General features: G+C 69.8%; 92 protein-coding genes and 2 pseudogenes (1 of these 94 only partly in view). 42 read left to right on the top strand and 52 right to left on the bottom strand.

Annotation, left to right across the window (positions count from 1 at the left end; translation table 11 throughout):
- Together npdG and ACH4YL_RS32285 are read left to right on the top strand one after the other, a co-directional pair.
- On the top strand, window positions 1–619 hold the 3' portion of the coding sequence (gene npdG, locus ACH4YL_RS32290; protein ID WP_398511039.1) for an NADPH-dependent F420 reductase. The gene continues 110 nt to the left of window position 1, outside the view; the window shows 619 of its 729 coding nt (coding positions 111–729); the start codon falls outside the window, past its left edge; its stop codon occupies window positions 617–619.
- Between the two features lie 63 nt (window positions 620–682).
- Window positions 683–865 (top strand): hypothetical protein, encoded by a 183-nt coding sequence (locus ACH4YL_RS32285; protein ID WP_398511038.1) that lies wholly within the window; start codon window positions 683–685, stop codon window positions 863–865.
- A gap of 2 nt (window positions 866–867) precedes the next feature.
- On the opposite strand, the gene ACH4YL_RS32280 is transcribed toward ACH4YL_RS32285, so the two are convergent.
- A complete protein-coding gene (locus ACH4YL_RS32280; protein WP_398511037.1) occupies window positions 868–1,674 on the bottom strand; it encodes a site-2 protease family protein in 807 nt (268 codons plus the stop codon).
- Window positions 1,675–1,794: 120 nt separating this feature from the next.
- Here ACH4YL_RS32280 and ACH4YL_RS32275 point away from each other — a divergent pair.
- A pseudogene (locus ACH4YL_RS32275) lies at window positions 1,795–5,069 on the top strand (ATP-binding protein).
- 11 nt (window positions 5,070–5,080) lie between these two features.
- On the opposite strand, the gene ACH4YL_RS32270 reads toward ACH4YL_RS32275, so the two are convergent.
- From ACH4YL_RS32270 to panB, 4 genes are all read right to left on the bottom strand, one after another.
- A complete protein-coding gene (locus ACH4YL_RS32270; protein WP_398511036.1) occupies window positions 5,081–5,923 on the bottom strand; it encodes an ABC transporter permease in 843 nt (280 codons plus the stop codon).
- On the bottom strand, window positions 5,920–6,942 hold the full coding sequence (locus ACH4YL_RS32265; protein ID WP_398511035.1) for an ATP-binding cassette domain-containing protein: 1,023 nt from the start codon (window positions 6,940–6,942) through the stop codon (window positions 5,920–5,922). Before ACH4YL_RS32265 ends, ACH4YL_RS32270 begins: the two co-directional genes overlap by 4 nt.
- Before the next feature lie 127 nt (window positions 6,943–7,069).
- A complete protein-coding gene (locus ACH4YL_RS32260; protein ID WP_398511034.1) occupies window positions 7,070–7,438 on the bottom strand; it encodes a cupin domain-containing protein in 369 nt (122 codons plus the stop codon).
- A gap of 175 nt (window positions 7,439–7,613) precedes the next feature.
- Window positions 7,614–8,474 carry a 3-methyl-2-oxobutanoate hydroxymethyltransferase gene (gene panB / locus ACH4YL_RS32255; protein WP_398511033.1) on the bottom strand — a complete coding sequence of 287 codons (861 nt, stop codon included), beginning with the start codon at window positions 8,472–8,474 and terminating at the stop codon, window positions 7,614–7,616.
- Between the two features lie 160 nt (window positions 8,475–8,634).
- Here panB and ACH4YL_RS32250 point away from each other — a divergent pair, with 160 nt between their 5' ends.
- The 4 genes from ACH4YL_RS32250 to ACH4YL_RS32235 all read left to right on the top strand — a co-directional run bounded on the left by ACH4YL_RS32250 (window position 8,635) and on the right by ACH4YL_RS32235 (window position 13,579).
- Window positions 8,635–10,236, top strand: a complete 1,602-nt coding sequence (locus tag ACH4YL_RS32250) for an MFS transporter (protein WP_398511032.1) — start codon at window positions 8,635–8,637, stop codon at window positions 10,234–10,236.
- 150 nt (window positions 10,237–10,386) lie between these two features.
- Complete coding sequence (locus tag ACH4YL_RS32245; RefSeq protein WP_398511053.1) at window positions 10,387–11,001, top strand: TetR/AcrR family transcriptional regulator; 615 nt, start codon at window positions 10,387–10,389, stop codon at window positions 10,999–11,001.
- Window positions 11,002–11,215: 214 nt separating this feature from the next.
- On the top strand, window positions 11,216–12,238 hold the full coding sequence (locus tag ACH4YL_RS32240) for an endonuclease/exonuclease/phosphatase family protein (RefSeq protein WP_398511031.1): 1,023 nt from the start codon (window positions 11,216–11,218) through the stop codon (window positions 12,236–12,238).
- Between the two features lie 96 nt (window positions 12,239–12,334).
- Window positions 12,335–13,579: an MFS transporter gene (locus ACH4YL_RS32235; protein WP_398511030.1), complete on the top strand. Its 1,245-nt coding sequence runs from the start codon at window positions 12,335–12,337 to the stop codon at window positions 13,577–13,579.
- Here the strand turns inward: ACH4YL_RS32235 and ACH4YL_RS32230 are convergent.
- From ACH4YL_RS32230 to ACH4YL_RS32220, 3 genes are all read right to left on the bottom strand, one after another.
- Window positions 13,548–15,302, bottom strand: coding sequence for an NAD+ synthase (locus tag ACH4YL_RS32230; protein WP_398511029.1), 1,755 nt, complete (start codon window positions 15,300–15,302; stop codon window positions 13,548–13,550). The two genes, ACH4YL_RS32235 and ACH4YL_RS32230, sit on opposite strands and share 32 nt — an antisense overlap.
- Window positions 15,303–15,384: 82 nt before the next feature.
- Complete coding sequence (locus tag ACH4YL_RS32225; RefSeq protein WP_398511028.1) at window positions 15,385–16,896, bottom strand: multicopper oxidase family protein; 1,512 nt, start codon at window positions 16,894–16,896, stop codon at window positions 15,385–15,387.
- A gap of 59 nt (window positions 16,897–16,955) precedes the next feature.
- Complete coding sequence (locus tag ACH4YL_RS32220; protein ID WP_398511027.1) at window positions 16,956–17,336, bottom strand: DUF6153 family protein; 381 nt, start codon at window positions 17,334–17,336, stop codon at window positions 16,956–16,958.
- Window positions 17,337–17,445: 109 nt separating this feature from the next.
- Between ACH4YL_RS32220 and ACH4YL_RS32215 the strand changes: the two genes are divergently transcribed.
- Window positions 17,446–18,318 carry an alpha/beta fold hydrolase gene (locus ACH4YL_RS32215; protein ID WP_398511026.1) on the top strand — a complete coding sequence of 291 codons (873 nt, stop codon included), beginning with the start codon at window positions 17,446–17,448 and terminating at the stop codon, window positions 18,316–18,318.
- On the opposite strand, the gene ACH4YL_RS32210 is transcribed toward ACH4YL_RS32215, so the two are convergent.
- Window positions 18,303–18,722: a CBS domain-containing protein gene (locus ACH4YL_RS32210; protein WP_398511025.1), complete on the bottom strand. Its 420-nt coding sequence runs from the start codon at window positions 18,720–18,722 to the stop codon at window positions 18,303–18,305. The two genes, ACH4YL_RS32215 and ACH4YL_RS32210, sit on opposite strands and share 16 nt — an antisense overlap.
- A 121-nt stretch (window positions 18,723–18,843) precedes the next feature.
- Here ACH4YL_RS32210 and ACH4YL_RS32205 point away from each other — a divergent pair, with 121 nt between their 5' ends.
- A complete protein-coding gene (locus ACH4YL_RS32205; RefSeq protein WP_398511024.1) occupies window positions 18,844–19,281 on the top strand; it encodes a DUF5990 family protein in 438 nt (145 codons plus the stop codon).
- A 179-nt stretch (window positions 19,282–19,460) separates the two neighbouring features.
- Here ACH4YL_RS32205 and ACH4YL_RS32200 read toward each other — a convergent pair whose 3' ends face one another.
- The 3 genes from ACH4YL_RS32200 to ACH4YL_RS32190 form a co-directional block, all read right to left on the bottom strand.
- A complete protein-coding gene (locus ACH4YL_RS32200; RefSeq protein WP_398511023.1) occupies window positions 19,461–20,114 on the bottom strand; it encodes a DUF305 domain-containing protein in 654 nt (217 codons plus the stop codon).
- Between the two features lie 5 nt (window positions 20,115–20,119).
- A complete protein-coding gene (locus tag ACH4YL_RS32195) occupies window positions 20,120–20,761 on the bottom strand; it encodes a DUF3105 domain-containing protein (protein ID WP_398511022.1) in 642 nt (213 codons plus the stop codon).
- A 66-nt stretch (window positions 20,762–20,827) separates the two neighbouring features.
- Entirely contained in the window at window positions 20,828–21,262 is a 435-nt protein-coding gene (locus tag ACH4YL_RS32190) for a hypothetical protein (RefSeq protein WP_398511021.1), read from the bottom strand.
- A gap of 186 nt (window positions 21,263–21,448) precedes the next feature.
- On the opposite strand from ACH4YL_RS32190, the gene glnA (ACH4YL_RS32185) reads away from it, so the two are divergent.
- The 3 genes from glnA (ACH4YL_RS32185) to ACH4YL_RS32175 all read left to right on the top strand — a co-directional run bounded on the left by glnA (ACH4YL_RS32185) (window position 21,449) and on the right by ACH4YL_RS32175 (window position 26,075).
- On the top strand, window positions 21,449–22,810 hold the full coding sequence (gene glnA, locus ACH4YL_RS32185; protein ID WP_398511020.1) for a type I glutamate--ammonia ligase: 1,362 nt from the start codon (window positions 21,449–21,451) through the stop codon (window positions 22,808–22,810).
- A 317-nt stretch (window positions 22,811–23,127) separates the two neighbouring features.
- Complete coding sequence (locus ACH4YL_RS32180) at window positions 23,128–24,174, top strand: glucose 1-dehydrogenase (RefSeq protein WP_398511019.1); 1,047 nt, start codon at window positions 23,128–23,130, stop codon at window positions 24,172–24,174.
- A 14-nt stretch (window positions 24,175–24,188) separates the two neighbouring features.
- The gene (locus tag ACH4YL_RS32175; protein ID WP_398511018.1) at window positions 24,189–26,075 is read left to right on the top strand and encodes a glycoside hydrolase family 15 protein; all 1,887 of its coding nucleotides are present in this window, start codon (window positions 24,189–24,191) and stop codon (window positions 26,073–26,075) included.
- Window positions 26,076–26,361: 286 nt separating this feature from the next.
- On the opposite strand, the gene ACH4YL_RS32170 is transcribed toward ACH4YL_RS32175, so the two are convergent.
- The 4 genes from ACH4YL_RS32170 to ACH4YL_RS32155 form a co-directional block, all read right to left on the bottom strand.
- Complete coding sequence (locus ACH4YL_RS32170) at window positions 26,362–27,798, bottom strand: DUF2252 domain-containing protein (RefSeq protein WP_398511017.1); 1,437 nt, start codon at window positions 27,796–27,798, stop codon at window positions 26,362–26,364.
- 114 nt (window positions 27,799–27,912) lie between these two features.
- Window positions 27,913–28,239, bottom strand: coding sequence for a carboxymuconolactone decarboxylase family protein (locus ACH4YL_RS32165; RefSeq protein WP_398511016.1), 327 nt, complete (start codon window positions 28,237–28,239; stop codon window positions 27,913–27,915).
- 309 nt (window positions 28,240–28,548) lie between these two features.
- The gene (locus tag ACH4YL_RS32160; RefSeq protein ID WP_398511015.1) at window positions 28,549–29,277 is read right to left on the bottom strand and encodes a hypothetical protein; all 729 of its coding nucleotides are present in this window, start codon (window positions 29,275–29,277) and stop codon (window positions 28,549–28,551) included.
- A 175-nt stretch (window positions 29,278–29,452) separates the two neighbouring features.
- Window positions 29,453–29,860 (bottom strand): VOC family protein, encoded by a 408-nt coding sequence (locus ACH4YL_RS32155; protein WP_398511014.1) that lies wholly within the window; start codon window positions 29,858–29,860, stop codon window positions 29,453–29,455.
- Window positions 29,861–30,028: 168 nt separating this feature from the next.
- Between ACH4YL_RS32155 and ACH4YL_RS32150 the strand changes: the two genes are divergently transcribed.
- Window positions 30,029–30,220 carry an antitoxin gene (locus tag ACH4YL_RS32150; protein ID WP_398511013.1) on the top strand — a complete coding sequence of 64 codons (192 nt, stop codon included), beginning with the start codon at window positions 30,029–30,031 and terminating at the stop codon, window positions 30,218–30,220.
- 77 nt (window positions 30,221–30,297) lie between these two features.
- On the opposite strand, the gene ACH4YL_RS32145 is transcribed toward ACH4YL_RS32150, so the two are convergent.
- From ACH4YL_RS32145 to ACH4YL_RS32120, 6 genes are all read right to left on the bottom strand, one after another.
- Window positions 30,298–30,735, bottom strand: coding sequence for an RpiB/LacA/LacB family sugar-phosphate isomerase (locus ACH4YL_RS32145; RefSeq protein ID WP_398511012.1), 438 nt, complete (start codon window positions 30,733–30,735; stop codon window positions 30,298–30,300).
- Window positions 30,736–30,745: 10 nt separating this feature from the next.
- Window positions 30,746–31,186: a VOC family protein gene (locus ACH4YL_RS32140; protein WP_398511011.1), complete on the bottom strand. Its 441-nt coding sequence runs from the start codon at window positions 31,184–31,186 to the stop codon at window positions 30,746–30,748.
- 19 nt (window positions 31,187–31,205) lie between these two features.
- A complete protein-coding gene (locus ACH4YL_RS32135) occupies window positions 31,206–31,397 on the bottom strand; it encodes a DUF397 domain-containing protein (RefSeq protein WP_398511010.1) in 192 nt (63 codons plus the stop codon).
- Complete coding sequence (locus tag ACH4YL_RS32130) at window positions 31,394–32,230, bottom strand: helix-turn-helix domain-containing protein (RefSeq protein ID WP_398511009.1); 837 nt, start codon at window positions 32,228–32,230, stop codon at window positions 31,394–31,396. The genes ACH4YL_RS32135 and ACH4YL_RS32130 overlap by 4 nt, the downstream gene beginning before the upstream one ends.
- 596 nt (window positions 32,231–32,826) lie before the next feature.
- On the bottom strand, window positions 32,827–33,375 hold the full coding sequence (locus tag ACH4YL_RS32125) for a thioredoxin family protein (RefSeq protein ID WP_398511008.1): 549 nt from the start codon (window positions 33,373–33,375) through the stop codon (window positions 32,827–32,829).
- Window positions 33,376–33,428: 53 nt separating this feature from the next.
- Window positions 33,429–33,878 (bottom strand): hypothetical protein, encoded by a 450-nt coding sequence (locus ACH4YL_RS32120; RefSeq protein WP_398511007.1) that lies wholly within the window; start codon window positions 33,876–33,878, stop codon window positions 33,429–33,431.
- A 358-nt stretch (window positions 33,879–34,236) separates the two neighbouring features.
- Here ACH4YL_RS32120 and ACH4YL_RS32115 point away from each other — a divergent pair, with 358 nt between their 5' ends.
- From ACH4YL_RS32115 to ACH4YL_RS32095, 5 genes are all read left to right on the top strand, one after another.
- Window positions 34,237–38,598, top strand: coding sequence for a LamG-like jellyroll fold domain-containing protein (locus ACH4YL_RS32115; protein WP_398511006.1), 4,362 nt, complete (start codon window positions 34,237–34,239; stop codon window positions 38,596–38,598).
- Window positions 38,599–38,721: 123 nt separating this feature from the next.
- On the top strand, window positions 38,722–45,576 hold the full coding sequence (locus tag ACH4YL_RS32110; protein WP_398511005.1) for a polymorphic toxin-type HINT domain-containing protein: 6,855 nt from the start codon (window positions 38,722–38,724) through the stop codon (window positions 45,574–45,576).
- Entirely contained in the window at window positions 45,573–45,866 is a 294-nt protein-coding gene (locus ACH4YL_RS32105) for a hypothetical protein (RefSeq protein WP_398511004.1), read from the top strand. The genes ACH4YL_RS32110 and ACH4YL_RS32105 overlap by 4 nt, the downstream gene beginning before the upstream one ends.
- A gap of 120 nt (window positions 45,867–45,986) precedes the next feature.
- Complete coding sequence (locus ACH4YL_RS32100; RefSeq protein ID WP_398511003.1) at window positions 45,987–46,223, top strand: hypothetical protein; 237 nt, start codon at window positions 45,987–45,989, stop codon at window positions 46,221–46,223.
- A 268-nt stretch (window positions 46,224–46,491) separates the two neighbouring features.
- Entirely contained in the window at window positions 46,492–47,295 is an 804-nt protein-coding gene (locus tag ACH4YL_RS32095; RefSeq protein ID WP_398511002.1) for a HEAT repeat domain-containing protein, read from the top strand.
- Between the two features lie 82 nt (window positions 47,296–47,377).
- Here ACH4YL_RS32095 and ACH4YL_RS32090 read toward each other — a convergent pair whose 3' ends face one another.
- Both ACH4YL_RS32090 and ACH4YL_RS32085 read right to left on the bottom strand, forming a co-directional pair.
- Window positions 47,378–47,812: a VOC family protein gene (locus tag ACH4YL_RS32090; protein ID WP_398511001.1), complete on the bottom strand. Its 435-nt coding sequence runs from the start codon at window positions 47,810–47,812 to the stop codon at window positions 47,378–47,380.
- Between the two features lie 41 nt (window positions 47,813–47,853).
- Window positions 47,854–48,366, bottom strand: a complete 513-nt coding sequence (locus tag ACH4YL_RS32085) for a pyridoxamine 5'-phosphate oxidase family protein (RefSeq protein WP_398511000.1) — start codon at window positions 48,364–48,366, stop codon at window positions 47,854–47,856.
- A gap of 199 nt (window positions 48,367–48,565) precedes the next feature.
- Here ACH4YL_RS32085 and ACH4YL_RS32080 point away from each other — a divergent pair, with 199 nt between their 5' ends.
- Window positions 48,566–51,559, top strand: a complete 2,994-nt coding sequence (locus ACH4YL_RS32080) for a bifunctional [glutamine synthetase] adenylyltransferase/[glutamine synthetase]-adenylyl-L-tyrosine phosphorylase (protein ID WP_398510999.1) — start codon at window positions 48,566–48,568, stop codon at window positions 51,557–51,559.
- A gap of 5 nt (window positions 51,560–51,564) precedes the next feature.
- On the opposite strand, the gene ACH4YL_RS32075 is transcribed toward ACH4YL_RS32080, so the two are convergent.
- The 3 genes from ACH4YL_RS32075 to ACH4YL_RS32065 all read right to left on the bottom strand — a co-directional run bounded on the left by ACH4YL_RS32075 (window position 51,565) and on the right by ACH4YL_RS32065 (window position 55,272).
- Window positions 51,565–52,467: a phosphatase PAP2 family protein gene (locus tag ACH4YL_RS32075; protein WP_398510998.1), complete on the bottom strand. Its 903-nt coding sequence runs from the start codon at window positions 52,465–52,467 to the stop codon at window positions 51,565–51,567.
- 74 nt (window positions 52,468–52,541) lie between these two features.
- Window positions 52,542–53,597, bottom strand: coding sequence for a LacI family DNA-binding transcriptional regulator (locus ACH4YL_RS32070; protein WP_398510997.1), 1,056 nt, complete (start codon window positions 53,595–53,597; stop codon window positions 52,542–52,544).
- A 25-nt stretch (window positions 53,598–53,622) separates the two neighbouring features.
- Complete coding sequence (locus tag ACH4YL_RS32065; RefSeq protein WP_398510996.1) at window positions 53,623–55,272, bottom strand: glycoside hydrolase family 13 protein; 1,650 nt, start codon at window positions 55,270–55,272, stop codon at window positions 53,623–53,625.
- A gap of 361 nt (window positions 55,273–55,633) precedes the next feature.
- Between ACH4YL_RS32065 and ACH4YL_RS32060 the strand changes: the two genes are divergently transcribed.
- From ACH4YL_RS32060 to ACH4YL_RS32020, 9 genes and pseudogenes are all read left to right on the top strand, one after another.
- The gene (locus tag ACH4YL_RS32060; protein ID WP_398510995.1) at window positions 55,634–56,905 is read left to right on the top strand and encodes an extracellular solute-binding protein; all 1,272 of its coding nucleotides are present in this window, start codon (window positions 55,634–55,636) and stop codon (window positions 56,903–56,905) included.
- A gap of 122 nt (window positions 56,906–57,027) precedes the next feature.
- Window positions 57,028–58,026, top strand: a complete 999-nt coding sequence (locus tag ACH4YL_RS32055; protein ID WP_398510994.1) for a carbohydrate ABC transporter permease — start codon at window positions 57,028–57,030, stop codon at window positions 58,024–58,026.
- A 53-nt stretch (window positions 58,027–58,079) separates the two neighbouring features.
- Window positions 58,080–59,003: a sugar ABC transporter permease gene (locus tag ACH4YL_RS32050; protein WP_398510993.1), complete on the top strand. Its 924-nt coding sequence runs from the start codon at window positions 58,080–58,082 to the stop codon at window positions 59,001–59,003.
- An 80-nt stretch (window positions 59,004–59,083) separates the two neighbouring features.
- The gene (locus ACH4YL_RS32045) at window positions 59,084–60,751 is read left to right on the top strand and encodes a glycoside hydrolase family 13 protein (RefSeq protein ID WP_398510992.1); all 1,668 of its coding nucleotides are present in this window, start codon (window positions 59,084–59,086) and stop codon (window positions 60,749–60,751) included.
- Entirely contained in the window at window positions 60,736–61,848 is a 1,113-nt protein-coding gene (locus ACH4YL_RS32040; RefSeq protein WP_398510991.1) for a LacI family DNA-binding transcriptional regulator, read from the top strand. Before ACH4YL_RS32045 ends, ACH4YL_RS32040 begins: the two co-directional genes overlap by 16 nt.
- Window positions 61,849–62,204: 356 nt before the next feature.
- A pseudogene (locus tag ACH4YL_RS32035) lies at window positions 62,205–63,584 on the top strand (alpha-amylase family protein); the annotation flags it as partial.
- Between the two features lie 109 nt (window positions 63,585–63,693).
- A complete protein-coding gene (gene pulA / locus ACH4YL_RS32030) occupies window positions 63,694–68,994 on the top strand; it encodes a pullulanase-type alpha-1,6-glucosidase (RefSeq protein ID WP_398510990.1) in 5,301 nt (1,766 codons plus the stop codon).
- Between the two features lie 24 nt (window positions 68,995–69,018).
- Window positions 69,019–70,605, top strand: a complete 1,587-nt coding sequence (locus ACH4YL_RS32025; protein WP_398510989.1) for a SpoIIE family protein phosphatase — start codon at window positions 69,019–69,021, stop codon at window positions 70,603–70,605.
- A gap of 42 nt (window positions 70,606–70,647) precedes the next feature.
- Window positions 70,648–70,992 carry a 5-carboxymethyl-2-hydroxymuconate Delta-isomerase gene (locus tag ACH4YL_RS32020; protein ID WP_398510988.1) on the top strand — a complete coding sequence of 115 codons (345 nt, stop codon included), beginning with the start codon at window positions 70,648–70,650 and terminating at the stop codon, window positions 70,990–70,992.
- Here the strand turns inward: ACH4YL_RS32020 and ACH4YL_RS32015 are convergent.
- From ACH4YL_RS32015 to ACH4YL_RS31990, 6 genes are all read right to left on the bottom strand, one after another.
- Window positions 70,977–71,699 carry a TetR/AcrR family transcriptional regulator gene (locus tag ACH4YL_RS32015; protein WP_398510987.1) on the bottom strand — a complete coding sequence of 241 codons (723 nt, stop codon included), beginning with the start codon at window positions 71,697–71,699 and terminating at the stop codon, window positions 70,977–70,979. The two genes, ACH4YL_RS32020 and ACH4YL_RS32015, sit on opposite strands and share 16 nt — an antisense overlap.
- Window positions 71,700–71,722: 23 nt before the next feature.
- The gene (locus ACH4YL_RS32010; protein ID WP_398510986.1) at window positions 71,723–72,772 is read right to left on the bottom strand and encodes a PDR/VanB family oxidoreductase; all 1,050 of its coding nucleotides are present in this window, start codon (window positions 72,770–72,772) and stop codon (window positions 71,723–71,725) included.
- A gap of 1 nt (window position 72,773) precedes the next feature.
- Complete coding sequence (locus ACH4YL_RS32005; protein ID WP_398510985.1) at window positions 72,774–73,658, bottom strand: metal-dependent hydrolase; 885 nt, start codon at window positions 73,656–73,658, stop codon at window positions 72,774–72,776.
- A gap of 83 nt (window positions 73,659–73,741) precedes the next feature.
- A complete protein-coding gene (locus tag ACH4YL_RS32000; protein WP_398510984.1) occupies window positions 73,742–75,706 on the bottom strand; it encodes a hypothetical protein in 1,965 nt (654 codons plus the stop codon).
- A 96-nt stretch (window positions 75,707–75,802) separates the two neighbouring features.
- Window positions 75,803–76,603: a tyrosine-protein phosphatase gene (locus ACH4YL_RS31995; protein WP_398510983.1), complete on the bottom strand. Its 801-nt coding sequence runs from the start codon at window positions 76,601–76,603 to the stop codon at window positions 75,803–75,805.
- A 68-nt stretch (window positions 76,604–76,671) separates the two neighbouring features.
- A complete protein-coding gene (locus ACH4YL_RS31990) occupies window positions 76,672–79,800 on the bottom strand; it encodes an alpha-N-acetylglucosaminidase (protein WP_398510982.1) in 3,129 nt (1,042 codons plus the stop codon).
- Window positions 79,801–79,960: 160 nt separating this feature from the next.
- Between ACH4YL_RS31990 and ACH4YL_RS31985 the strand changes: the two genes are divergently transcribed.
- A complete protein-coding gene (locus ACH4YL_RS31985) occupies window positions 79,961–80,422 on the top strand; it encodes a hypothetical protein (RefSeq protein WP_398510981.1) in 462 nt (153 codons plus the stop codon).
- A gap of 90 nt (window positions 80,423–80,512) precedes the next feature.
- Here the strand turns inward: ACH4YL_RS31985 and ACH4YL_RS31980 are convergent, their stop codons facing one another.
- The 3 genes from ACH4YL_RS31980 to ACH4YL_RS31970 all read right to left on the bottom strand — a co-directional run bounded on the left by ACH4YL_RS31980 (window position 80,513) and on the right by ACH4YL_RS31970 (window position 84,163).
- Window positions 80,513–82,081 (bottom strand): DUF1996 domain-containing protein, encoded by a 1,569-nt coding sequence (locus ACH4YL_RS31980; protein WP_398511052.1) that lies wholly within the window; start codon window positions 82,079–82,081, stop codon window positions 80,513–80,515.
- A gap of 169 nt (window positions 82,082–82,250) precedes the next feature.
- Entirely contained in the window at window positions 82,251–82,910 is a 660-nt protein-coding gene (locus tag ACH4YL_RS31975) for a LuxR C-terminal-related transcriptional regulator (RefSeq protein WP_398510980.1), read from the bottom strand.
- A complete protein-coding gene (locus ACH4YL_RS31970) occupies window positions 82,895–84,163 on the bottom strand; it encodes a sensor histidine kinase (protein WP_398510979.1) in 1,269 nt (422 codons plus the stop codon). The genes ACH4YL_RS31975 and ACH4YL_RS31970 overlap by 16 nt, the downstream gene beginning before the upstream one ends.
- 227 nt (window positions 84,164–84,390) lie before the next feature.
- Here ACH4YL_RS31970 and ACH4YL_RS31965 point away from each other — a divergent pair, with 227 nt between their 5' ends.
- Complete coding sequence (locus ACH4YL_RS31965) at window positions 84,391–86,547, top strand: MMPL family transporter (protein WP_398510978.1); 2,157 nt, start codon at window positions 84,391–84,393, stop codon at window positions 86,545–86,547.
- A gap of 70 nt (window positions 86,548–86,617) precedes the next feature.
- On the opposite strand, the gene ACH4YL_RS31960 is transcribed toward ACH4YL_RS31965, so the two are convergent.
- Window positions 86,618–87,607, bottom strand: coding sequence for an NAD-dependent epimerase/dehydratase family protein (locus ACH4YL_RS31960; protein ID WP_398510977.1), 990 nt, complete (start codon window positions 87,605–87,607; stop codon window positions 86,618–86,620).
- Window positions 87,608–87,699: 92 nt separating this feature from the next.
- Here ACH4YL_RS31960 and ACH4YL_RS31955 point away from each other — a divergent pair, with 92 nt between their 5' ends.
- Together ACH4YL_RS31955 and ACH4YL_RS31950 are read left to right on the top strand one after the other, a co-directional pair.
- Window positions 87,700–88,398: a hypothetical protein gene (locus ACH4YL_RS31955; protein WP_398510976.1), complete on the top strand. Its 699-nt coding sequence runs from the start codon at window positions 87,700–87,702 to the stop codon at window positions 88,396–88,398.
- A gap of 45 nt (window positions 88,399–88,443) precedes the next feature.
- A complete protein-coding gene (locus tag ACH4YL_RS31950; protein ID WP_398510975.1) occupies window positions 88,444–89,895 on the top strand; it encodes a PepSY-associated TM helix domain-containing protein in 1,452 nt (483 codons plus the stop codon).
- Window positions 89,896–89,946: 51 nt separating this feature from the next.
- On the opposite strand, the gene ACH4YL_RS31945 is transcribed toward ACH4YL_RS31950, so the two are convergent.
- From ACH4YL_RS31945 to ACH4YL_RS31920, 6 genes are all read right to left on the bottom strand, one after another.
- Complete coding sequence (locus ACH4YL_RS31945; RefSeq protein WP_398510974.1) at window positions 89,947–90,504, bottom strand: winged helix-turn-helix domain-containing protein; 558 nt, start codon at window positions 90,502–90,504, stop codon at window positions 89,947–89,949.
- Window positions 90,505–90,921: 417 nt separating this feature from the next.
- A complete protein-coding gene (glnII, locus tag ACH4YL_RS31940) occupies window positions 90,922–91,956 on the bottom strand; it encodes a glutamine synthetase (protein WP_398510973.1) in 1,035 nt (344 codons plus the stop codon).
- Between the two features lie 110 nt (window positions 91,957–92,066).
- Window positions 92,067–92,231: a hypothetical protein gene (locus ACH4YL_RS31935; RefSeq protein WP_398510972.1), complete on the bottom strand. Its 165-nt coding sequence runs from the start codon at window positions 92,229–92,231 to the stop codon at window positions 92,067–92,069.
- Window positions 92,228–93,976, bottom strand: coding sequence for a TIR domain-containing protein (locus ACH4YL_RS31930; RefSeq protein ID WP_398510971.1), 1,749 nt, complete (start codon window positions 93,974–93,976; stop codon window positions 92,228–92,230). The genes ACH4YL_RS31935 and ACH4YL_RS31930 overlap by 4 nt, the downstream gene beginning before the upstream one ends.
- A 70-nt stretch (window positions 93,977–94,046) precedes the next feature.
- Complete coding sequence (locus ACH4YL_RS31925; protein ID WP_398510970.1) at window positions 94,047–95,186, bottom strand: ARPP-2 domain-containing protein; 1,140 nt, start codon at window positions 95,184–95,186, stop codon at window positions 94,047–94,049.
- The gene (locus ACH4YL_RS31920) at window positions 95,183–96,625 is read right to left on the bottom strand and encodes a hypothetical protein (RefSeq protein ID WP_398510969.1); all 1,443 of its coding nucleotides are present in this window, start codon (window positions 96,623–96,625) and stop codon (window positions 95,183–95,185) included. Before ACH4YL_RS31920 ends, ACH4YL_RS31925 begins: the two co-directional genes overlap by 4 nt.
- Before the next feature lie 203 nt (window positions 96,626–96,828).
- Between ACH4YL_RS31920 and ACH4YL_RS31915 the strand changes: the two genes are divergently transcribed.
- A complete protein-coding gene (locus ACH4YL_RS31915) occupies window positions 96,829–97,737 on the top strand; it encodes a Gfo/Idh/MocA family protein (RefSeq protein WP_398510968.1) in 909 nt (302 codons plus the stop codon).
- A 108-nt stretch (window positions 97,738–97,845) separates the two neighbouring features.
- Here the strand turns inward: ACH4YL_RS31915 and ACH4YL_RS31910 are convergent, their stop codons facing one another.
- Window positions 97,846–98,529: a hypothetical protein gene (locus tag ACH4YL_RS31910; RefSeq protein ID WP_398510967.1), complete on the bottom strand. Its 684-nt coding sequence runs from the start codon at window positions 98,527–98,529 to the stop codon at window positions 97,846–97,848.
- 159 nt (window positions 98,530–98,688) lie between these two features.
- The gene (locus ACH4YL_RS31905; RefSeq protein ID WP_398510966.1) at window positions 98,689–100,101 is read right to left on the bottom strand and encodes a PLP-dependent aminotransferase family protein; all 1,413 of its coding nucleotides are present in this window, start codon (window positions 100,099–100,101) and stop codon (window positions 98,689–98,691) included.
- Window positions 100,102–100,148: 47 nt separating this feature from the next.
- Here ACH4YL_RS31905 and ACH4YL_RS31900 point away from each other — a divergent pair, with 47 nt between their 5' ends.
- The 3 genes from ACH4YL_RS31900 to ACH4YL_RS31890 all read left to right on the top strand — a co-directional run bounded on the left by ACH4YL_RS31900 (window position 100,149) and on the right by ACH4YL_RS31890 (window position 102,193).
- The gene (locus ACH4YL_RS31900; RefSeq protein WP_398510965.1) at window positions 100,149–100,637 is read left to right on the top strand and encodes a carboxymuconolactone decarboxylase family protein; all 489 of its coding nucleotides are present in this window, start codon (window positions 100,149–100,151) and stop codon (window positions 100,635–100,637) included.
- Between the two features lie 117 nt (window positions 100,638–100,754).
- A complete protein-coding gene (locus ACH4YL_RS31895; RefSeq protein WP_398510964.1) occupies window positions 100,755–101,693 on the top strand; it encodes a class I SAM-dependent methyltransferase in 939 nt (312 codons plus the stop codon).
- Window positions 101,690–102,193, top strand: coding sequence for a hypothetical protein (locus tag ACH4YL_RS31890; RefSeq protein ID WP_398510963.1), 504 nt, complete (start codon window positions 101,690–101,692; stop codon window positions 102,191–102,193). The genes ACH4YL_RS31895 and ACH4YL_RS31890 overlap by 4 nt, the downstream gene beginning before the upstream one ends.
- Before the next feature lie 50 nt (window positions 102,194–102,243).
- On the opposite strand, the gene ACH4YL_RS31885 is transcribed toward ACH4YL_RS31890, so the two are convergent.
- Window positions 102,244–102,606, bottom strand: coding sequence for an arsenate reductase family protein (locus ACH4YL_RS31885; RefSeq protein WP_398510962.1), 363 nt, complete (start codon window positions 102,604–102,606; stop codon window positions 102,244–102,246).
- Between the two features lie 132 nt (window positions 102,607–102,738).
- On the opposite strand from ACH4YL_RS31885, the gene ACH4YL_RS31880 reads away from it, so the two are divergent.
- Together ACH4YL_RS31880 and ACH4YL_RS31875 are read left to right on the top strand one after the other, a co-directional pair.
- A complete protein-coding gene (locus ACH4YL_RS31880) occupies window positions 102,739–103,038 on the top strand; it encodes a hypothetical protein (RefSeq protein WP_398510961.1) in 300 nt (99 codons plus the stop codon).
- Between the two features lie 211 nt (window positions 103,039–103,249).
- Window positions 103,250–104,596, top strand: a complete 1,347-nt coding sequence (locus ACH4YL_RS31875) for a glycoside hydrolase domain-containing protein (protein WP_398510960.1) — start codon at window positions 103,250–103,252, stop codon at window positions 104,594–104,596.
- Here ACH4YL_RS31875 and ACH4YL_RS31870 read toward each other — a convergent pair.
- From ACH4YL_RS31870 to hemC, 4 genes are all read right to left on the bottom strand, one after another.
- Window positions 104,569–105,420 (bottom strand): MOSC domain-containing protein, encoded by an 852-nt coding sequence (locus ACH4YL_RS31870; RefSeq protein WP_398510959.1) that lies wholly within the window; start codon window positions 105,418–105,420, stop codon window positions 104,569–104,571. The two genes, ACH4YL_RS31875 and ACH4YL_RS31870, sit on opposite strands and share 28 nt — an antisense overlap.
- Before the next feature lie 20 nt (window positions 105,421–105,440).
- Window positions 105,441–105,902, bottom strand: a complete 462-nt coding sequence (locus tag ACH4YL_RS31865; RefSeq protein WP_398510958.1) for a hypothetical protein — start codon at window positions 105,900–105,902, stop codon at window positions 105,441–105,443.
- 66 nt (window positions 105,903–105,968) lie between these two features.
- Complete coding sequence (locus ACH4YL_RS31860) at window positions 105,969–106,562, bottom strand: GNAT family N-acetyltransferase (RefSeq protein ID WP_398510957.1); 594 nt, start codon at window positions 106,560–106,562, stop codon at window positions 105,969–105,971.
- Between the two features lie 73 nt (window positions 106,563–106,635).
- On the bottom strand, window positions 106,636–107,571 hold the full coding sequence (hemC, locus tag ACH4YL_RS31855; RefSeq protein ID WP_398510956.1) for a hydroxymethylbilane synthase: 936 nt from the start codon (window positions 107,569–107,571) through the stop codon (window positions 106,636–106,638).
- Window positions 107,572–107,848: 277 nt separating this feature from the next.
- Here hemC and ACH4YL_RS31850 point away from each other — a divergent pair, with 277 nt between their 5' ends.
- The 3 genes from ACH4YL_RS31850 to ACH4YL_RS31840 all read left to right on the top strand — a co-directional run bounded on the left by ACH4YL_RS31850 (window position 107,849) and on the right by ACH4YL_RS31840 (window position 111,486).
- A complete protein-coding gene (locus ACH4YL_RS31850) occupies window positions 107,849–108,718 on the top strand; it encodes an arpA protein (protein ID WP_398510955.1) in 870 nt (289 codons plus the stop codon).
- Between the two features lie 81 nt (window positions 108,719–108,799).
- Window positions 108,800–109,648: a class I SAM-dependent methyltransferase gene (locus ACH4YL_RS31845; RefSeq protein ID WP_398510954.1), complete on the top strand. Its 849-nt coding sequence runs from the start codon at window positions 108,800–108,802 to the stop codon at window positions 109,646–109,648.
- Between the two features lie 5 nt (window positions 109,649–109,653).
- On the top strand, window positions 109,654–111,486 hold the full coding sequence (locus ACH4YL_RS31840; RefSeq protein WP_398510953.1) for a choline/carnitine O-acyltransferase: 1,833 nt from the start codon (window positions 109,654–109,656) through the stop codon (window positions 111,484–111,486).
- A 1-nt stretch (window position 111,487) separates the two neighbouring features.
- Here the strand turns inward: ACH4YL_RS31840 and ACH4YL_RS31835 are convergent, their stop codons facing one another.
- Together ACH4YL_RS31835 and glnA (ACH4YL_RS31830) are read right to left on the bottom strand one after the other, a co-directional pair.
- Window positions 111,488–112,219, bottom strand: a complete 732-nt coding sequence (locus ACH4YL_RS31835; RefSeq protein ID WP_398510952.1) for a class E sortase — start codon at window positions 112,217–112,219, stop codon at window positions 111,488–111,490.
- A gap of 159 nt (window positions 112,220–112,378) precedes the next feature.
- Window positions 112,379–113,788, bottom strand: a complete 1,410-nt coding sequence (glnA, locus tag ACH4YL_RS31830; protein ID WP_398510951.1) for a type I glutamate--ammonia ligase — start codon at window positions 113,786–113,788, stop codon at window positions 112,379–112,381.
- 254 nt (window positions 113,789–114,042) lie between these two features.
- Between glnA (ACH4YL_RS31830) and ACH4YL_RS31825 the strand changes: the two genes are divergently transcribed.
- On the top strand, window positions 114,043–114,510 hold the full coding sequence (locus ACH4YL_RS31825) for an RDD family protein (protein ID WP_398510950.1): 468 nt from the start codon (window positions 114,043–114,045) through the stop codon (window positions 114,508–114,510).
- Window positions 114,511–114,654: the final 144 nt, after the last annotated feature.

Below are 114,654 nucleotides of genomic sequence, written 5' to 3'. Positions count from 1 at the left end.
CGGCGGCACCGGGGACCAGGGGCGCGGGCTCGCGTACCGGCTGGCCAGGGCCGGGCAGAAGGTGATCATCGGCTCCCGGGCCGTCGAGCGCGCCGAGACCGCCGCCGCCGAGCTGGGCCTCGGCATCGAGGGCGCCGAGAACGCCGAGTGCGCACGGCGCAGCGATGTGGTGATCGTGGCCGTGCCGTGGGACGGGCACGCCAAGACCCTCGAAGCGCTGGGCAAGGAGCTCGCGGGCAAGCTGGTCGTCGACTGCGTCAACCCGCTCGGCTTCGACAAGAAGGGCGCGTACGCCATCAAGCCGGAGGAGGGCAGCGCCGCGGAGCAGGCCGCCGCCCTGCTGCCCGACGCACGTGTGACGGCGGCCTTCCACCACCTGTCCGCGGTGCTGTTGCAGGACGTCTCGATCGAGGAGATCGACACCGATGTGATGGTGCTGGGCGAGTCCCGTGCGGACACCGACATCGTGCAGGCGCTGGCGGGCCGGATCCCCGGCATGCGCGGCGTCTTCGCCGGCCGGCTGCGCAATGCGCACCAGGTGGAGTCGCTGGTCGCGAATCTGATCTCGGTGAACCGCCGCTACAAGGCTCACGCGGGCCTGCGCGTCACCGACGTGTAGCCGGCCGCGGGGCATGGTGGACACTGATGTGCGTCATCAGTACCCGGACAGGAGCCGTAACCCATGCCCCGCCTTGCTCTCTATTCCCTTGTCGTCTGCGTGCTCGCGGTCGCCGCGGCCGTGGTCTCCTTCGCGCAGGGCAGCTGGCTCGGGATCGTCTGGGTGCTGCTGGCCGGGCTCTCGTCGAACATGGCGTGGTTCCACGTCCGCCGGGCGAGGGCGGGCCGCGAGACCGCGGCCGGCTGACGCTACTGGCTGACCAGCGACTCGCAGAGTTCGGGCGTCCCCTGCCAGAAGCGGTAGTACTCCAGGCCGCACGCGGTCTCCAGCTCGCTGACGCCGAGGCCCCGCAGGATCGTGTCGACCGCGTCGAAGAACGCGCCGTTCACCTCGGGGATGAACAGGCAGCCGAAGACGGCGAGCAGGCCGAACGGCGCGTACGGCTCGACCTTGCGGCGGATGTTGTACGAGAGCCAGGGCTCTATCACGCCGTACCCGTCGAGGCCCGGCACCGGCAGGAAGTTCAGGATCGCGGCGGTGATCTGCAGCAGCGCCAGGAACGCGAGCGCGAAGCGGAACGCGACCGGCACGCCGTCCAGCGCGTCCAGCCAGAACGGCGCGGTGCACACGGCCGCGAACAGGACGTTCGTCAGCGGGCCCGCCGCCGAGATCAGGCTGTGCTTCCAGCGCCCCTGGATGCGGTTGCGCTCGATGAAGACCGCGCCGCCCGGCAGGCCGATGCCGCCCATGATCACGAACAGTACGGGGAGCACGATGCTCAGCAGCGCGTGCGTGTACGCGAGGGGGTTGAGCGTCAAGTACCCCTTCGTGCCGATGGAGATGTCGCCGCTGTGCAGCGCGGTGCGGGCGTGCGCGTACTCGTGCAGACAGAGCGAGACGATCCACGCGGACGTGACGAAGAGGAACACGGCCAGACCGATGCTCGCGGAGAAGTCCGTCCACACCGCCCAGCCGGTCACTGCCATCACGGCGACGATGCCGAGGAATACGGGACTGATTCCCCGGCCGCTGTGGCGGGAAGTGGCCGTGGTCATGGGTGCGGCTCCTGAGAGGTCCTGGCAAGGCGGCGGGATGTGCGGATCGACCGTACCGGCGACACGAGGGAAACGTCCCTGGGGTCTCCGCGGTTCCATGGCAGCGGGGACAATGGTCCGGTGCGCTACCAGGTACTCGGCACCACTCAGGTCCTGAACGACGACGGGACGTCCGTCGCGCTCGGCGGCTCGCGGCTGCGCGCGCTGCTGGCGGTACTGGCGCTGCGGGCCGGGCGTACGGTCCCGGTCGGCATCCTCGTCGACGAGGTCTGGGACGGGGAACCGCCGGCGGACGCGGTCGCCGCGGTGCAGGCGCTGGTCGGCCGGCTGCGGCGGGCGCTCGGGCGCGAGACGGTCGCGTCGGCGGAGGGCGGCGGCTACCGGCTGTGCGCGGAGCCCGACGATGTGGACCTGCACCGGTTCGAGCGTCTTGCGGGGGAGGGCGCGCGGGCGCTGGAGTCGGGCGACGCGGTGAAGGCGGCGGCGCTGCTGGACGACGCGCTGGCCCTGTGGCGGGGCGAGGTGCTTGCGGACCTCCCGGTCCGTACGGCCGAGGCCGCCCGCTGGGAGGCCCGCCGCCTCGACGCCCGCCGGTGCCGCCTGGCGGCGGCCCTGGATCTGGGCCGCGCCGAGGAAGCCCTCCCGGAACTGGTCGCCCTCTGCGAGGCCCACCCGATCGACGAACCGCTCCAGGCCCTCCGCCTCCGCGCCCTCCGGGCCACGGGCCGCCCGGCGGCGGCACTCGCGGCGTACGAGTCCTTCCGCCGCACCTTGTCGAGCCGCCTGGGCACGGACCCCGGCCCGGAGCTCCGGGCGCTGCATCTGGAGCTGCTGTCCCCGGAAGCGGGACAGCCGGAGCCGGTGCCTCGCCGGTCCGTGGCGGAACCGCCGCGCGGGAACCTGCGGGCCCGTCTCACCTCCTTCGTCGGGCGGCGCGACGACATCGTCGCCATCCGCGAGGACCTGACGCGCGCCCGCCTCGTCACCCTCCTCGGCCCCGGCGGGGCCGGGAAGACCCGGCTGTCGCAGGAGGCCGCCGAGTACGCCGCCGCGCACGCGTCATGGCCCGACGGTGTGTGGCTCGCCGAGCTCGCGCCCGTGGACGACCCGGACGACGTTCCCGAGGCCGTCCTCACCGCGCTCGGCGCCCGCGAGACCGTGCTGCGCGGGGCTGGCGCGGAGGAACTGCGGGCCGCCGAGGGGCACGGGGACGACCCGCTCGTACGGCTCACCGAGCACTGCTCACGTCGACGCATGCTTCTGCTGCTGGACAACTGCGAACATGTCGTCGCGGCCGCCGCCGCCTCGCCGAGCGGCTGCTGGAGCACTGCCCTGGCCTCACCGTGCTCGCGACCAGCCGCGAACCTCTGGGCGTGCCGGGGGAGTTGGTGCGACCGGTCGACCCGCTCCCCGACCCCATGGCGCTGCAGCTGTTCGCCGACCGGGGCGAGGCCGCCCGGCCCGGCTTCCGTATCGACACGGACAAACCGGCCGTCGTCGAGATCTGCCACCGTCTCGACGGCCTCCCGCTCGCCATCGAACTCGCCGCCGCCCGGCTGCGGATGCTCACGCCGCGCCAGATCGCGGACCGGCTCGACGACCGCTTCCGCCTGCTGACCAGCGGCAGCCGCACCGTACTGCCGCGTCAGCAGACCCTGCGTGCCGTCGTCGACTGGTCCTGGGACCTCCTCGACGAGTCCGAACGCGCCGTACTGCGCCGTCTGTCGGTCTTCGCCGGCGGCTGCGACCTGCCCGCCGCCGAGGCCGTCTGCGGTGAGGGCGCGCTCGACCTCCTCGGTTCCCTCATCGACAAGTCGCTGGTCGTCGCCGCCCCCACCCCCGACGGCCAGATGCGCTACCGCCTCCTCGAAACCGTCGGCGAGTACGCCGCCGAGCGGCTCGACGAGGCCGGCGAACGGGCCGCGGTGGAGCGCCGGCACCTGGTCCACTACCGGGAGTTGGCGCGGACCACCGACCCGCTGCTGCGCGGCTCCGGCCAGCGCGCCGCCATCGATCTGCTCCAGCTCGAGTACGAGAACCTCAAGACCGCGATCCGCCGTGCCGTCGCCGCCCGCGACGAGCAGGAGGCGCTGCATCTCGTCCTCTCGCTCTCCTGGTACTGGCAGATGCGCGATCTGCGCAGCGAGGCCCGCCACTGGGCCACCGCCGCGGGCGCGCTCGGCCCGGACCCGTTCCGGCCGCCGGCCGAACCGGCGCCGCCGGTCTTCGAGCGGTTCACGGACGCGCCGCCGCCGATGTCCCCGGAGCTCCTTCAAGAGGCACGGCGCTGCGTCGCGCTCATCCGGATGGTGTTCATGAACCACAGCATCGACGACTGGATGTCTCCGGACAGTCTGGAGTGGGTGCGCAACGTCACCCGGGTCTACAGCCCGGGCCTGCCGCAGACCTGCCATCCGCCGGCCTCGCTGTGGTTCTTCGCGGTCCTGCTGACCGGCGACGCCGAGGAGTTGAGGCGGCTGCTCGACCTGACCGTCGAGGCCTGTCGCAGGTACGGGTACGACTGGGGCCTCGCCACCTCGCTCCAGAGCCGCGCACAGGTTCTCGCCAACCGCAGCCTCTGGGCCGGAGACGCGGCCAGGGACGCCGAGGAGGCGCTGGAGATCTACCTCCGGCTCGGCGACGCGTGGGGCGCGGCCGAAGCGCTGTCCGCGCGCGGCGAGGCGTGGGAGCGAAGCGGTGAATTCGCGCTCGCCGCCCAGGACTTCACGTCCGCCGTCGAGTACGCGGAGCAGATCGGCGCGCAGGCCCAGACGGCGGTGCTGCGCTCCCGGCTCGGCGGCATCCTGATGGAGATGGGCGAAGGTGATCGCGGCGAGGCGATGATCCGCGAGGTGCTCGCCGAGCACGAGGGCGCGGAGAACGAGTCGACCACCATCGCGCGGCTGTATCTCGCGCTGTGGCTCGGCCGCACCGGCCGCCGAGATCAGGCGCGCGCCGAGGTCGAGGCGCTGCTGGAGCAGTTCAAGTCGAGCACGCTCGCGATCTTCGAAGGCATGGTGATCGGTTTCCTCGCCTGGCTGGACCTCGGCGACGGCCTGCACGAGGTGGCGCTGGAACGGGCCGGCAAGGCGCTGAGCATGGCGCGGGACCCGCTGACCCTGATGGTCGCCCCGCAGATGGCCTCCATCCACATGGTGGTCGCGGCGAGCGCGCTGGTGAAGAGCCGGCCCGAGCGGGCGGCGGACGCGGCCCGGCTGATCGGCGCCTCCGACGCCGCGCTGCCGGCGGGGCACTTCCCGGCGCCCACGTACGAGAAGGAGAACAGGGCGGAAGGCGAGGCGGCCGTCCGCGCCGTGCTCGGTGACGAGGCCTATCGCGCCGCGTACGCCGAAGGCGGCAGCCTCACCATTGACGAGGCCGCCGCCCTCCTGTGACTCCCGCGTGATCAGGTCTTCTTGCGGAACTTGGCGACCGCGAGCGGAGCCGTGACCACCGTGATCAGCGCTGCCCAGCCCAGCGTCATCCACACCGAGTGCGCGACCGGACCGCCGTTGATCAGACCCCGGGCCGCGTCCGCGAGATTGGACAGCGGGTTGTAGTCGGTGAAGGACTCCAGCCAGCCGGGCATCGTCGTCGGCGGCGCGAAGATCGACGAGCCGAACTGCAACGGCATCAGTACGAGCATGGCCACTCCCTGGACGGCCTGGGCCGTCTTCATGGTGAGACCGAGCAGAATGAAGATCCACATCAGTGAGGCGCCGAAGACCATCGACAGGCCGATCGCCGCGAAGAGTTCGAAGACCGAGGTCTTGATCTCCAGGCCGAGCAGAAAGCCCATGGCCAGCAGGATGGTCGTGGCGACCATCATCCGGCCCACCTCGACCACGATCTTCGCGATCAGCACCGACGAACGGGCGATCGGCATGGACCGGAAGCGGTCCATCACGCCCTTCTTGAAGTCGTCGTTGACACCGGTGCCGACGGCCATGGCGATGTTCATGCCCATCATCGCCATCAGGCCGGGGATCACATAGTTGACGTACGCGTCCTGGTTGCCCTTGCCGGAGATCGCGCCGCCGAAGACGTACACGAACAGCAGCGTGAAGATGATCGGCATCAGCACGGCGTCGAACATCGACTCCGGGTCCTGCTTGATCTGCAGCGCGTTGCGGCGGACCAGTGCGCCGATGTGGCGCAGATTGGCGCGCAGTCCGATCCGGCCCTCGCCGGCCGGCACGGTCGTGACCGGGGCGGGCGCAGGGGCCTTGGTGGCAGTTGCCGTGCTCATGCGGCGACCTCCTCGTCGATCGTGTCGGACTCGGCCGAGGCGGGCGCCTTCTCGCCGGTGATGGCCAGGAACACCTCGTCCAGGCTGGGCAGATGGGTGCCGATGTGCGAGATGCCGAAGCCGTGCGAGCCCATCAGGCCGACCACGGCGGTCAGTTGCTCGTCGGTGAGGATCGGGACGTACAGCAGGCCCTCGTCGGGCACGACCGTCGCGCCTGCGACGCCGTCGAGGCCGGACTCGCCGAGCGCGCGCGCCATCGCGGACAGCTGCGCCGGATCGCTGGGCCGGATCTGCAGCGTCCGGCCGCCGACCTTGGCCTTCAGCTCGTCCACGCGGCCGTTGGCGATGACCCGTCCGCGGTCGATGACCGTGAGCTCGCTCGCGAGCTGCTCGGCCTCCTCCATGTACTGCGTGGTGAGCAGCACCGTCGCGCCTTCCGCGACCATCCGCTGCACCTCGTCCCAGACCTCGTTACGGGTCCTGGGGTCCAGGCCGGTCGTCGGCTCGTCCAGATACAGCACGGACGGCTGCCCGATCATCGAGGCGGCGAGGTCGAGCCGACGGCGCATGCCGCCGGAGTACTGCATCGCGGGCCGCTTCGCGGCGTCCGTGAGCGAGAAGCGCTCCAGCATCTCGTCGGCCCGCCGGCGGGCGTCCTTGCGCGGCAGGTCGAGCAGCCGGCCGATCATGTAGAGGTTCTCCCAGCCGGAGAGCTTCTCGTCGACCGAGGCGTACTGGCCGGTGAGGCCGATGGTGCGGCGCAGCTGCCGCGGCTGCCGCACCACGTCGTAGCCCGCGACGACGGCGGTGCCGGCGTCCGGGGTGATCAGGGTGGAGAGGCAGCGTACGAGTGTGGTCTTGCCGGCGCCGTTGGGTCCGAGCACACCGAGCACGGTGCCTTCGCGGACATCCAGGTCCACGCCGTCCAGCGCTTTGGTCTCGCCGTAGTGCTTGACCAGCCCCCGCACCTGGACGGCGATCCCCTTGCCGCCGTCTGGGTCCTTGTCGATTCGCGTCATGGGCTCAACCATGCACGGCGCCACCGACAAGCCGCCTACAGGGGGCCGACAGGCGGGCGACGGCCGGGCAAGCAGGTCACCTGCCGGGCCGTGGCTCCGTGGGCCGTGGCTCCGTGGGCCGTGGCTCCTAGGTCGGCTTGGCGTACGTGACGAAGCCGAGCCAGTCGAGTATGACGACGGGCTCGTCTCCGACCACCCAGGCGTCGTGGCCGGGCTGGACGTCGATGAAGTCGCCGGGGCGTATCTCCTCGGTCCCACCGTCGTTCGCGACGACCTTCATCCGGCCGCTGAGGACATAGCCCACATGGTGCGACTGGCAGCTGTCGGTGCCGACGATGGGCTTGACGTGCTTGGACCACTGCCAGCCCGGCTCGTACACGGCCCGGCCGACCAGCGAACCGTCTTCAGCGCTGACAAGGTCGACCCTGCCCATTTTTTCCACGAACGGGCGGGTCTCCTGCGGGGAGTCGAAGGGCTTGCGCACGATTCCGGCCATGACGAACGCCTCCGGGCGAGTGAAAAAGGAACTCCCCGAGTCCGTTTTCAGGCTACGCGTCGGGTCTCCGGCGTGCCTTCGGTGGACTTACGGTCCTGACGCGTTCAGCGCGCCCACGCGCCGGACAGCCCGCCGATGGGGGATGTCGGCGGGCTGTCGGTGGTGCCGGAGTGGCTCAGTGGAAGGTGTGCTCCTCCTGCGGGAACGCACCGCCGACGACATCGTCGGCGAACGCCTTGGCCGCGTCGCCGAGCGTCTGCCGCAGATTCGCGTACTGCTTGGTGAAGCGCGGCACCTTGCCGCCCGTCAGACCCGCCATGTCGGTCCAGACGAGGACCTGGGCGTCCGTGTCCGGGCCCGCGCCGATGCCGATGGTCGGGATGTGCAGGGACCGGGTGACCTCCGCGGCCAGCTCGGCAGGGACCAGCTCCAGGACGACGGCGAAGGCGCCGGCGTCCTGCGCCGCCTTGGCGTCGTGCAGCAGCCGGTGCGCGGCCTCGTCGCTGCGGCCCTGCACCCGGTAGCCCATGGTGTTCACGGACTGCGGGGTCAGGCCGAGATGCGACATGACGGGGATGCCGGCCTGGACCAGCAGCTCGGTCTGGGCCAGCGAGCGCTCGCCGCCCTCCAGCTTGACCGCGCCGACGCCCGCGTCCTTGACCAGCCGGGTCGCGTTGCGCAGCGCCTGGACGGGGCCTTCCTGGTACGAGCCGAAGGGGAGGTCGCCGACGATGAGGGCGCGCCTGGTGCCCCGTACGACGGCGGCGGAGAGCAGCGTCATCTCGTCCATCGTGACGGGCACGGTGGTGTCGTAGCCGAGATGGGTGTTGCCCATGGAGTCGCCGACGAGCATGACCGGGATGCCGGCCTCGTCGAAGACGGACGCGGTCATCGCGTCGTATGCGGTGAGCATCGGCCACTTCTCGCCGCGCTCCTTGGCTGCGGTGATGTCGTGGACCGTGATGCGGCGAGTGCCCTTTCCGCCGTACAGCGTCTTGCTGCTGTCGGTGGGCTTCTGGGCAGCCTGAAGCGTCATGGTGAACGGCTCCTTCGTCATCTCGAGGCACCCTGACGGCGTCCCCGGATCACGTCCATGGTGGCACCAAGTGCCGTCAGGGGGGAAGGGGACCCGTCACGTTCTCCCCTGACTTTCGATACGAGACGGTCTCGTATCGAAATTGAGTTACGCTGTCGCCATGACGACCCCGTCCGGCAGACCCGCCCCGCCGCGGATTCCCGAAGCCGTGCACCGCCGCAGGTGGGCGATCCTCACGGTCCTGATGTTCAGCCTGATCATCGTCGTGCTGGACAACTCCATCCTGGGTGTGGCGGTCAAAACGATCGCCAGCCCCCCGCCGCACGGCCTCGGTGCCACCCAGAGCGAGCTCGAATGGGCGATGAACTCCTACACGCTCGTCCTCGCCGGGATGCTGTTCACCGCCGGCCTGGTGGGCGACCGTATTGGCCGCAAGAAGGTCCTGATCTTCGGCACCTTGCTCTTCGGCTTCGGCTCGGGACTCGCCGCGCTGTCCGGCTCACCCGCCGAGCTCGTCGCCTACCGGGCGCTGATGGGCTTCGGCGCCGCCTTTGTGATGCCTGCCACGCTCGCCGTGCTGGTGCAGGTCTTCGAGCGTGACGAGCAGCCCAAGGCCATGGGGATCTGGGCGGGCAGCGTCGGCGTTGCGATCGCTGTCGGCCCGGTCACCGGCGGACTGCTCCTCGACCACTTCTGGTGGGGCTCGATCTTCCTGATCAACGTGCCCGTCGTCATCATCGCCGTGGTCTGCGTCGCAATTCTGGTGCCGGACTCCAAGGACCCGAACCCCGGCGGGCTCGACCCCCTCGGCGTCGTGCTGTCGATCGTCGGCCTGCTGCTGCTGGTGTACGGGATCATCCACGCCGGCGAGCTGGGCGACTTCACGGCCCGGTCCGTGGTGGGCCCGGTGGTCCTGGGGCTCGCCGTGCTCGTCTGCTTCGTCCTCCACGAGAGGCGCAGCAGGCATCCCGCCCTCGACATGGGGTACTTCAAGAAGCCCGCCTTCACCGCAGCCGTCACCGCGGTCGCGCTCGTCTTCTTCGCCCTCATGGGCCTGACCTTCTTCTCCGCGTTCTATCTGCAGAGCGTGCGCGGCTACAGCGCACTGCGGGCCGGGCTGCTCATCCTGCCGATGGCCGTGGCACAGATGGTTTTCGCGCCGCGGGCCCGGCTGGCCGTGGCGCGGTTCGGCACCCGGGTCACCTGCGCGGCGGGCATGCTGCTGATCGCGGTCGGGTTCATGGCGTTCGCGCTGTTCGACACCTCGACCCCGGTATGGGTGATCGAGCTGGCCTTCCTCGCCCAGGGCGTGGGCATGGCACACGTCTCCACGCCGGTGACCTACCTGGTGGTGCAGTTGCTGCCGCGGGAGAAGGCCGGCTCGGGCAGCGCGGTCAACAACACCTTCCGCCAGATCGGCGGCGCCCTCGGGGTGGCCGTACTCGGCTCGCTGCTGGCCACGCGCTACCGCAGCGGGATCGAGGAGCACCTCGGCGCGCTGCCCGCCGGGGCACGGGATGCCGCGGGCGAGTCCATCGAGGCCACCTTCGCCGCGGCGGAGAAGCTCGGCCCGGCGGGCAAGGCTCTGATCGGCCCGGCGAACGAGGCCTTCCTCGACGCCATGCATCTGACGTCACTCTGCTCGGCGGCCATCACCGTCGTCGGTGCCGTGGTGGTCGGGGCGTTCCTGCCCGGCCGGACGCGCGCGGGACCGGACCGCCAGGACCCCGAACGCGTCCCGGAGACGGCGGCGCGCGACTGACCGCCCGGCGTGCGCGACTGCTCCGCCCGGAGCCGACCCGGGCTTCGGGCGGAGGCGGGGAGAATGGGAAGGACAGGCGAGGGCGGGACACGGAGGGGGCTGGACAAGGTGAGGGAGGGAGCGAACGTGCCCCTGAGAGAGCGGCAGCAGATGGAGCGGCAGCAGGCGGAGCAGCGCAAGAACCCAAGGCGAGGGCGGCCCCGCAGCGAGGCGGCCGAACGGTCCATCGTCGAAGCCGTCGTGGGGCTCCTCGAAGGAGGCGTCCCCATATCCGAGCTGTCCATCGAGCGCATCGCCCGCACCGCCGGGGTCGGCAAGGCCACCATCTACCGCCGCTGGGAAGGCAAGGAAGCCCTCCTTCTCGACGTCGTACGGTCCATCGAACCGGTCGCTCCGCCGCTGCCCGGCACCTCCGTGCGGGACGACCTGGTGGCGCTCGTCGAGATGCTGCGCCGGCGCGGTCTCGCCAAGCGGTCCTCCACGCTCCTGCACAACGTCTTCGCGCAGATGAAGAACTATCCCCAACTGTGGGAGCTGTACCACCGCACCGCAGTCGCCCCCCGCCGTGAACTCATGGAAGCCGTCCTGCGCCGCGGCATCGAGAACGGCGAGATCCGTGACGACCTCGACGTCGATCTGCTCGGCGATCTCTTCGTCGGCCCGATGCTCGTACGGACGGTGATGCGTCCCGACACCACGCCGGGTGAGGGCAGCGCGGAGCAGATAGTCGACGCGGTACTCGCGGGCGTACGTCCGCCCGGCTGACGCTCGTTGAGCTCGCCCGGGCTCCGTCCGGCGTCCCGCCCGAAGTGTGCGTGTTCTGTCACAGCGCCCCTACCTGCGCCGATACGCGGAACCCCGCGCGCAGCCCTGTCGTCCTCGAGACAGTACGGCCGTTTCAGAACGGCGGAGAAAGTACCGTCATCGCCTAGTGTCGACGCCGAGGCTGGTGTGACGGCAAGGCAGTGAGGACAGCTCCATGGCGCAGGCTTACAAGACGGAGACCGGGAACGGCGGCCCGGCGGACCGGCGCGGCGGATCCCGGGTCCGCGGCCTGCTGGAGTCCTGGCGCGGTGACAGAGGCATCTGGCGACGCGGCATCTGTCTGGCCGTCTTCGCCGTCCTGATCGCCCTGTTGATGATTTTTCATGCCCAGATGCCCAACCGCATCGGGAACTTGGGAAGTCTCGCGGAGACGTTTCTGCCGTGGCTCGGCGTGTTCATTCCGGTGCTCCTCGCCGCCGCGGTGTGGCGGCGTTCGGCCACCGCGCTGATCGCCCTGCTGCTGCCGACGATCGTCTGGTTCAACCTGTTCGGCGGGCTGCTCACCGACAAGTCGACGGCCGGCGGCGATCTGACCCTCGCCACGCACAACGTGAATGCGGACAACCCGGACCCGGAAGGCACGGCCAAGCAGGTCGCCGCCTCCGGCGCGGACGTGCTGGCGCTGCAGGAGCTGCCGCAGGGCCAGGTCGCCACGTACGAGAAGGCGCTGGCGGCCACGTACAAGTACCACTCGGTGCAGGGCACGGTCGGGCTGTGGAGCAAGTACCCGATGACCGACACCGAGCCGGTGTCGATCCGTCTCGGCTGGACCCGGGCGATGCGTGCCACGGTGCAGACGCCGGACGGGACGGTGGCGGTGTACAACGCGCACATGCCGTCGGTACGGGTCAAGCTCAACGCGGGCTTCACGGCCACGCAGCGCGACAACAGCGCGGACGCGCTGGGCGAGGCGATCGCACGCGAACCGGTCGGCAAGGTGGTCCTGCTCGGCGACCTCAACGGCACGATGAACGACCGCGCGCTGCGCGCCGTCACCTCCCAGATGCGCTCCACGCAGGGCGCGGCCGGCGACGGCTTCGGCTTCAGCTGGCCCGCGTCGTTCCCGATGGCGCGGATCGACCAGATCATGGTGAAGGGCGTGGAGCCGGTATCGTCCTGGACGCTCCCGCAGACGGACAGCGACCACCTGCCGATCGCGGCACGCATCGAGCTCTGACGGGCCCCGGGCCGAAACCCGCCGTTCACTCGCGGGAACAAAGCGCGTGAGACACTTTGTTCCGCAAGAGAACTTATCCGGGTGAAAGGTCTCCCCATGCCCTTGGCGCTATTGGCGCTCGCCGTATCCGCCTTCGGCATCGGCACCACCGAGTTCGTGATGATGGGCCTGCTGCCCAACGTCGCCGACGACCTCGGCACCTCCGTCCCCACCGCCGGACACCTCGTCTCCGCGTACGCGATCGGCGTCGTCGTCGGCGCTCCGCTGCTCACCGCGCTCGGCTCCCGCATCCCGCGCAAGCGGATGCTCCTGCTCCTGATGGCGCTGTTCGTCGTCGGCAACCTCGCCTCCGCGCTCGCGCCCGGCTTCGGCTGGCTGATCGCCGGCCGCGTCCTCGCCGGACTCCCGCACGGCGCGTTCTTCGGCGTGGGCGCCGTCGTCGCGGCCCGGCTGGTCGCCGACGGGCGGCAGGCGCGGGCGGTCGCGACGATGTTCCTCGGCCTCACCGTCGCCAACATCATCGGCGTACCGGCCGCCACGCTGCTGGGCCAGAGCCTCGGCTGGCGCGCCACCTTCCTCGTGGTCACCGTCATCGGCCTGGTCGCCATGGCCGCGCTCGCCCGGCTCGTTCCGTACGTGCCGGTCGAGGCGCACCAGAGCCTCGGCCGCGAAATGCGCGCACTCGGCAACCGCCAGGTGCTGCTGGGCCTGCTGACCGCGGTCTTCGGCTTCGCGGGCGTCTTCGCCGTCTACTCCTACCTCGCGTCCATGACCACCGAGGTGATGGGCTTCGGCGAGTCATCCGTCACTCTCGTCCTCGCGCTGTTCGGCATCGGCATGACGCTGGGCGCACTGGCCGCGGGCCCGCTGACCGACCGGGCCCTGCGGCCCACGCTGTACGGATCGCTCGCGGCCCTCGCGCTCGTCCTGGTCGCCTTCCGCTTCACGATGCACATCCAGTGGGCGGCGCTGACGACGGTCGTCGTGCTCGGCGCGGTCGGCTTCATGACCACCACACCGCTCCAGATGCTGGTGATGAACAAGGCCAAGGACGCTCCGACGCTCGCCTCCGCCTCCAACCACTCCGCCTTCAACCTCGCGAACGCGGGCGGCGCGTGGCTCGGCGGCACGGCCATCGCCGCGGGCTGGGGCTGGACGTCCCCGACGCTGGTCGGCGCGGTCCTGGCGGTCGTCGGCCTGGCGATCGCCGCGACGGCCGGACTGCTGGACCGTACGGACGGCACGGGCCGTACGGAGAAGGGGGCCTCCCGCGTCGTCGCAGGAAGCCCCCGTACTGCTGACCAGCAGGTCAGTGCGTCGTCTCCCGCCAGCGGTTCGTGATCGGCAGCCGGCGGTCCTTGCCGAAGCCCTTCGCCGAGATCTTGGTGCCCGGCGGGTACTGACGTCGCTTGTACTCCGCCGTGTCCACCATCCGTAGCGTCTTCGCGACCAGTTCCTCGTCGAAGCCGGCCGCGACGATCGCGTCCTTGCCCTGGTCCCGGTCCACGTACAGCTCCAGGATCCGGTCCAGTACGTCGTAGTCCGGCAGCGAGTCGGTGTCGACCTGGCCCGGGCGCAGTTCGGCGCTCGGCGGCTTGGTGATCGAGGCCTCCGGGATCGGCGGGGTCTGGCCGCGGTCCTCGGCGGCGCGATTGCGCCACTTCGCGAGCCGGAACACCGTCGTCTTGTAGACGTCCTTGATCGGCCCGTACGCGCCGACCGAGTCGCCGTACAGCGTCGAATAGCCCACCGCCAGCTCGGACTTGTTGCCCGGCGCGAGCACGATGTGGCCCTCCTGGTTGGAGAGCGCCATCAGCATGGTGCCGCGCAGCCGCGACTGCAGATTCTCCTCGGCGAGGCCGGTGAGGGTGAGTGAGCCCATGTACGCGTCGAACATCGGCTCGATCGGGACCGTGCGGAAGTTGAGCCCGGTGCGGCGGGCCAGTTCGGCCGCGTCGCCCTTGGAGTGGTCCGAGGAGTACTTGGACGGCATGGAGACGCCGTACACGTTCTGCGCCCCGAGCGCGTCGCAGGCGATCGCGGCGACGAGCGCCGAGTCGATGCCGCCGGACAGGCCGATCAGCACGGACCGGAAGCCGTTCTTGGCGGCGTACGCGCGCAGGCCGACGACCAGCGCTGAGTACACCTCCTCCTCGTCGTCGAGCCGCTCGGCGTAGCCGCCGGCCAGCTCGGCCTCGTACGCGGGCAGCGGTTCCTCGGAGAGGACGACATGGTCGATCCGCAGACCGTCGTCGACCACGCCGGAGGGGATGTCGCCCGCCGCCGGGAGATCCAGGTCCAGTACGACGCTGCCCTCCGCGAACTGCGGTGCGCGCGCCACGACTTCGCCCGCCGCGTCGACCACGATCGAGTCGCCGTCGAAGACCAGCTCGTCCTGCCCGCCGATCATCGCGAGGTACGCGGTGGTGCAGCCGGCCTCCTGCGCCCGCTTGCGCACCAGCTCGAGCCGGGTGTCGTCCTTGTTCTGCTCGTACGGCGAGGCGTTGATCGAGACCAGCAGCCCGGCGCCGGCCGACCTGGTGGCGGGCACACGGCCGCCGTCCTGCCACAGGTCCTCACAGATCGCGAGCGCCACGTCGACGCCGTGCACCCGGATCACGGGCATGGTGTCGCCGGGCACGAAATAGCGGAACTCGTCGAAGACGCCGTAGTTCGGCAGATGGTGCTTGGCGAACGTCAGCGCCACCCGGCCGCGGTGCAGCACGGCCCCGGCGTTGCGCGGGGCGCCCGCGGGCTGGCCGTACCTGGGCGCCGCGGACTCGGAGCGGTCCAGATAGCCGACGACGATTGGCAGCTCGCCGAACCCTTCGTCGGCCAGCCGCGCGGCGAGGGCCCGCAGCGCGGCCCGGGACGCTTCCACGAAGGACGGCCGCAGGGCCAGGTCCTCCACGGGATAGCCGGTCAGCACCATCTCGGGGAAGGCGACGAGATGCGCCCCCTGCTCGGCGGCGTGCCGGGTCCAGTGCACGATCGCCTCGGCGTTGCCGGCGAGATCGCCGACGGTCGAGTCGATCTGATTCAGAGCGAGGCGTAGTTGAGGCACGAGGCCCAGTGTAATCGTCTTTCTGACGCGATGTCCTGGTGCTGCGGTGTGGGGCGCCCCACTCCTGGGGCGCCCCAGGTGGCTACCTCTGGTATCCGAGCACCGTCATCATTCCTGCTTCCGCGTGGTAGACGTTGTGGCAGTGGACCATCCACAGGCCCGGATTGTCCGCGTCGAAGTCCACGGCCAGCGTCTGGTTCGGCAGCACGATCGCGGTGTCCTTGCGGGGCCCGCTCCGGCCGGCGGCCAGCGCGAAGGTGTGGCCGTGCAGATGGACCGGATGCCACATCGTCGTCGTATTGGCGAAGACGAGCCGGACCCGCTCGCCCGCACGGACCGCCAGCCGCCGCTCGGGTGCGTACGGCTTCCCGTCGAAGGCCCAGTCGTACTTCGCCATGCCGCCGGTGAGCTCGACCCTGACCGTGCGGTCCGGCTTCTTGGCCGGCAGTGCCACGGACTCGGCCGCGCGCAGCCGGCCCGCGGTGAGCACCCGCCCGGACAGCTCCTTCGGCCGCACGGACGCGTCCGGGGCCGAGCCGCCGCCGGTGCGGAGCACGGCCAGCGCGGTCGCGTTCTTGCCCTCCGCGGCCGCGGCCAGCGGAAACACGCCGTCGCCCGCGGTGACCAGCACGTCGTACCGCTCACCCATGCCGAGCAGCAGCGCGTCGGTCGTCGCGTGCTCGACGGGGAAGCCGTCGGTGTGGGTCACCGTCAGCTCATGCCCGCCGAGCGCGACACGGAAGGCGGTGTCGCCGCCGGCGTTGATCAGACGCAGCCGGATCCGGTCGCCGGGCTTGGCGGTGAAGACCGAAGGGGCTTTCGCGGTACGGCCGTTGACGAGATGGTGCGGGTGGGCGACATCGCCGGCGTCGCCGCCGAGGAGTTCGCTCCGGGCGCCCATGAGCATCCGTGACGGCCCTTCGGCGCCGGCCTTCGGCATGCTGTGTCCCTCATGCCCACCGCCCGACGCCATCCCCTTGCGGAGCTCGTTCAGCACGGAGTCGGGCGTGGACCCGTCCACGCCGTCGACCCAGTCGTCCAGGACGACGACCCACTCCTTGTCGTACCGCAGCGGCTCCTTGGGATCGTCGACGACGAGCGGCGCATACAGACCGCGGTCCTGCTGCACGCCGGAGTGCGGATGAAACCAGTACGTGCCGGGGTGCGGCAGCGCGAACCGGTAGGTGAACTCCGCCCCGGCCTTCACCGGCTGCTGAGTGAGCCCCGGCACGCCGTCCATGTCGTTGCGCAGCGTGAGCCCGTGCCAGTGCGTCGAGGTCGGCTCCGGCAGATGGTTGGCCAGAGTCAGCTGGAGCGTGTCGCCCGCCGTGACCCTGACCTCCTGCCCCGGCAGCCGGTCGCCGTAGGCCCAGGACTTGACGGTACGGCCGCCGCCGAGATCGAGCGTCGTGGTGGTGGCGGTGATCCTTGCTTTGCGTACGGACCCGGTGCCGGTGCCGCGGGCGGCTTCGGCGTCGGCGACCTCCTTGTCGTCGGGCGCGACGAATTCCTTCGTGGCCGGGCTGGAGCAGCCGGCGGCGAGAGACGCTGCCGCGGCTCCGAGGAGTGAGCGGCGTGTGATGTGCGTGGACATGGGTGAGTGCACCTCGTGGTCTTGTCGTTCGGGCATGCGGACGGGAGCGGTGTGCGCTCCTAGATCCGCAGAACCGACAACTGGGCGAGGCGAGTTCGGGGTGGGGGACGCTGTGGCGGCGTGAGGTGCAGCCCGGGCCCGAGCGGAGCTGCTGCGTGGTGTGTGTCGCCGAACCAGGCGACGGCGGCGGGCAGTTCGACGCCCCAGCTGCCGAGGACGGCGAGACAGACGGCGGCGGGATTCAGATGACTGGGGGCTCCGCCTCCGGATTCCCGCGCCTCAGACTCCGGCGGTGCCGGAATCGCGAACTCCGGCGCGGCGTGCGGCGCGGCATGCTCCGTCCCGTGGGACGGCGACGGATGCCCCACCGTATGCATCGTCGCGATGCCGAACAGCAGGGCCACCAACAGCCCCCACCGCCCGCACCGTCCGATCGCCATGATCCGTAGCCTACCCCCACCGGGTATCCACCCTCCGCGCCCCCACACCCCGCATGACAGGCTGGCCGCAGACAGCCGGCCGGCAAGGACCGGCAAGGAGAGGAACACGGTGACCTTCGTACGCATCGGAGGCGTACCGCACCACGTGGTCGTCGAGGGTGACGGACCCGTCTGTGTGCTGAGCGCCGGGCTCGCCATGAGCTGGTTCGACTGGGATCCCGTCGTGCCCCTGCTCGCACCCCACCGCACTGTCGTCCGTTTCGACCGCCCCGGGCACGGCCTGAGCGGACCGGCCGCCGTACGCCCCTCGGCCGCCGGCGAAGCCCACCGCATCGCGGGCCTGCTCGACGCGCTCAGCCTCCAGGGGCCCGCCACCGTCGTCGGCCACTCCATCGCCGGATTCCACGCGGAGGCCTTCGCGCGCCTCCACCCGGACCGCACCGCCGCCGTCGTCCTCGTCGACACCAGCATCGAGGAGCACGCGCGCGTACCTGCCGCCCCTGCGCTGCGTACCGCCGCCGCCCGCGCGCTCGGCAGCGCGCTCAGCGCCGTCGGCGCGCCCGCCGCGCTCGGGCCGCTCACCCGCCGTGCGACGGTCCGCCTGTCCCGTACCGGCGGCGGGGATCCGGCTCCCGCCGCGCTCGTACGCCGCTGTTACTCCACCTCACGCGTCATGCAGGGCGCACTCCTGGAGAACACGCACTACCGCGCGGTCGCCGCCGAACTCCTCGCGCTGCGCGAGCGATACGCACTGCCGGACGTTCCGGTCACCGTCCTCGCCGCGACGGCGGGCGGGCGGCGCTGGACCGCACGGCAGCGCGCACTGGCCCTGCAACTCGGCGCCCGGTTCGCCGCGGTCGGCCCGGCCGGCCATCTGATGATGCTGGACCGTCCGGACGCCATCGCCCGCGCGGTACTCGAGGCCGATCCGTACGGCGCACGCGCGCCCCAGCAGGCTCCGCCGGCTCAGCCGGTCGCGTAGACCCGCTCCACCCACGCGGCGATCTGCTCGTCGGTCAGATGCTGCGCCAGGTCGGCCTCGCTGATCATCCCGACCAGCCGCTTGTTCTCGATCACCGGCAGCCGCCGGATCTGGTGGCCCTGCATCTCCTGCAGCACCATGTCCACGTCCGAGCCCGCGTCGATCCAGCGCGGCGTGCCCTTGGCCATGTCGCCGGCGGTGATCTGCGCCGGGTCGTGCCCCATGGCCACACAGCCGATGACGATGTCGCGGTCGGTGAGGATGCCGCAGAGCCGGTCGTTGGAGTCCGCGATGGGAAGTGCGCCCACGTTCAGTTCGCGCATCAGCTGCGCGGCCCGGTCGAGGGTCTCGTGCGAGGGGATCCACTGAGCCCCGGGGTGCATGATGTCCTTGGCGGTGGTCATGGGGTTCGTACCTCCTGAGTGCCGTACGGCGCCCCCGAGCAGAACCCATTGTCATTGGGCCGTTCGGAGTACGCGACTGGAGCGGCCGGAGTACGGAACCCATCGGAAGGAGCCCGCGGGCATGGCGCGGCTGACCCTGCGGATCATGGGCCGGGAGCTGCCCGGCAGCGCGTGCGGCGACTACCGGCATGTGCATGTCGGCACCCAGCGCGGCAGGGAGCCGGACCAGCTGGTGCCCGCCGACGCCTCCGAGGCGGTCTTCGAGATTCCCGTCGAGACCCTCACGGCGGCCGACGGCACGGCCGACTTCCGCGGGCCGTACGTCCAGGGCCGGCGCGGCGAGCGCTTCGTCTATCTGACCTGGGGCGAGCTGCCGCCGGGCGGGGAGTTCGCGATGTTCCGGCGCGCGAAGCTGTTCCTCGCGGACCTGCCCGAGGAGGCGACGTCCGGCGGTACGGCCGAGACGGCGCTCGGCCTCACGGACGCCTGCGGCATGCCGCTGTGCGCGGCGGTCCGTCCGCCCCGGATCGCATGGACGCTCTCCGGAGCGGACGGCTGAACCGCCGGCGGCACGACCTAGGGCCTGTCGTTCGGATCTTGCCGGGCTCGCGTGCCCTGACACGCACATCTGCTGCGTTGTCGTCAGTCGCCAATGCTCCGCAGTGGCTCCTTCCTCCGCCTTGCAGCTGCACGCGCCAGACCCCGCTCGCTGATCCGGCCTGATCCAAACGACAGGCCCTAGGCGAGAGGCTCCGCGCCCCGCTTGCGCAGCAGGTCCACCATCAGCCGGACCTCTGACTGCTGGGCATCGACCATGCCCTGCGCCAGGGCCTTCTCCGTATCGACCGTGCAGAGCTCCACACAGCCCTTGGCCATGCTGATCCCGCCGTTGTGGTGGACGATCATCAGCCGGAGATACTCGATCTCGGCCTGCTTGCCGCTCGCCCTGCCGAGCCGCTCCAGGTCCGCCCTGGTCGCCATGCCCGGCATCAGCGACCCGTCCGCGGCCTGATGGCCACCGTGGCTCCCATGAGCACCGGACGCCATCCAGTCCATCGGCTCGCGGTCCGCCTCGACCTTCGGCAGCCCCCACAGGTCCAGCCAGCCCAGCATCATGCCGCGCTGATTGGCCTGCGTGTTGGCGATGTCGTACGCCAGCCGGCGCACTTCCTCGTCCTTCGTACGGTCCCGGACGACGAACGACATCTCCACCGCCTGCTGGTGATGGACCGACATGTCGCGCGCGAAGCCCGCGTCCGCCGAATCCGCCGTCGGCGTGCCGGAGGCAGCGGAGTCGTCGCCCCGACCGCCCGCGGAGGACACCGTGGCGGCCCCCGCGAACAGCAGCGCGAGCACGACCGCCGTGATGGCCGCCCAGTGCGTACGGGACATCCGGATCACTTGCCGGCCAGACCGCCGGTGCAGGCCGCGCCCGGCTCAGGAGTCTGCGCGCCCTGCACGTACTTGGTGAAGAACTGGCTCACCCGCGGGTCGTCCGCGCTGTCGACGGTGAGCTGCTTGCCCCAGGCGCTCAGCATGATCACGCCGGTCTGGTCCTTGACCGGGCTCATCAGCGAGTACGGAGTGTCCTTCACGCGCTTGGTCAGCTTGGTGACCTCGGCGGCGGGAGCCTTGTCGTTGTACGTCACCCAGACCGCGCCGTGCTCCAGCGAGTGCACGGCGTTCATCTCGGCGACCGGCTCCTTGTAGACGTCGCCGTTGCAGTTCATCCACGCCTGGTTGTGGTCGCCGCCGACCGGGGGCTTCATCGGGTACTTGACGGCCTCGGTGACATGGTTGCGGCCGAGCTTCTTCGCGTCCCAGGTCTTCTCGCCGGTGACGGGAGCCTTGGCCTCGGCGACCTTCTGCTCCTTCTTCTCCGACTCCTTGTTGAGCACGTACACGCCGAAGCCGACGAGGCCGGCGACGACCACGCCGCTGATGGCGATGGTGATGATGCGGCCACGGCGCTCGCGGGCCTTCTCGGCGCGGCGCATTTCCTCTATTCGGGCGCGGCGGTCGTTGTTGCGGGAAGCCATGATCAGTGTCGTCCTTCGTCAAATGCGTCAGATGATGGGGGGTCAGGGGTGGCCGAGCGGGGCGGCCTAGGTTCGTAGCACTTGAAGGACGTGCAGGTCAGGGGCGCGCGGCTGGGCCTGGGACGGGTGCTGCGGACCGGTGCCCGGGGGCTGGTCGAGACGCGGAGGCTGCGCGCCCGCGTCGAGCGGCGCGGCGGGCGGCGGCGCGGTGAGCACGGCGGGGCTGACGAGCGGGAGCAGCCCGCAGGCGCCGTCGTCGTACGGACAGCTGTACGCGGCTTCCGGGCCGTCCGACGCGGACCGGGAGGCGGACGTGGACGCCGAGAGGGACGCCGAGAGCGACGCCGACCGGGACGCCGACCTGTGGTGCCCGGCGGACATGTCATGCTCGGCGGGCGGGCTCAGACAGATGAAGAGCGCACCGAAGAGCGTCGCCACGGCACCGAGCAGTGCCGTGGGACGCACGGTGCGTGCGATGAGGCTGAGCCGCGGACCCCCCATGGCGGCGATCGTAGTGGGCGAGCCGGAGCCGGTGAACCTCAGGTTCATCACCCGGGGACCTCAGGCTCGTCACCTCGTGACACCTGCCCCACAATGGGCCTCAGCCCCGGTTTCGCAACCTGCCTGAAACGCACGGATGGGATGCTCGCGGGAGCAGGCGGCTTGACCAGCAAGGATTGGGTGGAAATGGATAAGCAGCAGGAATTCGTGCTCCGTACGCTCGAAGAGCGCGACATCCGCTTCGTTCGCCTGTGGTTTACCGATGTTCTCGGCTTTCTGAAGTCGGTCGCGGTGGCCCCCGCCGAGCTGGAGCAGGCCTTCGACGAGGGCATCGGCTTCGACGGCTCCGCCATCGAGGGCTTCGCCCGTGTATACGAGTCCGACATGATCGCCAAGCCGGACCCGAGCACTTTCCAGATCCTGCCGTGGCGCGCCGAGGCCCCGGGCACGGCGCGGATGTTCTGCGACATCCTGATGCCCGACGGCTCGCCGTCCTTCGCGGACCCGCGCTTTGTGCTGAAGCGGATCCTCGCCAGGACCTCGGATCTGGGCTTCACCTTCTACACCCACCCGGAGATCGAGTTCTTCCTGCTGAAGGACAAGCCGCTGGACGGGTCCCGCCCGGTGCCCGCGGACAACTCCGGCTACTTCGATCACACGCCGCAGAACGTCGGCATGGACTTCCGCCGGCAGGCGATCACGATGCTGGAATCGATGGGCATCTCGGTGGAGTTCTCCCACCACGAGGGCGCCCCCGGCCAGCAGGAGATCGACCTCCGCTACGCGGACGCGCTCTCCACGGCCGACAACATCATGACGTTCCGCCTGGTCATGAAGCAGGTCGCGCTGGAACAGGGCGTCCAGGCGACCTTTATGCCGAAACCGTTCAGCGAGCACCCCGGCTCCGGAATGCACACCCACCTCTCGCTCTTCGAGGGCGACCGGAACGCCTTCTACGAGTCGGGCTCGGAGTACCAGCTCTCCAAGGTCGGCCGCTCCTTCATCGCGGGCCTGCTCAAGCACGCGGCGGAGATCTCGGCCGTGACGAACCAGTGGGTCAACTCGTACAAGCGCATCTGGGGCGGCTCGGCGCGCAGCGCGGGCGCGGGCGGCGAGGCTCCCTCGTACATCTGCTGGGGCCACAACAACCGCTCGGCGCTGATCCGGGTCCCGATGTACAAGCCGGGCAAGACGGGCTCGGCCCGGGTCGAGGTCCGTTCGATCGACTCCGGCGCGAACCCGTATCTGACGTACGCGGTCCTGCTGGCGGCCGGCCTCAAGGGCATCGAAGAGGGCTACGAACTCCCGGCGGGCGCGGACGACGACGTCTGGGCGCTCTCGGACGCGGAACGCCGGGCGATGGGCATCGAACCGCTGCCGCAGAACCTGGGCGAGGCGATCACGCTGATGGAGCGCAGCGAGCTGGTGGCGGAGACGCTGGGCGAGCATGTCTTCGACTTCTTCCTGCGGAACAAGAAGCAGGAGTGGGAGGAGTACCGCTCCGAGGTGACCGCGTTCGAGCTGCGGAAGAACCTGCCGGTTCTGTAAGCGCAGGTCAGGACGGTTGTCGCAACTGAACAGCACGTAGGGCCGGCGGTCGTGAACCGTCGGCCCTACGGCGTCTGTGTGGCCCTGGGCCGTCTCTGGGCCGTGCGGCGCCGAGCCTCGCTGTCGCGCTGGGCGGGGGACTGCCGCGCGGACGTCGGGAACCTCGCAAGACTCGCCGATCTCAGGGGGCAGAGAGACATTGGTAGAGGAGGGGTACCGGCAGGCGAAGGCCCAAGGTGCATGTGACCTGGACAGCCGGCCCAGGGGCGCCGGGCCGCTGTGCGGGTCGGCGGCTGACACGCAGAATCGAGGCGATCATGCGTGCCGTGACGGTGGTACCCGGGAAGAGCGGCTCGCTGGAGCTGAGTGAGGTCGCGGAGCCGGAGGTCGAGTCCGGGTCCGTGGTCGTGGAGTCGCTCGCCGTCGGGGTCTGCGGCACGGACGCGGAGATCGCCGCCGGCCAGTACGGGTGGGCGCCGCCGGGGAGGGACCGGTTGGTCCTCGGACACGAATCCCTCGGCCGGGTTGTCCGCGCCGGCGCTCGAGGTCCCGCCGTCGGCGACCACGTGGTGGGCATCGTCCGCATGCCTGACCCGGAGCCGTGTCCGAACTGCGCGGTGGGCGAGTGGGACATGTGCTCCAACGGCCGCTACACGGAGCACGGGATCAAGGAACACGATGGGTTCATGGCCGACCGCTGGCGCAGCGATCCCGACTACCTGGTCAAGGTGGACCCGGAACTCGGCGTGGTGGGGGTGCTGTTGGAGCCCGCTTCAGTGGTCGCCAAGGCGTGGGAGCACCTTGTCGCCATCGGCCATCGGACGTTCTGGGACCCTCACGTGGTCCTTGTCGTCGGTGCCGGGCCGATCGGGCTCCTCGCGGCGCTCCTGGGCCGGCAGCGGGGGTTTGAGGTGCATGTCCTGGACCGCGTCACAGCAGGCCCGAAGCCCCGGCTTGTCGAGGCGCTCGGCGCCCAGTACCACACCGGAGCGGTCAACGACCTGGGGCTGAACCCCGACATCGTCGTCGAGTGCACCGGCGTGCCCGCCCTGATCCGGCAGTCGGCCGAGGTGGTCGCCGCGGGCGGGCTCGTCTGCCTCACCGGCGTCGGCTCGCTGACGGGCGGGTCCGCCGGCGGCATCGAGGACGGGCTCGCCACGTCTGCCGTTCTGCGGAACCTCGCGGTCTTCGGCTCCGTCAACGCCAACCGCCGGCACTACTACCTGGCCGCCAGGGAGCTCGCCCGAGCCGACCGGGGCTGGCTGGAGGGACTTGTGACACGGCGGGTCGCCCCGCACGACATCCATCAGGCCCTGGACCGGGAGCAGAACGACATCAAGGTGATCGTCGACTTCACGTCCTGAAGGAGTTGAACGACATGGCCCAGACCGACTACCCGCCGATCTCTGACTACGCGTTCCTCAGCGACTGCCACTCCGTGGCGCTGGTGAGCCGGGATGCGTCGGTCGAATGGGCGTGCTTCCACCGCTTCGACGGGAGATCGGTCTTCGCCCGCATACTGGACCGGGACCGTGGCGGCTACTTCCGCATAGCCCCGGTAGGACAGTTCACTGCCAGCCGTCGCTACCTGCCGGACACGAACGTGCTGGAGACCCGCTTCGACACGGCTACCGGAGTCGTCACGGTGACGGACTGCCTGCCGGTGCGTGAGGACCTCACCCGCCCCGGCCGGGTCGAGCGGCGGCCCCCGGACGGACTGCTGCTGCGCACCGTGCGCAGCGAGTCGGGCACCGTCGACGTGGAGCTGGAGTTCGCCCCCAGGTTCGAGTACGGGATGACCGTCCCGTACATGGAACTGAACGACGAGGATGTGGTCGTGGTCACCGGTGGCCCGGACTCCCTGCTTCTGCAGAGCGGGCTGGCACCGCTCAAGGTCGACAACCTCGGCAACTGCACTGCGCGGGCGACCCTGACGGAGGGTCAGGTTGCACACGTGGCTCTCTCCTACGCGCAGGCCGGTGCGCTGACCATCGAGCGCTATTCCCCCGTCGACCTGAACGGCAGGCTGGCGGAGACCGTGACGTTCTGGACCAACTGGGCCGCGCGGTGCACCTATCAGGGCCCCCACCGGGATGCCGTGGTGCGCAGCGCGCTGGTGCTCAAGGGACTCATCTACGACGAGACCGGTGCCCTGGCTGCGGCCCCCACCACTTCGCTCCCCGAGGAGATCGGTGGAGAACGCAACTGGGACTACCGTTACACCTGGCTGCGCGACTCCTCGGCGATGCTGGGCGCTTTGGGCGCCCTCGGGTATACGGAGGAAGCGGAGGGGTTCGGTACCTGGCTGCTGCGCACGACCGCAGGCCGGGCCGAGGACCTGCAGATCATGTACGGCATCGGCGGTGAACGGCTGCTGCACGAGGCCGGCCTGGACCATCTGGAGGGCTACCGCGCCTCAAGCCCGGTCCGGGTGGGAAACGGTGCGTGGGACCAGTTCCAGCTGGATACGTACGGCGAACTGATGGAAGCGACGCTGCTCCTCCTGAAGCTGCGCGGCCAGCAGATCATCGCCCCGCGCGGCGAGCGGTTCCTGCGCGACGTGGTGGACCTCAACATCAAGCGCTGGCAGGAGCCCGATGAGGGAATCTGGGAGATCCGCGGCGGGCGCCGGCATTTCGTCTTTTCCAAACTGATGGCATGGGCCGCTGTCGACTGCGGCATCCGCCTCCTCGACATGGCCGGCGAGCTGGCTCAGGAGCCGGGGTTGCGGGAGCGTTGGGAGGAAGCCCGCCAGGAGATTCGGACGACTCTGGAGACCAAGGGAGTTGACCCCAAGACCGGTGCGTTCCTCCAGGCGTTCGACCACGACGAACTCGATGCATCCTCGCTGCAGGTGAGCCTGCGGGGCTTCCTGCCGGGGAACGATCCCAGGATCCTCGCCACGATCGACCGGACGGAAGCCGAGTTGACCCGCAACGGACATGTCTACCGCTACGTAGGGGCGGACGGCCTGTCGGGCGAGGAGGGCTCGTTCGTCTTCTGCACCCTGTGGCTGGCGGCCGCTCTGGCACGTGCCGGCCGCACCGAGAAAGCAGAGAAATACCTGGCCGGCGTCCTGGACTGCGCCAACGACCTCGGCCTGCTGGCGGAGGAGATCGACCCAGACACCGGGGAGCTGCTCGGCAACTTCCCTCAGGGGTTCAGCCATCTCGGAGTCATCTCGGCAGCCCTGAACCTGGCCTACGCCCAATCCGGAGCCGACGCGCCCTGGCCTCCCCAGAGGTTGGGCAGAGACGAGGACTGAGCCGCCCGGCGGCTCGGCCGGCTCTCACGGCGTGGGCGTTCGCATGATTCGACCGCGCAGCAGTTCCGCGCACATGAAGGACACCACCGAGGCAACGACGAGGACGGGCATCTGCGCCACAGCAACAGGCCCCAGGAGCAGTGTCGCCAGGACCATCGCCGCGATCGGGAGGCGCAGTACCGCCGCGCAGGCTGCTGCCAGTCCCACAGCCAGCCCGGATGCCAAGCCGAAGCCGGGCAGCGGCGAGCAGAGCACGGCTACGGCGATTCCCGTTGCGTCCGCCGGGTCAGGTGGTCGGCAGGTCCTCCGCAGGCAGCCGGCCCGCGCTCACCGCGTCGACCAGGGCCTGATGGTCACGCTCGTTCTGGTCGGCGTATGCCTCCGCGAACGCCGCGAGCGCCCGGTCGAACGAGTCGCCCTTGCCGAGGTATGCGGCGATCGCGACCCGGTCCCCGGAGCGTGCATGCGCGCGAGCCAGCGTGAGCCCGCACAACTCGCCGAACGCCTGCATGGCCGTCGGCCACATCCTCTCCGCAATGGCGACCCCCTTCCAGTCACGCAGTTGGCGGACGTAGAAGTCGCGCTGTTTGCCGTCGATCCCTTCCACCCGCTCCCAGCCGAGGAAGATGTCGCTGGCGGCTTGCATCAATCGCTGGCCCGAGACCACCCGCTCGCCCTGATGGCTGTACTGGCTTGCGCCGACGTGGGCGGCGAGTACGGAGGTGTCGGCCTCCTTGGCCTGCAGGAAGAGCGGGTCACGGCCGTCCTGGCCGAGGAGTAGGAAGATCCAGCAGCGGGTGCCGACGCTCCCGACGCCGACCACCTTGCGGGCGACGTCCGCCAGCTTGTAGTCCGCCAGGAGCGCGCGCCGGTCGGACGGAAGAGTACGGCTGTAGCGCTCCACGAGGCCCTGGAACTGGCGCTCCAGCGCGCTGCGCTCGACGTCTGGCAACAGGTCGCCGATTGGCACGAGAAGCGGGGGGTCGGCCGCGATCCTGGGCCGGCCTTCGACCATCTCAGAGAGCTTGTCGAAGACCTGCAGGCTGTCGCGGGTGCGGGCCTTGGCCAGCGCCCTGCCCAGTTGCTTCTGGCCGCGCTTGTGGAGGAGGTCCACGGTAAGGGCCTGGAGGCGTTCTGCGTCGATCTTCGCGTACCAGACGTCGAGGTTGCCCATGCCCGCAAAGCGCCTCATCGCCTCGCGGTACGAACGCACCGTGGAGGTCACGATGTCGGCGCGCTCGGCGTCGTCGAAGCCGTTCGCCCGGCCCGCGATGACGAGACTGGCCGACAGCCTCTTGACGTCCCATTCCCAGGGGCCCGGCAGTGTCTCGTCGAAGTCGTTGATGTCGAACATCAAATCGCGCTCCGGCGAGGCGAGCAGCCGGAAGTTCAGCATGTGCGCGTCCCCGCACAGCTGGGCCCTGATCCCCGAGTCCGGGCTGTCGGCCAGGTCGGACGCCATGATCGCGGCTGCGCCCCGGTAGAAGCGGAATGGGGACTCGGTCATCCGGCTGTAGCGGATCGGCACGAGCTCGGGGACCCGTGACGCGGACTGCTCCTCCAGGATGGCCAGCGGGTCCGGCCTGCCCGACGACGGCTGGTACGCGGCGTGCCCCGAGCGGGGTGAGCGGCGTCTGGCTTCCTTGCCGAAGGCCGCGCGCTCCTCGCGTGTGGCGTCCGGAGCCATCCTCATCGCTGTCTTCGAGGTCGAGTCCTCGGGCATCGAAGGCCTCCTGTCTGACCCTGCGGGTGTCGTGGCACCCGGCGCAGCGCCCGCCGGCACCGGCGGTCCTGCGTAGGCCGGCCGAGGCGTGGGCGCTGCCGGGTGGGTCTGTTGTCAGCCCTGGGTCTGGGCCTCGGCGTCGGCCACGGCGATGGAGATGCCGAGTGCTTTGGCGATGTTGCTGCCTGCCGTCATGACGCGGGCCGTGCCCACAATGGGGGCGATGGCGACCAGGACGTCCTGGAGCTGTTCGGCGGTCATGCCGGACTTGAGAGCAGGGTCGAGGTTGGCGACGTAGGAAATCGGCGGAGCGTCCGAGGCGGCGAGGGCCGCGATGCGGGTGAGCATGAACATTTCCGGCGTCAGCCCGCACCGCTCGATCGAATCGACCGTCATCGCGGCCAGGGTGTCCAGAACAGGGGTTTCAGAGGCTGTGGCCATGGCGGATGGATCATCTCCTGTTGGTGTTGCCGACGCGACTGAGCCGCGGAAGCGCTGGCTCCACATCGGTACAGCGCCCCCTGTTCGACCGTAAGTCCGTTCCGAGCGGGTCGCCTATCGAGCGGGATCACCCGAGGCGCGGGCTGCTGCTGAGGCAGCCGGACGAATCTGGTGGGACGCGGCGACGGCCGACGCCGGCCGGCAGGCGAACCGGGTGCACTGGCGGAGGCGAGGCCGCTGCCGCCGGAGCTGGTGCGTGCGATCGGATCGCCGTTCTTGTAGGAGTACTTGGCGTGCGACTCCGCCCTGTCACGCCTCCGAGGTCTTGAGCCCTCTGCGTCTGCGTCTGCGGACCACGATCACACCCACGGCCACCATCCCGGCCCCGGCCCCGGCCGCGATGCCGAGCACGACGGGGATGCCCAGGACGCCGGGCACGAAGCGGATGGCCTGTGTGTCGAGTGAGCCGTCCAGACACGGGCCTTCCTCGAACCACGGCTCCTCCGGCGGATGCGGGGGTGGCGGTATCTGGTCACCCGCGGACACGTGGAGGTAGGCGAGGCCGTCGGAGGGACCGGAGTCGGCCTTCACCCGCAGCCTCAGCTTCTGCGAGTCGTCCAATCCGCCCGTTGTCAGCGGGGCGTCGCGGAGACGATCCCAGTGAACCGGCCGCCAGTGTCCCTGTGAGTCCCGGTACTCGATCCTGGCGCCGGGCATGCTCCTTCGCGGCTCTTCGGTCCTCCCGAGCTTCCGGTTGTAGACGGCCGCGTGCCACCTGAAGTCGTTGCGGCCAGGTGTCTTGTGCTTGCCCGTGATGTGCACGGAGAAGGTGTGCCAGCCGCTGCCGTCGACGATGTTGCGGGGTGCGCCTTCGAAGGCGAATTCGAACGGCGGTACCACAGGCAGGTCCGGGTGGTGTGTCCAGTTGCACCAATGCAGTGGGTCGACGGACTTCGTGTCCGCGTTCCCCGGCGGGGCTGCGGCGAGCAGTGTGGCGGCGGTAACGGCGGCGACAGCCATGGCTCTGCCTGCCTTCATGATCCCCTCCAGGCGTGGCGACACGTCGCAGAGGAGACCTACGACCTGGGTGAATGGTTGTTCCCGGGCGCCCGGGACGCGGGTTTTGCGGCGAGACGGCCACCCGCCACGACCTGTAGCCGCCATGATCGCGACATCGACCTGAGACCAACGGCAGCGCAGGGCCTCAGCTTTTTCAGGCCTTGGCGCCGAGGATCTCCATGTAGTGCGGGTTGGTCATGATGCCGAGGACGTTCCCGAAGGGGTCGACCACGGAGGCGGTGACGAAGCCACCGTCGCCGTGGGCGGTCAGCGGCTGGTACTCCTTCGCGCCCTTGGCGAGCAGCTTCTCCAGCGTCCCCTCCAGGTCGTCGACCGCCCAGTACATGACGGCTCCGCCCGGCGCGCTCTGGCCGTTTCCCTGGCCGCTGGGCGCGTACTTCGCGTCGACCAGGCCGAGCTCGTGCTGGTAGTCGCCGATGCGGAACTCGGCGTATCCCGGCCGCTCGAAGTACGGCGCGATGCCGAGCACATCGGTGTACCAGGTCTTGGCCGCGTCCAGGTCGGCTGCCCAGAAGTTGACGGTGGCGAATCCTCGCAGCATGACGGTGTCCTCTCGTGGATTTCGTGTGCACGAGGCTAGCCACGAACTAGGTCAGAATCTGTCCGCATTCGGCATCGTGTCTCCGGGACACTTCCGTGCGGATGCGAACCCCGTGGTGTGCGGTGACCCTGGAACGTGTGGGGGCTCATGCAGGGAGAGGAAGACCAGATGTCCATGATGGACAAGCTCAAGCACATGCTGAAGGGCCACGAGGAGCAGGCCGACAAGGGCGTCGACAAGGCCGGCGACATGGCCGACGACAAGACGCAGGGCAAGTACAGCGGCCAGGTCGACCAGGGCCAGGACAAGATGAAGGACCAGTACGGCACGGGCGGCGAAGGCAGGCCGCCGCAGCAGTAGGCGCGACGGCGCTGCTGTCACTTTCGCGCAGGCCCGGGCCAAGGCGTTCTGCCCTGACCCGGGCCGCGCGCATGCTCCTACTCGATGCGCGAGACGTGCGCGATGTTCGCGCGATCGTCGGGATCAGGGCTTGCCTCGCCCGCGAACCACGCGTCGAGGATCTCCTTGAGCAGCGGCTCGGAGGTCAGCCGCAGGCTCAGCGCGAGTACGTTCGCGTCGTTCCAGCGCCGGGCGCCGTCCGCCGTGTACGCATCGGTGCACAGCGCGGCCCGCACGCCCGGCACCTTGTTCGCCGCGATGGACGCTCCGGTGCCGGTCCAGCAGCACACGACGGCCTGCTCGGCCCGCCCGTCCACCACGTCCCGCGCGGCGGCCTCCGAACACGCCGCCCACTCGGCATCGTCCCCGGCCCGCAGCGCCCCGTGCGTCAGCACCTCGTGCCCGCGGCCGCGCAGCTCCTCGACGAGGGTGCGGGCCACGGGTTCGTCCATGTCGGAGGAGACGGAGATCCGCATGTACCCGAGCCTAGGCCTCGTCGCCGCCCGGCCGCAGCGCCTCGTACAGCGGCTTGGTGGCCCGTACGCGGTACTCCTGCACGGCCCAGGCGTTCCCGTCCGGGTCCGCGAAGTGCATAAAGGTCCCGCCGTCGCCCGGAGCGATCTCCATCGGGTCGGTCACCTCGACGCCCCGCTCGACGAGTTCGGCGTGTGCGGCCTTGATGTCCGCGACGACGAGCTGAAGCCCGATGTACGACCCGGGCTCCGGCGCGCGCCCGTCGGGAGTCGGGATCCCCTCGCCGATGACGATGGAACACCCGGACCCGGGAGGCGTCAGCTGGACGATCCGGGTCTCGTCGGTGACCCGGGTGTCGATGTCGACGTTGAAGCCGACCTTGTCTCGGTAGAACTCCTTGGCCCGGTCCACGTCACTGACGGGTACCACGATGACTTCGAGCGTCCAGTCCATGCCGGTGCCTCCTGGGCGGTCAGCGGTTGGCGGCGTATGCGACGAAGTCTGCCCATACGTGGGGGGCGATTGCGAGCTGTTGGCCGGTTGTGTTCTTCGAGTCGCGTACGTGGACGGTGCGGGGGGTGGTGGCGACCTCGACGCAGTCGGAGTTCACGTCGCTGCTGCTGTAGCTGCTCTTGAACCACCGCAGCTCGGACTCAACGCTCATGTCTCTCCCAGCACTTTCTCGAGGAAGGAAAGCGACTCTCTCGGCGTGAGCGCCTGCGCTCGGATGCTTCCATACTGCATTTCCAGGAACTGCACTTCCCTCGGTACCGAGATCAGTCGAGAGACGTTCAGTACCTCCGTGTACCCCAGCGTGATGCCGCTCCGGAGTTTGAAGATCCGGAATCCGCCGTCCAGTCCGGCATGATCCTCGCAATCCGTCGGCATCACCTGGATCTCGACGTTTCGCAACTGCCCTACCTTCAACAGGTGTTCGAGCTGGCGTCGCTGCACCATTCTGCCTCCGAGCGGGCGGCGGAGGGTCACCTCGTCCTGGACGAAGCTGAAAACGGGCAGGGTCTTCGACTCGTCGATGATCTCCTGCCGCGCCATCCGGGCGCCGACGCCCCGCTCGATGGTGTCTTGCGAGTACAGAGGCCGTTTCATACCAAACAGCGCCCGCGCGTATTCCTCGGTCTGCAACAGCCCATGGACAACGGAATTGTTGAACGCGCCGAGTTCGACGGCCTCCGCTTCCAGCTTCGCCAGATCCCGGATCTGCTTCGGATACCTCGCCTCCGCCACGTCCTTCTGCATCGCGATGATCTTGCCGCCCGCGCCCAGGACGTCATCCGCCCTCTGCAGATACACATCCTTCGGCACTCGCCGCCCACGCTCCATAGAGGCGACCTGCTCCTCGCTGTACCCAATCGCCTCGCCCAACTCCGCCCGCCGGAGCCCCGCCGCCTCCCGCCACGCCTTGAGCTGACGGCCGACCGCCCTCAGGACCGCCCCGCTCTCGTCGTCCCAACTCTGCTGCTCCGTACCGTCGTCCATCCCGCCGCCCTCCACCCGTCCGCACTGCCCAGAGGCACCCGGACCCCGCCCGGACAGTTACGCTGCGTACCGACTCCATTGCTGTTCAGCGTAGGCGCGCGCGGCCACGCTGAGTGACGTGAACCGAGAAATCACCCAGACCGCGGCGTCTGTACGCCACTTCACCGTGCTGCTGTCTTCCACGCGCCAGGAATGCGGCGCTGCACGGCCGGGTTCCGGGCCGCGACGTCCGCCTGACGCTCACGGTCAGCGACTCCGGCACGGTACGCATCGAGGAGGCCCGCCGCGCTGCAAGACAGTCTGGGCACGGTCTGGGCACGGTCTGGGCCGAGATCGACTACCGCCCGTCACGCTGACCGGATCGAGGTCCCCACGCCCCGGTGCACCGCACCACAGGAGGGCTCGCCATCAAAGACTCAAGACCCCTGGCAGAGAACCCGGCTCCACGTCTGAACGGTCGCCGGTGGAGGGTCTGGAACGGGTCTGGGGCCATTTCCGCAATGCCCGGCGCCGGCCGACACGGCGTCAGCCGATCGTCTCCAGGTGCTCAAGGAGAGCAGAGATCGACTGCCGCATGTCGGCCCGGTCGCAACCGCTCAGTCACGCCATTTGATGTTGCATCCCAAGCTCGGTTGGTGCGGTTCCGGGACGGCCTCGCCCGCGAGAACCAGTCTGATCGCGGCGGCCAGGCTCTCGCCGGTGACCGGCTTGCCGTTCCCCGGAGTGGATTCGTCGAGACGGCCGCGGTAGGCCAGCTTCTTCTCGGCGTCGTAGAGGAAGAAATCCGGCGTGCAGGCCGCGTTGTACGCCCGTGCCACATCCTGGGATTCGTCGATGAGGTACGGGAATGTCCATCCGGCGCGTTCGGCCTGTTCGCGCAGTCGGCCGGGGCCGTCGTCAGGGTAGGCCACTGTGTCGTTCGAGCAGATGGCCACCACTGCCAGCGTCGGAAACTCTGCGAGCGTCTCGGCGAGCCCGCGCTCCACGTGCTTGACGTAAGGGCAGTGATTGCAGACGAACATGACGAGCAGGGCCGGTGCTTCCGCATAGTCGCCGAGGGAGACGGTTTTACCGCCCAGCTCGGGCAATGAGAAATCGGGCGCTGGAGTGTCGAGCGGGACCATCTGAGAAGAGATGCGAACCATGGGGAGAAGGATAGAGGGACCAGGACGCTCCGCGGCTGTCCGCGGACACGGCGTCAGCCGATCCTCTCCAGGTGCTGAAGGAGAGCTTGCGCCACTACGTCGGCCCCGCCTACGGCTGGGAGTACCCACTCCTCGTCCCTGCCGGCTTCCATCGCCTGCCCCGTGCTGAACCGCAGGAGCCCCGGCGCGGGGATGAGGCCGTCTCGTACCCACATCGCGAACTTGGCCGCTTCGACGGCCGTCGCCGCGGCCAAGGTGATGACACCGCACTCCGGCACGGGTGTCTGAGCGTTCCCTTCCACCCAGATTCCCGTCTCGATCTCTACTTCGAAGTCGACCGCGTCGGTGGCTCGAAGACGACTGGTGCGCAGCTTCGTAAAGGCGCCGGGAAAGGACTGGGTGAGTGCATGGACAAATCCGTCGACTGTCATGTGCCATGAGGCGGCGTCGTCCACCGGTGGGTGAAGGATGAACGCCGTTCGGATTTCGCTGTGGTCGGTCATGCTTCCTTCTCCCGTGTTAAGACACGTAGCGCGAAGTGCCGTTGACACCATGCCTGGGCGGTCTCCAGGAACCGCCGCGTCAGCCTTCCGGCACATAGTCGCGTTACCTGTAGTGCTCGCACAGATCAGCTGCCGTTTGCCCGGCGCCCGGATTGGTGATGCAAGTCATAGGCGTTCCTGCGGCGAGTATTCGGGTTGCCCGCGAATGTGGCGATTCGCGCGTATGGACGGTCTATTGCAGGTGTCTCTAGCGTCATCCCTTGCTCGCACGTGGTGATCGTGTGCGCGCCTTGGGGAGGGGCTGGGGATGTTTCGGCGTGGGCACGTGCGTGGGAGAAATGAGAGATCTACCCGTTGGATGGCCTGGGGGCTCGCGACCTTGATGGCTGCGGGGACAGTGTCCGCAGCGGGTGCGTTATCCGTGCCTGCTGCGGCTGTTGCAAGACCGGCGACTGCGTCCCCGGCCGCCGCGCCAGGGGCGGGTTCCGGGCAGGTGTCCGAGGAAACCGCCTCGGCCGAAGCGCGTCGTACGGGCAAGAACGTCGAGGTGACGTCGCTGCGGGGCGAAAGCCGCGATGTGTTCGCGACCCCCGATGGTGCGCTCGAGGCGCGGGAATACCTGCGCCCGGTTCGTACGCGAGTGGATGGCGAGTGGCGTTCCATCGACACGACCCTGACGCCGACGAAGGCGGGGATGGTGTCTCCGAAGGCCGCGTCGGTAGGTCTGGCGTTCTCCGGGGGCGGCGACGGCCCGCTGGTGCGGATGGAGCGTGCGGGGCGGACCCTCGAACTTTCGTGGCGCAACGACCTGCCGGCACCGACGCTGGACGGCGACACGGCCACCTACCCCGACGTCCTGCCGGACGTGGATCTCCGGCTCGCGGCGAGGCCCGAGGGCTTCACCCAACTTCTGGTGGTCAAGTCGGCCGAGGCCGCGAAGAGCACGGAACTCGCCCAACTGCGGCTTCAGTTGGCGGCGAAGGGTCTGGCGGTGCGCGAGACCACGAGCGGCGGTCTCGAGGCGGTCGACAAAGGCGCAGGCGGTGTCGTCTTCGAGGCGCCCACCCCCGTGATGTGGGACTCCAGCCCGGGTGGGCAGAGTCCGGCGTCCGCGCAGCAGAGCACGGCCTCCTCCCAGCAGGCGGCCACCGGGGCCGGAACGGCAGCGAAGTCCGCATCAGCCGAGTCGATGAGGGACGCGGCTGAGGCGGAGTCGGCCGGGGAGGAGCCCGGCGCCGGCGAGTCGGGCCGCCTGGAGCCGGTCGGCGTCGACATCGCTCCGGGCGGGGGCGAGTTGGTGCTCACCCCGGACCGAGGCATTCTGACGGATCCCGAGACCGTGTACCCGGTCTTCATCGACCCGCAGTGGTACACGCCCAAGGCTTCCGCGTGGACCATGGCATCCAGGTACTGGGCCAGTTCCCCGCAGTGGAAGTTCAATGGCAACTCGGACGCCGGCCTCGGCTACTGCGGCTGGTCGTATTGCGCCCCGTACGACGTGAAGCGGCTCTTCTACCGGATCCCGACGACCAAGTTCGCCGGTCGGACCATCCTGTCCGCGGAGTTCGTCGTCCGGGAGACACACGCAGCGTCCTGTGAGAACCGCGAGGTGCAGCTCTGGCGCACGAAGGGCATCTCCTCCTCCACCACCTGGAACTCCCAGGACAGTTCGGACTTCTGGCTCGACCACATCCAGACCCGCAGCTTCGCCCACGGCTACGACGGCTGCGCCTCCGCGGACGCCGAGTTCGATGTGAAGGGCGCGGTCGCCACAGCAGCAGCCAAGAACTGGCCCGACATCACCTTCGGGATGCGGGCCAGCAACGAGTCCGACCGCTACACCTGGAAGCGGTTCTCGGACGATGCCTTTCTGCGGGTGAAGTACAACCGTCCACCGCCCCGGATCGGCACCTCGCAGCTGACCATGGACCCGGGCGGCCCCTGTGTGAAGTCCGACAAGATGGTGCGGATCCGCTCTGCCGCGACGGTACGCGCCAACGACGTCACCGACCCTGACGGGGACCCGGTCTCGGTGCAGTTCCAGGCGTCATGGGACGCGGGTGACGGCGGCGGATGGAAGGCCCGGTGGACCTCGGCAACGACGACGAGCAAGAAGAGCGGTTCCGACTTCTCGATGCCGCTGCCCAGCAGCATTCCGAAGAACAAGCATGCCGACTGGCACGTCCGGTCCTGGGACGGGGCGCAGTGGTCGCCGTGGAGCTGGCAGAACGCCAACGGCTGTCACTTCATGTACGACACCGCTGTACCGGCCGGTCCTTCGATCACCTCGGCGCAGTATCCGCCGTCCGACGTTGCTGATCCGGATGATCCTTGGTGGGACGGGGTGGGCCGGTACGGCACCTTCACCATCGACTCCTCCTCGTCCGACGTCAGCAAGTACTGGTTCGGCATCAACACCTCGCCCAGTAGCGCGCACACGCTGACCACTTCAGGCGGCGGCGCGAAGACGATGTCGTTCATGCCGACCAAACCGGGTGTCAACTTCATCACGGCGCAGGCCTTCGACGCGGCGGGCAATGGCTCCGAGCCCCGCACGTATACGTTTCGGGTCCGGGCGGGCCAACCGGACCGGCTGTCCTGGCAGATGGACGAGACCTCCGGCATGACCAGCGTGGCCGGAGCCGGCGGCGCCTGGCCCGCTGAACTGCGCAACGGGGCCGCAACGGGTGGTGAGGGAGCGTCCGGCACCGGGCTGGCGCTGGACGGCACGGACGACTATGCGGCCAGTAGCTCACCGGTACTCAACACCGCCAAGAGCTTCTCGGTGTCCCTGTGGGCGAAGCTGCCCTCCGACAAACCCGATGCTGCGACCACCGCACTCTCCCAGCCGGGTCAGCACCGCAGCGGTTTCGAGCTGTACCACTCGTCGGCGGTGGGTGGCTGGGTGTTCCTGCGGCACAGCACCGACTCCGCCACCGGTACGGAAGCGATACGAGCCACTCAGCCGGCCTGCGCCAGTGGGGACACAGCATGTGCCGCCGCGCGGCTGGGCACATGGACGCATGTGGTGGGGGTCTTCGACTACCCCAGCCAGCTGCTGAAGCTGTACATCGACGGCAAGCTGGTCGGCACCGCCCCGATCACCACCAACCCTTGGGACGCCCGGGGCGGCACGATCCTGGGTGCGGCCTCCCATGAGGGGACCGTGAGCAGCTTCTTTCCCGGTTCGCTCGACGACGTCCAGCTCTTCGATTACCAGCTCAATGAAGCCCAGGTGACCAGGCTGGCCGCCAAGCAACCGGTGGACACCAACCGGCCCGCGAAGCTGGTCTGGCCTTTGGACGAGGCCGTCGGTGCCACCTCGGTGACCGGGCGGGCCCAGGCCGCGGATGCGGTGCTCCGCGGCGGCGCCGCACCCGGGGTGACCGGGGTCAACGGGCGAGCTGTGACCTTCGATGGCGTCGACGACTACGCCACCACCGGCCGTCCGGTTCTGAATACCTTCCACAGCTTCGCGGTGGCGGCCTGGGTGCGTCTGCCCAAGGACAAGGAAGCCAGGGCGATGGCGGCGGTCACGCAGGAGGGCGGGTTGCGGCGGGGTTTCGAGCTCTACCACTCCTCGGCGCTGGGCGGCTGGGTGTTCTCGCGGCCGGAATCCGACACCGCGGATGCGCCCCTGTTGCGCGCCACCCAGACCGCCTGTCAGGCCAACACCAACTGTGCCGCCGGCCGGTTCGGCGAGTGGAACCACGTGGTGGGCGTCTACGATTCGGACGCCTCGAAGATCCGGCTCTACGTCAATGGCGTATTGCAGGCCAGCACGGCGTTCACCAGCCAATGGCTGTCCACCGGCCCGGTCGTCCTGGGCAGTGGGCTGACCACGACGGGCGGGGTGAGCAGCACGCTCAAGGGCGACATGGACGACGTGCGGCTGTACGACAGGGCCGTGTCCGATGACGAGGTGCGGCAGCTGTTCAAACAGCGTCCCCTGGTCAACGCCCGCTGGAAGTTCGAGTCGGCCACCGGCAGCCCGGCGGTCGCCCCGGACGCCTCCGCCGCGGGAGTCGGCATGACCCTGAACAACGGAGCGGCCATCGGATCCGGCTGGGTCGACGGCGGCGTGACATTGGACGGCGTCAACGACTACGCGGCGACCGCGTCCGGCAAGGTGACCACCGACACCTCCGCCAGCTTCACCATCAGCGCCTTTGCCCAGGCGGCGGCCCAGCCCACCGGCAGCGTCTCGCTGCTCAGCGCGCCGGGCACCAACAAGAACGCCCTCGCGATCCGGTACGTACCGAGCGGCACGCCGGACACCGATGCCGGCCGCTGGCGAATCGAGATGGCCGAAGCGGACACCACCGACGCCGCCGCCACCCGCGTGGACAACCGACAGTTCTACAGCGTGCAGGACTGGAACCATCTGGCAGTGGTCTACGACGGCTTCGCCCACGAGGCGCGGCTTTACGTGAACGGCCAACTGGAACAGGTGTCCTGTGTGGATGCTGACGCGAACGGCGAACCGGATGTCGTGGGCTGCGCTGACGCGGACTCGTCCGCCGAGAACGTGCTGACCTTCCCGGCTGTCCAGAACCTTCAGCTCGGCCGGGCCAAGACCGGCACCAGCACCTGGGGCGAGTACTGGCCCGGTGCCGTGTCGGACCTGTGGACTTTCCAGGGCGCGCTGACCGACACGCAGATCTCGCACCTCGCGCGCGGCCTGCCGGGCACCGACACCACAGTGCCCTCGGGCGACTGATCCCGTTCCGCCAACCCGCAGCTCCTTGCGCCCCGTTGACAGAGCTTCCGCCTGCCACGGCCCATGCCATGCGTCCGCAGTGAGGGATGAAGAACAACGATGAACGGTAGAAGAAGCAGTCGGATGCGGGCCATACGCCACCGTGTCGCCCTCTGGTCCGCCACGCTCATGGTCGCGACCCTGCTGCAAGCCGTGGCGCAGCCGGTCGTGGCCGCCGACAGCGGCAAGGGCCGCCCCGATCTGCCCACGGCGGAGCGGCCGGTGCCCGTCACGGCGGTGGGAGGCATCCCTCGCACGCTCATGAAGGGATCACGGACTCCGCAGGAGAGGCCTCGCGCGGAGTGGCCGAAGGCGGCATCCGCTGTGGTCGAACTGCCGGACATGGCAAAGGCAACGCCAAAGGGTCGTTTCTCATCCCACCCGGTCAGGGCCGGCGACCTGCCACTGATGCTGGATGTGTCCGGCAAGAAGGGCGCGAAGGCGGCCAGTGGAGCGGTCGAAGCCCGGGTGCTTGGCCACCAGGCCGCGGAGCGTGCCGGCTCGGACGGACTGCTGTTCACTCTGAAGTCCAAGGACGCTGCCGGGCCTGGTGTCGTGAGGGCCGAGCTTGACTACTCCTCCTTCGCCGGGGCTTTCGGCGGCGGCTACGCCTCCCGGCTGACCCTCGTCGAGCTGCCCGCCTGCGCGCTGACAACCCCCGAGAAGGAACGGTGCCGCACCTCCCGACCGGTGGCCGGGACGGTCAACGACACGGAACAGCAGACCTTGACCGCCGACGCCGTACCCTTGAGCGCCGCTGGAGCGACCGTCCTCGCGGCGGTGGCGGACGAGGAGAGTGCTGCCGGTGACTACAAGGCGACGCCGCTGTCGCCGTCGGCAGCTTGGAGTACCAGTCTCAACACCGGCGACTTCAGCTGGTCGTACGACATGCCGGCACCCCAGGTCCCGGGCGGGCTGACGCCCAGTGTGGGCCTGTCGTATTCCTCGGGAGCGGTCGACGGCCGCACCGGGAACAGCAACAACCAGTCCTCCTGGGTGGGTGACGGCTTCGATATGTGGCCGGGCTCCATTGAGCGCCGCTACAAGGGGTGCGCGGACGACGGGGTGGAGAACGCGGACGGCGGCAAGCCGGGCGATCTGTGCTGGGCCTACGACAACGCGTTCATCTCGTTCAACGGCAAGGGCGGCGAGCTGGTGCCCAACGGCACCAACTCCTTCAAGCTGAAGAACGACGACGGCACCAAGGTCCAGCGGATTTATGGCACCAGCAGCGACGTACGGTCCAATGGCGCCCGGGACGACGAGTACTGGAAGGTCACCACTCCGGACGGCACCCAGTACTACTTCGGCTACAACCGGCTGCCCGGCTGGGCCGGTGGCAATGAGACAACGGACTCCACCTGGACCGTGCCCGTCTTCGGCAATGGTTCCGGCGAGCCCTGCCACGCCTCGACGTTCGCCGACTCCTGGTGCCAGCAGGGCTGGCGCTGGAACCTCGACTATGTCGTCGACCCGCTCGGCAACGCCATCGCCTACTACTACGACAAGGAAGAGAACTCCTACGGCCGCAACCTCAAGGCCGCGGACAACACCCGCTACACGCGCGGCGGATACGTCGACCGTGTCGAGTACGGCCTGAAGAACTCCTCGATGTATACGACCAAAGCGCTCGCCAAGGTCGACTTCACCAGTGGCGAGCGCTGTATTCCCGACGCGCAAGCGGACTGCGACTCGATCGCCAACGACCAGTTCTACTGGTATGACACCCCGTGGGATCTCAACTGCACAGCGGTCGAGGGCTGCGACAAGGGCCGACTCTCGCCGGTGTTCTTCACCCGTAAGCGGCTGACCGGTGTCACCACCCAGGTCCTCGAAGCGAACACGTACAAGAACGTCGACTCGTGGGCGCTCACCCACCGTTGGGGCATGGCCGACACCGACTACCAACTGCTGCTCAACTCCATTCAGCGCACCGGGCACACCGGCACCCCGGCGATCAGCCTGCCGAAAACCACGTTCTCCTACACTCAGCTCGCCAACCGCCTGGACAAGACCGGCGACGGCTTCGCCCCGTTCATCAAGGACCGGCTGTCCACCATTGCCGATGAGGCGGGTGGCCAGATCGACGTCGGCTATTCGGCCCCGGTCTGCGATTTCGACGCCCTGCCGACCCCGCAGACGAACACCACCCGCTGCTTCCCGCAGTACATCGGCGGTGATTCGACCGTCGACCCGACTCTGCACTGGTTCAACAAGTACGTCGTGGCCACGGTGACCGCCACCGACCGCACCGGCGGTTCTCCGGACCAGGTCACCACGTACAACTATCTGGGTGGCGCGGCCTGGCACTACGACGATGACGACGGGCTGACGAAGGAGAAGTCCAAGACCTGGTCCCAATGGCGGGGTTATGGCCAGGTACGGGTCCAGACCGGTGGCCAGGGCGGCGCCGCCGCCATGAAGTCGCAAGCGGACAGCTACTTCCTGCGGGGCATGGACGGCGACCGGGCAACTCCCTCCGGCGGCACCAAGGACGTCACCGTCCCGCTCGGCGCCGGCGAGGGCGACCCGATCACCGACCATGATTCGGCGGCCGGTTTCGGCTACAAAACGGTCAGCTACTCCGGCCCGGGCGGCAAGGTACTGGCGAAGACCGTGAACCGGCCCTGGCATCACGAGACCGCGAAGAAGGTCCGCGACTGGGGCACGGTAACCGCCAACTTCAGCGGTACCGGCAGCACGAAGAGTTGGACCTCGCTGGACGACGGCGCCGGCATCGACTGGCGTACCACCTCGAGCGACACCACTTTCGACACGATCGCCGGACGCGTCACCCAGACCGACGACCAGGGCGACACGACCACCGCCGCCGACAACAAGTGCACCCGCACCACCTACGCCACCAACGCCACCGCCAACATCCTCACCCTGCCCTCCCGCGCCGAGACGGTCGCCAAGGCGTGCGAGGCCGCCACCGACCGTGCCAAGGACGTCGTTTCCGACGCGCGCACCGCCTACGACGGCGGCGCCTACGAAGCCGCGCCCAGCAGAGGCCTGGCCACCGCGACCGCTCTGCTCAAGTCGCACGACGGCACCACCGCGAGCTATGTCGAGGCCGGTGCCACCTACGACGCGTACGGCCGCAAGCTGACCGAGACCGACCTGACCGCGACCGTCACCGTCACATCCGGCACGCTCACCCGCACCGCCCGCGCGGACGGCCGGACCACCACCACGGTGTACACCCCGGCCACCGGCTTCCCCACCTCCGCGAAGGTGACCACACCGCCTGCGACGACCGGCGACGCGGCCACCGCACAGTCGACCACCGTCACGCGCGACACGCTGCGCGGACTGCCGCTCACCCAGACCGACACCAACGGCAAGGTCACCCAGCACGCGTACGACGCGCTCGGCCGCTCCACCAAGGTGTGGCTTCCCGACCGGCTGGTCAGCCTCACCCCGCACTATGAGTTCACCTACACAGTGATCGACGGCCAACCGATCGCCGTCGGCACCAAGACCCTCGGCAACAACGGCGCCCAGCGCACCTCGTACACCCTCTACGACGGATTCCTGCGCCCCCGCCAGACCCAGGACCCCGGCCCGACCGGCGGCCGGCTGCTCACCGACACCTTCTACGACGAACGCGGCCTGACAGCCAAGGAGTTCGCGCCGTACTACGCCACGACCAAGCCATCGACGACACTGGTCAAGCCACAGGACGCGCTGGCGGTGGAGACCCAGAACCACTTCACCTACGACGGCCTGGGCCGACAGACCGAGTCGCGGCAGATCGCCGGCAACGGCGACGGCGGCAAGGTTCTGGGCATCACAACAACGATCCACGGCGGCGATCGCACCACGGTCATCCCGCCGGTCGGTGGCACCGCCACCACCACGCTGACCAATGCCCGCGGCCAGACCACCGAATTGCGCCAGCACCACCAGCGCACCGTGAACTCCGGGTACGACACCACCAAGTACGCCTTCAGCCCGGCCGGTTCCTTGTCGAAGGTCAGCGACGCTGCGGGCAACAACTGGACGTACACCTACGATCCGCTCGGCCAGCTCACCGAGTCCACTGATCCGGACAAGGGAACCGTCCAGTACGGCTACGACGACCGGGGCCGGCTGACCTCCACGAAGGACGCGCGCAACACCACCCTCGCCTACGCCTACGACGGCCTCGGCCGCAAGACCGAGCTGCGCGAAGGCTCCGCCACCGGCACGCTGCGCGCCCAGTGGGTGTACGACACGATCAGTGGAGCCAAGGGCTACCTGGCCGAGTCCACCCGCTACAGCGGCGGCCAGGCATACACCTCCAAAGTCGTTGCCTACGACCGTCTCTACCGGCCGCTGCGCACCACCATCACCGTGCCGTCCACCGAGGGCGAACTCCAGGGCACCTATCTGACGGGTACGTCCTACAACGTGTCCGGCCAGGTGGCAGGCGTCGGTTACCCCAAGGCCGGTGCACTGTCCGCGAGCAGTGTGGTGTTCTCCTACGAGGACGACACACTGCGGCTCACAGGGGTCTCCGGCAGGGAAGGCGTGGCGGCGAAAGCCAGCTACAGCCTCACTGGCAAACCGCTCCAGTTCGAGCTCTCCAACAGCGGCGGCAAGCCCGTCTGGGCCACCAACACCTATGAATGGGGCACTCAGCGCCTCGCCACCTCCCGGGTGGACCGCCAGGACGTCGCGGGCGTCGACCAGGCGAACACCTACCGCTACGACGAGGTCGGCAATGTGCTCTCCGTGTCGGACGTCTCCCGCGACGGCACCGACACCCAGTGCTTCACCTACGACCATCTGCGCCGGATGACCGAGGCCTGGACCCAAGCCACGACCACCTGCGCGGGCGCCCCGGCCGCCGGGACGCTCGGCGGCCCCGCCCCCTACTGGCACTCCTACACCTACGACAAGGTCGGCAACCGGCTCACCGAGAACCAGCACGACATCTCGGGCGACGCGACGAAGGACGCCAAGAGCACCTACAACTACCCAGCGGCGGCGGGCGCGCAGGCGCACACACTCACTTCGGTGGCGACGACCAACGCCGGTGTCGAGACGCTGGACAGCTACACGTACGACAAATCGGGCAACACAACGAGCCGGGTGCAGGGCAGCGGCAGTTCCCAGACCCTGGAGTGGGACGCGGAAGGCCGACTGGCCAAGGTCACCGAACCGGTGGAGGGCGGCCCCGCCAAGGTCAGCGAGTACGTCTACGACGCCGACGGCAACCGCCTGATCGCTCGTACCGCGACGGAGACCACCCTCTACCTCGGCAGCACCGAAATCACTCTGGCCGCAGGCACCACCACGCCTAAGGCCACCCGCTACATCGACCTCGGCGGCGGCCACCAGGCCATCCAGGAGGACGACGGATCGGTCTCCTTCACCCTGGCCGACCACCACGGCACGGCCCAACTCGCCGTCGACGCAGCTACGCAGAAGATGTCCCAGCGCCGCACCCTCCCCTTCGGCGACACCCGAGGCGAACAGCCAACTGACTGGCCCGGCACCAAGGGTTTCGTCGGCGGCACCAACGACACCTCCACGGGCCTGACGCATCTCGGCGCCCGTGAATACGATCCGGCCACGGGCCGATTCATCTCCGTGGACCCGGTCATGGACCTGACCGATCCCCAGCAGATCCACGGCTACACCTACGGCAACAACAACCCGCTCGCCTTCGCCGACCCGTCGGGCCTGGAACCGCATGGCGACGGCAACAATTGCTGGTACGACCTCTCGGAGTGTTCGTCCGAAGTGCAGGACTCAGTCGGCTACGACAAGGGGACCGGCAAGGTCGACCCGAACAATGCCGGCAAGGGCGGGAAAAAGAACAAGGGCGGCGGCAACAAGAGTTCGCAGCCGTCCAGGACGGTCAACATCACCGAGAAGAACGGTGACGTCTTCATCGAGGATATGCGCGTCCCGACGGTCCGCGAACTGCATGCCCTTTTTCCGCAGTACGACGCGGAGAAGCAACTTTCGCAGTGGGCGAAGGGCAAGTGCCCACCCTCGAGCAAGAACAAGGACTTCTGCGGAGCCGCCGGAGCGCTCGGCCTGCTCGAATACGAGAAGACCTGGTTCGACAACCTCATGGTCAACCTGATCGTCCCTGACTTCGACTCCTGGAAGAGCTGCCTGAGCGGCGACAGTCTCGGGGCCTGCGGCTGGGCCGCCACGGATCTGCCGGTGGCCCGTGTCTTCAAGGGCCTTAAAGTCTTCAAGGTCACAGAGGCCTGTAAAAACAGCTTCGTCCCCGGTGTCGAAGTCCTGATGGCTGACGGCTCGACCAAGCCCATTGAAGAACTCGAGCCCGGTGACGAAGTCATGGCTACGGATCCGGAAACCGGGGAGACGACAGCCAAGCAGGTCACAGCAACCATTTTCACCAAGGACGACAAGGAGTTCGTCAAGCTTGGTGTGATGACGGACGATGGCCTTCGGGTCATCACCACTACCGACCATCATCCCTTCTGGTCTCCCTCGGAGGGAGCCTGGTTGGACGCCGGCGAACTCAAGCCGGGCATGACGCTCCGTTCCGAAGACGGCACGACGGCTACGCTCCGGAACAGCCGCAATTACGAAGCCCACCAGGACACGTACAACCTCACGGTTGCCGACCTGCATACGTACTATGTGCTGGCGGGGGCCACGCCGGTATTGGTGCATAATGCGGGTGGCGACGATCCTTTGCCAACCCAATTGCAGGGCAGGAATCAGCCTCTGACCAACAAGCAAGCGGCGGATCTCGCTAAGTATCTGAGCTACAGGAAGACCAACTTCAGGATTAAGGGGCAGACGGTTTTCACCAACGGGAAGACGTTTATCTCGCAAGACATTGGCGACGGCAACGGCTCGCACAACGGTGGAACCTGGAAGATCGCTAAATCTGTAGAGGACTTGGGATCAAAGGCTACGAGGACGGCCACTACGGACGCCCTATTGAACAAGATCGGTTGTTGATCGAGATGGTTAACCGAAGCGCCGATGACCAGGAATTTTACTGGAGTATCGAAATTCCGGGTCTCACTCAGGGGCAGGCTAACGAGTTGCTGTCGATTGTCCGTGACAGCGCGATGGGGCTCGAGCCGATTTTGGTCAACCCGGAAAAGTTTCTGACGCTCCACATTGACCGAGCTACCGCAAAAGCCCTGAGGGTAGGATTGCTTTCAGTCGAACCCAATCCGATCGTTGATGGTGTAAGGGAATCAGTCGACGATTGGCTAACTTCTGCTGGTGAGGATAGCGGCTGACCGAATGCTGCCACCAACGCCATCCGCAGCCCGCTTTGCGGCGTCTGAATTCGATCCAAATTCGGGAAATCCGCTCCCTGGCAATAAGGGGAAGCCGATTTCTGGGTGTAGGCTCGGGGGATGCTGATGACTAAATGGGTGATAGAAGAGTTCGATCGTGGGTCGGGCCAGCTTCGCGGGCGCCATAGACTCGCGGGGCTTTCGGACGATGATGTGAAATCTTTGCTGGGGTTGACCGATCTTGGGAGTGGGGATCTCTACGATATTCCCGAAGCTTCTCTTGCTGAGCTCTCCCTTCGATTTGGCTTGCCGGTGCTTCCGAAAGAGTTCGAATATCTGCTCGGGCGAGAGTCTTGACTCTTCCAGGAGCGGATGACCGGACGGCATGGTTCACGCCTATGATCAATCGCTGGACGAGTTCAACAGTATCTTCAGTTCAGTAAATTGAGTTCACATGTATCGAAGAGTTGGCTTCAGGAGTTCGGGTGATAGCTATCATCGCCGTTGGCACTGACCGTCGGGGCGTCGGGTGGTCGCCCAGGGGTCCAACTCAGGCTTCACGCACCGACGTTCGGCGACCATGCCCTGGAGATCCCGTGCAAGCCGGTCGCCTAGCATGCCGGTCATGGCCATGTTCGTGCACTTGACGTCGGCGGCCAACGCGCCGCGCATCCGACGGTCCGGGATCCGCGCGGCCAGCTACGGACAGGGTGGTGCGCGCGGGGTGTACTGCTTCCCGGTGCTGCCGTCGTACACCCTCACCCACCAATGGCTGCGTGAACTTGCCCGGTTCGGCAGCCGGGGAGGGCTTGTTGCCGTCCACGTGCGATTGGACGACGCCCAACACGTGCTGGTCGGGCGCTATACCGACCGGGCGCGGGACGCCCAGGCCACCGTCCCCGCAGCCGAGGCGGTGCGGCGGATCGTGGCAGTGGACGACCCGCGCGGGTGGGAGGTGTTCGTACCCCGGGCGATCCGGCCGCGCGAAGTGCACCGGATCCGTACCGCGCCACAGGTGGTGGGCTGGCGGTATGTGCCCGACGCGCACGGCGTCCCTCCCTGCACCTGTTTCGGGTGCAGGGTGCGCGGTGGATACGGGGCGCGGCGGCTGCGCGAGCGGTTGCCGCATCCGCTGGACGGGCCGCCGCCACCAGTCAGGGTTCTGCTCGCCAGGGTCGCGGCAGCCGGCGCCCCGGGAGACCCGGCCGCGTTGCGGGAGGCACTGCATTGGTTCGGCATGCGCAGGCGGGGGCCGCTCGCCCAGTTGACCCGCCTCGCTGCCCACCCCGACCCCGGGGTGCGGGAGGATCTGGTGTGGGCGGTCGCGCGCTGGTCCACCCCTGGAGTCGCCGAGTTGCTGGACGGTCTCGCAGACGACCCGGACTCCGATGTTCGGGACGCGGTGGAGGCGGTCCGAGCGTCCGGGTGATCACGCCCCCTTGCGGTTCGCGGCAGCAGTCAGGCCGCTGGGGCTGCGCCTCGGGCCGCACCGACCCTCAGGCCGACCGCACTCACCGATCACCCAACGGCCCCGGCGCCTCCTGCACCACCCACCCGTTCCCGTCCGGGTCCTTGAAGAACATGAACGAGTTCCACGTGTCGCCCTTGCTCTCCTCCCACGTTCCCGTCTCGCTGACATGCTGCACGTTGCTGATTTCCACGCCGCGGTCCGACAGCTCCGCATGCGCCGTGTAGATGTCCGTGACGCACAGCTGGAGGCCCTGGAGCGAGCCGGCGGGCATTTCCGTCTGGCCGGGGGCCGGGGGGAGGCCGCTGGAGAGGGCGATGGAGCAGCGGGAGCCGGGTGGGGTGAGCTGGATGATGCGCATGCCCGGGCCGATCGTGGTGTCCGTGTCGACCTTGAAGCCGCAGGCCTCCTCGTAGAAGGTCTTCGCCCTGTCCATGTCCGAGACCGGGACAACGATTACTTCGAGCGTGTACTCCATCGGTGCCGTTCCCTTCCCTGAGTGCCGAACCAAAGCGTGAATCAGCCGGTGAACTGCCAGCGCGTCTGGGCGTACGGGTCCTTCGCGAAGCCGAACGCCGTGCGCGGCTCCACCCGGAACACCAGCGCCTGGCCGGCCGGGTGCCTGAACGCCCCGTTCGCCACCTCGAACTCCCAGTCCTTGCCGTACTTCTCGACGTACGCCCCGGCCAGCGCGCGCAGCCGCGTCTCGTCCGTGAGGCGCACCGCCTCGCCCTCGATCACCAGGTCGTAGCCCTCGGTCAGGCTGTTCGCGCCCGTCGTGAGGACCACCTCCTGATTGTCGCGGAGATTCTTGGCCTTGCGCTCGTCGGGGCCCGTGCAGAAATGCAGTGCGCCGTCCTGCCACACGCCGATCAGCGGCGTGACATGGGGTCGGCCGTCGGGGCGTACGGTCGACAGCCAGTAGACCTCGGCGGCGCGCAGGCGCTCGACCGTCGAGGGCCAGTCCGCCGCGGCGGCCTTCGGGTCGCTGTAGCGTGCATCCAGTTTGGGCTGGGGGATCGTCCCGGGCATGGCGGGTCCTTTCGCGAGCCGGCTCGTTCAGGTTGCTGAAGGTGGTTGCTGAAGGTGGTTGCTGAAGGTGTTGACCGCCGGGCCCTCCCGTACTCATCGGTCCCCGCCAAGGTCGCCGACCGCGCGGGTCCTCTTCGCGCCCCTCCGGCTACGCTCGAACAAGGACCTTGATCGCAGGCAGACGAGGGGAGACCGCGGAATGTCGGTGTCGGTGCCGGGACGCAGAAGCAGTACCTTCACTCGACTGCTGCGGCACGGCTTCACCGATCCCGCCGCCGCCGAACGGCTGATCAACCTTCCCGAGATGGCGTCCGTACGTTCCGACTCCGTCCTCCTCGACGCCCTCGGCGCCGTCGCCGACCCCGACCTCGCGCTCCGGTCCTTCGTACGTCTCGTGGAGGCCCAGGAACCCGCCTCCCGCCATGTGCTCCTCGACACCGTGATCACCGCGAAACCGCTGCGTGACCGGCTGCTCGGGGTGCTCGGCGCGTCCGAGGCGCTCGGGGACCATCTGGCCCGGCACCCGATCGACTGGCAGGCCCTCGTCACGTACGAGGCCGTGGATCTGCACCCGGGCGTCGAGGAGTTCGAGCGCGGGCTCGCCGACGCGACCGACCCCGTCTCGCTGCGGATCGCCTATCGGCGCTGTCTGCTCGCGATAGCCGCCCGGGACGTCTGCGGCACCATCGACGTCGCGCAGACCGCCGCCGAACTGGCCGACCTGGCCACCGCCACGCTGCGCGCCGCGCTCGCCATCGCCCGCACCGCCGCGCCCGACGACGCGGCCCTGTGCCGGCTCGCGGTCATCGCGATGGGCAAGTGCGGCGGCCACGAGCTGAACTACGTCTCCGACGTGGACGTCATCTTCGTCGGTGAGCCCACGGACACGGCCGACGAAGGCAAGGCCATTCAGGCCGCGACCCGCCTCGCTTCGCACCTCATGCGGATCTGCTCCGAGACGACGGTCGAGGGCACCATCTGGCCGGTGGACGCCAATCTGCGGCCCGAGGGACGCAACGGCCCGCTGGTACGCACGCTCTCCAGCCATCTCGCCTACTACCAGCGCTGGGCCAAGACCTGGGAGTTCCAGGCGCTGCTGAAGGCCCGCGCGGTCGCCGGGGACCCCGCGCTCGGCGAGGAGTACATCGAGGCCGTCTCGCCGCTCGTGTGGCAGGCCGCCGAGCGCGAGAACTTCGTCACCGACGTGCAGAAAATGCGCCGCCGCGTCGTCGACAACATCCCCGTCGCCGAGGTCGAGCGCGAGCTCAAGCTCGGACCCGGCGGCCTGCGGGACGTCGAGTTCGCCGTACAGCTGCTGCAGCTGGTGCACGGACGCAGCGACGCCACGCTGCACAGCGGCAGCACACTGGAGGCCCTGCAGGCGCTGGCCGCCGGCGGCTATGTCGGCCGGGTGGACGCCGCGCAGCTGGACGACGCGTACCGCTTCCTGCGCGCGATGGAGCACCGCATCCAGCTCTACCGGCTGCGGCGTACGCATCTGGTGCCCGAGCAGGAGGCCGACCTGCGCCGGCTCGGGCGCTCGCTCGGGCTGCGTACGGACCCCGTCGCCGAGCTCAACAGGGAGTGGCGGCGGCACGCGTCCGTCGTCCGCCGGCTGCACGAGAAGATCTTCTACCGGCCGCTGCTGGACGCCGTCGCGCAGCTCACGCCCGGCGAGACCCGGCTCAGCCCGAAGGCCGCGGGCCAGCGGCTCGAGGCGCTCGGATACGCCGATCCCGCCGCCGCGCTCCGGCATCTGGAGGCCCTGTCCTCCGGAGTCACCCGCAAGGCGGCGATCCAGCGCACCCTGCTGCCGGTGCTGCTCGGCTGGTTCGCGGACTCGGCCGACCCGGACGCCGGACTGCTGGGCTTCCGCAAGGTGTCCGACGCGCTCGGCAAGACGCCCTGGTATCTGCGGCTGCTGCGCGACGAGGGCGCGGCCGCGGAGAACCTGGCGCGGGTCCTGTCCGCCGGCCGCCTCGCGCCCGACCTGCTGCTGCGGGCGCCCGAGGCGGTGGCCATCCTGGGCGACCCGGAGGGGCTGAAGCCGCGCGGCCGGGACCATCTGGAGCAGGAAATACTGGCGGCGGTCGGCCGCGCGGAGACGGCGGAGGGCGCGGTCGCGGCGGCCCGTGGCGTACGCCGCCGGGAACTGTTCCGTACCACCGCGGCGGATCTCATCGGCTCGTACGGCACCGAGGAGAGCCCCGCCGAGCCGGACACCGGCGCGCTGGTGAACCAGGTCGGCAACGCGGTCACCGACCTGAACGCGGCGACGCTGTCCGGCGCGCTGCGGGCGGTCGTGCGCGCGCAGTGGGGCGACACGCTGCCGACGCGCTTCGCGGTGATCGGGATGGGGCGCTTCGGCGGGCGCGAGCTGAGCTACGGCTCCGACGCGGATGTCCTCCTCGTCCACGAACCGCGCGAGGGCGTGGACGAGCAGGAGGCGGCGAGGGCGGCGAACACGGTCGTCGCCGAGATGCGCCGGCTGCTCCAACTGCCCACGGCGGACCCGCCGTTGCTGATCGACGCGGATCTGCGGCCGGAGGGCAAGAGCGGCCCGATGGTCCGTACGCTCGCCTCCTACGAGGCGTACTACCGCCGCTGGTCACTGGTGTGGGAGGCGCAGGCGCTGCTGCGGGCGGAGTCGATGGCGGGCGACGCGGATCTCGGCCGCCGGTTCATCGAGCTGATCGACCCGCTGCGCTACCCGGCGGAAGGCCTCGGCGAGGACGCGATCCGCGAGATCCGCCGCCTCAAGGCCCGGATGGAAACCGAACGCCTTCCGCGCGGCGCGGACCCCACGCTCCACACGAAGCTGGGCCGCGGCGGTCTGAGCGACGTCGAGTGGACGGTCCAGCTGATTCAGATGCGCCACGGCTGGGCCGAGCCGGGCCTGCGGACGACCCGCACCCGCGAGGCTCTGGCCGCGGCCCATGCGGCGGGCCTGCTCACGACGGAGGACGCCCAGATCCTGGACGAGGCATGGATCCTCGCGACCCGCGTCCGCAACGGCGTGATGCTGGTACGCGGCCGCCCCGGCGACACCTTCCCCTCCGACGGCCGCGAACTGGCGGCGGTCGGCCGCTACCTGGGATACGGGCCGGGCCACGTCGGGGACATGCTGGACGACTACCGCCGGATCACCCGCCGGGCACGGGCGGTGGTGGAGGTGCTGTTCTACGGGGCGTGAGCCGGCTAGCGCCGCGCCCTGGCCGCCAACCGGGCCGCGCTGAACCGCGGCAGCAGCCGCACCTCTTCGTCCGGCCGTTCCACCCGCTGCGGCAGCCGGTGCGGCGTCGCCCGGTACCAGGCGTAGGAGAGCGCGAAGCCGAAGGCCAGGCAGAGCATGCCGCCGACCGCGTCCAGCCAGTAGTGGTTCGCCGTCGCGACGATCACGACGAGCGTCGCCACCGGGTACAGCAGGCCCAGGATCTTCGCCCACGGCGTGGCCGCCAGCGCGAAAATGATCAGGCCGCACCACAGCGACCAGCCGATGTGCATCGACGGCATCGCCGCGTACTGGTTCGACATGTTCTTCAGGTTGCCGGAGGCCATCGAGCCCCAGGTGTGATGGACCAGGACCGTGTCGATGAAGTTCTGGCCGGGCATCAGCCGTGGGGGAGCGAGCGGATACAGGTAGTAACCGACCAGGGCCACAGCCGTGGTTGAGAACAGCACCAGACGCGCCGCGGCGTAACGGCCCGGATGCCATCGGTAGAGCCAGACCAGCACGCCGATCGTCACGATGAAGTGCAGCGTCGCGTAGTAGTAGTTCATGGACACGATCAGCCATGTCACCGAGTTCACGGTGTGGTTGACCGAGTGCTCGAAGGCCAGGCCCATCGACCGCTCGATGTCCCAGATCCAGTCGGCGTTGCTCAGCGCGGCCGATCGCTGCTCCGGTACCGCATTGCGGATGAGTGAATACGTGTAGTAACTGACCGCGATCAGCAGGATCTCGAACCACAGACGTGGACGGCGCGGCGACCGGATCCTGCCGAGCACGGCAGGCTTCGGTGCCGGGCGCTCCTCGTCCACGATGGGTGGCGGGGTGGTGGCCGTCCGGCCTTCCAGTGTCTTCACGGTCGCTTCACCCATGGGGAGAGAGTCTGCCAGATTCGCGTCCCACCCTGATCATCCCTCGGTCTGGTTCGGGGCGCACCCTCTCCACCTTATGGACTAGCTCCTGCCCCGGATCCCTGCGGGGGTCGCTGTACGGGTCCCGAGGCGGTCGAGCCCCGTACGACCAGCTCCGGCATGAACACAAATTCGCTGTGCGGCGCGGGGGTCCCGCCGATCTCTTCCAGCAGGGTCCGGACGGCCGCCTGGCCCATGGCCTGCACCGGCTGCCGGATGGTCGTCAGCGGCGGGTCCGTGAACGCTATGAGCGGCGAATCGTCGAAGCCCACCACCGACATGTCGCGCGGCACCCTCAGGCCGAGACCGCGGGCCGCCCGGATCGCGCCGAGCGCCATCATGTCGCTGGCGCACACGACGGCCGTGCAGCCGACACCGATCAGCGCGGTGGCCGCGGCCTGGCCGCCTTCGAGGGTGTAGAGCGAGTGCTGGATCAGCTCTTCGGACTCCTCGGCGGGGAGGCCGAGTTGGGCCTCCATGGCCTGCTGGAAGCCCTCGATCTTGCGCAGCACGGGAACGAACCGCTTGGGGCCGACCGCGAGGCCGATCCGGGTGTGACCGAGCGAGGCGAGATGGGTCACCGCGAGATGCATCGCCGCCCGGTCGTCCGGGGAGACGAAGGGGGCCTTGACCTTGGAGGAGAAGCCGCCGAGGAGGACGTACGGGACGCCCTGGCCGCGCAGCTGGTCGTAACGCTGCATGTCGGCGGTGGTGTCGGCGTGCAGGCCCGAGACGAAGATGATGCCGGAGACCCCGCGGTCCACCAGCATCTCGGTGAGCTCGTCCTCGGTGGAGCCGCCGGGTGTCTGGGTGGCCAGCACCGGGGTGTATCCCTGCCGGGTCAGCGCCTGGCCGATGACCTGGGCGAGCGCCGGGAAGATCGGGTTGTCGAGCTCCGGGGTTATCAGGCCGACCAGGCCCGCGCTGCGCTGCCGCAGGCGCACGGGGCGCTCGTATCCGAGCACGTCGAGCGCGGCGAGTACGGATTCGCGGGTGGCGGCGGCCACACCGGGCTTGCCGTTGAGCACGCGGCTGACTGTGGCTTCGCTGACCCCCGCCTGGGCTGCGATGTCGGCAAGCCGTGCGGTCACGGGATTGGACTGTACCGGTCGCATGTCAGATTGCCCACCACGCGCAGGAATCGGCCGGAATACGGACCGTGTCTGCCGGGGCCTCAAGCGGCTCGGAGGAGAGCACCAGACGTCCTGGCAGCGGGAGTTCGATCATGGATCCGGTGGTGTTGAGGGTGCAGATCAGGCCCGGACGGGACAGCGCGAGCAGCCCTTCGGGGCCCGGCAGCCAGCGCATCGGGCCGGACGGGAGCTCGCGCCGCAGGGCCAGTGCGGAGCGGTAGAGCTCCAGCGTGGAGTACGGGTCGCCGGTCTGCGCCTCGACGCTCAGCCCGGCCCAGGCGGGCGGCTGCGGCAGCCAGCTGCCGCCGGTGCCGAAGCCGTACGAAGAGCCCTCGGCGGTCCACGGGATCGGCACCCGGCAGCCGTCGCGGAAGCCGTCCTGGCCGGCCGCGCGGAAGAAGGCGGGGTCCTGGCGTGCCTCGTCGGGCAGGTCGGTGACCTCGGGCAGTCCGAGCTCCTCGCCCTGGTAGACGTACGCGGAGCCGGGCAGCGCCAGCATCAGCAGCGCGGCGGCACGGGCCCGGCGCAGGCCCTGCTGTCCGCCGCCGTAGCGGGTGGGGTGGCGGACCACGTCGTGGTTGGAGAGCACCCAGGTCGTCGGGGCTCCGACGGACGCGGTGGCGGCGAGTGACTCGTCGATCACGTCGCGCATCGCGGCCGCGTCCCACGGGCACCGCAGGAACTGGAAGTTGAAGGCCTGGTGCAGCTCGTCGGGGCGCACGTACAGCGCGAGCCGGTCCGGGCTGGGCGCCCAGGCCTCGGCGACGCCGATCCGGTCGCCCGGGTAGGAGTCCAGGAGCCGGCGCCAGGCGCGGTGGATCTCGTGGACGCCGTCCTGGTCGAAGAAGGGCAGGGTCTGCGAGCCGATCAGCTTGGCCTGTTCCTTGTGGCCGATGTCCGGCAGTCCGGCCGCCTTGACCATGCCGTGGGCGACGTCGATGCGGAAACCGTCCACGCCGAGGTCCAGCCAGAAGCGCAGCACGGACGCGAACTCGTCGTGCACCTCCTGGTTGTCCCAGTTGAGGTCGGGCTGCTCGGGCGCGAAGAGATGCAGGTACCACGCGCCGTCCGGGGTGCGGGTCCAGGCGGGGCCGCCGAAGACCGACTCCCAGTCGTTGGGCGGCAGCGCGCCGTCCGGGCCTTTGCCCGGCCGGAAGTGATAGCGCTCGCGGGCCACACCCCTGTCCTGGTCCGCGAGCGCCGCCTGGAACCACGGATGCCGGTCCGAGGTGTGGTTGGGCACGATGTCGACGATCACTCGCAGGCCCAGCTCATGGGCGGTGCGTACAAGATCGTCCGCGTCGGGGAGGTCTCCGAAGAGAGGGTCGACGGCCCGGTAGTCGGCGACGTCGTAGCCGCCGTCGGCCTGCGGAGACGCGTAGAAGGGCGTGAGCCAGACGGCGTCGATGCCGAGCTCCGCCAGATGCGGCAGGCGCCGGGTGGCGCCGCGCAGATCGCCGATGCCGTCGCCGTTGCTGTCGGCGAAGGACCGCACGTACACCTGGTAGATGACGGCATCGCGCCACCAGTCCCGGCCCTCGGTGGAAGAGCTTGCAGACTGCGGTGCCTCGGCTGTCGCGGGGGCGGGAAGGCCGACGGCGGAGTCGAGCTGGCGGGTCATCTCGTGGGTCATAGAGGGTCCCTCTCGGACGGTCCGGGGCGGGGGGACGTACAACTAACGAGGTCAACGTGGGTGCGGGCGGGTGGTGACGGTGCTCCGGGAACCAAAATAACAGCCGTGCAAGACCTTGCGAAAGGTGTTGCAGGTCGCCCCGGAGGCCGTGGAACCGGAGAAAGAGCCGCCGTCAAGCGATCCGTTGGCAACTGTCAGGACACGTGGATGTAACGATCCCCCGCTCTTGCAGAAAATTGCCGCAAGGTCTTTCCACTCTCTTTCGTCCTTGTTACGTTCCTGCCGAACCCGGCGCCGCGAGGGAGCGGTCGGCAGGGGGCCAGTCGCCTCCGCCATCTCGGGCATCTCTGAAGGAGTTCACATGCGGCGTGGCATAGCGGCCACCGCGCTGGTAGCGGCACTGGCACTGGCAGCGACAGCGTGCGGCGGGGACGACAGCGGCGACAAGGCCGCCGGCCCGGTCACTCTGACCTGGTGGGACACCTCGAACGCGACGAACGAGGCACCGACCTACAAGGCGATGATCGCGGAGTTCGAGAAGGCCAACTCCGACATCAAGGTCAACTACGTCAACGTCCCGTTCGACCAGGCGCAGAACAAGTTCCAGACTGCGGCCGGCAGCAAGGGCGCTCCCGACATCATCCGCGCCGAGGTCGGCTGGACCGCCTCCTGGGCCAAGTCGCAGTTCCTCGCCCCGCTCGACGGCACGGACGCGCTCAAGGACACCGCGGACATCACTCCCTCGCTCCTGAAGCAGGCCCAGTACGAAGGCAAGACCTACGGCGCTCCCTTCGTCACCGACTCCGTCGGCCTGATGTGGAACAAGGAGATCCTTAAGAAGGCCGGCTTCGACAAGGCCCCCGCCACCTGGGACGAGGTCAAGGCGGTCTCCAAGGCGGTCAAGGACAAGGCCAAGGTCGACGGCTTCCAGCTCCGCGCCGACGCCTACTTCGAGCTGCCGTTCCTCTTCGGCGAGGGCACCGACATGGTCGACGCCGCCTCGAAGAAGATCACCGTCAACTCGCCCGAGGCGGTCAAGGCCGTCGAGCAGACCAAGTCGCTGCTCTCCTCGCCCGGTGTCTCCAAGCTCGACGTGACCGCGGACTCCTACGCACACATGCAGGACGCGTTCATCAACGGCAAGGTCGCGATGATCCTCCAGGGTCCCTGGGAGCTGACCAACATCTACAAGGGCGCCGCGTTCAAGGACAAGGCGAACCTGGGCATCTCGAACGTCCCGGCCGGCTCCACCGGCAAGGCCGGCGCCCCGACCGGCGGCCACAACCTCTCCGTGTACGCGGGCTCCGACAAGTCGAAGCAGGAAGCCGCCCAGAAGTTCATCGGCTTCATGACCTCCGGCGCCACCCAGGCCAAGATCGCGCTGAAGAACGGCACCCTGCCGACCCGCACCTCCGCCTACACCGCTGAGGTCAAGGCCACCGCGGGCATCACCGAGTTCCAGCAGATCCTCGCGAGCTCGGCCCAGCCGCGGCCGGAACTGCCCGAGTACAGCTCGCTCTTCGCCGACCTCGGCACCAACCTGACCAAGATCCTCTCCGGTCAGGTGGACACCAAGAAGGGCCTGGACACCACGGCCGAGTCTTACAAGAAGCTGCTGAAGGACTTCTCCTGACGCTGCCGCCCGTGGGGGGGGGGGGGGGGGGGCGCGCGCCGGGGCGGCGCCCCGCCCCCCCCCCCCCCCCCCCACCACTGCGTCGCACACCCGCTTAAGAATCTGTCGTAAAGGTGTCGAAGATGACCGTCGCCGTCGAGGGCGGAAGCGATAAGACCCGGCGTGGCCCTGCGCGAAAGCCCGGGCCGATCAGCCGTATCAGGCAGTCGTACAACCGCAATTGGTACGCCTGGGCCATGGTTGCCCCGGTCGTCGCGGTCATCGGCGTGCTGGTGCTCTACCCCCTGTGCCGCGGCGTCTATCTGTCGCTGACCGACGCCGACTCCACCAATGTCGGCCGTACCATCGGCGTCAACAAGATCCCCGACAGCTTCTCCTGGGTCGGCTTCGACAACTACTGGGAGATCCTGTCCGGGGCCGACAACCAGTTCTGGCCCCACTTCACCTGGACCATCGTCTGGACGATCGTCTGTGTGGCCCTGCACTACAGCATCGGCATGAGCCTGGCCCTGCTGCTCAACCGCAAGATGCGCGGCCGCACCTTCTACCGAATGGTGCTGATCCTGCCCTGGGCGGTGCCCACCTTCGTCACCGTCTTCGCGTGGCGGCTGATCCTCGCCGACGACGGCGGCATCCTCAACACCACGCTGGAATGGGCCCACTTGCCCACCCCGGCCTGGCTCAGTGAGCCCTTCTGGCAGAAGACCGCCGCCATCATGGTCAACACCTGGGTCGGCGTGCCCTTCATGATGGTCTCGCTGCTCGGCGGACTGCAGTCCATCCCGCAGGAGCTGTACGAAGCGGCCGAGGTCGACGGCGCGACTCCCTGGCAGCGCTTCCGCTTTGTGACGCTGCCCGGCCTGCGCTCGGTCAGCTCCACGGTCGTCCTGCTCGGCGTCATCTGGACGTTCAACCAGTTCGTCGTCATCTTCCTGCTGTTCGGCAACACCTCGGGCACCGAGGCACAGATCCTCGTGACCTGGGCGTACCGCCTCGGCTTCGGACAGGATCCGCGCGACTACGCGGGCTCCGCCGCGTACGGCGTCATCATCCTGTCGATGCTCATCGTCTTCGCCTCCTTCTACCGGCGCTGGCTGGCCCGCAACGAGAAGGCCGTCTGACGGCCGCCGCGGACAAGGAACCAGCCATGACGAAAGAGAGGGCAGCCACCCCCATGAGCACCACCGCAGATGTCCCGGTCGCGGACGGCGGACCGGCCGCCGCCGCCCCGCCCCGCAAGCCCGCGACGGGCAGGCGGCAGCTCAAGCGCGGCGAGCGCAGCCGTGCCGCCTCCGTACTCGTCCACGCGGCGCTGATCTTCGCGAGCTTCATCGCCGCCTTCCCTGTCGGCTGGATCGCCTGGATCTCGCTCGGCCCGGACAAGTCCGACTTCCTCCACCCGGGCGACATCGCCGGCAAGATGAGCTTCGAGAACTACTCGGCGGTCCTGAACGACACGTCGTTCCTCCAGTGGTTCGCCAACTCGCTGATCGTCGCGCTCGGCACCTGCTTCATCGGCGTCTTCATCGCCGCCAGCTCCGGCTACGCGGTCTCCCGGATGCGCTTTCCCGGACACCGCCAGCTGATGTGGACCTTCCTGGTCACCCAGATGTTCCCGGTCGCCATCCTCATGGTGCCGCTCTACAACATCCTGGCGAACCTCGGTCTGCTGGACACCTACTGGGCGCTGATCCTGGTGTACTGCACCACGGCCATCCCGTACTGTGCCTGGCTGCTCAAGGGGTACTTCGACACCATCCCGCACGAGATCGACGAAGCCGGCCGCGTCGACGGCCTCACCCCCTTCGGCACCTTCTACCGGCTGATCCTGCCGCTCGCCCGGCCCGGTCTCGCGGTGGCCGCCTTCTACACCTTCCTCACCGCCTGGGCCGAAGTCGCCTACGCGTCGGTGTTCATGCTCAGCGAGGACAAGTACACCCTCGCCATCGGCCTGACCACCTTCATCAGCGAGCACGACACCCAGTGGGACCTGATGGCCGCGACCTCCGTGCTCATCGCCATCCCCGCGTCGCTGTTCTTCTACCTGGTCCAGCGCCACCTGGTCACCGGCCTCACCGCCGGTGCCGCCAAATCCTGACGTGTACGCACCGGGGCACCCGGCCCGACAACCGGCCGGGTGCCCCGGTCTTGCCCGAACGAGCCTCCAAGGGATCGAGAATGACCCAGTACCTGGCCGACGCCCAGCACCACGCCGACCGGACCGCTTCCGGTGACTGGTGGAGAAGCGCCGTCATCTACCAGGTGTATCCGCGCAGCTTCGCCGACGGGAACGGCGACGGCATGGGCGACCTTCCGGGCATCCGCAGCCGGCTGCCGTATCTGAAGGATCTCGGCGTCGACGCCGTCTGGCTCAGCCCCTTCTACGCGTCGCCGCAGGCGGACGCCGGCTACGACGTCGCCGACTACCGCGCCATCGACCCGATGTTCGGCGGTCTGCTGGACGCCGACGCGCTGATCCGCGAGGCCCATGAGCTGGATCTGCGCATCATCGTCGACCTGGTGCCCAACCACTCGTCCGACCAGCACGAGTGGTTCCAGCGCGCGCTGCGCGAGGGCCCGGGATCCGCGCTGCGCGAGCGCTACCACTTCCGCCCCGGCAAGGGCACGAACGGCGAACTCCCGCCCAACGACTGGGAGTCCATCTTCGGCGGCTCCGCCTGGACTCGTATACAGAACCCGGACGGCACCCCGGGCGACTGGTATCTGCATCTCTTCGCGCCCGAGCAGCCCGACTTCAACTGGGAACACCCGGCCGTCGCCGACGAGTTCCGCTCCATCCTGCGTTTCTGGCTCGACATGGGCGTCGACGGCTTCCGCATCGACGTCGCGCACGGCCTGGTCAAGGCCGAGGGCCTGCCCGATCTGGGCTCCGGCGACCAGCTCAAGCTGCTGGGCAACGATGTCATGCCGTTCTTCGACCAGGACGGCGTCCACGAGATCTACCGCGCCTGGCGCACCATCCTCGACGAGTACCCGGGCGAGCGCATCGCGGTGGCCGAGGCCTGGACCCCGACCGTCGAGCGCACCGCCAACTACGTACGCCCCGACGAGCTGCACCAGGCCTTCAACTTCCAGTATCTGGGCACCCACTGGGACGCCGCCGAGCTGCGCGCCGTCATCGACGTGTCGCTCGACGCCATGCGGCCCGTCGGCGCCCCGGCCACCTGGGTGCTCTCCAACCACGACGTGACCCGGCATGCCACCCGCTTCGCGAACCCGCCGGCCGGCACCCAGATCCGCGAGGCCGGCGACCGCGAACTCGGCCTGCGCCGGGCCCGCGCCGCCACCCTGCTGATGCTGGCGCTGCCCGGCTCCGCGTACGTCTACCAGGGCGAGGAACTGGGTCTTCCCGATGTGACCGACCTGCCCGACGAGGTGCGCCAGGACCCGGCGTTCGGCCGCTCGGAGGGCCAGGACGGCTTCCGCGACGGCTGCCGGGTGCCGATCCCGTGGACCGTCGAGGGCTCTTCGTACGGCTTCGGCACCGGCGGCAGCTGGCTGCCGCAGCCGTCCGAGTGGGGCGGGCTGAGCGTCGAGGCGCAGACCGGCGACCCGGAATCGACGCTGGAGCTGTACCGCCGCGCGCTCGCCGCGCGCCGCGCACACCCGGCACTGGGCGCGGGCGACGCGGTCGAGTGGCTGGACGCCCCGGAAGGCGTGCTCGCCTTCCGCCGTGCCGGCGGCTTCGTCTGCACGGTGAACACGACGGGCCAAGCCGTACGGATCCCGGCGCACGGCCGTGTTCTGCTGGCCAGCGTCCCGGTGGAGCCGGCCGGCGGTGAGGCCGAACTGCCCGCGGACAGCACGGTGTGGTGGACGGTGTGACGATTCCCCCGTCGCGGGGCGAGCCGCGAGGTGGGCCGTCCGGCAACGAGATCTCGCGGGGTGGCGCCGTCCTGACCGGCGCCGCCCCGCGGCTCGCGGACATCGCGGCCCAGGCGTCGGTCAGCGAGGCCACCGCGAGCCGGGTCATCAACGGCAAGTCCGGGGTGGCCAGCGGCACCCGCCGGCGGGTGCTCGCCGCGCTCGACGTGCTCGGATACGAGCGGCCCGTACGGCTGCGGCAGCGCAGCGCCGGCCTCATCGGCCTGCTCACGCCCGAGCTGACCAACCCGATCTTCCCCGCCTTCGCGCAGGCCGTCGAGCAGGTCCTGGCCGGGCACGGCTACACCCCGGTGCTCTGCACCCAGCTGCCGGGCGGCGCGACCGAGGAGGAGCTGGTCGAACAGCTCCAGGAGAGCGGCGTCAACGGCATCGTCTTCCTGTCCGGGCAGCACTCCGACACCGCGGCCGACCACAGCCGGTACGCCGAACTCGAGGACCGCGGCATCCCGTTCGTCCTCATCAACGGATACAGCGAGCGCATCAACGCGCCCTGCGTCTCCTGCGACGACCGGGCCGCGATGCGGATGGCCGTGCACCATCTCGCAGAGCTCGGCCACGAGCGGATCGGCCTCGCGATCGGGCCCGTCCGGTACGTACCGGCCGGCCGCAAGGCCGAGGGCTTCACCGACGCGCTCACCGGCATCCTCGGCTACACCCCATCGGCAGCCGAACAGCTCGTTCAGCGCTCGCTGTTCAGCCTCGAAGGCGGCCACGCGGCGGCCGGCGCGCTGCTCGACAAGGAGTGCACGGCCATCGTCTGCGGCAGCGACATGATGGCGCTCGGCGTGGTCCGGGCGGCCCGGGAACGCGGCCTCGACGTGCCGTACGACCTCGCGGTTGTCGGCTTCGACGACTCGCAGCTGGTGGCCTTCACGGATCCGCCGCTGACGACGGTGCGGCAGCCGGTGAAGGCGATGGCCGCGGCGGCGGTCGGCGCGCTGCTGGAGGAGTTGCAGGGAAGTCCCGTACAGAACACGGAGTATGTGTTCCAGCCGGAACTCGTGGTGCGCGGCACGACGGCGCAGGCGCGCCGGTAGGCCGTGTCCTCCCAGACATCCGGTGACCGGACCGGCCGGCCGGGCGCGTGGGCCCGGCGTGCCGGACCCTCGGCCGGCCGGCCCGGAGTCTTCGTTGAAAGTAACACCACTGCAAAACTTGCGAAAGGTCTTGCAGTGAGGAAACGGCAAGATTTCTGCGGTGCGACACCGGTGTGTCCAAAGGGTTGACCCGAGGCCGGGAGGCTCGTACGGTCGCGACCGCAATAACTTTCTGCTTTCTTGCAGCAAGAATCCCCAGCACCACAACGGCCTTACGGGCATGGCGCGTTGCCGGCGAAGGCTGCACCGTCACCCGCACTTCCCCCACACATGCACAGCGTTGTGCAGGAGGAGATATGGCCAGCAGATCTCTGGCTGCCGCACTCGCCCTCGCGGCGGGCGCGGCAGTCGCCGTCACGGCGCCCTGGGGCGCCGCGCAGGCGGCACCGCCCGGCGTGAAGGACGTGACCGCCGTCCTCTTCGAGTGGCGCTTCGACTCGGTGGCGAAGGCGTGCACGGACACGCTCGGCCCCGCCGGTTACGGCTTCGTCCAGGTCTCGCCGCCCCAGGAGCACATCCAGGGCGGACAGTGGTGGACCTCGTACCAGCCCGTCAGCTACAAGATCGCCGGCCGGCTCGGCGACCGGGCCTCCTTCGCTGCGATGGTGAACACGTGTCACGCGGCGGGCGTCAAGGTCGTCGCCGACTCGGTGATCAACCACATGGCGGCCGCGGACGGCACGGGCACCGGGGGCTCGTCGTATACGAAGTACACCTACCCCGGCATCTACTCCGGCGCGGACATGGACGACTGCCGCTCGCACATCAGCAACTACCAGGACCGCGGCAACGTCCAGAACTGCGAGCTCGTCGGGCTCGCGGACCTGGACACGGGCGAGGACTACGTCCGCGGCCGTATCGCCGCGTATCTGAACGACCTGCTCTCGCTCGGCGTCGACGGCTTCCGCATCGACGCGGCCAAGCACATGCCGGCGTCCGACCTCGCGAACATCAAGTCGCGTCTGTCGAACCCTTCCGTCTACTGGAAGCAGGAGGCGATTTTCGGGGCCGGGGAGGCAGTCTCACCGAGCGAGTACCTCGGCTCGGGCGACGTACAGGAATTCCGGTACGCGCGGGACCTGAAGCGGGTCTTCAACAACGAGAACCTCGCGTATCTGAAGAACTACGGCGAGGGGTGGGGGTACATGGAGTCCGGCAAGTCCGCGGTCTTCGTGGACAACCACGACACGGAGCGCGGCGGCGACACGCTGAACTACAAGGACGGCGCGAACTACACGCTGGCGAACGTGTTCATGCTGGCGTGGCCGTACGGCGCGCCGGACGTCCACTCCGGGTACGAGTGGTCGGACCGCGACGCCGGGCCGCCGAACGGCGGGACGGTCAACGCGTGCTGGCAGGACGGCTGGAAGTGCCAGCACGCCTGGCCGGAGATCCAGCGGATGGTGGCGTTCCGGAACGTGTCCCGGGGCCAGTCGGTCACCAACTGGTGGGACAACGGCGGCGACGCGATCGCCTTCGGGCGGGGCGACCGGGGCTTTGTGGCGATCAACCACGAGTCGTCGTCGCTGACGCGGACGTACCAGACCTCGCTGTCCGCCGGTAACTACTGCGACGTGCAGGCGAATCGCACCGTCACGGTGAACTCGTCGGGCCAGTTCACGGCCACGCTCGGCGCGAACACGGCACTTGCCCTGCACACGGGCGCACGCACCTGTTAGTCCCGGGCCCCCGGGGTGCCCGCGCCACCGAGCGCGGGCCCCCGGGGTTGTGCCCACGTTCCGCCCCGCGGAACGACTGCCCACAAACCAGAAGGAGCACCACCCGGTGGTCACCATCACCTCCCGCGGCGCAGCCGTCGCCGTCGCGGCCGCGCTGTTCGCCGCGGTCATACCCGGGTCCGCCGCCGTCGCGACGGCGAAAGCGCCGCCCCCGCCCCCGTCCGACCGCGCGCTCGCCGCGCAGCCCGCGCGGCACGACCTCACCCGCGAGCAGTTCTACTTCGTCCTGCCCGACCGGTTCGCCAACGGCGACACCGCCAACGACCGTGGCGGACTGACCGGTTCGAGGCTGGAGACCGGTTACGACCCCGCCGACAAGGGGTTCTACCAGGGCGGCGACCTCAAGGGGCTGACGAAGCGGCTCGAGTACATCAAGGGCCTCGGCACCACCGCCATCTGGCTTGCGCCGATCTTCAAGAACCGGCCGGTGCAGGGCGAGGGCAAGGACGCGTCGGCGGGGTACCACGGGTACTGGATCACCGACTTCACCCAGGTCGACCCGCACTTCGGGACCAACAAGGACCTGGAGACCCTGATCGACAAGGCCCATTCCAAGGGAATGAAGGTCTTCTTCGACGTCATCACCAACCACACCGCCGACACCGTCGACTACGCCGAGAAGAAGTACGGCTACCGGCCCAAGGGCGCCCATCCGTATCTGGACGCGACCGGCCGGCCCTTCGACGACCGGGCGGGGGTCCCGAAGGTCGACGCGGACTCGTTCCCGTACACCCCGAAGGCCACCGGCACGAAGGTGCCCGGCTGGCTCAACGACTCCACCATGTACCACAACCGCGGCGACTCCACCTTCGCCGGCGAAAGCTCCGAGTACGGCGACTTCTCCGGGCTCGACGATCTGTGGACCGAGCGGCCCGAGGTCGTCGACGGGATGGAGCGGATCTACCAGAAGTGGGTCCGCGACTTCGACATCGACGGATTCCGCATCGACACCGTCAAACACGTCGACCTGGACTTCTGGACGCAGTGGGCGACCGCTCTGGACGACTACGCGAAGAAGCAGGGCCGGCCGGACTTCTTCATGTTCGGCGAGGTGTTCTCCGCGGACACCGCCATCACCTCCCCGTACGTCACCCGTGGACGCCTCGACTCCACCCTCGACTTCCCCTTCCAGGACGCGGCCCGCGCCTACGCCTCGCAGGGCGCGTCCGCCGACCGGCTCGCCAAGGTCTTCGCCGACGACTACCGCTACACCACCGACAAGGCCAACGCCTATGAGCAGGTGACCTTCCTCGGCAACCACGACATGGGCCGCATCGGCACCTTCCTCAAGCAGGACAACCCGAACGCCGACGACACCGAACTGCTCAGCAGGGCGCGGCTCGCCAACGAGCTGATGTTCCTGAGCCGCGGCAACCCGGTCGTCTACTACGGCGACGAGCAGGGCTTCACCGGCGCCGGCGGCGACAAGGACGCCCGCCAGACCCTCTTCGCCTCCAAGACCGCGGAGTACCTGGACGACGACCAGCTCGGGACCGACCGCACGCACGCCTCCGACGCGTACGACCCGGCTCATCCCGTCTACAAGTCCATCGCCGCGCTCTCGAAGCTGACCCGCGAGAACCCGGCGCTGCGCGACGGCGTCCAGCAGGAGCGGTACACCAAGGACTCCGTCTACGCCTTCTCCCGCACGGACGCGAGCGCACGCACCGAGTACGTCGTCGCCGCCAACAACGCCGCCACCCCGAAGACCGTCACCTTCGCCGTGGACTCCACCGACTTCCGTACTCTCTACGGCGGTTCGGGTGCTGTGCGGGCCGCCGACGGGAAGATCACCGTCACCGTGCCCGCGCTGTCGTCGCTGGTGCTGAAGGCCACCAAGGCCCTGCCTCAGCCCGCCGCCGAGCCGACCGTCACCCTCAAGGCCCCGGCTCCCGGAGCCACCGGCACCGTCGACATCACCGCCGACGTCGACGGCGGCGGCCTCAACCGCGTCGTCTTCGCGGCCCAGACCGGCAACGGCACATGGCACACCCTCGGCACCGCCGACCACGCCCCGTACCGCGTCACCCAGCACATCGACGCCAAGGTGGCCGCCGGAACCCCCATCCGCTACAAGGCAGTTGTGGTGGACACCGCGGGCCGCACCGCCAGTGACCGGGCCGACACGACCGCCGGCCAGGCCCCGCCGACCCAGAAGCCGGTGGCGGTCGAGCGGGACTACGCGGTCGTCCACTACCAGCGGCCGGACGGCGAGTACGACGGCTGGCAGCTCAAGTCCGGCGACCAGCAGGCCGCCTTCACCGGGCGGGACGCGTACGGCGCGTTCGCCTGGGTCAAGCTCGCCGAGGGCGCGACGAACCTCCCGTACACCGTCGAGAAGAACGGCGCTGCCGACGGCCCGCAGCGCACCGTCGACCTCGCCCGCACCGGCCAGGTCTGGATCGCCCAGGGCAAGGACGGCCAGTCGGACACCGCGCCCGACGGCGCGTATCCGCCGCAGGACAAGACCAAGGCCCTGCTCCACTACCACCGGCCGGACGGCGACTACGACGGCTGGGGACTGCACACCTGGACCGGCGCCGCCAACCCCACCGACTGGTCCAAGCCGCTCCAGCCCGTCCGCTCGGACGCGTACGGAGTGACCTTCGAGGTACCGCTCGCCGCCGGGGCCACCTCGCTCAGCTATATCGTCCACAAGGGCGACCAGAAGGACCTGCCGAGCGACCAGTCACTGGACCTGGCGACATACGCCAACGAGGTCTGGCTGCTGGCCGGGCAGCCGAAGTACCTGCTGCCCCAGACCGGCGGCGCCCCGTCGCTCGATCTCGCCAAGGCCGAGGCCCAGTGGATCGACCGGAACACCGTCGTCTGGAAGGTGAAGGCGACCGAGGCCACCAGCCAGCAGCTGGTGTACGCACAGAACGGCGGCATCTCCGTCGTCGACGGCGCGCTCAGCGACGAGGGCCGCTGGCTGCGGCTGGCACCGTCCGCGCTGACCGAGGCGCAGCAGGCCAAGTACCCGCACTTGAAGGACTATCCGGCCTTCACCGTCGACCCGCGTGACCGCGACCGGGTACGGGAATCCCTGCGCGGACAGCTGATCGCCACCCAGCGGGCCGCGAACGGCGCGCTGCTCGCCGCCACCGGCGTCCAGATCCCGGGTGTCCTCGACGATCTGTACGACGCGACCGCGGCGAAGCTAGGACCGGTCTTCCGCCAAGGGCGTCCCACCGTCTCCCTCTGGGCCCCGACCGCACAGCAGGTGGCCCTCGAACTCGACGGGAAATCCGTCGCGATGAAGCGCGACGAGACGTCCGGCGTCTGGTCGGTCACCGGACCGAAGAGCTGGAGCGGCAAGCCGTACCGCTATGCCGTGAAGGTCTGGGCGCCCGGCGTCCAGAAGATCGTCACCAACCGGGTCACCGACCCGTACTCCACCGCCCTGACCACCGATTCGGCCCGCAGCCTCGTCGTCGACCTCACCGACCCGAAGCTCGCGCCCAAGGGCTGGTCGGCCCTGAAGAAGCCGGCGGCCGTGCCGCTGCGGGACGCGCAGATCCAGGAGCTGCACGTCCGCGACTTCTCCGTCGCCGACCGGACGTCGAAGCATCCGGGCCAGTTCCTCGCCTTCACCGACCGCGAGTCGGCCGGAATGAAGCATCTGCGCGCGCTCGCCGCGTCCGGGACGTCCTACGTGCACCTGTTGCCCGCCTTCGACATCGGCACCATCCCGGAGAAGAAGTCCGACCAGACCGTCCCCGACTGTGACCTGAAGGTCTATGCGCCCGACTCCGAGGAGCAGCAGGCCTGTATCGCGAAGGCCGCCGCGAAGGACGCGTACAACTGGGGCTACGACCCGCTGCACTACACCGTCCCGGAGGGCTCGTACGCCTCCGACCCCGAAGGCACCCGCCGCACGGTCGAGTTCCGGCAGATGGTCCAGTCGCTGAACGCCACCGGCCTGCGCACGGTCATGGACGTCGTCTACAACCACACCGTGGCGAGCGGCCAGGCCGACAAGTCCGTACTCGACAAGATCGTGCCCGGCTACTACCAGCGACTGCTCGCCGACGGCACCGTGGCCACCTCCACCTGCTGCGCCAACACCGCGCCCGAGAACGCGATGATGGGCAAGCTGGTCGTCGACTCGATCGTCACCTGGGCCAAGGAGTACAAGGTCGACGGCTTCCGCTTCGATCTGATGGGCCACCATCCGAAGGCGAACATCCTCGCCGTCCGCAAGGCGCTCGACGAGCTGACGCCCGCGCGCGACGGCGTGGACGGGAAGCGGATCATCCTCTACGGCGAGGGCTGGAACTTCGGTGAGATCGCCGACGACGCCCGCTTCGTGCAGGCAACCCAGAAGAACATGGCCGGGACGGGCATCGCGACCTTCTCGGACCGGGCGCGCGACGCGGTGCGCGGCGGCGGACCGTTCGACGAGGACCCGGGCGTGCAGGGCTTCGCGTCGGGCCTGTTCACCGACCCCAACTCCTCGAACTCGAACGGCACTCCGGCCGAACAGAAGGCGCGGCTGCTGCACTACCAGGACCTGATCAAGGTCGGACTCAGCGGCAATCTCGCCGCCTACACCTTCACGGACACCGCAGGCCGGACGGTCAAGGGCTCCGAGGTCGACTACAACGGCTCACCCGCCGGATACGCGGCCGCTCCCGGCGACGCGCTCGCCTACGCGGACGCCCACGACAACGAATCCCTCTACGACGCGCTGGCCTTCAAGCTGCCGGCCGCCACCTCACCGGCCGACCGGGCCAGGATGCAGGTGCTGGCCATGGCGACCGCGGCGCTGTCCCAGGGGCCCGCGCTCTCGCAGGCGGGTACCGACCTGCTGCGTTCCAAGTCGCTGGACCGCAACTCGTACGACAGCGGCGACTGGTTCAACGCGATCCACTGGGACTGCCGCGACGGCAACGGCTTCGGGCGCGGCCTGCCGCCCGCGGCCGACAACAAGTCCAAGTGGTCCTACGCCAAGCCGCTGCTCGTCGCGCCGACGCTCACGGCCGGCTGTCCGCAGATCGACGGCACCTCGGCCGCCTACCGCGATCTGCTCACCATCCGCACCACCGAGCAGGCGTTCAGCCTCGGCTCCACGGACCAGGTCCAGTCCGCGCTCTCCTTCCCGCTCTCGGGCAAGGAGGAGACTCCGGGTGTGATCACCATGGCACTCGGCGACCTGGTGGTGGTCTTCAACGCGACACCGGACACGACGAGCCAGCGCGCCGAGGCGCTCGCGGGCCGTCCGTACGCGCTGCACCCCGTCCAATCGGCGGGGGCGGACTCTACTGTCAAGCAGGCGTCATACGCAGTCAGTTCCGGAACCTTCACCGTTCCGGGACGCACTGTCGCCGTCTTCGAACGGAGGTGAGCCCCGCGGCGTTACGGTGGGCGAATGGACGGCACCACCGTGCTGGTGGTGGACGACACCGATGCCAACCGTTACGCCATGGGCGCGGTTCTGCGCAGGGCGGGGCATCTGGTGATCCCCGCCGCAACCGCCGGCGACGCACTGGTCGAGCTCGACATGAGGCTCAAGGCCGGTGCGTTGCCGGACGCCGCGCTGGTCGACGTCGGGCTGCCCGACATGACCGGCTTCGAACTGTGCCGCCGCATGAAACAGCTTCCCGTCGTCGCGACCATGCCGGTGGTGCACTTCTCCGCGACAGCACTCACTCCGCACGACCGCACCCGCGGCCTGGACGCCGGGGCCGAGGCGTATCTGACGGTCCCCGTCGAGCCGGAGGAGATCCAGGCCGTCATGCGCGCCGCGCTGCGCGGGGCCCGCTCCCGGCACGACGCCGAGGCGCAGGCCGAACGGATGGCGCAGCTGGCCGCCGCGACGATGGAGGTGCACACCGCGCGCTCCCTGAAGGAGCTGGCCGACGCCGCGACCGCCGGGGCCGCCCGGCTCGTCGGCGGACCGGCTGTCGCCCTCGCCCTCGACGCCGGCGGCGAACTGCACGTGGGGCGCACGGGACCACACGGCCCCTGTCCCGACGACAGCGCCCGTACGGCCGCGGCGCGGCTGCTCCGCCGAGCGATGTCCGCACGCACCGGCGTACACAGCCTGGTCGCACCCGCACCGCTGTGGCCCACCGGCTTCTTCCGGCGCGGCCTCGCCGGGGACGCCCGGCTGCTGCTCGCCCGCAGCCGCGACGATCAGCCGCCCGTCTGCCTGGTCACACCCGCCTGCCGCAGGACCGACCCGGACGCCGTGCTGCTGCTCACCCAGCTCGCCCACGCGACGGCACTGGCCGCCGAGTCGTTGCGCACCTCGGCCGAGGAGCGCCATATCGCGCTCACCCTCCAGCACAGCTTCCTGCCGCAGCAGCTGCCCGGGATCCCCGGCGCCGAGATCGCCGTCCGGTACGTCCCCGCCTCCACACAGGCCGAGATCGGCGGCGACTTCTACGCGGCCCTGCCCACCCCGCACGGCATCCTCGTCGGCGTCGGCGACGTCGTCGGCCACTCCCTGGACGCGGCGACGGTGATGGTCGAACTGCGGCACGCGCTGCGCGCCTACGCCACCGACGAGAGCGATCCGGCGGTGCTGCTGCACCGCCTGGACCGGATGCTCCAGCGCTACCACCCGGAAGCCACCGCCACGGTCTGCCTCGCCCTGATCGACTCCGAAGGCGGCGGCCTGCGGATCGCGAACGCCGGCCACATCCGCCCGCTGGTCGTCTCCGCCGAATCCGGCGCGTCCTACGTCCAGACCTCGGGCCCTCTGCTGGGCCTCGGCCTGGACCGGCCAGGCCCGACGCAGGCCCAACTGGCGCCCGGAGACCGGCTGTTGCTGGTCACGGACGGTCTCATCGAAACCCGCGGGACGGACATCACGGTCTCCCTCGAACGCCTCCGCCACGCCGCGGCCCAAGCCCCACCGGGCGTCTCACCGCTCTGCGACACCCTGCTGGAGTGCTTTGGCACCCGCGAGGACGACGTGGCCCTGCTGGCGCTTCAGCTGACCCGTGCGTAAGGGTGGGGACGACCACCGCCCGATCACGTGCTGGAGCGCCCGATGCCGCAGATCACCGTCGACTACTCCGAGAACCTGGAATCCGCCTTCGACCGCCGGAGCTTCGCGCTCGCCCTGCACCCGCTGATCGCCGAGACGGTCGACACCAGGCTCTCCGCCTGCAAGACCCGCTTCCGCCGCGTCGACGAGACCGTTGTCGCCGGCGGCACGCCGGACGACGCCGTCATCCACATCGGGATCGCGCTGCTGCCCGGCCGCGAACCCGAGCTCAAGGCACAGTTGTCGGAGGCCGTCCTGGACCTGCTGGCCGACCACCTCAAGGCGGGCGTCGAACCGGTGCTCTCCGCCGAGGTGCGGGACCTGGAGCCGTCCTACCTCAGGCGCTGAGCGGGCACCCGGTCCAGCGCGGGCGCGATCGACATCAGCCGGCCGACGAGATCGCCGAACGGCCCGTCGGCCGGCTCGTCCTCGAGAATGCGCACCAGCAGGCCCGCCATCTCCTCGTCGTACGCGGCACTCACCGCGGTCAGCGCCGCGAAGTCGTGCACCAGCTGCAACTCCAGCTCACCGCGCGGAATCCCGCGCCCGTCCAGCCAGATCAGCGCGGTCGACTCGGCGAGCGACACCCAGGACCGCACGACCAGCCGCAGCCGCGGCGACGGAGCCTCGATCCCCAGATGCGCCAGGATCTGCTCGTACGCCGCCTGCCGCACCTCGTCGATCATCGCGTTCGTCGTCGACGAGCCGACTGCGGGACCGCCGCGCATCAGTGCCGAGAAGCCCGGGCCGTGCTCCTCCACGAAGTCGAAGAACCGGCCCATGACCCGCAGCAGCCGTGCGCCGAGCGGCCCTTCCGGCGGCTCGTGGAACCTGCCGGCCAGTTCGTCGGCGGCCCGGCGCAGCGCGGCCTCGTACAGGCTCTGCTTGCCGGGGAAGTAGTGATAGACGAGCGGCCGCGAGATGCCCGCGGCGGCGGCTATCTCGTCGATCGAGACATCGTCGGGGGAGCGGGAGCTGAACAGCTCGAGCGCCACGCCGATCAGCTGCTGCCTGCGCTCATCGACGCCCATCCTGCGGCGTACCCCGGTCGTCATGCGAACACCCTAACGGGCGCCGTCTACAGGTCCAGCACGAGCCTTCCGCCCCGGCAGCGAGATACGCAGATCAGCATGGAGTCCGTACGTTCGGCGTCGGTGAGGAGTTCGTCACGGTGGTCGATCTCGCCCGCCAGGACGTGCTGTTGGCAGGTTCCGCAGAATCCCTGCTCACAGGAGTACGAGAGATCCGGCACTTCCGCGCGGACCGCGGCGAGCACCGACTGGTCGGACGCGACCTGCACCGTACGGCCGGAACGGCTCAATTCGACCTCGAACGCGCTGCCGTGGGCGCCCGCGGCCGTGAACCGCTCCAGATGCAGCGCCGGTCCGTCCGGCAGCGCGGCGGCGACGGCGTCCATCAGCCCGTCCGGGCCGCAGCAGTAGACGGCCGTCTCCGGCGGGATGCCCGCGAGGAACGAGAGGTCCGGCAGGCCGGCCTCGTCCTCGGCGACGACCGAGACCCGCTCCCCGCCGAGCTTCTCGATGTCGTCCAGGAACGGCATCGAGGCGATCGACCGCCCGCAGTACAGCAGCCGCCAGTTCGCGCCCGCGGCCTCAGCCGCGCGCACCATCGGCAGGACGGGTGTGATGCCGATGCCGCCCGCGACAAAGACATAGGCGGGCGCGACGGCCAGCGCGAACCGGTTGCGCGGACCGCGGATCTCGATCTCCGTGCCCTCGTGCAGCTGTTCGTGCACCTCGCGCGAGCCGCCCCGGCCGTCCTCGATCAGCCGGGTCGCCACGGTGTACGTGTCGGTCTCGGCCGGATCGCCGCACAGCGAGTACTGCCGCACCAGGCCCGAAGGCAGCACCAGGTCGAGATGCGCGCCCGGTTCCCAGCGCGGCAGGTCCGTGCCCTCCAGACGCAGTTGGACGACGCCTTCGGCCGGCGAGGTGCGCTCGGTGACCACGACACGGCGGGCGGCGGTGGCCCCGCGGCCGCGGCCCGAGACGGGCACGTCCAGCGCGGGCATCGGCCACAGCGGAGAGGCCGCGATCCGGCGGCGCATCGCCCGCCTGGCGAGCAGGGCCGCGCCCGCGACGAGTACGACAGTGCGCAGTGCGGGCATGTCAGTGGGCTCCGTTCGCGCCGGGCGATGCGGCGAGATAGGCGACCGCCTGGGCCGTGCTGCCCTCCTGTGAAGGGTTATAGGCGCGGCTCAGATAGCGCGGAATCGAGCGCAGCATGTCGGACGTCGACGGCAGCACGCCCTCGTGCCCGGCCCGGTGGAAGTCCTTGAACGTCGCCTTGCCGGCCGGCAGCGTCGGGTCGTTCTCCATGAAGAAGCGGGTGCCGCGCTGCCAGAGAAAGACAAGCGCGGAGAAGGCGGTGGCCCAGGTCCGCACCCGCCGGCGGTAGCCGCCGTCGAGATGCATGAACAGTTCGAAGGCGACCGAGCGGTGCTCGACCTCCTCCGCGCCGTGCCAGCGGAGCAGGTCCAGCATGGTCGGATCGGCGCCACGCCGGTCCAACTCCTCGGCGTTGAGCACCCAGTTGCCGAGAAAAGCGGTGTAGTGCTCGATCGCCGCGATCAGCGCGACCCGCTCCAGCAGCCACCACTTGCGCGCCTTGCCCGGCGGCAGCGTCCGGTCGCCGAGCAGCTTCTCGAAGAGCCAGTCCACCTGCGCGGTGTACGGCGTCGGATCAAGTCCGAGCTTCTTGAGATGGGGCAGCACATCGTCGTGGGCCTGCGAGTGCATGGCCTCCTGCCCGATGAAGCCGATGACGTCCTCGCGCAGCCGGTCGTCGCGGATGTACGGCAGAACCTGCTTGTAGACGTGCACGAACCAGCGCTCGCCGGCGGGGAGAAGCAGATGCAGCACATTGATGGTGTGGGTGGTGAAGGGGTCGCCGGGAACCCAGTGGAGCGGTGTCTTCTCCCAGTCGAAGGAGACCTTTCGGGCCTTGAGCGTTATGTGCTCGGACGCGACCGGGGCCGGGTGCGTATTAGACATGGCGTCAATGTACTGACGAGTAAGCTCGCGCGACAGGGGCGTGCGCAGATTTTCGGGACGCCGCGGTGGCCAGGGTCCGAGGGTCAGTGCAGCGCACCCACCCGGCTGCCGTCCGACAGGCGGCCGTTCAGTTCCGCCCGAGCCCCTTCCTTCGCCCGCACCGCCAGCAACTGGCCCTCCGCGCTGCCGTCCACACCGCCGGACGTCGCCAGCGAGGTGAACTGCCTGCTGCCCGCCGCGAGTACGTACCAGCTGCCGGCCCGCGACTTCCACAGCACACCGGCCAGCACCTTCGGATCGCCGACCCCGCAGGCCGGCGAGTCCTCGGCCCGCGCCGCGATCGCGCCTGGCGTGCTCGGCGGTGTCCCGGGCGCGTGGAACTGCGCCATGACCCGGCTGCCCGTCCCGCGCCAGGTCTCGGCGCGCGTGCACAGCCAGGCCGCCGTGCCATTCGACTCCGGCAGCCGCTGCTGGGCGTACGGCCACAGATTGACAGCGCGAACGCCGTGCGTCCGAACGCCGGGCAGCAGACAGGCCGTCCGCGCCCACGCGGCGCGCTCCGCCTTGCTCGCGATGTCCTTCGGCGCGGCGGGCGTGCCGAACGTGAGCCGCGCCGGAGTCAGTTCGCCGAGATCGGTCAGCACCCGTGCGGCCGTGCCGTCGTGCAGTTCCAGTACGTCCCAGGTCCGGCAGTCCCGCGCCTGCGCCGGGCTCGGCAGCGGCGTCGTCAGCCCGTCGGTGTCGCGCTTCAGCGGCCGTGGCTCGCTCGCCGGGTCCAGCAGATCCCGTGCGGACGCCTGGTGAACCCAAGGAGCCGTCAGATAGCGGACATTGCTGTCCGTGCGGCCGACCACCAGCGCACCGGCGGACGCGCTGTCCGCCCCGTCCGTACGCGCGAAGTCCAGGGCCACGCCGCCGGGGCCGTCCAGCGGCTCGGCGTAGCGGATCACCCGCAGCCCGTCGTGCAGCAGCACGACCCGCGCCTGGTCGACCTCGCCCGCATACAGCAGCTGCGGCGGGCCCATCGGCGGTCCCGGCGGCGTGCCGGGCGTCGCGGAGACCTGGACCAGGCTGCCGGGCCTCGCCCAGACCGCGAGCGCCCGGCGCAGCAGCGCGCGGTCGCCGGTGAGCGCGCCGCGTGCGGGCCAGACCGAGAAGTCGGTGCGGGAAGAGCTCTGCCATGCGGTGTCGGAGACGCGGGTGACATGGGCCGGGTCGAGGGCGGCTTCGAGTGCGGGGTTGCGTGCGTACGGCGGCGCGGCGGCGCCGTCCGGGCCCCAGCCGTCGCCCGGCAGGCCGAGCAGCGCGCCGCACACCGCGAGAGCGGCGGCCGCCACCAGCGCCGCCTTGGCGTGCTGGCGGCGGCGCATCAGATCGGTGGGCCGGGCCTGGAGCGAACACGGGTCGAACTCGGGCGACTCGAGCAGCGCAGGGACGCCGGGCCCCATGCCGTCCGCCTCGGCGAGCGCGGCGTGCGGGTCCGGCACGCCCGCCGCCGTCAGCACCTGGCGTACGTCGGCGTCGGCGAGGCCCTCCAAGCCGCGCAGCACATACGCCGCCCGGGCCGGTCCGGAGAGCGCGGAGAGCCGCTGGTCCAGGGCCAGTTCATCGGCGCCGCCGGAGCGCGGGAACACCCGCAGCCCCCACACGTGCGGCAGCAGCGGCGGCAGCTGGGCCCGCTTCGGCCAGGCGAGGCGCTTCAGCGGAAGCCCGGCGTCCAGCGCCTGGCGCAGCACCCGGCCACGCACATACAGGTAGCCGGGGTCGGCGTCGCCCTGCGCGTGGTTGGAGGGCGGGATCGCGGATTCGGCGTCGCCGGGGTTCGCCGGGCCGGTGCGCCCGCGCGGCAGCGAGCGCTGCGCGAGCGCATGCGCGGTCAGCACACGGCGGTTGCGGCCGAGGGACGGGGGCAGCACGAGATACGCGATCCGCACCAGCCGCTGGTAGTGCTCGACGAGGGCCGCCTCGGCCTGCTCGAGCTCGACACGGCCGGGGGCCGGAGCGGGAGCCGACGGGGCGGGGGAGGTGACGACATCCTGTGGGCGCACGTTCAGCAGAACGAGCGAATGGTGCTATCGGTCACCGGCCCACCGCGGGTCGATCATTCTCGGTCGATCCCGGTCAACCATGGGCAGCGCGACGCATCAGGCAGCGGCGGAGAGCCGGGTGCGGATGGCCTCGATCGACGCTGCCGGCACACCGAGTCCGTCGCGTACGTACGCCTCCATCGTCCCGAAGCGCGCGTCGACCTCGTCCAGCGCCGCCGCCAGATACTCCGGCAGCACACCGATCACCGCGAGCGCGGTCTCCGGGTCGCCGCCCTGGGTGATGAAACCTTCCACGAGCGGAGCGAAGGCCAGCCGCACCGCCGGGTTGACGGACAGATATTCGGCCTCGACCGCTTGCGGCGTCGCGCCGAGCAGGGTGAGGACGAGGGTCACGGCCCAGCCGGTGCGGTCCTTGCCCGCGGTGCAGTGACAGAGCAGCGGCAGCGCCTCGGGGCCCGCGAGTTCGTCGAGGAAGGCGCGGTAGGCGTTGCGCGCCGATTCGGTGGTGACAAAGGCGCGGTAGGTGTCGGCGAACAGCTTCCGCGCCCGGCCGCCGCCCAACTCGCGCTCGGTGGCGACCGGATCGGCCAGCACGGACCTGAGCTGTGCCGCGGCCGGCATCCGGCCGGACGCGACCTGGTCGGCGAGCACGTCGGCGAGCAGCAGCCGGCCCCCGGCGGGCACCCGGTCCGGGCGGGCATGCCGCTCGGCCCCGGTCCGGAAGTCCACGACCGTACGGATGCCGAGCGCGGCCACGGCCGGATCGGCGGCCGGGTCGAGCCGGTCCAGCTGCCCGGAGCGGAACAGCAGACCGGGTCGTACGGCACGGCCGCCGGTCAGGGGCGTACCGCCGAGATCGCGGAGATTGGCCACGGTGGTGGCGGGGATCGCGGTCATGGCGGGGTGGCTCCCTGACATCGGCGGCTGTGCTTTATGTCCAGGAAGATACCTTTTCTCAGGTATTTCTATGGTGCCGTGACCGACCAGCCGCTGAACTGGACCGTGCCCCTGGCTCCGCCACCGCCGTTCGCTGCGGTCATGAACAGCCCGACGTCCTGCACGGACGCCGCGCCCGGCACCGACACCGTGGCGACCGTGCGCCAGGTCGCGCCGCCGTCCGTCGAGCAGGCGCCGGTGAACGACGTCCCGGCGCCTCGGGTGAGCCGCAGCAGCACCGGAGCGGCGACGCCGGTGATGCGTCGGTAGGTGTCGAGCGTGCCGTCGCGGTTGGTGTCGTACGACAGCACGACGCCCTGGCCCGGTGTCGCCGACAGATTGAGGAAGCCCAGGTCGCGCGGGGTGTCCAGACTGTTGCGCACGACGATCCCGGCGCGGGCCCAACTGCTGGTGTTCTCCTGCGCGTCCACCCGCAGCACCACGCTGCTGCCCGGCTGAAGCGCGCCTTCGCGATAGGCGGTGCCGAAATGGGCGGTGGCCCGCCACAGGTCGGTGCCCGCGCCGTTGATCGCGCAGCGGTCGCCGAGTTGCCCGAAGACGGCGGCGTTGTTGGTGTAGGTGCGCCACTCGGGAGCGAGCGGCGAGGCCACGTGCAGACTGCTCCTCTGCGTGACCGTGACGCGCTCCTCGCCGCGTGGCCCGTACTGCGTGCGCAGCTCGTACGGCATGGGCTTCAGCGGCTCGGTCAGTTGTTCCGAAGGTGCCGTGACTCTCCAGGAAACGCTTCCGGTGCCGCCCGCGGGCACGGACGCGAGATGCGTCTCGCCCTGGGGCTCGGCGTCCAGGCCGGTGAGGCCGAAGTCGACGCGGCCCGTGGGACGCAGGCCGCTCAGATTGTGCAGGGCCGCCGTGACGGTGGAGACGCTGCCGGGCGTGAAGGCCGGCGGATCCGCGGTGACCTGGACGAAGCCCTGGTAGGGCGCGGTGGCGAGAGTGTCGTACACACGCCGGGCGGTGCGGTACGCGTCGCCGGTCGGCCGCACCGGGTAGGCGCGCCGGTCCTTGGTCCACGCCTCCTCGGCCGGGTACCAGTCGAAGGACTTCGGCGCCCGGCCCTCGGCCAGCGCCGCGGCCTGCTCGTCGAGAAAGGCCTCCCACTGCGGCACATGGACGTCGTTGATCAGCCCGTGCCAGTCGCGGTTGGCGTAGTTGCTGAGCTCGTCGGCGGCGGCCCGGTCGGCCCAGGTGGTGATCAGCGCACGGGCGGTGCGCTCCAGCACGACCGCCTCGTCGGCGCTGGTGGCCAGCCGTTTGGCGTCCTCCAGCCACGGTCCGAGCAGGAACTGGCGGTGGCAGCCCGCCATGGTGTCGCTCAGCCGCATCAGCTTCAGCCACAGCGCGGACACGGCACGGAAGGCGTCGACGTCCTTGTTCTGCAGGGCCGTGCGCAGCGGGCGCTGGAGCGTGCGGGAGCGGTTGGCGAGTGCCTGGCGGGCCAGATCGGTCACATCGTGGCGGTAGGCGTCCGAGTCGCGCAGCGACGGCCGGACGTCGAGGAGCGCCGCGAATGCCCGGTCGAAGTGGGCCGGGTCGAAGGCCGTGACGGTGGCCGAGGTCATGCTGGGACGGCGGCAGAACAGCGAGTCGAAGGGGCGGCCGTCGGTGCTGGTGAGCTTGTACGCGGTCGCGGCGAGCGCAACGAAAGCGGTGCGCGCCGAGCGGTCGCCGCCGCCGTAGCGGATCTCGGCGTACTCCGCGAACCAGGCGTCCCGGTCGATCCGTTCCTCGCGCCAGGCCAGCTCGCTGAAGAGCTCCAGCGCCACGGGATCGCGCTCGGCGGCCTCCGGCATGTACGCGGTGCCGGCCAGCGCGCTGTCCGGTTTGTTGCGCCAGGCGGTGAACTTGGCGGTCCACCGGTCGGTGTTGGCGCCGATCGTCGTACGGCCGCCGAAGTTCGGGATGGTGCCGAAGGCGTACGGAGCCCCGCCCCAGCTCGCCTCGCGGTCGGTGACCGAGTCCAGGTCGGAGATGCCGTCGACGATCAGCACCCGGTCGGTGTCGATGGCGTCGAGGAGCGCCCGGCGCGGATTGGCCTGCCAGCCGAGGATCACCCAGGTCGCGCCGGGCCGGGCGGTGCGCAGGGACTTCTCGACCGCGCGGGCGGCGTCCGCCACCGGGACGTCCCCGGCGGTGCCGCCCTCGTGCAGCAGGTCCATCTTGAAGTGGCCGACCTCGCCGAACAGTTCCGCCTGGTGCCGGTAGAAGGCCGCGGCGACGTCGGCGAAGCTGGTGGTACGCGGGTCGAGCCAGTCGGGCCGGCGCAGCCCGTTCCAGCGGCCCTGCGGGATGACGCGGGCGTCGCCGGGGTTACGGGCGACGAAGCCGTCCGGGACCGTGCCGAAGTAGCCGGGCAGGACGGGATGCATGCCGAGCTCGCGCATCCGGTCCGCGATCCGCCGTCCGAGGCCGGCGCGTCGGGCGATCAGCTCCGGCGAGAGCGGTCCGCCGTACTCGCTCATGTTCTGGAGCAGCCACCATGCCTGGTGGGAGGGCGCGGGCAGCCAGGTGCGGGCCTCGGCGTCGGAGTAGCCGAAGTCCATCAGGAGCCGGTGGTAGACGGCCTCCTGGCCGGCGGTCACCAGCACCTCGTTGCAGCCGTGCAGCGCGAGGACGTCGAGCAGCCGCTCCCAGCGCGCCCAGTCGGCGTACGGCGCGGTGTAGCCGTCGTGCGTGTCGTTGTACGCGAACCGGTGCGGGACGGTCGCGGAGCGCTCCAGCGGGGTGCGGGGTGCGGGCAGCCGCAGCGGCAGGTCCAGTTGGCTGCCGGACCAGGAGATATGGGCCCGGCACACGTACTTGAGGTACCAGTGGACGCCGGTGAGGAGCACGGCGGGGGAGGTGCCTTCGACCTCGATACGGCCGGTGGAGCCGGTGACCCGGAAGCGCTCGGGGCCGGTCACCGGGCGCAGCACGAACTGCCCGGCATGGCGCGGCAGCAGCCGCTCGAGGGCCGCGCGGGCGGGCGCCACGGCGAAGGCGGCCGGCGGCTCGGACGGTGTGGGGACGTGGGGGACGTCGGGGGCGGCGGCCGCGGCGGTGGCGGGCAGAGCCGCGGCCGGGGTGCCCGGGGCAAGGGCCGCGCCCGCGCCGATCGCTCCCGCGGCGCCCAGCACCGTACGTCTCGACAGCTCGAACATCAGCGCTCCTCCGTGTTGCTCACGTGACGACAGGTGCGTGCAGTGGCGGAGGTTACCCGTCGTTCGGGCGCACAAAAGGCCGCTGAAGGGGCACGATGGCCGGATGCGGACGAGTACGAACACAGGCGCGAGGCGGACCGCCCGCGCAGCAATGGCAGTTATGGCGCTCGCCCTGGCCGCGGCCTGTTCCTCGGGTGACGACGGCGATGGGCGTGGCGAGGACAAGGCCCCGAAGACGGTCACGGGCACGCTGGAGCAGATCGCGGCGCAGGCCGAGTGCAAACCGAACATCCAGACGGACGCGAAAGAGCTGCGGCAGGCGAACTGCACCACCGGCGACGGCAAGTACGTGCTGGCCACCTTCGCCACCGACCGCGGTCAGCGCGAATGGATCAACGAGGCCAATGACTACGGCGGCTCGTATCTGGTCGGCCGCAAATGGGTCGCCGTCGGCGACGAGAAGGTCGTGACGGCATTGCGCGCCAGGCTCGGCGGCACGGTGGAGACCGGCACGCAGCACACCTCGGGCGGCACCGAGGGCCACGAAGGCCACACGGCAAGCCCCACCGCGAGCCACACCGGCGACCACTCCGGGCACACGGACGACCACTCCGGGCACTGAGAAAGCCGAACGGCCGGATCGGCCCCCCGGGTGGGGGGCCGATCCGGCCGGTCGGTCAGTGGGTCAGGTGCATCTGGTCATCCGCATGGGTCACTTGCACCTCTGACCGCTGTTGATGCAGTTCACCACCTTGTTCATCAGGTTCTCGTCGAAGACGTTGATGAAGTCGCCGTGGTCCGTGATCGGCTTGTGCAGCTGCTCGGGGAAGGAGTCGACCGCGAACACCGAGGGGTTGTCCCCCTCAAGGACCGGCGGAGGAACGTCATAGACGATCCGCTGGACCAGCTGGGGAATGGCCTGGAAGCCATCGCCGCACTGGCCGTTCTCGTCCGCGAACGCCACATGCGTGCGGTGATTGGCGCTGTCGGTGTTCTGGCCGTCCCAGCAGCTCTGGAACTTGAAGGAACGTACGACCTGGCTGCCTTCGGGGCAGATCGGGTACTTGTCCTTCAGCTGACGGTCCTCGAATCCGGTGCAGCTCCAGGAGGCATTGGCATTGGCATCGCCATTGACGAACGCCTTGGCGTCACCCGTGATGATCCGCAGGAAACGGGGCATGGCCGTCACCTTGCTGACCGGGTTGCCGACGAAATTCAGCGTGACCTGCGAAGGAGTCTGAATTTCACCGACGTTCTGGTCATTGCCGCCGCCGTCGGCCTGGGCGTCGTTCTCGTCCTGGCCGTTCTGCAGTCGCAGCACGGGCCAGTAATAGGTCGACTTGTCGCCCTGGTTCACGCAGGTGGTTTCACCGTTGGCAAGATCGTCGTCACTGGCGAATGCGTCATTGGCCTGGTTGCCGACGTAGTCGTGCATATGGTGCGCGCCGTTGGCGACACCAGGAGCAACGATCACATTGTCCGGATTGAACTTGCCGTTCTGGTTCGTGCCACAACTGGTGGTGAACTTGCCCTTGGAGCCGCTACGGCGCTGCTGGGGATTCTGGACATTCGGCTCCACGGACTGGATGTCGACGAAGTCGCCGGCCTCGGGGCCGTTTCCGGCCTGGCCGCCGTTTCCGTCGTTACCCTGATCGTCGCCCTGACCGTCTTCGTTGCCGCCCTGGTCATTGCCCTGATCGTCGTTCTGTCCGTCGCCTTGGCCGTCGTCGTTCTGGCCGTCTTCGTTCTGACCGTCGTCCTGGCCGTCGTTGTTTCCGTCGTCCTGGCCGTCTCCCTCATTGGTCTCGTTGTCATCGCCCCGCAGAGCGCAGGGCGCGAGACTCTCCATGCCCTGCGGCCGCTCGCCGTTCCGCCCGATGGCGATCACGATCCGCTCGATGCTCGCCCGGCGCTTGTCCTTCAGCGGAGTGAGAATCGCGTTCTCGGCCAGCTGGGGATCGCGCTCGATCTGCTCCTTCTGGTCGGCGAATCGCTGGTATGCCTCGGTGATCTGGCTGTCCATCGTGGCCAGTTCACGGTCGACCTCCGGGCGTGACTGTTCCGGCACATTGTCCGGGAGATCGTTGGCGACCTCGGGGCAGTCGATTGTCGACACCTGGCGTCCGGCGTTCTCGGTCTGTTTAGTCTCTGGACCGGACCAGCCTTCGTGGGCGGATGCGTAATTGACCGCTACTAGCCCACCCCCGCCCAGGATCAGAGCGGCCGAGGCGACTATCGCCCGGTTCGCCAGCGTCGAGCGTTTTCTCGTTTTGCGTCCCATGGAACTCCTCTGCTTCGTTGTCGGGTGTGGGTTAGGGGGGTTCCCGACAGAGGGAGAAGCGCGTCGTTCCATACGGGTGGGGCTCATGGGGTGTTCAAAGGGAGCTGGAATTCGTAGAAATCTCCATTGCCAAATCCGGCGTACCGTACCGAAGTTGGACGCAGGATCCTCAGGCGTCCTGCTGGCCGCGGTCCAGGTAGGCGAGCACCGCGAGCACCCGGCGGTTGTCGTCGTCCGAGACCGGCAGGCCCAGCTTCGCGAAGATGTTGGACGTGTGCTTGGCGACCGCCCGCTCCGTCACCACCAGCTGTGCCGCGATCGCCGCGTTGGAGCGGCCCTGCGCCATCAGCTCCATGACCTCCCGCTCGCGCGGCGTCAGACCGCCCATCGGCTTGTCCTGCGAACGCCGGGACAGCAACTGCGAGATCACCTGCGGATCCATCGCCGTGCCGCCGGCCGCCACCCGCCGCACCGCGTCGATGAACTGCTCCGCGTCGAAGACCCGGTCCTTGAGGAGATAGCCGACCCCGCCGTTGCCGTCGGCCAGCAGCTCACGCGCGTACAGCTGCTCCACATGCTGGGAGAGCACCAGCACCGGCAGCCCCGGCCGCGCCCGCCGTGCCGCCAGTGCGCACTGCAGCCCCTCGTCCGTGTGGGACGGCGGAAGCCGGACGTCGACGACTGCGACGTCCGGCTCCAACTCGGCGAGTGCCTTGGTCAGTTCGGGCCCGCTCTCCACCGCGGCCAGGATCTCGAAGTCGAACGCCTCGAGCATGCGCACCAGTCCGTCGCGCAGCAGGAAGAGGTCTTCGGCTAGAACAACTCGCAAGGGATCTCCATGGTGACCATGGTGGGGCCGCCTGCGGGACTGCTGACGGCGAGTACGCCGTCGAATGTACCGAGTCGGCGTTCGATGCCGCTCAGGCCGGAGCCGGAACCTATCGTCGCGCCGCCCTTGCCGTTGTCCGTGATGGAGATGCGCAGCGAACCCTCCGAGTACGACACGTCCACCCACATCCGGTCCGCGCCCGAGTGCTTGACCGCGTTGGTGAGCGCCTCGCTGACCGCGAAGTACGCCGCCGACTCCACGGGCGCCTCGGCCCGGCCGTGCAGCTCCACGTCCACCTCGGTCTTCACCGGCAGCCGCAGCGCCAGGGCCTTCACCGCGTCGCCGAGCCCGCGCTCCGCCAGCACCGGCGGGTGGATGCCGCGGACCAGGTCCCGCAGCTCGGTCAGCGCCTCCGCGGAGGACTCGCGCGCCTTGGAGATCAGCTGCTTTGCCTGCGCCGGGTCCTTCTCGATGAGCGCCTCGATGGTGCCGAGGTTCATGCCCATCGCGACCAGCCGGGCCTGCGCGCCGTCGTGCAGATCGCGCTCGATACGGCGCAGTTCGGCGGCCGAGGTGTCCAGCGCGTCGTGCCGGGTCTCGGTGAGCCGGTCGATGCGCTGCTCCAACTCCTGCTCGTGGCCCGGCGCGAGCATGGCGCGGGTCAGCCGGAAGTGCGAACGGATCAGGATGTGGTTGATGTTCATTCCCACCGTCATCCAGACGAGCCCGAGCAGCGCAGCGGCGGCGGCCGTGCCCCAGCTGGAGACCGGCACGAACGTGTACCAGTACGTGCCCTGGGCGTCGACGATCGGCTGCCACAGACCGGCCAGCAGCACCAGGCCGAACAGGCCCTCGAGCAGCAGCGCCGGAGCGAGGAGCGTGACGACCGCGCCGGCCGTCATGTCCACCAGCAGCCACTGCATGTCACGCCAGGTGGCCGGGTCCTTCAGCATCAGCGTGCAGCGCTCCACCTGGCCGGTGATGCCGCTGCGCATGTCCCTCGGGAAGGGGCGGTACGGGACGGGAATCCGGATCGACGACCACTCGGCGGCCAGCAGCCGCCGCCGGTTGGCATGCCAGCGCACCAGCTCCAGTACGGCGGGAGTGGTGAACACACCCACACCGATCGGGATCAGTGCGATGGAGACCACCGCCAGGACGAAGAGCGTGATCGATCCGACCAGTGCCAGCAGCGCCAGCGCCAGTCCTTGTGCGCCGGCCACCAGGGCCACACGTGCCTTCGTCGCATTCATCGGATTCCCCTCGTTGTTCGGTCTCAGGCACAAGTGTGGCGGGAGTACACGTGCGGCGGCACTGGGCCCCGACACCGAGTGGGGGTGTATCTAGCACCACCCCGGTGACCTCGCCCTACGGCTCCGAGGGAGGGGGTCTTGGCGGCTGTGCCGCGGCCCCGCCGGTTTCTAGCGTCGTACTCGACTTAATCGGCGCTCAACTCCGTGGAACCTGGGGGCGAAAGACCATGAGGCGCAACCTCGCGGCACGTATCGGTGTGTGGAGCGCACACCATCGGAAAACGGCGATCATCGGCTGGCTGCTTTTCGTCGTCCTGGCCACCGCCGTCGGCGGGGCGTCGGGCATGGTCGAGATGTCCGCGTCCGAGCAGGGCACGGGCGACTCCGCGCGGGCCCAGAAGATCCTCGACGACGCCGGCCTCGACCAGCCCGCCGGAGAGCTCGTCCTGGTCAGCAGCGAGAAGCCCGGCGGCTGGAAGGCCACCGCACGCGAGCTGGCCGCGGCGATCGGCGAGACGGGCGAGGCCCAGAAGATCGAACCGCCGCTCGCCTCCAAGAACGGCAAGGAAGCCCTGATCCGGTTCGAGATCAAGGGCGATTCGAAGACGGCCGCGGACCGGGTGCAGCCCGTACTGGATGCCGTACGCGACACCGGAGAGGCCGCGGGCCAGGGCGTCGAGGTCCATCAGTTCGGGGCGGCGAGCGCCGAGAAGTGGCTCGGCGACCTGCTCTCCGAGGACTTCCAGAAGGCCGAGTTCACGGCGGTGCCGCTGGCACTGGGCATCCTGCTGGTCGCCTTCGGAGCGGTGGTCGCGGCCCTGCTGCCGGTCGGCCTCGCGCTGACCGCGTGCATGGCGGCCTTCGGCCTGCTCTCGCTCGCCAGCCACCAGCTGCATCTCTTCCAGACCACCTACTCCGTGATGTTCCTGATGGGCCTCGCCGTCGGCGTCGACTACTGCCTGTTCTACCTGCGGCGCGAGCGCGACGAGCGGGCCGCGGGCCACGACGCCGACACCGCCCTGCGGATCGCCGCGGCGACCAGCGGGCGCGCGGTCCTCGTCTCCGGCATCACCGTGATGCTGGCGATGGCCGGCATGTTCCTGTCCGGGCTGATGCTCTTCAAGGGCTTCGCCCTCGCCACCATCCTCGTCGTCTTCATCGCGATGCTCGGCTCGGTGACCGTGCTTCCGGCGCTACTCGCCTGGCTCGGCGACCGGATCGACGCCGGCCGCATCCCGTTCCTCAACCGCCGCCGCAGGAAGGGCGTCCACGAGAGCGGCGCGATCGCGGGCGCGGTGCTGAAGCCGGTACTGGCCAGGCCGAAGCTGTTCGCGTTCGCCTCGGCCGCGGTGCTGCTGGCGCTGGCGGCGCCCGCGATCGGCATGAAGACCGAATCGCTGGGCATGGAGAAGCAGTTCGGCTCCGACGCGCCGCTGTCGGTCGCGTACAAGGAGATCACCGGAGCGTTCCCCAGCGGCCCGGAGCCGGCGCGGGTGATCGTGAAGGCCGACGACATCACGTCCACCTCCGTGCAGGGCGGCCTTGCGAAGTTCGGCCAGGTCACCGTGCACAAGGCGCAGAACGTCGCCGAGATCGAGGTCGAACTGGCGGGCAACGGCACCGACGACCGCTCGAAGAAGGCACTCGCCGAACTGCGCGACAAGACCGTGCCCGCGGCGTTCGACGGCACCGGCGCGACGGTCTACGTCGGCGGTGAACTCGCCGAGTCCGTCGACTTCAACGACCAGCTCAAGCGCGGCATCGTGCCGGTCTTCGCCTTCATCACGGCCGTGACCTTCCTGCTGATGCTGTTCTGCTTCCGCTCGTACGTCATCGCCGTGACGTCGATCCTGCTCAACCTGCTCTCGGTGGCCGCCGCGTACGGCGTGATGGTCGCCGTCTTCCAGCACGGCTGGGGCGCGTCGGCGCTCGGCACGGAGGCGGTCGGCGCGATCGAGAGCTGGATGCCGCTGTTCGTCCTGGTGGTGCTGTTCGGACTGTCCATGGACTACCACGTGTTCGTGGTGTCCCGGATCCGCGAGGCGCGCGACCGGGGGACGGACACGCGCACCGCGATCAACGAGGGCATCCGCCGCACGGCGGGCGCGGTGACGGGCGCGGCGGCGATCATGGTCGCGGTGTTCGCGGTCTTCGGCACGCTGTCCATGCAGGACATGCAGCAGATGGGCGTGGGCCTCGCGGTGGCGGTCCTGCTGGACGCGACGATCGTCCGGATGGTGCTGCTGCCGTCGGTGATGGCGGTCCTGGGCGAGCGCAACTGGCGCACGCCGCGCGGCCTGCGCCGGCTCCCGCGTCTGGAGCACGGCGAGGAGGAGCCGCCGCCGGCTCCTCGTCACGCGGCACCGGCGAGCGCGACCCGATAAGTTCGCGCGCGGCCGACTGTCTTGCGGGCTTCGCCCCGGACCCCCGTGCGGGGTCCGGGGCACCCTCATGTCAGAGCCCCAGCACCTTCGCCTCGACCTCCGGCGCCAGGCCCACCGCCAACCGGTCCGAACGCTGCGGCACCGCGCCGCCCAGAGACCGGATCCACGCCCAGGTGTGCGACACCGTCTCCTCGACCGGACGGCAACTCAGCCCCGCCCCAAGCGCCTTCCGGACATCCTGCGCATGGATCGCGTTGTACAGCTCCGGCTGCTCCTCCTGCGGGATCCAGATCGGCAGGTCGGTCCACGGCTCGACGCCCGCCTTCAGGACCGCCTCCGCCGGTGTCCACCGCAGCTCGGCCGACGCGCCCGTTTCTCGCACGCACGCGTCCAGCAGCTCGCCGATCGTCGTGTGCCCCTGCTCGCTCACCAGGTTGTACGGCCCGGAAAGCCTGCGCTCGGCCGCCGTCAGAACCCACTCCGCGAGGTCGCGTACGTCGATGCACTGCAGCGCCGTGTCCCGCGGGCCCGGCGCAAGGACCGGGCCGCCGCGGGCGATCCGGCTGAGCCACCAGGGCAGGCGGCTCTCCCACGGGCCGAGGATCAGGCCCGCCCGCACCAGCAGCGAGCGGTCGTCGCCGAACGTGTCGAGTACGGCGAGTTCGCCACCGCGCTTGGCCTCCGCGTACGGGACGTCGACCGCGTCCGGCGACGCGTCGACCACCGGACTGGTCTCGTCGAAACCGACCGCCGGCGGCCAGGCGTACACCGAGCAGCTCGAAATGTAGACATAGTGACCGACGCGGTCCGCGAGCAGCCGGGCCGAGTCCCGTACGGCATACGGCGCGGCCGACCAGGTGTCGACCACGAGGTCCCACTCGCCGTCGGCGAGCGCCGCAAGGCCGTCCGGAGCCGTCCGGTCACCGGTCAACGCCCGTACTCCGTCCGGCACTTCACTCCGCCCGCGGTTGAAGACCGTGACCTCCCAGCCGCGCGCCAGCGCGGCCTCGACGACCGCGCGTCCGACGAACACCGTGCCACCCAGAATCAGAAGTTTCATGCCGTCGACTCTGCCCCGCAGGATCGCGCCGGTACAGAAATTCTGCTGCCAGGAGAGGAGAACCGGACCAGGCATGGCAGCATGTGCGAACCATGACGGATGCCCGGTCGCCGATGCGCGCCTTGCGTGCCGCGATGTTTGCGGCGGTGTGCACCGCATTGGCGGCGGTGGGGCATTCGTTCACATCTGGTCATGGTCTTCCGCCGGCCGTGCTGTTGCTCGCCTTCGCGCTCACCGCGGCGGCCGGCTGGCTCGCGGGCGGCCGCCGCCGGGGCGTGCCGTCGATCGGCGCCGGACTGCTCGCCGTTCAGGGCTCGGTGCATCTGCTCTTCGCCGGCGCACGGCTCCGCGGCGCACCGCCGAACACTCACGACCACACGGCCCTTGGCCCCGATGCCATGGCGACGGACACCATGTCGACCGCGTCCATGTCGGCGGACACCATGTCGCTCGGGACCATCTCCGCCGACACCATGGCCGCGAGCACCATGCTCCACTCCTCCGCCGGCATGCTCGCCGGCCACCTCCTGGCCGCCGCGGTCTGCGCCCTCTGGCTCGCCCGCGGCGAAGCCGCCTTCTTCCGTCTCGCCGAGGCCATCGGCACCTTCGCCTTCACCCCGCTGCGGCTGCTGCTCACCGCCGTACGCCTGCCCGACACCCCGCGGCCCCGGCTCCGGCACCCGTCCGGCACCGCCCGCCGCCGCAGCGTCGTCCTCGGGCACACCCTCGTGCGCCGCGGCCCGCCCCCGTGCCGCGCATCTCTCGCCACGGCCCCTGGAGCAGCCGTCTGACCTGGGGCCGGATCCCCACGTCGACCTCAACTCCCCAGGACAGTCATGGCCATCGACGCCCCGTCCCCATCCCCGTCCCCGTCTGCGTCCACCGAGACCGAAACCGAGCAGCAGACCGCTTCAGCCTCTTCGGGTTCCACCTGGAGCGCTCTGCGACCCCTCGTCCTGCGCATCCACTTCTACGCCGGTCTCCTGATCGCGCCGCTGCTGCTCGTCGCGGCCGCCAGCGGACTGCTCTACGCCCTCTCCTTCCAGGCCGAGAAGATCATCTACAGTCATGAGCTCGAAGTCCCGGTCGGCGACCGTGTCCTTCCGCTCGAGGCCCAGGTCGAAGCCGCCCGCGAGGCCCGTCCCGACGGCACCGTGACCGCGGTCTGGCCCGCCGCCGAGGACGGCGCGACCACCCGGGTGCTGATGAGCGCGCCCGGCATCGCAGAGGGCAAGTCGCTCGCCGTCTTCGTCGATCCGTACACCGCGGACATACGCGGCGAACTGCCCTCCTACGGCAGCTCCGGCGCGCTCCCGCTGCGCAGCTGGCTCGACGGACTCCACCGCGATCTGCACCTCGGCGACTTCGGCCGCAACTACAGCGAACTGGCCGCCAGCTGGCTGTGGGTCGTGGCGCTCGGCGGCCTCGTGCTCTGGCTCGGCCGCAGGCGGGCGGGCAAACGCGCGCTGATCCTCCCCGAGCGCGGCTCCAAGGGCCGCCGCAGGACGCTCTCCTGGCACGGCTCGGTCGGCCTGTGGGCCGTGACCGGACTGGTGCTGCTCTCCGCCACCGGACTGACCTGGTCGCGGTACGCGGGCGAGAACATCGGCGCCGTCCAGGACCAGCTCGGCGGCGCCACGCCCACCGTCTCCGCGACCCTCGACCCGGCCGCCGGCACGGGCGACAGCCACGAGGGCCACGGCAGCGCAACGGGCGGCGAGCACCAGAACACAGAAGGCCCGGACGTCGGCATCGACAAGGCCCTGGCGTCGGCCCGCGCCGCCGGGATCGACGGCAAGCTCTCCGTCGTGCTCCCGGCCGAGGGCAGCGGCTATGTCATCAAGGAGACGGACGCCACCTTCCCCGTCCATCTCGACTCCGTCGCCGTCGACCCCGCGAACGGCAAGGTCATCGACGAACTCCGCTTCGCCGACTACCCCTTGCTCGCCAAGCTCACCCGCTTCGGCATCGACGCGCACATGGGCGTCTTCCTCGGCCTGGCCAACCAGCTGGCCCTGGCCGCGCTCGCGTTCGCGCTCATCATGCTGATCCTGTGGGGCTACCGGATGTGGTGGCTTCGCCGGCCCACCAAGGAGCGGAAGCTCGGCGGCGGCAGGCCGATACCGCGCGGCGCCTGGCGCAAGGTGCCGCTGCCCGCCCTGCTGCCGCTCGCCGCGGTGACCGCGGTCATCGGCTGGTTCGTGCCGCTGCTCGGCATCAGCCTGCTGGCGTTCCTGGTGGTCGACCTGGCGCTCGGAGCGGTCGCCAGGTCCCGCTCCCGCGCGTAGACAGACGCCAGGGCCCGGCCCCCGCATGGGGACCGGGCCCGGACCGTCAGCTCACGGAGCGTACTTGTAGCCGACCCGCCGCACGGTCTGGATCGTACGGCGGTGCTCGGCGCCCAGCTTGCGGCGCAGCCGGGCCACATGGACGTCGACGGTGCGGCCGTCGCCGACATGCCCGTAACCCCACACCGTCGTCACGAGCTGGTCGCGGGTGTGCACCCGGTGCGGATGCGCCACCAGATGCGCCAGCAGCTCGAATTCGAGATAGGTCAGGTCCAGCGCCCGCCCGTTCACCACGGCGGTGCGCTCGGCCGTGTCGATCCGCACCGGACCGTCGCCGGCCTGCTCCGGCTGCTCCGGTGCGGGCTGCTGATCGGCCGGTACGAGGACGAGATAGCCGACCATCGGCGGGCGGCCGGGCAGGCTGGGCAGATTGTGCTGCGGCGCGGGCAGCCAGGTCGCCCCCGGCGGCAGGAGCTCCGCCACGTCGACGAAGCTGCCGAGCGGCACCACCTCGTCACGGTCGACGGCGCGGAGTCGGTGCCGGCCCGTGGTGGGCAGTGAGGTGACAGACGGAGCGGGGACGGCGGAGAAGGATCGGGAGTTCGCCATGAGAGGTCAGCTCTTTCGCGCGGAGGAGTCGTCGAGTCGGAAAGACGGACGTACGTCGTGCGCGCTGGCCGAAGACCGGGATGAGCGGCTTTAGAGGGCCTGCGCGTTCACCGCGCGGCAACACACCCGGTCGAAGTCGTGGTGCTGCCGGGAAGGCCAGAACGGCTCGAGGTCGCTGCGACCTGTCACGGGGTTCTCATAGCCGGCCATGGGGCCATTGAAGCAGATGAACGCGGTGTGGAGCAGGGCCCCTCTCACAGGCCGAGACGCGGATCTCGTCAAAGTCCCGTCAACGCCGCCGTCATGTCCGCACCGCCGCGCAAAGGGCTGTCGCAGGTGCGCGGAGGAGATCGGCCGGACATGCGCAGAGGGCGTCCGCCGTACTCGGCGAACGCCCTCCGGGAAACGCAGTCGGGATCAGACCTGGCCGGCCTTGTCGAGCGCGGTGCAGCAGGTGTCCACCAGCAGGCGGGTCACCACGTACGGGTCGACGTTCGCGTTCGGACGGCGGTCCTCGATGTAGCCCATGCCGTCCTTCTCGACCTGCCACGGGATACGGACCGACGCGCCGCGGTTCGAGACGCCGTAGCTGTACTCGTTCCACGGGGCGGTCTCGTGCAGACCCGTCAGACGGTCGTCGATGCCCGCGCCGTAGTTCTTGACGTGGTCGAGCGGCTTGGAGCCCTCACCGAGCGACTCGCAGGCGGTGATGATCGCGTCGTAGCCCTCGCGCATCGCCTTCGTCGAGAAGTTGGTGTGCGCGCCCGCGCCGTTCCAGTCGCCCTTCACCGGCTTCGGGTCCAGCGTCGCGGAGACGCCGAAGTCCTCGGCGGTGCGGTAGAGCAGCCAGCGGGCGATCCACAGCTGGTCCGAGACCAGCAGCGGCGCCAGCGGGCCGACCTGGAACTCCCACTGGCCCGGCATGACCTCGGCGTTGATGCCGGAGATGCCCAGGCCCGCCTTGAGGCAGTTCTCCAGGTGCGCCTCCACGACGTCACGGCCGAAGATCTCGTCCGCGCCGACGCCGCAGTAGTAGCCGCCCTGCGCGGCCGGGAAGCCGCCGACCGGGAAGCCCAGCGGGCGCTCGCCCTGGAAGAAGGTGTACTCCTGCTCGATGCCGAAGATCGGCTCCTGCGCGGCGAACTTCTCCGCCACCTCGACCAGCTGCGCCCGGGTGTTCGACGGGTGCGGCGTCATGTCCGTGTTGAGGACCTCGCACATCACGAGGACGTCGTCGCCACCACGGATCGGGTCGGGACAGGAGAAGACCGGCTTCAGCACACAGTCGGAAGCATGGCCCTCGGCCTGGTTGGTGCTGGATCCGTCGAAGCCCCAGATGGGCAGCTCCTCGGCGCCGGTGCCGGAGCCCGCCGTCATTATCTTCGTCTTGGAACGAAGCTTGGCGGTCGGCTCGGTGCCGTCGATCCAGATGTACTCAGCCTTGAAGGTCACGGGCCTCATCCTTTGCGGGTGCAGCGGTATGCCGGGCAGCTTCGCAATACGCGATTTCCCGCCCGTTGCCCGTTTGTGAACCCCGTGTTACGCCGGGTTGGTGGCTCGCGCTACGCCGGACCGGTGACCCCTCCGGGCTCCGGCGCGGCACCGCCGGCCGCCGTGCCGAAGACGCGGTGCAGCTCCAGAATCCTGCCGCGGGTCTCGTCCCGGTCACCGAGCAGATGCTTGTCGTTCCATTTCCACAGCAGCTCACCGCAGATATCGCCGATCATCCTGCGGAAGAACTGACTCGTCGGAACCTGCGCCGTCGCGAAATGATGCACGCTCTGCTGGTCGATGAGCAGAAGGTATTCCTGGCGCTCCGCGTTCTCCTGCGGAGATCGGACACGGATCCGATTTCCCGGCATTCGAAGGTGCTCCGGAACAGCGGTGCCACGGGCGCGTCCAGCGGCATGACGTGAAGATGCGCGTGGTCGATTCCGCAGGCGGAGCTGAGACTCGGATCGCACAAACCGTGCTCGAAAGCCACGACGTCCGACGCATAGCTCTCGCGAATGATCCCGGTGACCCGCCGGCGCAGCATTTCCAGGTCCGCGAGCGCCGCCCGCTGCAGATCGGCCATGGACAGCACATGCTCCTGCGGCACGATCAGCACATGCCCGCCGGTCAGTGGCGCGACATCGGCGACAGCGACAAAGCCGGCGGCCCGCGCCAGCACCTCGGACGCCAGCTCGTCACGGCCGAACAGGTCCCGGAACGGGGTGGTTTCGGCGTCATGGAGCACATCGCACAGCAGGCACTGCCCGTTGCTCTCCGGATCCGCTTCCGGCTCCGGCGCCCCGGTGATGCTCAAGGGCTGGATCGTCTCGACCGCCTGCGGACGCTCTCCGTGGCCTGGGGTGAACTTGACGGCGGTGTGCATCATGATCCCGTGTTCTGCCAGCAACGAGTCGAGAGCCTCGTTCTGGCCGTCGTGCTCGGCGAGCGCAACAATATGTCTGGCATTGATTCCTGCGGACCTGAGAGCGGTCATGCAATCGACCAGATGATGTCCACTCAGTGCGACATCGTGCAGGAGGACGGCACGATCACCCTTCTCGTAAAAACCCTCCACAGGATTGTCGCGGTTCGGACCATAAGGGCTTACGTAGACGGCAGGGAAGGGTAGCAGCCCGGCTGCCGCATTCAGAATACCGGTGGCCGCGACCTTTGATACGGCAAGCAGCGTCGGCCGCATTACCTTGCGGTTCACCAGTTCGGCCACATGGTAGGCTAGATGGCCCGCGAGTACGCGCTGGTCCAGTGACTCCGGCGTCACTCGCGTCAGATCGAGATAGCCCGCCACGGGCGTCTTCACGGTATGTCCGACTTGTTCTTGATGCCGATAGGACAGGGCATACCTGCGCAGGATGTCGAGCACCTGCGGCTCCGGCAGTTTCGGAAAGGCCCGCGAGTCCAACTGGTCGCACAGCACCCGCGCCTTGAGCCGGACCCGGTCCCGCGGCTTGGCCTGCGGCGCGAGCCGGGTCAGCAGACCGGCGATCCTGGCGCCGTTGCTGCTCACTGCGTCCAGGCTGCGCAGCCACGGCACGATCTTGGGCTCGATCTCCACGGACTCGTACACCGACGGGTCCTGGTGCGCCTCCGGCGGTCCGAGCCGCAGATGCACCACACCGCCGAGATCCGACGGCAGCGCGGGGTCGGCCACCGTCACAATCGCCACCCGCGCCTGACCGAGCCGCCCGGTGAACAGCCCGTACTCGAGCAGCACATTGCTCGCCGGCGCGTACGTCGTCGCGCCGCGGCGGGTGGTCCGGTCGTCGGGCGTGGCGATGATCAACGCCCCGTCGGCCTCGTTGAGCAGCCGTAACAGCGAGTCCAGCAGCGTCATCCCCGGCGGAAAACACTGCTGGCTCCACCACAGCAGCGGCTCCACGCCCTGCCGCGCCAGGACGGCCGCCACCGCCGCCGCGTACGGGCGGCCTTCCGTGGACGAAGCTATGAACACGCGCGTCATGCGGGCTGCTCCTGCCGCTCACCTGCCGCGGACGCCGCCCCACCGCGCCGCCCCCCGTGGTGCCCGGATTTTAGCTGCTGGTCACCCGCGCGACCTCGTGCTTGAGCAGCGTCTCGAAGCCGGCGTCCCGGATTCTGCGTACCAGGTCGGCATGGCTCGTGCCGAGCGCCTCGGCGGTACGGCCCAGATGCCAGTCGCAGTCGTGCAGCCGATTCAGCAGATGGCCGCGCCGGATCTGCGCCTCGGAGAGCCGGAAGGTCTTCAGATAGGCGACGCGTCCCTTGTGGTCAGTGATCACCTCGCCGATGTGCTGCTCCGACTCGCCACGGCGGAACGGCGGCAGGAAACGCCACAGCGTGAACGAGTCCATGGTGTAGACCCGCTCGAAGAGGTACGAGGGATCCAGCAGCCGGGCCGCCATCAGCCCGTCATGGCTCTCCGCCCAACTCCGCTCCTGTGCCCGGGCGGCGGCCCGCAGATCCGCGATTGTCGTCATGTGCCGGCCCGAGTCGATACGCGCCTCGAAGTCAGGCACGGGACCGCCGAAGAAGGCGTACTGGTGGACCAGTTCGCCGTACAGATCCTCGATCAGCGACGGGTGCAGGGTGCGGTAGTCGGCCGGATGCGGCACGACAAAGGCGGCTGCGAGAGAGTCCGCCGCGTACACCAGCACACCGCACTGGTTCGGATGGATCTCGAAGATCCGCAGTGCATCGCCGAGCCCGCGCACCTGCCGGCCCGCGTACGCCGCCTCGGCACGCGGCGACAGTCCCAGGCGCACCGCCTGCTGCGACCACTCGTCCCAGACGATGGACGGGCCGCCGAAATGCAGCGCCAGATAGCCGTCCAGCGCGAGATGGAGCGGCAGAAAACGCAGTCGCTTCTCGGTCACGCCCTTGGCGGAGTGGCGCTTGGCCAGCCGGTGATGCCTGCGCACGGGCACACAGGCGGGGCACCCGTCGCCGACCTGCGTCCCGTACGCCGCGGACTGCGTGCCGTCGCCCGACCAGTCGGCGACGAAGCCGTGCGGAATGTAGGAGAGATAGCGGGTACGCGGCCCGACCTCCACCTCGCCGTACCCGGCGCCATAGATCTCGTGCCGCAGCCGCAGCCCGTCCACCGGCGCGCGGCGCACCAGCGGCACCAGCCGGATGCCGCCCCACACTTGGGCGGGCATGGTGGTCAGCCCGGACATGTCCAGCTTGTTCACTGTGCCTCCTCCCGGTGGCGGTCCAGAAAGCGTTCCGTACGGCGGTCGAGATATGCCTGCAGCTCCGGAAGGCCGGTGCGGCCCTCGGCGAACTGCGCGATTTCCACCAGCGCGGGCAGATCCTCGGCGTCGCGGATGCCGGCCGTCGGCACGCTCGGCGCGAGCCGGCGCACATCGAAACCGTCCGCGTCGTATACAGGGTTCACATGGACGACACTTGTCCGGCGGTCCCGGTCGAGGATGGTGCGCCAGACCCGCAGGACCTCTCCGGCCAGCCCCGGCGGCGCGTTGTCCCAGCCGTCCGAGACGATGACGAGGCGCTCCGGTGCGTCCTCCAGCGCGTCGAGGATCCGCGTGCCGAGCGGGCTCGGACCCCAGGGCCGTACCAGCAGCGAATCGGCCGCACCGGAAGTCCAGTGCGCGCGATACGAACCGGCCAGTGCCTCCAGCAGGAAGTGCGAGCCCAGCGCGACGGCGAGCGGACGACGGCGCTTCACACCGGAGCCGTACGAGGAGTAGCTGTCGTCCAGCACGGCCGCGACCCGTCCCCAGGTTCCGGCATACGGCCCGGCGGCTCGTAGAGCGGCGGCTCGCAGCGCACCGGTCAGCTCTGCGCGCCGGGCCGATCGCTCGTCGCGCGTGAGCGAGAGGACATACAGCGCCAGCCGGGTGAGCGGCATGCCGCCCAGCTCGGTCAGCGTTCCGGAGCGCTGCGTCCGCAGCCGCTCAAGGCGGGTCATACGAGGGGCGATCCGATCCAGGAACACGCCGCGCGGCAGACCGTGCTTGGCCGCGAAACCCTCGGCGACGGTGAACGGCAGCTCGTAGATCGCTTCCTGCTCGTAGTGCGCGCGGCGGTAGGCGTCGAGATGGGCGTGCGCGTACCGGACGCGCTTGCCGGGCCGGAAGAGAAAGTCGCCGAACTCGCCGTCGCCGAACTCGCCCTCCCTGAGCGGGAGATGGGAGTGCCGGACGGCAGTCTTCAGTCCGCTGCGGTACTTCACGGCGTCATGGCCGAGGTCCGGCCGGGCCGCGAGCCAGTCACGCAGAATCGCGCGCGTACGCCGGTTGTTGACCTTGGCGGTGCGCAGGGCACCGAACAGCCGGTAGACGCGCTGGGGCGGCAGCACGGCCAGCCGGGCGGCGATGAGCCGGCCCTCGGCACGCTTCTGGCCCTCGCTCGCCTCGCCCGCCGTGCGCAGCAGCTGCTCGACGATCCGTGCCGCGTTGTGATCGTTGATGTCGAGGGCGAGCGCGGCGGCGTACACCGGCCGGTAGTTGACGCGTACGTACTCGTGAAGAAAGGCAAGCGACAGCTGCTGTTCGTACGCCGACGAGCGGAACTCGCGCTGTCCGGTCGCCGTGATCGCGGCGTTCACGAACAGAAGCACGTCCTCGGCCGCGATCAGATCGGCATGGCTCTCGGCGGTGTCCGCCATGATCTCTCCCCGTACCGCCTCGGTCTTTCCCCGTACGCGCACATGCGGCGGCCGACCGGGGAATGGAGGCGCGATCAGCGAAATCACTGCATCAGAAGCAAGTCTCGGAAGTCGCACCGGAGTCCCGCGGCCGGCCGCTGAAAACGTAACACCGTTGGCACCGCGTTCCCCGGGAATTTTCCCCGGCAGGCAGACTGGGCCGCATGACGAATTCCGCGAAGCAGCTGCGTATCGGACTGTTCGGCGCTGGCCCCTGGGCGGAGCGCACCCAGGCTCCCGCGCTGGCCGCCCATCCCGAGGTCGAGTTCGCCGGGGTGTGGGCGCGGCGGCCGGAGGCGGCGGTTGCGATTGCCGATGCGTACGGCACCGCGGCGTACTCCGGGGACGACGGCGTCGACGCTCTCCTCGCGAACTGTGACGCCGCGGCCTTCGCCCTGCCGCCGGACATCCAGGCGCCGCTCGCGGCCCGGGCCGCCGACGCCGGCTGTCATCTGCTGCTGGACAAGCCGGTCGCGACGACCGTGGCCGCGGCCCGCGAGACGGCGCGGGCGGTGGAGCGGGCCAAGGTCGCGTCGGTGGTCTTTTGCACGCTGCGTTTCGCCGCCGACACCGCGCCGTGGATCGCCGAACAGGCGGCGGCGGGCGGCTGGTTCACGGCCCGCGCGCAGTGGCTCGGCTCGTTGTACGCGTCCGGTTCCGACAGTCCGTACGCCGCGTCGCCCTGGCGGCGCGACAAGGGCGGGCTGTGGGACGTCGGTCCGCATGTGCTGTCCGTGCTCATCCCGGTGCTCGGCGATGTGACCGCGGTGACCGCGGCGCGCGGGCCCGAGGACACGGTGCATCTGGTGCTGCGGCATGCGTCCGGTGCGTCCAGCACGGCGACGCTCGGCCTGAGCGCGCCGGTGAACGCGTCGGGCGTGAGCATCGAACTCGTCGGCGACCAGGGGACCGTGACCCTGCCGGACTGGGGCGACGCGGTGCGGTCGTTCGGGTCGGCGTTGGACGCGCTGCTGGAGGCGGCGCGTACGGGACGGTCGCACGGCTGCGACGTGCCGTTCGGGCTGCGGCTGACGGAGATCCTGGCGGAGGCGGAGGCCCGGCTGACGGTGTGACCGGCCGGCCGGGCAGGGATGAGCCGCGGCTCCCCCGAGGGACCTGACGGGGAGGGAGCCGCGGCTCGTGTGGGGGGTCTGGAAGGACCCGCGGGTGACCCGCGAGGGTCAGCCGACGCGCTCGATCCGCGCCTTGCGGATCAGGAACTTGCCGGGCTCACGGACCTGCTCGAACGCCGCGTTGTTGAGCAGCGCACAACTGCCGGACACGGACGCGACCTGGACCGTCGTCGACTTGTTGTTGTCGAGGTTGGTCACCTTGAGCGTGGTGCCGACCGGGAACTGGTTGCTGGAGGCCGCCGGAGCGCCGCCCTCGCCGGACAGCGTCACCGTCGAGCCCGCGCAGACGACCTCGCCGACCGCGCCGCCGCCCTGGTCGCCACCGCCGGCCTGGTCGCCGCCACCCGCCTGGTCGCCACCCTGTGCCGGCGGCTGCTCGGCCGGAGGCTCGGCGGGCGGAGCTTCCTGGGCCGGCGGCTGTTCCTGGGCGGGAGGCTGAGCCGCCTCACCGCCGCCGCCCCCGACTTCGCAGCCGGACGCGGCCTGCTGGACCTTGATCTGTGCGATGACGGCCTGCCGGTTGGCGATCCGCGCCTCGGACTGTGCGTCGGGATTGGCGCGCTGACCGGCGATGAAGCGCTCGTTGTTCTGCAGGGCGGTGACGAGCCCGTCGCAGGCGACGGACGCCTGGCTGGTGCCGGTCATTGCGAATGCCCCGCCGCCGGCGACGAGGGCTGCGCCGACGAGCAGAGCGATCTTCTTCTTACCGCTGAGGGTCTTCTTGCGCGACACGTGGGACTCCTGTGGGTCGGTTCCGTGTGCCGTTACGTACGAGTAGCCATTCGCTTCGTCTCAAGGCTCTCACCTGTAACTTCCTTAACTTTCCTTAAGGTTGAGCGGCTGGTCCGGGGCCTTCTGGTCGCGGACGGGACGTTACGGTTCCGCGTTCGATCAGGCCGGTGGCAGGGCGCGGCACAGCGCGTCCAGCGCGCCCGCGTAGGCGTGCTCGGGCGGAGTCGCGTACCCGACGACCAGACCGTCCCGGTCCTCTTTGTCCGGTCCCGCCGGGAAACCGGGATGGCGGTAGTCCGCCAGCCCTTCCACCGCCAGTCCCTGCCACGCCGCCGCCTTCAGCACGGCCCGCTCGGTCCCCGGCGGAAGGTCGAGCACCGCATGCAGCCCCGCCGCGATCCCGGTCACGCGCACATGCGGCGCACGCTCGGCCAGCACCGCCACCAACTGGTCGCGCCGGCGGCGGTGGCGCTGCCGCATCCTGCGCACATGGCGGTCGTACGCACCGGAGACGACGAAGTCCGCGAGCGTGAGCTGCTCGGTGGCGCTCGACCACTGCTCGCGCTCGCCCTTCGCCGCCACGATGTCGTCCACCAGCTGTTCCGGCAGCACCATCCAGCCGATCCGCAGGGTGGGGGAGAGGCTCTTGCTCACCGAACCCATCAGCACCACGCGGCCGGGATCGAGGCTCTGCACCGCACCCACCGGCCGGCGGTCGTAGCGGAACTCGCCGTCGTAGTCGTCCTCCAGGACGAGCCCGCCGGAGGTCCGCGCCCAGTCCACGACGGCCGCCCGCCGGCCGGGATGCAGCGGACCGCCGGTCGGGAACTGGTGCGCCGGAGTGAGCAGTACGGCCCGCTCCTTCGCCAACTCGCCGACCCGGGCGCCGTCTTGGTCGACGGGCAGCGCCACGGTCGCCACGCCGGCCCCGGTCAGCAGCCCGCGGTGGAAGGGCAGCCCGTACGCCTCCACCGCCCACCGGCCGCCCACGACCTGCGCCAGCAGCCGCAGCGCGTGCGCCACGCCCGAGCAGACCACGATCCGTCCCGGCTCGGTCCGCACTCCGCGCACCCGCGCCAGATAACCGGCCAGCGCCTCGCGCAACTCCGCACGCCCGCGCGGATCGCCGGGCCCGAAGGCGTCGTTCGGCGCGCCGGTCAGCGCCCGCCGCGCGGAGGCGAGCCACGCGGCCCGCGGAAAGGCGGACGGGTCGGGCTTGCCCTGGACCAGGTCGTACGTCGGCCGGGCCGCACGGTCCGGAGTGTGCCGGCGGCGTACAGGAGCGGCCGGCGCGACCTGCTCGGCGACGCGTGTCCCGGAGCCCTGGCGCGCGGTCAGCCAGCCCTCGGCGACGAGCTCGGCGTAGGCGTCGGCGACGGTGTTGCGGGCGATCCCGAGGTCGGCGGCGAGCGACCGGTACGGCGGCAGCCTGGTCCCGGGCGCCAGCCGTCCACTGCGCACGGCCTCGCGCAGCCCGCGCATGAGAACGGCGCGCCGGCTGCCCGACCCGGAGAGCTCCAGATGCAGATCGGCCCCCAGAGTCTCCGCCAAATTGACCCATGAATCTGCCACTCAAATGCACCCCTCGACCGGTCGCCTGCTCGCCTAGATTCGTACCCATGACGACGACAGAGATCAAGCCGGCAGAGATCGACCACCCCCTGGCCCGCATCAACTTCGCCAAGCTCGCCCCGAAGGCGTTCCGCGCCGTGATCGGCCTCGACGCCGCCGCCCGCGAGGGCCTGGACCCGGCGCTCGTGGAGCTCGTCCAGATCCGCTCCTCCCAGCTCAACCACTGCGCGTACTGCCTCCACATGCACACCGCCGACGCCCGCAAGGCGGGCGAGAGCGAGGAGCGCCTGCACATGACCGGCGTATGGCGGGAGGCGAAGCACTTCTTCACGGAGCAGGAACAGGCGGCACTCGCCCTGACGGAAGCGGTCACTCTGGTGGCGGACGGCGGAGTCCCGGACGCGGTGTACGCACAGGCGGCGGCCCAGTTCGAGGAGCGGGAGCTGGCTCAGCTGCTGGCACTGATCTTCACGATCAACACGTGGAACCGGATCGCGCTGGCGACGGGGAAGGTGGCGGGGACGGACGAGCGGTGACGCCGGGCCGGGAGGCCGGGCCGCCAGGACGCCTCGTCCCGGCGCGGAACTCCCGCGCCGGGCCCCGCGTTCCCGGCCGGATCGCGGCATCCGCGGCGGCTGCCGTACCGTACCCGCGTGCATCTGCTGGAGATATCCGACCTCGTCGTCGACCACGACCCGGCCACCCTCGAACGACTGCCGGTCCGGCGTGACGCCGTCGTGGCGAGGCTGGCCGCCGCCGGTGACCGGCGGGGCGCGCGGATCGCCGCGGGGCTGGCGTGCGACGGGGACGGGGTGCTCGATCCGTGCGCCGTCGACCGCAGGCTGGTCGCCGTCCACACCGAACTGCAGCGGCTCAGCGAGGAGTTGCGGATCGGTGAGCGCATCGCCGAACTGCTGCGGCCGATCCTCGCCGCGGCGAGCGCCGCCGAGCCGGGTGTGCCGCTGCGCGTCGTCGACGTGGGCTGCGGCCTCGGCTATCTGGTCCGCTGGCTGGCGGCCTCGGCGGTGCTGAGCACCGCACAGCCGGTCGATCTCGTCGGCGTCGACTTCAACGCCGCGCTCGTCGCCGAGGCCGAGCGGCTGGCCCGCGCCGAGAACCTGCCGTGCCGATTCGTACGCGGCGACGCCTTCGCACCGGACCAACGGGCCCCGGGCGGCGTGACCGTGTACGTCTCCACCGGCGTGCTCCACCACTTCCGCGGCTCCGACCTGCCCGCCTTCTTCGCCGCCCAGTCCGCGTCCGGCGCCGCCGCCTTCTGTCACTTCGACATCGCCGCGACCGGACTCGCTCCGATCGGCGCCCATGTCTTCCACCGGGCCCGGATGCGCGACCCGCTGGGCCGCCACGACGGCGTGGTCTCCGCGCGCCGCGCCCACGACGACGCGACGCTGCTGCGCGCGGCGGGGCACGCGGACGGCATGGTTCCGCTGGTGTACGAACCGCGGGGCCGCAGCAACCCGTTCTGCACGACCCTCCGGCCTGTCATCGGCGTACGGCCCGGACTCCTGCCCGCCCTGCGCGAGGGACTCGGCCGCCGCCCGTCCGGCCGCCTCGTCGGGGAGCTCGTGTGAACGCGCTGCTGCTGCTCGCCCTCGCCCTGACGGAGGCCGCGTTCGCGGGTTTCCGCGCCTCCGCCGGGCGCGACGGCCGGATCCGCAAGAACGCCGCCAACGCGGTGGCCGCGAAACGCGGCATCGCCGTCGCCGCCCCCGCGCTCGCCCTGACCGCGGCGCTCGCCTGCGTACTCCTTCTCACGGCCGGCAGTCCGACGGACCGCTACGCCGAACTCGACGCCGCGGCCCGCCGGATGCTCCTGGTCCTCGTCCCGTACGCGACCGCGGTCGTGGTCAGCCTGGCCTGCTATCTGTGGGCGCCGTTCCGCGCGAGCACGCTCGCGACCGTGGTCGGTCTCGGCCCGCTGACGCTGCTGCGTCCCGTGGTCGTACTCGCCGCGGCGGCCGCGGCGGCCTGGGACTCGCTCCCGGCGGCAGTGGTGGCGGTGGCCGCCGCGGCGGCCGTGCTGCTGGTCGAGCCGTTGACGCACCGCCGCTGGTACGCCGCGCCCCTGTGAACACGCCCCGCGGCCGGCCCTCAGCCCTGCCGGTGCTCAGCCCGCCGGTCTCAGGAGCGGCCGAGCGCGTCCCGTACGGCCTCGTCGGTACGGGCCACCACCGCCGTCCCGTCCTCCGCCGTGATGATCGGCCGCTGGATCAGCTTGGGATGCAGCGACAGCGCCTCGATCCACCGCTCCCGCGAACCCTCGTCCCGCGCCCACTCCTTGAGCCCGAGCTCCTTCGCCGCGGCCTCCTGCGTCCGCGTGATGTCCCACGGCTCGAGCCCGAGCCGCCCGAGTACCTCGCGGATCTCGGCCTGGCTCGGCACGTCCTCCAGGTATCGCCGGACGGTGTAGTCGGCGCCTTCCGCGTCGAGCAGCGTGATGGCGCTGCGGCACTTGGAACAGGCGGGATTGATCCAGATCTCCATGCCGTCACGCTACCGCCACTCCCGGCCCAACGGTCCCTCAGACCCCGTCTGGCCAGCGGCGATTGTCAGTGGCGGGCACTAGACTGAACAGTAGTTCGGGATGGTCCCGCCACCAGCGCCAGGAGGTTGCCGATGGCCGTAGCCAGACTCATGAGGAAGCCGACGACGACGCCGAAGCCGACATCGAAGGCCGAGTACCGGCCGCCGCAGCGGAAGCCGCTGCCGGCCGGACAGCCACGCGAGTGGTACGTGACGCACAACCGACGGCTGAAGGCCATGCGCCTTGCCATCGCCCTGCTCGACTCGGGCATCTACCACCCGGCGACGGCCGACAACGTACGGATACGAGCGACGGCGGACCGGATCGGGGTGCACCCGCCGTCGGACACGACGTGCCGGATGGTGCGGGCGCTGATCCGGTACGGCCGCTGAGCTGACGGAGGGCGTTCCGCCGCTGCCGTTCGCGGTGGCAGCGGCGGAACGCGCACGTGCACGCGCACGCGCACCCGTTCGGCAGGCCTGTCGCCAGACCGCTCAACAGTCCCGTCAACAAACCCGTCAACAGACCCTGGCAGCGACGGGTGAAATTAGCCCAGATGAGCGCATTCTTGTTCCACACGGTTTACGCCGCCAGGGGGCAGTCATGTCGTATCCGCCGCGCCATCCACACCGCATCCGCCGTAGATTCCTGGTCTTCTCCGCCGCCGGCGTTCTCGCCGCCGGCACCGCGCTGACCTTCGCGCCGCCCACCGCCGCCGAACCGGCCACCTCGGTGGCCTACCCCGCCGGCGCGAGTTCGACGAGGTACGCAGGACTCGCCTTCGACACCTGCACCGCACCGCCGCTCTCGGCGATCCAGGCGTGGAACGCGTCCCCGTACCGCGCTGTCGGCGTGTACGTCGGCGGCGTCAACCGCACCTGCGCGCAGCCGCAGCTCACCGCGTCGTGGGTCAGCTCCGTCGGAGCGCTCAAGTGGCGGCTGCTGCCGATATACAAGGGCCTGCAACCGCCCTGCGGCGCCAGGCCCACCGACGCCAAGATCAGCCTCAACGTGACGACCGCCAGGACCCAGGGCACGAACGCGGCCACCGACATGATCACCAAGGCGAAGGCCCTCGGCATGCAGCCCGGCAGCGCCTTCTACAACGACATCGAGCACTACTCCCAGACCGACGTCCCCTGCCGCGACGCCGTGCTGTCGTTCGTCTCCGGCTGGACGAAGGAGCTGCACCGGCTCGGCTATGTCTCGGGCGTCTACATGAACCTCAACCTCGGGGCCAAGCAGCTCTCCGACGCCTACACGTCCACCACGTACGCCCGGCCCGACGCGCTCTGGATCGCCCGCTACGACGGGGTCGACTCACTGACGGGCTGGACGAACATCGCCGACGGCAAGTGGGCCTCGCACCAGCGGGCCAAGCAGTTCCAGGGCAGTCACAACGAGACGTACGGCGGCGTCACGCTGAACATCGACACCAACCGCCTGGACACGCCGGTCGCCACGCTCGCGTACTCGTACACGGCAACCAGCACCACGACCCTCAACGCCCGCACCGGCCCCTCGACGGCCTACCCGGTCGCCAAGACGTACGCACCCGGGTCCGCGCTCAAGGCCGTGTGCCAGGCTCCCGGCTCCAAGGTCGGCACCTCGATCGTCTGGGACAAGCTCTCCGACGGCACCTACGCCTCGGACTACTACGTCAGCACCCCGTCCAAGACCACCTACAGCGCCCCGCTCCCGCGCTGCACGTACCCGTACCAGACGACCGCGCCCGGCGGAGTCACCCAGCGCACGGGCCCCGGCTCCTCGTACGCCGCGGCGGGCACGCTGCCGAACGGCGCGCTGGCGTGGGTGTACTGCCAGCGGCCCGGCTCGAAGGTCGGCACCACGAGCGTCTGGGACCGGATGGACAACGGCCGCTACGTCTCCGACTACTACGTGGCCAACCCCAGCAACACCACCTACAGCAAGCCGGTGCCGCGCTGCTGAGCCCACGTCGGCACGGCAGTGTCACCAACAGCAAGCGTCCCGTGGCGCACCACCGCCGCCTTCAGGCCGAAGCTGACCTTGTTCTCGTACTCCGGCTCGCGGCGGTAGGTGGCGAGCGTACGGATCGGTTCCGGACCGGCCCGCAGGCCGGTGAGCTGGTCGACCATCGGCACGGCGCACCTCATCGCCCGTACCGCGTACGCGAGTTGGACCGCGCCGATCTCCAGGAGCCGCATCCGGTCCTCGTCGTGCGGTTCGGCGCAGCCGTCGAGCACGATGTTCGGCCGGAAGCGGTCGACGGGCACGGGGGCGGCGCCGGCCGCCTCGATCCGTGCGTTCAGCCCGTCGAGCGAAGCCTGCGAGACGACCAGCACGGCGTGCGCGTCCGCGAACCCGACCTTGCCCGGCGTCTCGCCCCACCCGTCCCGATCGAACCCCGTGGGCACCCGCACCAGCCGCGACTTGACCCCCAGCACCTCGGAGAACCACTCGGCCGCGGCATCCCCCTGATCCGCGCCCTCCCCGATGTCCCGCCCGAACATGCTCACGGCCCGCCGCACCCCGTCCGGATCGGCGTCCAGCACCAGGCTCTCGACCCCGTCGGCGGCCAGCCGCAGGGCCGCGCCGCCGTCGACGACCGCCGGCCGGACGGCGGCCATGGCGGGCAGCGTCCTCTGACTGCGAAAGGTCCCGTCGATGGCGTCGACGACCATGAAGCTCCGGTCGTGCTCCAGCCCGGTCTCGCCGACCCGAGCGGACTCAACTCCGGTACCGGCGCAGCCCTTCACCGGGTAGTACGTCAGCCTCTGCACAGTGATCCCCATGCGCACCGATCGTACGTGCGTCAGAATCCCGTGCACGAGGCAGTGGCGAGCGGTCCGGTGGCGGTGGCCGTGATCGGAGCGTCGTCGTCCACCGTCACGGAGCAGGTCACGCGTCCGCCGTCCGGGCCGAGGGTGACGACAAGCGAACCACCCTTGAGGAAGCCGTTGGTCGTCAGTTCCTTGCGCCACGGGAGCGTCGCGGCGGACTCCTGGTTCGTCACTTCGGAGCCGTCACGCCAGGTCGTGTAGGAGATGGCCGGGTTCTCCGCGTCACCGGTGACCGCGTACCTGACCCGGACCGTCTTCGAAACCTCGTCGGACACCTCGTCCACGACAACGGCGACGACGGCGACACACCCGCCCGTCAGCAGCAGGCCGACGACCAGCAGCACCCACGGCCACCTCCGCCGCTTCTTCATCGGCGGCGGGGGCCCGGGTTGCGGGGCATCCCAGCGCTGCTGCCAGGCATTCGGGTCGCTCATGGACCCAGCGTCGGCCGATCCGGCCCGCCGCGCGACTCGGAGCGTCAGGTGCTCGCGGCCCGGACCTCACAGCCGCGCGCTCAGCCGTTCCTTCACACCCGGCCACTCCTCCGCCAGGATCGAGAAGTAGACCGTGTCCCGCCATGTGCCGTCGTGGCGGAGGCGGTGGCGGCGGTGGGTGCCCTCGCGTTGGGCGCCCAGGCGGGCGATCGCCTGCTGGGAGCGGGTGTTCAGGTGGTCCGTCTTCAGCTGTACCCGGCCCATGCCCAGGTCCTCGAAGGCGTGCGTCAGCAGGAGCAGCTTCGACTCCGTGTTCACCGCCGACCGCCAGTACGCGCGGCCGTACCAGGTCCAGCCGATCTCCACGCGCTCGTTCTCGGCGTCGACGTCCAGGAACGTGGTCCAGCCGACAGCCGCGCCCGTCTCGCGGTGGACGACCGCGAAGGGGACGTACACGCCGCGCTCCGCCTCGTCGAGGAGCGCGCGGAGCTTCGCGCCCAGTTCGTCCTGCGTGTGCGGTGTCGGGCCACCCTGCCAGCGCCAGACCTCGTCGTCCCGGCCGCCCGCGGCGAAGAGGTCCGGAAGGTGTTCCATCGTGAGTGGCTCGAGGCGCACATGACGGCCGGTCAGGGTCACGGGTGAAGGGGGCTTGGCAGGCATGCCTCAAGACCGTAGCGGGATTCTGTACTAGCCGCAATCAAATTATGTACTAGTGCAATGCGGGGAACGGTGCTCAGTGCGCGATGCCGTCGATCAGTTCCCGCGCCCCCTGCCGCAGCAGCGCCACCGCCACCGACGTCCCGAGCGTCGCCGGGTCCAGCGGGCCCGCCCACTCGTGGGCGTTGAGGACCCGCTTGCCGTCCGGCGTGAAGACGCGGGCCCGCAGCGACAGGTCACCGGTCCCCTCCGACCGCGCGTACCCGGCGATCGGTGAATTGCAGTGGCCCTGCAGGACATGCAGGAACATCCGCTCCGCCGTGGCCTCACGGAACGCCGCCGGGTCGCCCAGACCGCTGACCGCGTCGATCGTCTCGGTGTCGTCCTCGCGGCACTGCAGCGCCAGGATCCCCGCGCCGATCGGCGGGCACATCGTCTCGACCGAGAGAACCTCGCTGATCACATCCGTGCGGTCGATCCGTTCCAGCCCCGACACCGCCAGCAGCAGCGCATCCGCCTCGCCGGCCGCGAGCTTCTCCAGCCGCCGGTTCGCGTTGCCGCGCATCGGCACGCACTCCAGCTCCGGGTGCGACGCCGCGAGTTGGGCGATCCTGCGGACCGAGGACGTGCCGATACGCGTACCCGCCGGCAGCTCGTCCAGCGTCAGGCCCTCGGGGTGGATGAGCGCGTCCCGGATGTCGTCCCGCTTCAGGAACGCGGCGAACGTCGTCCCCGCGGGCAGCGGCCGGTCCGCGGGCACGTCCTTGACGCAGTGCACCGCCAGATCCGCCTCGCCGGCGATCAGCGCCGCGTCCACCTCCTTGGTGAACGCGCCCTTCCCGCCCAGCTTCGCGAGATCGCCCATCCACCGGTCCCCGGACGTCGTGACGGGCACGACCTCCGTACGGATCCCCGGATGGAGCGCCGACAGCTCGGCGCGTACGCGCTCGACCTGGGCGAGAGCCATCGGTGAGGAGCGGGACACGATGCGGATCAGTTCGGGCGAAGGCATGCGGACCACGATAGAGCCTCGGGCTCGAGTCTCATTTCATCCGCCCGGCACGGCGGTTGCGCGCCAGGTCAGGGCGTGCGGCGCGATCGTTCCTCGGCGAGTTCGGCCCCGAATTCGACCACGAGGGGCCCGAATTCGACCGAGCGGGCCCTTGGCTCGACACGGCTCCGTCGTGTGGCGTGTCACAGACAACCCGGCTGCGCTGTGGGAGCTTCAACTCTGTTACTCATCAGTCGAGTTGCTGACGATCTGCCCTGCCGCACGTGGAGAGGATCGAATGAGCACTTTGGAAGCCGTATCGCTCGACCAGGTGGTCGACACGGCTCGGTATCCCCTGTCGGAGCTCGATGGCGCCGAAGGACAGGCTGTCATCGCCCGCGCCCGCCACGAACTGCTCGCCGACGGCTGCACCGTACTACCGGACTTCATCCGCCCGTCCCTCCGCGATGTGCTGCGCCAGGAGTGCTCCGCCATCGCCCCCCGCGCGCACTTCGACGTCGAGACGGTCAACGTCTACAACATCCCGGTCGACTCGGATCTCCCTGAGGACCACCCCGGCCGGAGGACCTTCCAGCGGGGCAACGCGTTCGTCGCGCGCGACCGCATTCCCTCGGGCTCCCTCATCAGCCGGCTCTACTCCCACCCCGAATTCCAGCGCTTTGTCGCAAGCTGCTTCTCACTGCCGCAGCTGCACGAGCTCGCGGACCCGCTCTCCGGGCTGGTGCTCAATGTCGTCGAGCCGGGCATGGAACATCCCTGGCACTTCGACACCAACGAGTTCACCGTCAGCATGCTGACCCAGGAAGCGCAGGCCGGCGGCGTCTTCGAGTACTGCCCGAACATCCGGTCCGCGCACGACGAGAGCTTCGACGACGTCCGGGCCGTACTCGACGGCCACGGCGGGCGGCTGACCCACCGCCTCCCGCTGCAACCCGGCGACCTGCAACTTTTCAAGGGCCGCTACTCCCTGCACCGGGTGAGCCCGGTGCGCGGCGAGGTCGCGCGGCACTCGGCGATCTTCGCGTACAGCGAGCGCCCCGGCGTCATCGGGAGCGCGGCGCGGACCCGGCAGCTCTTCGGCCGGGTACTGCCCGAGCATCTGGCGGCCGAGGGCCGGGCCGTGCGGGGAGACCGACTGCTCGACTGACGGACGGCGTACGGCCCGGGCCTGCCGCAGGCCCGGGCCGGTTCCACTCTGCGATCAACGATCCATGGAGGAGCAACCCCCGTGCGTTTCGACGCCACCGGAAAAGTCACGCTCGATCACATCTACACCGAGCCCGATCCCCGCGCCTATTTCACCCTGCTGCGCCCGCTCGGCTACTGCGTTCCCCAGCAGGCCAAGCCCTATTTCGCCAAGCTCATCAAGGAGTACCGCGAGTCCCGGCACGTCGAGATCCCGCAGGTGCTGGACATCGGCTGTTCGTACGGAATCAACGCCGCGCTGCTGAAGTACGACGTGACCATGGACGAGCTGTACGAACGCTACGGCGAGCGGGAACACGAGCGCCGTGAAGCGCTGCTCGACCGCGACCGCGAGCTGTCCCGTTCGCACCGGCCCGCGCAGCGCGTCCGCTTTGTCGGCCTCGACACCTCCGAGAATGCGCTCTCGTACGCCCACGAAGCCGGGTTCATCGACGACGCCGTCCACGCCGACCTGGAGGCGAACGAGCCCACACCGCGACAGCGCGCCCAGTTCGCCGGTACGGACCTGGTGATCTCGACGGGCTGCATGGGCTACGTCACCGAACGCACCCTCACCCGCGTCGTCCGGGCGCAGGACGGCCGCCGGCCCTGGATGGCGCACTTCGTGCTGCGCATGTTCCCGTTCGACCCGGTCGAGCGAGCACTGGCCGGGCTCGGCTACCGGACGGTTCGTGTCGATGACGTGTTCAGACAGCGCCGGTTCGCATCCCCGGAGGAGCAGGCGCTCGTGCTCGACAGCATGTCGGCCGCAGGAGTGGATCCGAAGGGCCTGGAGGAGGAAGGCTGGATGTACGCACAGCTCTACCTTTCCCGGCCCCATGGCCACGGCCAGGGCCCAGGTTCCAACGATACGAATCGAGAGCAGAGTTGAAGATCATGCACGATGTGGCGGACAACCAGCAGGACGGGGCGGACAACGCGACGTTCGCCCAGGAGAGCAGCCTGCCGCGGGTGCCGCTGCCCACGCTGGAGGCGAGCTGCGAGCGGCTCCTCGCCTGGAGCGCGCCGCTGCTGACCGCCGACGAGCGAGCGGCGACCGAGGCGGAGGTGGCCGCCTTCCTCCGGCCCGACGGGCCCGGCCGGGTTCTGCAGGCGGCGCTCGAGGAGTACGACGCCACGGAGGGCGTGCACAGCTGGCTCGACACCTTCTGGCCGTACCGCTACCTGGGCCGCCGGGACCGGATCGCGCTCAACGCCAACTTCTTCTTCCTGTTCCAGGACTCCGCCCAGGCGCAGGTGGAACGGGCGGCCGGGCTGGTCGCCGGGGCGCTCAACTACAAGCGGCAGATCGACCAGGGACTCATCGCGCCGGTGGTGCAGCGCGGTGTGCCCCAGTCGATGGTGCAGAACAAGTTCCTGTTCTCCGCCACCCGGATCCCGGGCGCGCAGCAGGACACCGTCCGCGCTCCCTACACCGACGAGTGGCCGGGCCCGTCCGAGGCGCGGCACATCGTGGTGTTCTTCCGGGGCAGCATGTTCCGCCTGGACGTGCTCGGCGCCGACGGTGCCCCGTACAGCCTGGAGGACCTCGAGGCGGGGCTGCACGCCGTGATGAAGGCCGGAGCCGAACCGGCCGCCGCGGACACCTCGGTGGGGCATCTGACCACCATGGCCCGCGCGGAGTGGGCGGCGGCGCGGCAGGCCCTCAGGGCCCGCCACCCGCGTAACGCCGACGCGCTGGACGACATCGAGACCGCGCTGTTCTGCGTCTGTCTGGAGGACTTCGCGCCCGCCGACACCCAGGACACCTGCGACCAGCTGCTGTACGGGGACCGCGGCAACCGCTGGTTCGACAAGGCCGTGTCGTTCGTCGTCTTCGCCGACGGCCGCGCGGGCATCAACGTCGAGCACTGCGAGCTGGACGGCACCACCATCCTCAGCTTCACCGACGCCCTGCTCGGCACCCCGGCCGAGGAGCACTCCCGCCAGTCCGGGGCCCGCTCCCAGGGGCTGCCGGCGCTGGAGCCTCTCGTTTTCGAACTCGACGAGACCCTGCGGACCCAGGTGCGCTACGCCGCCGACGCGTTCGCCGCGTACGGCGAGGCCACCGCGACCCGCACGGTGTCGTTCGAGGACTTCGGCAGCACCGCGGCCAAGGCCCTGCGGGTCTCCCCGGACGCGTTCGTCCAGGCCGCCTACCAGCTCGCCCACCAGCGTGCGAAGGGCCACCTGGGCGCCACGTACGAGTCGATCGCCACCCGGCAGTACCGGCACGGACGGACGGAGGCGATGCGCGTCGTCACCCCCGAGATGCTCCGGTTCGTGACGGTGATGGAGGACCCGGAGACGGACCCGGCCGCCAGGCGGGCCGCTGTCCGGGCCGCCGCCGAGGCCCATGTGACCCGTGCGAAGGAGTCCCAGGCGGGCCAGGTGCCCGAGCAGCACCTGTGGGAGCTGGAGCTCATCCAGCGCCGCCGGGGCGCCGAGCTCGGCGTGACCGAACAGCCCGCGCTGTACCGGTCACCGGGCTGGCTGACGATGCGCGACGACTATCTGAGCACCAGCTCGGCGCCGTCCCACAACATCCAGTACTTCGGTTTCGGGTCGACGAGCAGCCGGTGCATCGGCGTCGCGTATGTGCTGCTGCCCGAGCGGTTCAACCTCTATCTGAGTACGCCGCAGACGGTGGCCCACCAGATGGTCACGTTCGCGGATGAACTGCGGCGGGCGGTGGCCGAGCTGCGCGAGCTGCTCTCCTCCGACGACTGACTCAGGGAGCCGGGGCATCCCGCGTACCGGCCAGCACCCCGACCTTGTCGATCCGGTGCTCGGGATTGCCCCGGTCGTCCCGCCAGAAGTTCCCGTCCGCGTTGTCCTCCGGCGTCGCGCAGGTGGAGATCGTGATCATCGCTTCGGTGGCCTTCTGGCCGGGCTGCCCGGGCACGGCGGCCCGCTGCTCGGCGAGCGACCGCTCGGACCGGAAGGACGTCTCCCGGGTCTCGGTGATCTTGTACTCGTAGACCTTGCCGCCCGAAGCGACAAGAACCGAGTCACCCTTCTCGACGGCCGGCAGATTGTTCAGCGGCCCGCCGTAGGAGATCCGGTGCGCCGTGACCAGGTAGTTCCCGACCTCGCCGGGCCCGACCCCGCCGCTTTCGCCGTACGGACTGGCAGCCACGCCCTTGTTCTGGATCCGCGTGCCGGGCCAGTCGTCGGTGGTCCCCTCGTACGGGACGACCTTCAGATCCTTCAGCCCGATCGACGGAATGCTGAGTGAGGAGGTCTGGGTCCGCGTACTGGTCTTCGTGGGAGCGGGCTCCGGGGAGGGCGGGGGAGGCGCGGGCGCCGGCTGGACGGCCTTCGCCGCCGATGTCGAGGGAGCGGCCTTGCCCTGCTGGGCGGCGGCGCCACTGCTGCCGGAGAAGCAGCCGGTGAGTACGACGACAAGCGCGCCTGCGAGAGCGGCGGGAACAGCACGGGAAAGAGTCTGGGAGCGGTACATCGCGGTCCGGATCGGTAGCCGGGCAGATCAGTGGGTCTCGTCCCAGTACAACAGAAACCGGTGTGATCTTCCCGACCGGTCATGGCTGTGGGCGGTCATGGCTGAGGGCCGCAGCCCCCGCGTTCTGCGGGGACTGCGGCCCTCGGCCGACAGTCGTCTTTAGATGTCGAAGTACAGCTCGAACTCGTGCGGGTGCGGCCGCAGCTGGATCGGGGCGATCTCGTTCGTGCGCTTGTAGTCGATCCACGTCTCGATCAGGTCCGACGTGAACACCCCGCCCGCCTGCAGGTACTCGTGGTCCGCCTCCAGGGCCTCCAGGACCGCCGGGAGGGAGGTCGGGACCTGCGGGACGCCCGCGTGCTCGTCGGGGGCCAGCTCGTAGAGGTCCTTGTCGATCGGCTCGGCCGGCTCGATCTTGTTCTTGACGCCGTCGAGGCCCGCGAGCAGCAGGGCCGAGAACGCCAGGTACGGGTTCGAGGACGGGTCCGGGGCGCGGAACTCGACGCGCTTGGCCTTCGGGTTCGAGCCCGTGATCGGGATGCGCATCGCCGCCGAGCGGTTGCGCTGCGAGTAGACCAGGTTGACCGGGGCCTCGAAGCCGGGGACCAGGCGGTGGTACGAGTTCACCGTCGGGTTCGTGAAGGCCAGCAGCGACGGCGCGTGCTTGAGGATGCCGCCGATGTAGTAGCGCGCCGTGTCCGACAGGCCCGCGTAACCCTGCTCGTCGTAGAAGAGCGGCGAGCCGCCCTGCCACAGCGACTGGTGGACGTGCATGCCCGAGCCGTTGTCGCCGAAGATCGGCTTCGGCATGAAGGTCGCGGTCTTGCCGTTGCGCCAGGCGACGTTCTTCACGATGTACTTGAAGAGCATCAGGTCGTCGGCCGCGGCCAGCAGCGTGTTGAACTTGTAGTTGATCTCTGCCTGGCCGGCGGTGCCCACCTCGTGGTGCTGGCGCTCGACCTGGATGCCGACGTTCTCCAGCTCCAGGGAGATCTCGGCGCGCAGGTCGGCGAAGTGGTCGACCGGCGGGGCCGGGAAGTAGCCGCCCTTGTAGCGGACCTTGTAGCCACGGTTGTCCTCGACCGCGCCCGTGTTCCACGCGCCGGCCTCGGAGTCGATGTGGTAGAAGCCCTCGTTCGACGTGGTGTTGAAGCGCACGCTGTCGAAGACGTAGAACTCGGCCTCGGGGCCGAAGTACGCGGTGTCCGCGATGCCGGTGGAGGCGAGGTACGCCTCCGCCTTCTTGGCGATGTTCCGCGGGTCGCGGCTGTACTGCTCGCCCGTGATCGGGTCGTGGATGAAGAAGTTGATGTTGAGCGTCTTGTCCTTGCGGAACGGGTCGAGCCGCGCCGTCGACAGGTCCGCACGCAGCGCCATGTCGGACTCGTGGATCGCCTGGAAGCCGCGGATCGACGAACCGTCGAAGGCCAGCTCGTCGGACGGGTCGAACGCCGTCGCCGGGATCGTGAAGTGCTGCATCACGCCGGGAAGGTCACAGAACCGGACGTCGACCATCTTGACGTCGTTGTCCGCGATGAACTTCTTGGCGTCGTCGGCGTTCTGGAACATCCAACTCCTCCTACTCCCGACCCGGGAACGGGCGGGGTGGTAGCTCGTCGTGCGGCCAGTGCGGTGGCACACGCTGGACCCGACCATAGGCAGACCGGATTTCTCAAGCATGACCCATTTGTTTCACCCAAGTTAACCGGCCTGGGTGGCAGGGGGGTACCCGAGGGACGCGTGAGGAGCCCGGCGGAGGCCTGCGGAGGCCGGAAACGGGACCGGGGGCCAAGGGGCGAAACCGGTCGCAGTACCGTTGACGGGTGGACAACAGGCAAGCAATCGGATCGTGGCTCTCCGGCCCCCGCGCGGCGGCCGAGGACATGGGCGCCGACTTCGGCCACCGGGGCGAGCGGCTCGGCCTGCCGGCGGAGGGGCCCGGCGCCATCGCCCCTCTCGGGCGGCGCTTCGGCGCCCTTTTCGTCGACTGGGGGCTGTGCCTCCTGATCGCATACGGATTCTTCGCCGGCGGTGACCGCGAGGTGGCGGGCAACTGGGCGCTCGGCATCTTCCTCGTGCTGGGCGTGCTGACCGTCGGCACCGTCGGCTTCACTCCCGGCAAGCGGCTCTTCGGGCTGCGCGTCGTCGCCGAGGACGGCGGCCGGCTGGGCGTCTTCCGGGTTCTCGTACGGACCGTGCTGCTCTGCCTCGCGCTCCCGGCACTCATCTGGGACCGCGACGGGCGCGGACTGCACGACCGCCTCGCCCGCGCCGTACAGGTCCGGATGTAGCAGAAGAACGCACGAGAGGAGGGGGGGGGGGGGGGGGCCCCGGCCCCCCCCCCCCCCCCGCGAAAAAAACAACCAAAAAAAAAAACCCCCAAAAAAAAAGAACCGCCAAAAAAACACCCACAAAAACACACCCCAAAACCCCCC

The sequence above is a fragment of the Streptomyces sp. NPDC020681 genome (assembly GCF_044334895.1).
Lineage (GTDB): Bacteria > Actinomycetota > Actinomycetes > Streptomycetales > Streptomycetaceae > Streptomyces.
The sequence above is the reverse complement of the archived record's forward strand: the minus strand, read 5'-3'. Positions and strand labels throughout refer to the sequence as shown.

What these genes read in the sequence shown, in the direction of transcription:
- ACH4YL_RS32285 (WP_398511038.1), top strand. Translation starts at nt 683, where the DNA reads ATGCCCCGCCTTGCTCTCTATTCCCTTGTCGTCTGCGTGCTCGCGGTC.
- ACH4YL_RS32280 (WP_398511037.1), bottom strand. Translation starts at nt 1,674, where the DNA reads ATGACCACGGCCACTTCCCGCCACAGCGGCCGGGGAATCAGTCCCGTA.
- ACH4YL_RS32270 (WP_398511036.1), bottom strand. Translation starts at nt 5,923, where the DNA reads ATGAGCACGGCAACTGCCACCAAGGCCCCTGCGCCCGCCCCGGTCACG.
- ACH4YL_RS32265 (WP_398511035.1), bottom strand. Translation starts at nt 6,942, where the DNA reads ATGACGCGAATCGACAAGGACCCAGACGGCGGCAAGGGGATCGCCGTC.
- ACH4YL_RS32260 (WP_398511034.1), bottom strand. Translation starts at nt 7,438, where the DNA reads ATGGCCGGAATCGTGCGCAAGCCCTTCGACTCCCCGCAGGAGACCCGC.
- panB (WP_398511033.1), bottom strand. Translation starts at nt 8,474, where the DNA reads ATGACGCTTCAGGCTGCCCAGAAGCCCACCGACAGCAGCAAGACGCTG.
- ACH4YL_RS32250 (WP_398511032.1), top strand. Translation starts at nt 8,635, where the DNA reads ATGACGACCCCGTCCGGCAGACCCGCCCCGCCGCGGATTCCCGAAGCC.
- ACH4YL_RS32245 (WP_398511053.1), top strand. Translation starts at nt 10,387, where the DNA reads ATGGAGCGGCAGCAGGCGGAGCAGCGCAAGAACCCAAGGCGAGGGCGG.
- ACH4YL_RS32240 (WP_398511031.1), top strand. Translation starts at nt 11,216, where the DNA reads ATGGCGCAGGCTTACAAGACGGAGACCGGGAACGGCGGCCCGGCGGAC.
- ACH4YL_RS32235 (WP_398511030.1), top strand. Translation starts at nt 12,335, where the DNA reads ATGCCCTTGGCGCTATTGGCGCTCGCCGTATCCGCCTTCGGCATCGGC.
- ACH4YL_RS32225 (WP_398511028.1), bottom strand. Translation starts at nt 16,896, where the DNA reads ATGTCCACGCACATCACACGCCGCTCACTCCTCGGAGCCGCGGCAGCG.
- ACH4YL_RS32220 (WP_398511027.1), bottom strand. Translation starts at nt 17,336, where the DNA reads ATGGCGATCGGACGGTGCGGGCGGTGGGGGCTGTTGGTGGCCCTGCTG.
- ACH4YL_RS32210 (WP_398511025.1), bottom strand. Translation starts at nt 18,722, where the DNA reads ATGACCACCGCCAAGGACATCATGCACCCCGGGGCTCAGTGGATCCCC.
- ACH4YL_RS32205 (WP_398511024.1), top strand. Translation starts at nt 18,844, where the DNA reads ATGGCGCGGCTGACCCTGCGGATCATGGGCCGGGAGCTGCCCGGCAGC.
- ACH4YL_RS32200 (WP_398511023.1), bottom strand. Translation starts at nt 20,114, where the DNA reads ATGTCCCGTACGCACTGGGCGGCCATCACGGCGGTCGTGCTCGCGCTG.
- ACH4YL_RS32195 (WP_398511022.1), bottom strand. Translation starts at nt 20,761, where the DNA reads ATGGCTTCCCGCAACAACGACCGCCGCGCCCGAATAGAGGAAATGCGC.
- ACH4YL_RS32190 (WP_398511021.1), bottom strand. Translation starts at nt 21,262, where the DNA reads ATGGGGGGTCCGCGGCTCAGCCTCATCGCACGCACCGTGCGTCCCACG.
- glnA (WP_398511020.1), top strand. Translation starts at nt 21,449, where the DNA reads ATGGATAAGCAGCAGGAATTCGTGCTCCGTACGCTCGAAGAGCGCGAC.
- ACH4YL_RS32180 (WP_398511019.1), top strand. Translation starts at nt 23,128, where the DNA reads ATGCGTGCCGTGACGGTGGTACCCGGGAAGAGCGGCTCGCTGGAGCTG.
- ACH4YL_RS32175 (WP_398511018.1), top strand. Translation starts at nt 24,189, where the DNA reads ATGGCCCAGACCGACTACCCGCCGATCTCTGACTACGCGTTCCTCAGC.
- ACH4YL_RS32170 (WP_398511017.1), bottom strand. Translation starts at nt 27,798, where the DNA reads ATGCCCGAGGACTCGACCTCGAAGACAGCGATGAGGATGGCTCCGGAC.
- ACH4YL_RS32165 (WP_398511016.1), bottom strand. Translation starts at nt 28,239, where the DNA reads ATGGCCACAGCCTCTGAAACCCCTGTTCTGGACACCCTGGCCGCGATG.
- ACH4YL_RS32160 (WP_398511015.1), bottom strand. Translation starts at nt 29,277, where the DNA reads ATGAAGGCAGGCAGAGCCATGGCTGTCGCCGCCGTTACCGCCGCCACA.
- ACH4YL_RS32155 (WP_398511014.1), bottom strand. Translation starts at nt 29,860, where the DNA reads ATGCTGCGAGGATTCGCCACCGTCAACTTCTGGGCAGCCGACCTGGAC.
- ACH4YL_RS32150 (WP_398511013.1), top strand. Translation starts at nt 30,029, where the DNA reads ATGTCCATGATGGACAAGCTCAAGCACATGCTGAAGGGCCACGAGGAG.
- ACH4YL_RS32145 (WP_398511012.1), bottom strand. Translation starts at nt 30,735, where the DNA reads ATGCGGATCTCCGTCTCCTCCGACATGGACGAACCCGTGGCCCGCACC.
- ACH4YL_RS32140 (WP_398511011.1), bottom strand. Translation starts at nt 31,186, where the DNA reads ATGGACTGGACGCTCGAAGTCATCGTGGTACCCGTCAGTGACGTGGAC.
- ACH4YL_RS32135 (WP_398511010.1), bottom strand. Translation starts at nt 31,397, where the DNA reads ATGAGCGTTGAGTCCGAGCTGCGGTGGTTCAAGAGCAGCTACAGCAGC.
- ACH4YL_RS32130 (WP_398511009.1), bottom strand. Translation starts at nt 32,230, where the DNA reads ATGGACGACGGTACGGAGCAGCAGAGTTGGGACGACGAGAGCGGGGCG.
- ACH4YL_RS32125 (WP_398511008.1), bottom strand. Translation starts at nt 33,375, where the DNA reads ATGGTTCGCATCTCTTCTCAGATGGTCCCGCTCGACACTCCAGCGCCC.
- ACH4YL_RS32120 (WP_398511007.1), bottom strand. Translation starts at nt 33,878, where the DNA reads ATGACCGACCACAGCGAAATCCGAACGGCGTTCATCCTTCACCCACCG.
- ACH4YL_RS32115 (WP_398511006.1), top strand. Translation starts at nt 34,237, where the DNA reads ATGGCCTGGGGGCTCGCGACCTTGATGGCTGCGGGGACAGTGTCCGCA.
- ACH4YL_RS32110 (WP_398511005.1), top strand. Translation starts at nt 38,722, where the DNA reads ATGCGGGCCATACGCCACCGTGTCGCCCTCTGGTCCGCCACGCTCATG.
- ACH4YL_RS32100 (WP_398511003.1), top strand. Translation starts at nt 45,987, where the DNA reads ATGCTGATGACTAAATGGGTGATAGAAGAGTTCGATCGTGGGTCGGGC.
- ACH4YL_RS32095 (WP_398511002.1), top strand. Translation starts at nt 46,492, where the DNA reads ATGGCCATGTTCGTGCACTTGACGTCGGCGGCCAACGCGCCGCGCATC.
- ACH4YL_RS32090 (WP_398511001.1), bottom strand. Translation starts at nt 47,812, where the DNA reads ATGGAGTACACGCTCGAAGTAATCGTTGTCCCGGTCTCGGACATGGAC.
- ACH4YL_RS32085 (WP_398511000.1), bottom strand. Translation starts at nt 48,366, where the DNA reads ATGCCCGGGACGATCCCCCAGCCCAAACTGGATGCACGCTACAGCGAC.
- ACH4YL_RS32080 (WP_398510999.1), top strand. Translation starts at nt 48,566, where the DNA reads ATGTCGGTGTCGGTGCCGGGACGCAGAAGCAGTACCTTCACTCGACTG.
- ACH4YL_RS32075 (WP_398510998.1), bottom strand. Translation starts at nt 52,467, where the DNA reads ATGGGTGAAGCGACCGTGAAGACACTGGAAGGCCGGACGGCCACCACC.
- ACH4YL_RS32065 (WP_398510996.1), bottom strand. Translation starts at nt 55,272, where the DNA reads ATGACCCACGAGATGACCCGCCAGCTCGACTCCGCCGTCGGCCTTCCC.
- ACH4YL_RS32060 (WP_398510995.1), top strand. Translation starts at nt 55,634, where the DNA reads ATGCGGCGTGGCATAGCGGCCACCGCGCTGGTAGCGGCACTGGCACTG.
- ACH4YL_RS32055 (WP_398510994.1), top strand. Translation starts at nt 57,028, where the DNA reads ATGACCGTCGCCGTCGAGGGCGGAAGCGATAAGACCCGGCGTGGCCCT.
- ACH4YL_RS32050 (WP_398510993.1), top strand. Translation starts at nt 58,080, where the DNA reads ATGAGCACCACCGCAGATGTCCCGGTCGCGGACGGCGGACCGGCCGCC.
- ACH4YL_RS32045 (WP_398510992.1), top strand. Translation starts at nt 59,084, where the DNA reads ATGACCCAGTACCTGGCCGACGCCCAGCACCACGCCGACCGGACCGCT.
- ACH4YL_RS32025 (WP_398510989.1), top strand. Translation starts at nt 69,019, where the DNA reads ATGGACGGCACCACCGTGCTGGTGGTGGACGACACCGATGCCAACCGT.
- ACH4YL_RS32020 (WP_398510988.1), top strand. Translation starts at nt 70,648, where the DNA reads ATGCCGCAGATCACCGTCGACTACTCCGAGAACCTGGAATCCGCCTTC.
- ACH4YL_RS32015 (WP_398510987.1), bottom strand. Translation starts at nt 71,699, where the DNA reads ATGACGACCGGGGTACGCCGCAGGATGGGCGTCGATGAGCGCAGGCAG.
- ACH4YL_RS32010 (WP_398510986.1), bottom strand. Translation starts at nt 72,772, where the DNA reads ATGCCCGCACTGCGCACTGTCGTACTCGTCGCGGGCGCGGCCCTGCTC.
- ACH4YL_RS32005 (WP_398510985.1), bottom strand. Translation starts at nt 73,658, where the DNA reads ATGTCTAATACGCACCCGGCCCCGGTCGCGTCCGAGCACATAACGCTC.
- ACH4YL_RS31995 (WP_398510983.1), bottom strand. Translation starts at nt 76,603, where the DNA reads ATGACCGCGATCCCCGCCACCACCGTGGCCAATCTCCGCGATCTCGGC.
- ACH4YL_RS31990 (WP_398510982.1), bottom strand. Translation starts at nt 79,800, where the DNA reads ATGTTCGAGCTGTCGAGACGTACGGTGCTGGGCGCCGCGGGAGCGATC.
- ACH4YL_RS31985 (WP_398510981.1), top strand. Translation starts at nt 79,961, where the DNA reads ATGGCGCTCGCCCTGGCCGCGGCCTGTTCCTCGGGTGACGACGGCGAT.
- ACH4YL_RS31980 (WP_398511052.1), bottom strand. Translation starts at nt 82,081, where the DNA reads ATGGGACGCAAAACGAGAAAACGCTCGACGCTGGCGAACCGGGCGATA.
- ACH4YL_RS31970 (WP_398510979.1), bottom strand. Translation starts at nt 84,163, where the DNA reads ATGAATGCGACGAAGGCACGTGTGGCCCTGGTGGCCGGCGCACAAGGA.
- ACH4YL_RS31965 (WP_398510978.1), top strand. Translation starts at nt 84,391, where the DNA reads ATGAGGCGCAACCTCGCGGCACGTATCGGTGTGTGGAGCGCACACCAT.
- ACH4YL_RS31960 (WP_398510977.1), bottom strand. Translation starts at nt 87,607, where the DNA reads ATGAAACTTCTGATTCTGGGTGGCACGGTGTTCGTCGGACGCGCGGTC.
- ACH4YL_RS31955 (WP_398510976.1), top strand. Translation starts at nt 87,700, where the DNA reads ATGACGGATGCCCGGTCGCCGATGCGCGCCTTGCGTGCCGCGATGTTT.
- ACH4YL_RS31950 (WP_398510975.1), top strand. Translation starts at nt 88,444, where the DNA reads ATGGCCATCGACGCCCCGTCCCCATCCCCGTCCCCGTCTGCGTCCACC.
- ACH4YL_RS31945 (WP_398510974.1), bottom strand. Translation starts at nt 90,504, where the DNA reads ATGGCGAACTCCCGATCCTTCTCCGCCGTCCCCGCTCCGTCTGTCACC.
- ACH4YL_RS31935 (WP_398510972.1), bottom strand. Translation starts at nt 92,231, where the DNA reads ATGATCGGCGATATCTGCGGTGAGCTGCTGTGGAAATGGAACGACAAG.
- ACH4YL_RS31930 (WP_398510971.1), bottom strand. Translation starts at nt 93,976, where the DNA reads ATGACGCGCGTGTTCATAGCTTCGTCCACGGAAGGCCGCCCGTACGCG.
- ACH4YL_RS31920 (WP_398510969.1), bottom strand. Translation starts at nt 96,625, where the DNA reads ATGGCGGACACCGCCGAGAGCCATGCCGATCTGATCGCGGCCGAGGAC.
- ACH4YL_RS31915 (WP_398510968.1), top strand. Translation starts at nt 96,829, where the DNA reads ATGACGAATTCCGCGAAGCAGCTGCGTATCGGACTGTTCGGCGCTGGC.
- ACH4YL_RS31900 (WP_398510965.1), top strand. Translation starts at nt 100,149, where the DNA reads ATGACGACGACAGAGATCAAGCCGGCAGAGATCGACCACCCCCTGGCC.
- ACH4YL_RS31885 (WP_398510962.1), bottom strand. Translation starts at nt 102,606, where the DNA reads ATGGAGATCTGGATCAATCCCGCCTGTTCCAAGTGCCGCAGCGCCATC.
- ACH4YL_RS31880 (WP_398510961.1), top strand. Translation starts at nt 102,739, where the DNA reads ATGGCCGTAGCCAGACTCATGAGGAAGCCGACGACGACGCCGAAGCCG.
- ACH4YL_RS31875 (WP_398510960.1), top strand. Translation starts at nt 103,250, where the DNA reads ATGTCGTATCCGCCGCGCCATCCACACCGCATCCGCCGTAGATTCCTG.
- ACH4YL_RS31870 (WP_398510959.1), bottom strand. Translation starts at nt 105,420, where the DNA reads ATGGGGATCACTGTGCAGAGGCTGACGTACTACCCGGTGAAGGGCTGC.
- ACH4YL_RS31865 (WP_398510958.1), bottom strand. Translation starts at nt 105,902, where the DNA reads ATGAGCGACCCGAATGCCTGGCAGCAGCGCTGGGATGCCCCGCAACCC.
- ACH4YL_RS31860 (WP_398510957.1), bottom strand. Translation starts at nt 106,562, where the DNA reads ATGCCTGCCAAGCCCCCTTCACCCGTGACCCTGACCGGCCGTCATGTG.
- hemC (WP_398510956.1), bottom strand. Translation starts at nt 107,571, where the DNA reads ATGCCTTCGCCCGAACTGATCCGCATCGTGTCCCGCTCCTCACCGATG.
- ACH4YL_RS31850 (WP_398510955.1), top strand. Translation starts at nt 107,849, where the DNA reads ATGAGCACTTTGGAAGCCGTATCGCTCGACCAGGTGGTCGACACGGCT.
- ACH4YL_RS31840 (WP_398510953.1), top strand. Translation starts at nt 109,654, where the DNA reads ATGCACGATGTGGCGGACAACCAGCAGGACGGGGCGGACAACGCGACG.
- ACH4YL_RS31835 (WP_398510952.1), bottom strand. Translation starts at nt 112,219, where the DNA reads ATGTACCGCTCCCAGACTCTTTCCCGTGCTGTTCCCGCCGCTCTCGCA.
- glnA (WP_398510951.1), bottom strand. Translation starts at nt 113,788, where the DNA reads ATGTTCCAGAACGCCGACGACGCCAAGAAGTTCATCGCGGACAACGAC.